Here is a 114,982-nt window from a genome sequence, read left to right on the forward strand (position 1 = left end):
CGTAGTCCGGGTTCAGTTGCCAGAGCCGGGTCAGTTCGGGGCTGAAGGCCAACTGGGCGTCGCAGGCACGCCAGACCTGCTGGCGATCCCAGTGCTGCGCCGAACCCTGGATGTACAGGCTGTGGCTCGGGTCGAAATCGATGTTCCAGCGCACCGAGCCGGCGTAGTCCTTGGCCTTGACGTCGGCATTGTCGCCACGCTCGGTGACGTAGGGGAACACAGGCTGGTAGGTATAGGGCCGCTGGTTGGCGCCTTCCTTGGCCGACAGTTGCCAGTCGATGCTCTGGCTCGGGTCGAGGGTGTGGCTGGCGCTGATGTTGAAGCGGGTCAGGCGGCGGCTGTCACGGTAGTCGTTGCCGAAGCGGTTCTCGTCGAAGCCGTCGTCCTGCATGCCCGACAGCGACAGGCGCAGGTCGCCGCCGTCCCAGCCCATGCCCTGGCTGGCGTAGAAATCGTCGATGCCGCGCTGGCCGCGGGTCACCTTGAGCCGTGTGCCATGGCTGTCGGCCGGGCTGCGGGTGAGGATGTTGACCACTGCCATCAGCGCGTTGGCGCCGTAGCTGACGGTATTCGGCCCGCGGAACACCTCGATGCGCTCGATGTCTTCCATGGCCAGGGGAATGTCGCTCCAGTCCACCGTGGCCAGGCCGGCCCGGTAGACCGAGCGGCCGTCGATCAGCACCTGCATGCGCCGGGCGTCGTTGACGTTGCTGCCGTGGTAGTTGACCGTTGGCTGGTTGCCCGCGCCGTAGCCGATCATCATCCCCGGCACCAGGCGCAGCAGTTCGGGAATGTCGCGGGCACCGCTGGCCTTGATCAGCTCGGCGTCGAGCACGGTCATGCTGCCGGGCACCGCGGCCGGGGACTGTTTCAGGCGGGTGGCGGTCAATACCTCGGGCAGGGCCTGGCTGTCGACGAACAGGTCGTCGGCCATGGCGGGGGCGCCGAGCAGGGCGGCAAGCAGCAAGTAGGGAGACGCGGGGCGCGGGCCTGGGTGCACGGGGCGGCCTTGATCGATGGGACAAGCGGGCAATGTTAACTGACCAGCCGGCATTTTCCAGTGATCTGGCGCTGGTCGCGGGGCTCCGTATAATGCCGGCTTCGCCACTTATTTATGGTTTTAATGGATTGGATATGACTGAACAGCAACCTGTTGCGGTTCTCGGAGGCGGCAGTTTCGGTACCGCCGTGGCGAATCTGCTGGCCGAAAACGGTGTCGGGGTACGCCAATGGATGCGCGACCCCGAGCAGGCCGAGGCCATGCGCACGACCCGGGAGAACCCGCGTTATCTCAAGGGCATCAAGGTCCATCCAGGCGTCGATCCGGTCAGCGACCTGCTGCCCGTGCTGCAGGGCAGCACGCTGATCTTCGTCGCCTTGCCGTCCAGTGCCCTGCGCAGCGTCCTGGCCCCCCATGCCGATCTGCTCGAAGGCAAGATGCTGGTCAGCCTGACCAAGGGCATCGAGGCGCAGACCTTCAAGCTGATGAGCCAGATTCTCGAAGACATCGCGCCCAAGGCGCGCATCGGCGTGCTCTCCGGGCCGAACCTGGCGCGGGAAATCGCCGAGCACGCGCTGACCGCCACGGTGGTCGCCAGCGAAGACGAACAACTCTGCCAGCGCGTCCAGGCCGTGCTGCACGGGCGTACCTTCCGCGTCTACGCCAGCGCCGACCGCTTCGGTGTCGAGCTGGGCGGCGCGCTGAAGAACGTCTACGCCATCATCGCCGGCATGGCGGTGGCCCTGGGCATGGGCGAGAACACCAAGAGCATGCTGATCACCCGCGCCCTCGCGGAAATGACCCGTTTCGCCGTGAGCCAGGGCGCCAACCCGATGACCTTCCTCGGCCTGGCCGGGGTCGGCGACCTGATCGTCACCTGTTCCTCGCCCAAGAGCCGCAACTACCAGGTCGGCTACGCGCTCGGCCAGGGCCTGAGCCTGGACGAGGCGGTCAATCGCCTCGGCGAGGTGGCCGAAGGGGTCAACACTCTCAAGGTGCTCAAGGCCAAGGCCCAGCAGGTGCAGGTGTACATGCCGCTGGTGGCCGGGTTGCACGCGATCCTGTTCGAGGGCCGCACGCTCAACCAGGTCATCGAGCTGCTGATGCGCGGCGAGCCGAAGACCGACGTCGATTTCATTTCCACCAGTGGTTTCAATTGAGCGAAACAGGAGCACATAGATGAGCGAATCCCCCAACCAGATGCAGCGTGAGTCGATCGTCCTGCGGGTTCTCTGGATGCTGTTGTTCCTGCTGGTGTGGCAGGTCGCGGTGACCCTGCTCGGCGCGCTGGTGCTGGTGCAGCTGGTCTACCGCCTGGTCTACGGCGCACCCAACGCCAGCCTGATGAATTTCGGCGACAGCCTCAGCCAGTTCCTCGCCCAGATCGGTCGCTTCGGCAGCTTCCACACCGAGCAGAAACCCTGGCCGTTCGCCGACTGGCCGACGCCGCGCCCGGCCGACGGCGAAGCGCCGCACAGCGTGCCGCCCGCCGCACACCCGGTGCGTGACGAGGAGCCGAAGCTGTGAAGGTCTGGGTGCTGCGTCACGGCGAGGCCGAACCCCAGGCGCGCAGTGACGATCAGCGCAACCTCACTGCGCACGGGCGCAAGCAGGTCCTGCGCAGTGCCGCGCATCTGCTCGGCCAGCCGCTGGATGCGATCGTCGCCAGTCCCTATGTGCGCGCGCAGCAGACCGCGGCGCTGGTCCACGATGCCCTGGGCTTCGGCGAACCGTTGACGACGGTGTCCTGGCTGACCCCGGACAGCGATCCGGCGCGGGTCATCGCCGAACTCGACGCGCTGAACCTGGACAACGTCCTGCTGGTCAGCCACCAGCCGCTGGTGAGCTGCTTGCTCGGCCTGCTGGTCCACGGCAGCCGCCAGGCCGGCGAGCCGATGAGCACCGCCAGCCTGGCCGAGCTGCAGGGCGATGCGGCGCTGGCCGGTCTGATGACCCTCGAAGCGCTGCACCACGCCTGACGCGCCGGCGTTTCACTGGTAGCTGACGGTGAAGCTCAGCGCGCCCCTGGCCGTGCCCGGCCTGACCTGCGGCGCGCTGCCGGTCTGGTAGTAGCGGGCACTGAACGGCAGGACCGTCGTGCCGGACGGCGCGATCACTTGCAGCGGCACATCCCGGCCCAGCGGGACCGGGGTGATGCCGTCGGCCATGAGCATCTGGATGCCGAGGCCGGCGGCGGACGAGTCGCTGCTCAGGCTGAAGATGCCGCGCTCGGCATCCACCGCTGTCGAACCGCGTACCCCATCGAGACGGATGTGCGCGGTCGCCACGTTGTTCTCCGGATTGTCCTGGCAGTCGCTCAGGGTGATGTGGAACGGCACCGCGCTGGTGGTGACGTCGGGGGCGGTGAAGTGGTTGCGCTCCCAGGTGCCCAGTTGCACCGGGTCGGCGCTCACCGGATTGCTCGGCAGGCTGCACTGCGACTGGACGATCTGCCCTTCGAGGTGCCAGTCGAACACTCGCCCGACCATACTCGCGGTGCCCACCAGCAGCGGGCGGTTGTCGAAGTGATGGATGCCGGGGGGGATCGGTCCGGTCTTGATCAGGCTGAGGACCAGGTTCAGCCGGCCGAAGACGATGATGCCCACGCTCTGGTGCTCGAGTAGGCCCCTGAAGGGGACGATCGGCTCGCCCACGGTCCTGAATTCGTTGACCGCCTTTCCGGTGAAGGGAAACCCCACGCGCAGGTGGACGCCGACGCCGGGGATCGAGGTCTTGATGACCTTGCCGGTGAGGTCCTCGCCGTTGAGCGGGGGCAGTTCGCCTTCGAACAGCGGCGCACTGTTGAGCATGTCGAAGAAGTAATTGTCCAGGCTGCTGCTTTTGTAGCAGAACAGGTTCGGCGTTGCCTGGCCCAGGCCTTCGCCACGCACCTCCTGGGTGATGATCGCGGTGCCGATGGGGGCATCGCGCGGCACGTAGCGGCTACCGAGCTTGCTGGAATAGGTTGACGGGCCAGGCGGCCGGTAGTCGGCCCAGTGGCAACCCTGGCTGTCGTCCCTGGTATTCGCCTCGGCCTGGACCGTGGCGCACAAGCACAGGCCGGTGCAGACCAGCAGATGGCGTATCGATAGGCGCATGTTGCTCCTCCTCCGACGCCGCGCTGAGTTCGCGGCGCTGGCTGTTTTAGACGGGTTCATTGACAGGTCAGCGACTGCAGCCGGTAGCCCTGGATCGACGCCATGCTGCGGGTGTCGATCGGCAGGCGGCACTGGCTGATGTCGCGGGCGCCCCAGCGGACGGTCAGGGCCTCGCTGCCGACCTCGGTGCTGAGCATGACCTGGCCGGCCTGGGCGACGACGCCGAGGATGTCGCCGCGCTCGTTGCTGACCTGGGCCCCGAACGGCAGCGGCTGCCGGTCGGCGCTGTGCAGGGTGAGGACCAGGCGCTCCACGCTGCGCGCCTCGAAGCTGGCCTTGACCACCGCACCGCGACGCGGCACCACGCGGGTGGCGCCGTTGGCGATCTCCACTTCCGGGCCCAGGTGATCGGTGTCCAGCACCACCTGGTTGCTGCGGTACGGGCGCAGGTAGGGCAGCAGGGCGTAACCGCGGCCATCGGTGCGGACATTGCCGCTGTTGAGGAGGCCGACATCCTTGACCCCCGGCACTTCCACCAGGGCCACGGTCTCGCCCAGGTATGGCCCCGGGGTGATGCCGCCGGCGTGCAGCAGCAGCGCGCCGTTGGCGTTGAGCGACAGCGCGCGATAGTCGTTGCCCTGGCTGTAGCCGGCACCGAGGCTGGCGTGGGCGGTCTGGTAGCCGACGGCGAGGGCGGCGGAACGGTTGCGGTTGTGCTCGTCGCCGAGCGACACCCGGTAGTTCAGGTTGTCATCGTTCAGCCGGCCATTGAGGCTGGCCCGGCGACTGGCGCGGCCGCCGCTGCTGAACACGTCGAAGGTGGCGCTGGCCGGACGGCGGCCGAAGTCCAGCGGCAGGGTCACGCTCAGGCCCACCTGGCGGTCGCCGGCCGCGCGCTGCTCGCGCAGCGACTGGGTGGCGAACAGGTTGTAGCTGACCCCGCGGTGCTGGGTATTGAAGTTGAACTGGAACTGCCGCTGCTGGTAGCTGCTGCGCCAGTAGTCCTGCTGCGACAGGCTCAGGTTCAGCGCACTGCTGCCACCGATGTTCTGGTAGACCACCGCTTCCAGGCGACTGCGCCGGCTGCCGCGAAAACCGCTGTGCTGGCTGCGCTGGCGCAAGGCTTCGTCGAAGTCGCGGTAGCCCTCGGTGGAATAGCGATAGCCGGCGAAACGCAGATTGGTGCGGCTGGCGAACGACTTGCCGTACTTCAGGGCGTAGCTCACACCGCTGACGCGACCGCTCGCCTGGCGGTCGAGGTCGGCGCTGGAATGGGTCAGGTCCGCGGCCAGCGCGCCCCAGCCGCCCAGGTCGCGGGCCACGCCGAGGTTGCCGGCGCGGTAGAAGGCGCTGGCCATCAGGCCGCCGTACAGCGTCGAGTCGAACACCCCACCCATGGCCAGGGTGCCCTGCCAGAGCAGCGGATCGTCCAGTTGCCCGGCGCTGTTGTAGCGACCGAGCGCGGCACTGTAGCGCCAGACGCCGTCGCGCAGCAGGTTGCCCAGGGTGGAATAGGGCTGGGTGAAACGGCGCACCTGGCCGTCGGCTTCGGTGACGATGATTTCCAGTTCGCCGCTGCCGGCGCTGCTGCTCAGGTCATCGATCTGGTACGGGCCGGGACTGACGTAGGTGCTGTAGATCGGGTAGCCGTTCTGGCGGATTTCCAGTTTCGCCCGGCTGTAGGCCACGCCCCGCACGCTGGGGGCGTAGCTCTGCTGCTGGTCGGAGAGCATGCCCAGGTCCGAGGCGATCAGCAGGCCGCTGATCGGCACGCTGCGGAACATGTCGCCCTGGGTGAAGGTTTCGCCCAGGGTCAGGTTGGCGAAGGTGCCAGGCAGGTCGCGCTGCACATAGGTGAAGGCCCGGGTCCATTCGCGCACGCCCTGGTCGTTGCGCCGCAGTGCCTGGTTGCTGCGCAGGCGCCACGGCCCGAGGTTGACCCCGGCATCGAGGTTGACGTCCTGGTCGCTGGAGCTGCCACCGAAGCGGTTGTGCCCCTGGTAGGCCGAGATCTGGTAGTTGAGGAAGGCGGCATCGATGCCGTCGCTCCAGTCCTGCGGGCGGGTGGCCAGGCTGGCATCGCGGCGCAGGGCGATCTGCGGGATGGACAGCAGCAGCTGCAGCTTGCTGGCGTCGAATTCGACCTGGGCGCCGGGAATCGCCGCCGGCAGGTCGACACAGTCCGCAAGCAGGTCGGCAGGGTGGGCCAGACTGTCGCCGCGCAGGCCGAGGCTTGCCACCAGTGCCGCTGGCAGGCATGGCTGCAGATCGGCGCCCGCGGGGTCGGCGCTGAACGCCAGGCGATGCTGGCCGAGGCTGTCGAGATTGACCAGCACCTCCACCGGATAGTGCCCGGGGACCAGCGCGGTGCTCATGGCCAGGCTGTCCAGGGCCAGGCTGCCGGCCTCCGGGTCGTGCTGGCCGGCCTGGTGCATGAAGCTCGACTCGAAACCGACGAAGCCGGCGGCCGGTGCCACGGCGCCGAGGCACAGGGCGAGGCCGCCGCCGGTGGCCAGCAGGCGGGCGGACGGATGGCGCGCGGGCAGGCGCCATCGCCATGGAGAGACAGTCATGGGCGGGTTCCTGAAGACGGTCGGGGGAAAGGGCTCAGCGCGTCGGCTGCAGCGGCATGCTGAGCGGGTCGCTGTAGCCGCCGTAGTCGTTGATGGCGGTGAAGGTCACCAGGGCATCGTTGCCGATGTCCGCGGATTCGAGGGCGAAGCGCTGGCGCGCCAGCGGTAGCGCCATCGGCGCGCCGGCGGGCTGGCTGAGGCGCTCGCCGCTGCGCAGTTCGAGGCGACTGAAGGAGAAATGGAAGGGCGTCGGGTTATCCACCACCAGGTACGCCTTGCCCTCGGCGCGTTCGAGCGACCAGCGCAGTTCGCCGAGGCGGCCCATGGGGTCGTGACCCAGCTGGCTGGGCCGGTAGAACAGCTTGATGCGTGTGCGCAGGGCGATGTTCAGGACATTGCGTTGCTCGCCGCGCGATTGCGGGATCTCCTGGACGTTGAAGAAGAACAGCGACTCGCGATCGTTGGGCAGGTCGCCGGGCAGCGCGCTGATCTGCACCAGCTGTTCCTTGCCGGGATCGATGCGGAACAGCGGCGGCGAGGCGATCAGCGGGACCGCGCTGGTGGTGTCGTCGGCATCGGTATTGACCCAGGTCTGCACGGCGAAGGTGCTGTCGCTGGGGTTGTTGACCAGCACGGACACGCTGCGCTTGTCGCTGTCGAACACCACCCGGGTGCTGGCCAGGCTCAGCGCCGCCTGGCTGGCGGGCAGCCAGGTGATCAGCAACAGCAGGACAGCCGCGTGCGACCGGCGCGAAGGACGGGGAAGGGTGAACATGGAGAGCTACCTGTAACGTTGGGCGGGACAGACCCCCGGGCGTTGTCGCGCCCGGGGGCGGCAGGGTCAGTTGACGCTGACGATGAAGGCGACGTCGGCGTCGGCGGAGCCGGCGGTGACCGCGGCGGTGGACTGGTACACCGCGGTGAAGAACAGGTCGCTGGCCCCGGTGGCGTTCAGCGGGTACTGGGCAGAGTCTTCACCGTTCCTCACCTGGGTACCGGTGCGGTCCCTGATGGCCACGGCCACGCCCCTGGCGGTACCGGCGCCGGGCTTGATGCCGAACAGCGACTGGTCGGCGCCGGCGCCGCCCTGGATGCCGCCGAACTTCACCGTGGCGTAGTTGGGATCGTCCGCGCTGAGCCCGCATTCGCCCTTGACCCGCAGGGCGAAGCTGCGGCCGCCGGCTTCGCTGCCGATGGCGGGGAAGTCGCTGACCAGCGGCGCGCCCATCTGCACCAGGTTGCCGACGGCGCCGCTGTCCGGATTGACCACCTCCACCGAGCAGGTGCTGCCGTTGATCTGGCCGCTGAAGTTGATGGTGCCGGTGGTGGCGAAGGCCGAGGTACCGACGAGGAGAAGGGGTAAAGCGATTAAGAACGTTTTCATGATCGAACCAGAATGTTGGCGCAGTGAATGGCAATTCCTGCGCGGGTTTCAGGGTAGGGGTGTCACGGTTTGTAGGACTGCTCCGGTATTGGTCGAGGCGTTGACCTACAGGGCGGGGAGTCTATTTGCGGGCTTTGGCGGGGTATGTAGGAAAAGGCGATGTGCCAGGTCAACCAAGCGGTGTTTGTGAGTGGGCTTGGTGATCGAGGAGGAGGGAGGGGGCGTAGGAAACGGCGGTGCAGCGAAGGGCCGAACGTCCGTTTTCGGCACTTCGCTGCAGTTTCATGCCTGGTAGGGGTTAATGGGGTAAAAGCTGATCTTTGGCACTTTCGAACCCTTCGTCTCGATCCAGAGCTTGTCCCGTCCCAAGCCAGTGCGTCGCACATTGCTGGATCCTGCTGCCGCCTGCACGGGAGTCGGGACCTGAACCGGAGGCGGCGCGGGTGCGGGCATCGCTGTCGAGGCAGCGCCGCCCGGAGGCCCTGGAGGGGGCGCTGCTGCGACCGCAGGCGTTGGCCCGCCGCCGCGAATGTTCCCCGCGGTCTGTGTCGCCGGTCTGCTTCTGCCGCCCCGGCCCAGCCAGGAAATGGCGTTGTCGATCCGTTTGCCGAGATTGCCGAAACCTCTGGGCAAGGTGAACAGGGGCTTGCTCATGGTCTGGAATGCACCCTGCGCGCCCAACTGCGCTTGCCGCAGTTTCTCGGCGGCCTTCAGCATGCTGCGTCCCTTGCCGGCCATTAGCGTTCCGACGGCGACCATCGCCCCGCCTATGGCCACCAGGGTGCTGTTGTCTTCCAGGGTGCCCCATACCGCGAGGCCGAGACCCGCCACGGCGATTCCCGCACCGCCGGCGGCCATGATGAAACCGACGGTCAGCGCTGGCGCGGTCCAGGGCACTGCAACCACGACCGGGATGACGAAGAGCGCCATGAGCGCGACGGGCAGCCAGTCGGTCCAGCTCTTCTTCTGGGTCGGTTGCTCGATGGGGTCGACGTAGATCGGATCGGTGCCCGGACGCCGGTCGCTGCGGTGCCCGGAGGGATCGTGGAAGCGCACCGGGTTGCCCAGGCAGTACACGTAGGGGTTGACCCCGCCGTCTTCGAACGGTGCCTGCGAGTCCGGGCTGTGGAAGCGCATCAGCCCAGGGTTGTAGGCACGGTAGCCGCGTCCCAGCAGGTACCAGCCGCTGGTGGATTCCCGGGGTTCGCCGTTGAACGCCAGCAGGCTCTGCAGGCGGCGTTCGTCCTGCAGCTCGCCGTAGACGCCGTAAGCCGTTTCGCGCAGCCCGGCCTTGATGCTCTCGCCGATGACGCTGGGGCTGGCATCGGTGAGCAGCAGCAGGGTGCGTTCGTGATCGTCGAGCTGCTGTTGTCCCAGCGGCACGCCCTCGTGGCTGAAGCAAAGGGTCCGGGTGTTGTCCTGCACGGTGAAACTGAGGTCGTAGCCCTCGTAGAAGCGCAGGGTTTCGGGCGCGTCGCCCTCGCGGCTGGCCAGCAGGTGCTGGTGTCCATCGTAGCGATAGCCGCCCATGGAGCGCTGGCCGTCGGCGCTGGTCACTTCCAGCAGGCGGCCCAGGTTGTCATAGCGCAGGTGCTGGCCCAGTTCGTCGTTGAGCAGGTTGCCGTCGGCGTCGTAGCTGAAATCCTGGCTGCCCGGATACCCCGCTTCGGTCAGGGAATGACGAACGTTGCGCAACTGGCAGGGATCCTCGTCGGCATAGGTGAAAATGGCTACGTCCTGCTTGCCGCTGGCGAAGGCGGTGACGCAGCGCTTGATGTTGTCCAGGGCGTCGAAGAGAAACAGCTGGCTGCTGATCTCGTTGCCATAGCGATCGCTGGGCAGGCGTTCGCCATTGCAGGTATAGCGCCCAAGGCGACCGCGCAGGTCGTAGGTGAAGGTCTCCAGGAGCAGGCTGCGTCCGGCCATTTCCTGGTGGCGTTCGCACAACTGGTCATCCTCGCGCCAGACATGGCGGATGGTGCGTGGCGGCTGGTCGTTGAGGAACAGGCTGCGCAGTTCCAGGCGCCCCAGGCTGTCGTACTCGTTCGTGCTGACCAGGGTATCGCCGCTGTCCAGGTCGCGGGTGGTGGTGCAGCGCGGTCGGCCAAGCAGGTCGAAGTCGAAATCGGCCTGCAACCGGCCCTGGGTCATCTGCCGGACCCGGCCGCTGCCGTCATACAGATAGGTGGTGAGCGCCTGATCGTGCTTCACCCTCAGCGGCAGGCCGAACAGCGATGTCTCGTAGGTGGTTTCGTGGGATTGGCCGCTGCTGTCCAGCCAGACCTCCCGTTCAAGGTGACCTGCCGCGTTGTAGTGGTACTCACGATTGCCCTGGGCGTTGCTGGCGAGGGTGAGGCTGGCGTCGCGCGGATCGAAGTCGTAGGTGGCCGTGTTGCCCGGCACGCTGATCTGATCCGGCTGTTCGCTGAGGTTCACCTTGTAGTGGTAGTCGACGAGCTCGCCGGCCGGGGTCGTGCGCTGGCGCACCAGACTCTTGCCGCCCTCGTAGTCGTAGCTTTCCCGGCGTGGGCCGACACTGCGCCAGGCCAGCCGTTCCAGGCCATCGAACTGCTGTTCGCCGACACACACGGTCGGCTCCAGGGCGTTGGCCGGGATCACCCGCATGGCCGTGCTCAGCTCGCCCGTGCTGTGCCGGTCGAAGTCGCGCTCGATCACGGTCCGGTCGGGCAGGTGGGTGCGCTCGACGCGACCATGCACATCGTATTCGTACAGCGTGGTCAGGGTCGTTTCCTGCAGCGCCTGTTCGTGGCGCGTGCAGTGACCGTAGCCGTCGTAGAAGAACGCCTGGCGAGCGATGCAGTGCTCTTGCTCGTCGAGACGTTCGATCCAGTCGGGTTTGTCGAAGGCATTGAACTGGGTCACCGTGAGCTGGCTGGTCAGCCTGGCCTGCCCGCTGCTTTCCAGCCAGGTGCGCTGCAGGTCGCCACCGTCGCCGAACGGCGAGATCTCGCTGACTTCGCTCACGCCGTCCGGGCGCGTGGTACGCCACACCCGGCCCCAGTCGTCGTATTCGTAGCCTGTGGTGAGCGGCATTTCCTCGCCATCGAGCCAGTCGCTGCGGGTTTCCGCGATCAGTTGGCCCAGCGCGTCGTAGCGTGCACTGTAGATCTGCCGCCAGCCACCGGCATGGGCATGTTCCATCGCCACCGGACGGCCCAGGCCGTCGACGCGGACGCGGGTCTGCACGCCCCTGACATCCGTGGTGGTCTGCGTGGCCTGCTGGCCGTGGCTGGCGACCAGGACATGGTGGTGATGGCGGCTGACCTGCACATCGCTGCCGGGTGCGACCACCTCTTCGACCAGGCGCCGGAAACGGTCGTAGCGGCTGAGCACCTCCACCGCATTCTCGTCGTCGCCGAGCAGCAGCTCGCCATGCACCAGCGACTGATCCCGGGTCAGGGTCCTGCTGCTGTCGTCGAAGGCGGTGAAGGTCTCCACGGTACGCAGCACGTCCTCGGCCAGGCGCTCGTTGCGTTCGCGACTGTAGGCGAACCGGGTGATGCCGATCGCCTCCTTCACGGTGTGGCTCAAACATTGCCGGCGGCCGTGCAGCAGGTCGTCGGCGGGATCCTCGAAGTAGAGGATCTCGCTGTAGCTGAGCAACTCCTCCTCTTCGCCGCGCACGGCGACGGTGTCCTCGCGACACTTGAGCAGCATGGGATTGTTCGGCGCACCGGCGAGCGGTGCCAGGGCCTTGTAGCGAAACCGCGTGACCAGTTCCGGCTCGCCGTCGCGCGCGTTCTGTGCCGGTGCGACGCGGGTTTCCTTGAGGTTGCGGACGAAACCGTCCGGATCCGCGGGACAGCCGTCCTCGCCTTCGGCCTTGTAGTAGAGATGAGTCAGGCGCACGCCATCCTCACGGGTCTCGCTGATCAGGTTCCCGTAGTCGTCGAACTCGGTATGGGCGATGTCGTTGCGTGCCAGGGTAGGGTTCCTGGCGTGCCGCCAGCGGGTTTCCGTGCTGCTTGGCAACTGGAAACGCCGCGGCTGCTGTTCGAAGGGCCGATCCTCGGTGAAGTAGCGGGTCGCTATCTGTTTCACGTTGTCGTTCTGCTGGATCTCCTCCAGCGTCTGCAGGTGAAAGCGATCGTAGGTGCGGTGCACCGTGCGCACGACTTTTTCGTCGACCCGATACGCCGCCGTGCTGGTGTACAGATAGCCTGGGTGAACCTTGTACAGCTGGTCCAGACCGTTGTCGTCCCAACTGATGCCGCTGTTGTTGCCGAGAAAATTCTCCTCGCTGTAGCTGTAGTCGATTTCCATCATCGGCTGGTCGAACTCGGGATACAGCCGATGGCGGGTGACCCGCGGCAGGTTGCTGCGCCCGCTCTTGCCGGGGAAGGGGTGGCCCTGGTCGCCGTACTCGAGGGTTTCGCGTCCGCCCAGAGGGGTCTGTACCTCGGTGATGCAGCTCTTGCCGAGGAACTGTCCATAGCTGAAGCGCCAGGAGGCCAGCTCGGGGGTGGGCAACACGACCTTCATCACCCGCCGGCCGGTCAGTTGCAGGACGAAGCTGTTCCCCTCTTCGTCGTCGCTGAAGGGGGGCAGGCGTATCTTTACCGAGAAGTCGTCGCGCAGGATGCGCAGCAGGTCGCCGCCCTGGTCACTCACGCGACTCAGGCACTGATAGCCGTTGAAGGTGTCGTACTCCAGCGTCAGGCGATGGCCCAGCGGGGAATGGATGCTGGCCGGCAGGGCGACGCGCTTGCCCTGGCTGCCACTGGTCTTGAGGATCTCGACCAGGCCGCTCTTGTGCACCAGGCGATAGGTACCGTTGCCGTCGTCGAAGAAGCGAAAGTTGTAGATCTTGCGCTCCGGAATGTCCGGCTCGATGTCACTGCCGGTGACCTTGAAGCTGTCGCCGCTGAACAATGACAGCATGCCGGTATCCGGTACGTACTGGGAAAGGCGCAGGTCCCAGCCCAGGCCGAAACCGCTGTCGATCAGGTTCAGCGGATTGAATGCCAGCGCCAGCGGCAGATCCGGGCCGGCCAGGGCATTTCCCTTGAGTTCGGGCAGTTCGATGTTCACCGTGTATTGACCGGTGCGCGGATCGACGCTGCTCTTGACGAAGCCGGGAAAATTGAAAGCGTTGGAGCTGACGTCACTGTGCGCGCTCATGATGGTTGCTCCGGCAGGGGACGACAGGGATCAGTGGCGTGGCTCGGGTTGACCGACCAGGGTGGCGCAGCGGTAGCGGGTTTCCTTGTTTTCATCGCCGTCATGGCTTCTGCCGATCAGGACCTGCTCGCCCGGGCACTCGAAGTTGTGTGCGGACTCCCTGAATGCGCTGCTCCAGGCGCCGGGCATCACGTTCATCGGCTGGCCCTGGTAGTCGCTCACCGGTGCACACCAGTGGTGGGTCGCCTTGTTTTCGTCGCCTTTGTGTTCACGACCGGTCATCACCGTATTGATGGGGCAGATGATGCGGCTGTCGTTTTCGGTCTGGCCGGTGGACTTGCGCGGCGTACCCACCTGCAGCGCCTTGCCGTCCTGCATGGGGGTAACGCAGCGATAGTCGGTAGGTTTGTTTTCATCGCCATAGTGGGCCCTGGCGCTCAGTACCTGGTGGCTCTGGCATTTGAAGTCCGTTTCACTTTCGTTTTTCACGTTTTCCCACTCACCGCGCACCAGGGTCACCTCGGGCGCCGGATCGGTCAGGACGGCGGCCGAGGTGGTGATCCGCATGCAGGACATCCGATCCAGCACGTTGGCGTTTTCGCCGCGAACGTAGCGTCCTACCAGTCGCACGCCGGGTCTGACGATATCGCCAGGCTCGTAGGTCCAGAACAGGGTCAACTGCAACTGATCGGTCGATGTGCGCCGGGTGGTGGTTTTCAGTTCGAGCCAGAAGTCGTCGATGTCCTTGCCGTTCTCGTCCTTGGTCCGGCAGTCGGCGTCATCGGTCGCCAGGATGCCCACCGCGGACGGCAGGTTGCCGAAGATGATCTGGCGGATCTTGTTGTTCAGCCCCCGGCACGGTGACTCGTCCGCGCCGAACTCGTATTGCAGCTTCTTGTTGCTGCCGGCGGGAGGAACACTCAGGGTACAGGCATTGTTCTGAGTGTCGTAGAGAATGATCGTTCCCCCGGGATTGTCGCTGGTGGGGAGGTTCTCCGTGGTCTGGGCCAGAACGGTGTGGCTGGCACCGAGGAGCAGCGCGCAGTTGAGCAAAGCCGGGATGACCTTCATGGCGGGGGTTTTCCGATCGATTGAAGGGGCGGGCAGATGCACCGAGGGCGAAGTGATCACCACATTTTTCCGCATTTGTACTGGGTAACCTTGTTTTCATCCCCCTTGTGATAGCGACCGATCATGATCGAGGGGGCGGGACAGGTGAAGTCGGTGTCCGATTCCGGCTCTCCTTCCGACCAGCCGATACTGGTGACCTGCATCGGGTCGTTGTCCCAGTAGGTGCTGATCGGCGTGGCGCAGCGATACCAGGTTTCGCCTGATTCGGTATCGCCATAATGGCTGCGGCCGACCATGACGCGGTCGGTCGGGCAACTGAACAGGATGCCATCGTCTTCATTGATGGGGCCGAACGTTTGCATATCCACCCATCGGACTCGGCTGTCGTTCTGGGTGGCGGTGGCGCATCGGTAATAAGTGTCCTTGTTTTCGTCACCCTTGTGCCTGCGGCTGACCATGATCTCATCTTGCAGGCAGGTGAACTTGTGACTGCTTTCCGCCATTCCCGAGGACCAGGGTAGATAGGCAAGTTGCACGGGGGCTCTGGCGCCTTTCTCACTGGCAGTGTCATCCGCAGATGCCAGAACGCTGTTGAAAGCGCCTATGGCCAGCACCAGGCAAGCCGAAGCCAGGGTCATGTTCATGTGGCAGGTCCTGATCGGGTTGTCGAGGCGGCAAGCAACTGCCCGCCAGCCGTATGTGGGGGCCGGGAACTCTCGGTCCGGCGTCCTGTTGTCGATTTAATACCCGGGTATCGTGCTTGCCTACCTATCAGAACAGCCAGGTTCTAGGGGGCCGTGGGCGTGGCCCGTCACCTCTTTAGCAGACTGATGGCCATTTCCAACCTGTCACTTCTGCCAGTACCGAGGCGCGGCACCCGGGTGTAAAAAAACCTCACTTCATCAACGACGGCTCGATGGCCGCCGTGGTGATCCATGAGGACTGTCTGCAATGAGTGATTTTCCCGAGCCGCGGATACCGGCTCTGCGCCCCGACGACACCATCGACCTTGCCGATGTGGGCTCGGGGCATCTGCGCAGTTTCGTGAAATATCCCGGCATGGCGATTGGCGACAGGATTCATGTGAACTGGCGTGGTTGCAGCCAGGGCAAGCAGGTGTTCGATGCCCTCGACCTGGTGGTGGATGTCAGCGAAGACAACGGCTACGACGAAGTCGTCGGCATGCCGGTGTTCATTCCCAATGATCTGGTGGTGGGTGTTGATCAGGGCTGGGCGTTCTACTCCTACATCATCGAGCGCGACACCCTGCTGTTGCCGGAGTCGCTGCGCCAGTTCGCCTATGTCGGCGTGCGTCCACCGCCCCTGGTGCCCTTGCCGGTGGTGCAGTTGCGCGAAGCCCGCGGCTTGCTGCTCGATCCCGCGGCCATGGGCACCCACGGCGTGACCGCGGTGGCACCGCCCTACCTGGCCATGCAGGTCGGCGATCGGGTCACGCTGCACTGGCGAGGCTACTTCGGGGGGATACCGGATACCGAATATGACACCTTCGTCACCCTGGCGCCCGCGCATATCGGCAAGCCTCTGGAATGGCTGATTCCAGCGATCTATGTGTACCTGACCGAAGGCGGCGAGGCTCATCTGCACTACAGCGTGCGCTACGCCCAGGGCGCGCAGGACAGCGAGTCCGATGTGCAGGTGTTTCGCGTGATGTCGGAACCGGGCGCCTTGCTGCCCGCCTTGCGCATCGATGGCCATGATGGCGGCGGGCAGCTCGACCCTGGCGCCTTCCCTGGCGGTCTGCGCCTGTACATGGAGCCGTATCCGGGCATCCGTGTGGGGGATCAGGTGCTGCTCCATTGGCTCGGCAACCGGGAGAGTTTCAGCACCGTGAAGTCGCTGCGTATCGATACCTCCACGCTGGACAGTGGCACCCTCGTGGCGACAGTCGAGCCGCAGTGGCTGGAGGCGGCGCAGGGCGAACGTATCAGCCTGTTCTACCAGTACGCCCGCAAGGGCGTGGCGGCGACCGCCGAGGCGCTGGCGCTGACTGTCCGCAGGCCGCTGGTGCTGCCGGCGCCAATCGTCAGGGACGCTACCGCCGAGGGTGGCAGCGGCGAGAACAAGGGCGTCCTGCTGGCCGGCGATGCCACCTATGGCGCGCAGGTGGATGTCCCGGAGTCGGTGCCCCTCGGTACCCGCGATCGTCTCGAGGTTCACTGGCATGGCCATCCGGCTGGCGGTCGGCATGTCGCCACGACGCCGATCAGCGAAAACCAGCGGCGCAGCTTCTTCATTCCGGCGACTGCCATCGCCGCCAACATGGGCTCGGGAGAGAGCAAGCGTTTCGAGGTGTTCTACCGCCTCACCGTGGAGGACGAACTGCCCCAGGATTCGACTGCATTCCACCTGCGCATCGAACCCTTGCCGAAATCCGTCTACCCCAACGTCCAGTGCCTGGAAGCCCAGGGCAACACCAGCCTGTCGTTCGCCGCGGTGCCGATCACGGGCGCCACCCTGTGGCTGGACGGCTGGACGTTCATTGCGGTCGGGCAGTTGCTGACCCTCGAAGCAGCGGGCGTTTCCCTCTCGGGCGCGGCGGTATCCGACACCATTCGCAACGCCTTGCCGGTGACGGCGAGCGAGTTCATCCGCGACCGGGTGGATGCATTGCTGCGGCGTTCCTTCCTGCAGGGTCTGAAACGCAACCAGCGTTTCACCCTGAAGGCCAGGGTCAGCTTCGACGGCGGGGAAACCTTCACCGTCTTCGACGAAACCAGCATCAACCTGACGGATTGAGCACGGCACGTGGACCAGGAGAAGAGCATGAGCACGGCAGACACGACCTCGTTGCCCGACCTGCTGCGCTGGCTTGGGGAGAAGCCGCGGACATTCGGCTGGAACGCGATTCTCGCCTACGACAGCGAGCGGACCAACACCGTGCTGCGTCAGGAGTACATCGAGCGCTACGACAGCGGCTATTTCCTGAAGCCGCTCGAGGAGCTGATCCGTACCACTGACGCCAGCGCCGAATATGTCTACGACTATGTGTTCGACAGCCCGCGATTGTCCTTCGTCAACGCCACCATCGCCCGCTCCGGCGCTGTGCTGACGCAGCAGGTCGTCGGCGGCGCGCAGTTGTCCCTGGTCCGGCCACTGGGCCTGACCCATACCCGCGTGGAAAAGGTCTTTTCCATGGATGCCCTGGACGGTCCGCTGCTGGAGTCGGAGGTGGCGCTGACTGCCAGCACCGGCCATGTCAACCTGGCGGGCAAGGTGACCCTGGACATTTCCCGGGGCGACAACCCGCGTCTGCTCTTCATCGGTTCGGACGAACACCAGCGCACGGTCGGCCAACACCTGCAATGGCGTTTCGCGCTTCTGCCGGAAGACCAGAGGACCATCGTTCTCAATGAGATCCCGGCGAGCTTCGAGCAGATCCTCAAACCGCAGCAGTTCGATATCCGTACCCAGCCCGCGCCGGGCAACCGTGAGCGTGGCAGCCGCAATTACGGACGCGGCGCGGTGCTGCTGTTCATCACCATGCAAGGGGAGGACAACGGCAGCATTCCCGACGATGACCGGCAACTGCCCTATCTCATTCCCGACGGTCATTCGGCGACGCTGCTGCTGGGCCATGACTTTCTCGTACGGCGAGTCTTCATCGCGGGTTGCCGTGCCATGGCCCACCTGCTCGACCACTTCGAGTACACGACGATCCCCGACAACAAAGGCTTCACCCGGTACGTCTGGGTATTCAGGGGGCGACTCAGGGAAGGCCGCATCTATGGCTGGGCGCCTGATTTCCAGATGATGCTGATCGAAAACCTGATCCTGCCGATCGGTGATAGCGACCAATGCAGTCTTATCCTCAGAATCGATCCCGACAGCCTGGCCTGGAGCCTGTACGGGAACACCCCGCTGGCCGTCAGCGTGACCCCGAATTCGGGGCCGAGCTATTCGGGCAACGTGCACACAAGCTGGGGCATGAGCCGGGTATTCAACTTCGTCGTCGATCCGGGGACGGGCAAACTGAACCTGGCCCATATCGCACCCCCCGTCAGTTCGTTCACGGTCGAACCAGGCGATTTCGCCAACTACCCGCCGATCGCTTCGCGCTTCAAGGAGATCGGCGATTTCGTCAAGCACTACGGTGAATGGGCAATCGCCAACGGTGAGCAGGCCTTCGCCAGGACCGCCGCCTCGATCGATGTGTTCCGCTTCAACAGCCTGCTGTTCAAGGGCCGCAACTCGGTGCTGCTGAAAAGCTCGCATGTGCCGGGCGACATGCTGATGGTGGGGGATGTCGGGCCGGATCTGTCGAACTTCGTCATCGATCAGTTGGAGCCGCTTATCGGCACCGACAGCAAGATGGAATTCAGCGTCACGCCACCGCGCATCGGCATCCACTGGAGCCTCGAGCATCTGCCGGGGGGCAGCGGAGACCTGGGCAACATCAGCCAGAGTGGGATCTACAACTCGCCGAAGGACGGCGCGATCAAAGGCAATTCCCTGCGCCTGAGAGTCAGGGCCAGGTTGGGCCAGTACACCAGCACCGCGCTGCTCACCGTGCTGGCGCGCGATATCTCGATCAACCCGGTGGTGCAGATCTGCGGTGCGCGAGAGCGCCGGGAGCTGTCTGCAGGCTCCTGGACGACGGGGGGGCTGGAATGGTCGGTCGTCGACAGCGGCTCCGGCGCCACGGTCGTTCCCAGCAGCGATCCCGAAGGCGACCACACCTATATCGCCGGGGCGGCGAATCCGAGCAAAGCGTTTCTCGTCGATGAGATCCAGGTGCGCAACCTGCGTACCGGACACCGGTCGTCGGCCTGGGTCGTGGTGACCAGCGGCATACCGTCACTGGAGGTCCGCTATGAAGCCGACAGCCAGCCGGAACGGGTGCGCTGCAAGGCCTACTTCGCCGGTCACAGCGAGCCGATCGACGGACTCGCCCTGGAATGGAAGCTGCTGGCCGGCTCGGGGCGGATCGACAGCGATGGGCTGTTCAGTCTCGATCCGGAGCCCAGCCACAGGTTTGCCGTGGTCACCTGCACAGTGCCTGCGCCGCCGCCGTTTCCTGCCTACCAGGGCTTCTGCATCCTGCCGCTGCCGCTGGTCCCTCTACCGGAGCTGCTGAAGGCGCTGGATGACGCCACAACGCTGCTCTCGACCCCCTTTTCCGGTGAATCGCCCAGAAAAGGGGGCTGACCTTTCCAGCAAGTCGAAGAGGACGATGGACATGAAAGACAAAGCACCGATAGACCACGTAATGCGATGGCTCGGGGGAGCCCCACGCACCTATGGCTGGAACGCCATCCTGGCCTATGACCGCGACAAGACCAACACGGTGCTGCGCCAGGAGTACATCGAGCGCTTCGACGCAGGCAGCTACCTGCCCGCCTTCGAAGGGCTGATCCCGACCACCGATGGTTCGGTGGAGTACCTGCACGACTATGTGCTCGACGCCGCGCGGCTGTCGTTCATCAACTCCAGCATTGCCAGCTCCCGGGCAATGATGACGCAGAAGGTCATCGGCGGCTCGCAACTGTCCTTGATCAAGCCGCTGGGCGCGCTGTTCCCCCGGGTGGAAAAGGTTTCGTCGCTGGATGCCATGGATGGTCCCGTGCTCGAGGCGGTGATCTACCTGAGGGAAAGTCCGGGTGTGGTCGATGAGGTGACGGGGGAGGTGATCCTCGATATCTCCCTCGGTGAGTTCTACCGTCTGACCTTTGCCCGCACCGAGGAGGAACGGAAGAAGGGCGGCAGGTTCTTTCAGGAGCGTTTCGGCGATCTCCTGGAGCCGCAGAAGCAACTGGTGCTCAATCGCCTGATTCGCGAGCCGGACCAGTTCCTCAAACCCGCCAGTTTCGAGATCCGCACCCATGCCGCTCCCAACAGCCGCACCCCGGGCACGCAGGAGTATGGCTCGGGGGCGGTGCTGGTGTTCATCACCATGGAAAACGAAGGCAACGGCTCCATCCCGACCGGTGACAAGGATCTGCCGTTCCTCATTCCAGACGGTCATTCGGCGACCATGCTGCTGGGGCAGGACTTTCTCGTGCGCAACATCTATGACCGTGGTTGCCGCGCCATCGCCAATGGCGGCGGCATGTTCGACTACGAGGTGATCTATGCCGGCCTGTTCCTCAAGGAACTGCGGGCGCTCAGCGGGCGAGCTCGCATCGGGCGCAGGACCGGTTCATCGCTGATCTACGAGCTGTTGCAGATCGATGACCTGAACCTGCCATTGGCCGACGCCAACTCCAGTTTCAGCATCATCATGGAGAGCAACAATCTGACCGTCAGGTTGCGCGGCAATGCCGAGCAGGCCATGCAGGTCAAGCTGCGCGATTATCACCTGACCTACAAGCACGATGTCACCGTGTTCTGGGATGTAACCAGCGTCTATGGGCCGGTGCTGCACCCAGCGACAGGTACCATCGAGTTCAGCTTGGTCCCGCAAAAGTCATTCACTCGAGTGCGTGTCAAACCTGGCAACTTCGGCAATGAAAACAACCTGGCCTGGCGTCTGGATGACATTGTCTCCTTCGCCGAAGAGGAACTGCGCAGTGGCATTGCGGAAAAACTGAGCACGTTCATTGACGCCGTCGGCGCGATCGATGCGTTCCGGCTCAATAGCCTGTTGTTCAAGGGTGAGAATGCGGTAGTACTGAAGAACATCTATACACCGGGCGACATGGGGCTGTTCGGCGATGTCGCGCCGCACCTGACCGAATTCGTCATCTCCCCCCTGGAACCGCTGATGGGCCATGGCCAGGTCCAGGCGTTCACCGTCGAACCGCCGCGGCTCGGGATCACCTGGAGCGTGCATGCGTTGCCCGGGGACAGCGGGCCCATCGGCAGCATCGACGCGGACGGCAAGTATACAGCGCCACGCTCCAGCGAAATCGAAGGCGTCTACAAGCGCCTGCTGGTCAGGGCTTCGCGGGGTACGCACACCAGCACGGCGCTGGTCACGGTGGTGGTGCGGGATATTTCGGTCAATCCGTTGATCCAGACCTGCAGTCCGCGCGACAGCCGTGCCATGTCTGCTGGAGGCCTGGGCCAGGGGGTGTTGAGCTGGGCGATCGCAGATCCTGATTCCACCGCGTCGGTCATTCCCAGCATGGATCCGGACGGTGACCATGTCTTTCTCGCCGGCGAGCCGGATCTGCTCAATCCGTTTCGCATCGAAGAGGTCGTGGTCACCAATGGCCTGACCCAGGCCCGGCAATCGGCGTGGGTCCTGGTGATCACCGGCACGATGGGTCTGGAAGTGACGTACCAGCCCACCGCTCGGCCTGACCAGGTGCAGTGCAAGGCGTACTTCGCCGGGACGGGGGATCCTCTCGATGGCATCCCGTTGGTCTGGGAGATGAAAGTCGGCTCGGGAAGCCTGGATGACGACGGCCTGTTCACCATCGATCCGGGGGGACATCACCGCTTCGCCGTGATCACCTGCAGCGTACCGATGCCACCGCCGTTTCCCTCCTACCTCGGCTTCTGCATCCTGCCCTTGCCGTTGATTCCGCTGCCTGACGTACTGCACGCGCTCGACGCCAGCGCCTTGTTGTTGACCCCACCCAGCGAGGAGTGAACGCCATGTCCGAACAGACCCTGCAAAACCTGCTGGCGGCGATGAAGGACCGTCCGATCACCCTGGGCTGGGGCGCGGTGTTGTGCTTCGGTCGCAGCCGCCTCAATGCCTTGCTCGAAGGACAGTTCGTCGATCGCCTGGCCTCCTTCCAGCAGATGTCGCCGGTCAACGGCGTGGTCTGCCTGAACCAGGAGTGCACGGAGAGCGCGACCCTGACCAACGTTCGCCTGGGACAGCCGCGCCTGTCGTTCGAACGGGCGTCGCTGCGATCCTCCACCGTCACCCTGGTCCTGCCCCTGGTCAGTGGCAACTTCAGCGTCATGACCCAGCATGTGGGCATGACGCCCATGCTGCTGTCCAGCGTCGACCTGGACGAGAGCCTGGGGTTCAGCCTGAGCGTGGACCTGTCTCTCTCCCAGGCGTCGGGGGAGGTGGACCAGAGTGGGCGCATCAGCCTGGATCTGGGCGAGGGCAGGAGCCCACGCTGCAATCTGCTGCCGTATCCCGCTGCCCAGGAGCTGCTGGGCAACCATATCCAGCAGCATGTCGGCATGCAGCCCTACAACCGGCGGGTGTTCGAGCTGGGCTTGTTCGAGTTCACCAGTTACCACCCGCTGAGTCCCGTGTCCTTCCAGCTGCTGACCCAGAAAGCGCCGGGCAGCAACGATGGCGATGGCGCCGTGGTCGTCTTCGTGCGTTTGCACGGCAATCATGGCAACGGCACGCTGCCGGTGGACGACAGCGACTTTCCCTATCTGATCCCGAGCGACCGGCAGGGCCAGGAGCCGCGCTGGTCGGCGTCGCTGGTGCTCGCCGAGGACATGATCGAGTGGCTCGGCGAAGAGCGTCTCGACGTGCTGAAGAACCTGCTGTTCCCCGGGCGCAGTGTGTTCGTCGAAAGCGCCGATGGCCGGCATCGGCCGCACGACCTGCTGGTCCTGGGCAATATCATGATGAGTCCCGGCACCGCGATGCTTGAACCGCTGTCGGGCAGTATCCGCGCCGGGCAAACGCGCCAGTTCGTCGCGCGTCGGGCCGATGGCAGCGTCATCCCCAATGTCGCCTGGCGTACGCGCAGCCTGGGCAGTCCGCTGTCGGTGGGCACGATCAGTCCGAGCGGGCTCTACACCGCCCCGGATGCAGCGACCATGGCCCACGATGCGACCCCGGCCCTGGTGCTCGGGGAGTACAGCGAGGGCGGCCAGACCCGGGAAATTGCCGCAACGCTGCTGGGCCGCTTCGAAGCGATGAGCATCTTCCCGCGGGTGGTGCTGTGCCGTCGTGGCGATGATCCGCTGGAAATCCGGGCGGCCGGTCACTCCGCCGGCACCCCGCAGTGGGGCCTGGTCGCGCCTGCCGTCGGCAGCCTGCAGGTGACCGCGCCGGGGGTGGCCTTGTATACGCCACCGGCCGATATCGATACCCCGGTGGTGCTGCAGCGCATCGAGTGCCGCCTGTCCGGGGCGGTCATCGAAACCGCGGTGATCATCCTCAAGGGCATCGCTACCGCCGCGGTCGAGCCCTTTTTCGTGCCGGCGATCGACTTCGACGCGCCACTGCGTTTCTACAACGAAAGCCCGCCCGGCTGGGCACGCTGGAGCGTGCTGGGGGACGGCACGGTGGACAGCGATGGCATGTTCACGCCACCGGCGCTGCCTTCCGGTTCACCGGTCAGCCTGGTGTGTTGCGAGGTCCTGTACAACGGCACCGGTCCGGTGATGGCCAGCGGTTTCGCCATTGTCCGCCTGGTGGCCAAGGAGATTCCGCCGCCGCGCTGGAAGGAGCTGGACTACTTCAGGATCAAGCCGCTGGGTGGCCGAGTACAGGCCTATGCCAACGGCAATCAGCAGATTCCGCTGCTGATCGAGATCAGGACCCAGACCGTGCCGGTCGACGGCCAGCAGGTGCATATCAGGCTCAGCGAGACGGAGCTGGCCTCGCTGCGCCTGTTCGACCAGAGCGGCAACGATGTGCCCTTCATCAATGCCGACCAGGAAGGCATGGCCCACGACGCCACCACGCCGTGGGCCGTCCACCAGCGGCGCAACCGCTTCAACCTGTATTCGCCCAACGGCCTGGAGGACGCCGCCGGGCATGGCGTGGCGGCGCCACGCAACGACGGCATCAGCTTCCGTGAGTTGTACGTGCATGTGCGGGAACAGGGCTCGCGGACGTTCTATGCGCGTTTCACCGGAGACGACAGGCGGGTGTACAACTCCAACGACAAGACGGTGGAGCATTCGGAAATCGAGCTGACCGGCATGACGCCACCCGCGGTGGATCCGGTCGTAGGACCGGGGCATCACTTCGACATGATCCGCGAGCGCGTCTACAGCGGCAGCGGTCATGGCGGCCCGGATGGCAGCGATGATTTCAGCTACTACCTGCAGTCGGTGGATTACTGGCGCATCAACTACAACCGCGCGGGGATCTATCCCATGCCCTTCGCCACCCTGCGCATCGAGCGCAACGTTTCGACGATCCGCTGGGAAAGCGAGCAGATGGACGAAACGTTCTTCAGTTTCACCGGCTATGCGTTCCATCCCTATCGCTCGAACTTTTCCGGTATCGACCAGCGCCCCACGGGCCTGACGTTCGACGCCTACTTTCTCGCGCTCAACCGCCTGGCCGCGGCAACGCCACCGCGGGTGCCGTTCGAGCCGGGCAAGCAACCATCCCCCGGTGAGCTGATCGTCAGCCTGCAGCGGGTGGACGACATGACCTACTGGTACGACGGCATGGCCGCGGGGCAGCCCAACCGCATGTTCCGCAGCCAGCTGGATGCGCCGGTGGTCTTCGTTCTGTTGGACGTGGAAGGCAATCGCCATCGCCTGCAGGTGTCGTTCCAGCCTCCGTCGACCAACGACAACCGCAACTACCTCAACCTGAGTATCCAGTGATGCCCGGCGCTACCACGGTGTCCGGCGACTCTGCGCGGATACTTTGGCCGCGCCGGGCTGCCTGCAAGAGATCTTGGTCATGACCAGCAAAACCGCTATCCACTCCAATGCCTTCAACTTCCTCAGCTTCATGCAGAGCAGCGTCGATCCGCGCACCGGCCAGTACACCCTGTCCGTGAACCTGCCCGAACTCAAGAGCAACGCCCTGTGCGGCCCCGACCTGCCGCTGCGGCTGGACTTCAACCCGCTGAACATGATCGACAGCGGCTATGGCCTGGGCTGGAACCTCAACCTGTCGCAGTACGATCCGAACGACAGCATTCTCTCGCTGTACACCGGGGAGACGTTCAAGGTCACCGGCAGCGGAGAAGAACCGGCGATCAAGGAACGCAAGCTGCTCAGCTTCCGCTTCTTCGTCGACGACGAGAACACCTGTCGCATCGTGCACAAGAGCGGCCTGGTCGAAGTGCTGAAGACCGTCGGCAGCGGAGCGCAGCGGGTCGCCTTGCCGCAGCGCATTTACGCCCCCAGCGGCCATCGCCTGGACCTGGAGTACACCTCATTCAATGGCCACCAGCGCCTGAGCCGGGTCAGCGACCAGCACGGCGAACTGCTGCGTGTGCTGCGCGAAACCTCGGCGCTGAAGATCCTCACCGCGCCCTTCGAGGACAGGCCGGGCAAGCGTGTGCTGATGGACATGAACGCCGGGCTGGTGCGCGAGATCGTCCTGCCCAGCGCGGACCTGGCCTCCTGGCGCCTGCGCTACGACACCATCCGCGGCATCACCTGCCTGGTCGAAGTGCAGACCCCGGTGGGCGGGCGCGAGACCATCGATTACAAGGACCCGGGGCATCCGTTTCCCGGCAGCACCCCGCGGCCCAATCTGCCGCGGGTCAGTCATCATCGCCTCGAACCCGGCTTCGGCCAGCCGCCGATGGACGTGGACTACGAGTACTCGGTCGCCAACTTCCTCGGCAATGGCTCGGCCATCGAGTACCAGGTCGATGGCCTGGATCAGCTGTACAAGATCGACCACACCTACGTGTACGACAGCACCGCCTTTCACCAGGTGGACGGTGTGGCGGTGCGCAGTGTCAAGCGCGTGTACAACCGTTTCCATCTGCTGATCGAGGAAACCACCCAGCAGAACCGCTTCATTCGGCGGACGCTGAACACCTACCACGCCGAAAACGTGAACTTCGACCAGCAGCCGAAGCAGTTCCAGTTGCCCAGGCGCGTGGAGACCCGCTGGGAGCTGGCCGATGACGCCAGCCGCTGGCGCAGCGAGGCGCTCGAGACCGGCTTCGACGAGCACGGCAACCTGATCCTGGAAATCGATGCCAGCGGTATCGCCACCCGCCACACCTACTACGCGGTGGACGGCGAGGAGGGCTGCCCCGCGGACCCCGACGGTTTTGTCCGCAGCCTCAAGGAAACCAGCGTGACCCCGGCGCCGGGCGGCGAGGGCGAGGCGCCGGTGCTGGTCACCGGCTTTCACTACGAGGCCTTCGCGCCCCTCGATGGCATGCCGGTCAAGCCCTGGCTGGGCAATACCCGGGAGTCGCTGTCCGAGGGCGGCCGAATGCTCAGCCTGGTGCAGCGCGAGTATGTGCTGACCCCCGGCGATGCCAGTCACCATGGTCGTCTGTACCGTGAAATCGAGACCTTCAATGGCATTCCCCGGGTCAGGGCGTTCACCTATGAGCTTGCGCCCGGTGAAGGCGTGCTGCGCACCGTGGAAACCCTCAGGGCCGTCGACGGTACCTGCAAGTCCACCACCCTGGAGCACTCCCTGGTGCTCGGCGAAGCGGTGCTGACCCGCGACGACAACGATGTGGAGATCCGCTACGCCTATGACGACCTGCGCCGGGTGGTCAGCGAGACCGTGGCGCCCGGCACGCCGTTCGCCGCCTCGCGTTTCTACAGCTATTCGCTGACCCGCCTGCACGGCCAGCAGGCCAGCCAGGAGATGGTCGACGTCAAGAACGTGCACACCCGCACCTGGGTCGACGGCCTCAATCGCGCGGTGCGCGAGGAGCGCGAGGATGTCGATGGCGGCACCCGGGCCTGGCGCGATATCTGGAGCGGGCAGTTCGATGCGCTCGGGCAGCAGATCGGCGAAATCGAATACGACTGGCTCGGTCCGGACACCCTGGCGCTGCCGCGCAGCATCGCCTATGACGACTGGGGCCAGCAGTGCTGCGTGACCGGCCCCGACGGGGTGGCGCTGCACGAGGAGACCGACCCGATCGGCACCCCGGCCTCCAACGGCCCGATCCTGCGTGTCTGGAAACAGGCCGCCGCTGCGTCTGCGCTGCGCGGCGGCGAGACCGTCACCTGGCTCAACCGCTTCGACAAGCCTGCGCGCGTCGAGCGCTTCGATCTCGCCGGTGATCGCGTCAGCCTGCACGAATACCGCTACGACGGGCTGGGCCGCACCCACAGTGAAACCGATGCCCGCGACCTCTACACCGAATACCGCTACGACGTGTTCTCGCGCCTGATCGAGACGCAGCTGCCGGGCGGTGCCGTGGTCACCCGCGGTTACGTCGAGCACGCCGCCGACGACCTGCCGACCCACATCAGCGTGGACGGCAAGCTGCTCGGCGAGCAGACCTTCGACGGCCTGCTGCGCATGAGCAGCTCGACCACCGGCGGGCGTCTGCGCCTCTACACCTACGATCCCGGGCAGACCCAGCCATCGTGCGTCACCACGCCGGCGGGCAAGCGCATTCTCTACGAGTACCAGCCGCAACTGGGCGACGAACCCTCGCTGCGCCAGGTGGTCGGCGAAGCAGCCAGCGAATACGACTACGACCACCAGAATGCCCGCCTGACGTTCTGCCATGAGCCGGGTGATGAACTGCACCGCGACTATTTCAGCACCGGCGAGCTGAAAAGCGAGACGCGCACGCACAACGGCCAGTACTACGAAATGCACTACAGCTACAGCCTGCGTGGGCGCCAGCTGACCTATACCGATGTGCTCGGGCAGCTCCAGGAATACCACTACGACGGTTTCGGGCGGCTGCACATTACCGAACTGGGCAGCACCCGCACCGAACTGTGCTACGACGATCTGGGGCGGCTGCGCAGCATCGATACCGAGGACCAGGACCAGCGCGTGCACACCCTCATCGACTACGACGAGTTCGACCGCGAGGTCCTGCGCACCTTCGAGTTCGGCCAGGTCACCCAGTACCTGAGCCAGACCTACAACGAGGTCGATGCCCTGGCCACCCGTACCCTGCAGGAGGGCGACGAGCTGCTGCGCGCGGAAACCTACCAGTACGACGCGCGCGGCCGCTTGTACAACTACGGTTGCAGCGGCAGCCATCCGCCCGTGGATGCCTACGGTCAGGTCATCGTCAACCAGCTGTTCCTGTTCGACGGGCTGGACAACATGACCCGGGTGATCACCCAGTCGCCGCAGGCAACCAACCGCGCCGACTATCACTACGACAATCCCGTCGACCCCGCGCAACTGACCAGCATCACCAACAACACCGCGGCCTACCCCGGGACGATCCTCCTGGAGTACGACGACGACGGCAATCTGACCCGCGACGAACAGGGCCGCCAGCTCACCTACGACGCCCTCGGGCGCCTGCTCACGGTCAGCGACAGCGCTGGCGCGCAGGCGGGCAGCTACCGCTACGACCCGCTGGACCGCCTCGCCAGCCTGTCCGATGCGCAGGGCACCGGGCGGCGTTTCTACCGCGAGGACGAGCTGGCCAGCCTGGTCCAGGGCTCGGGCGGCACGACCTTCATGCGCGCGGCGGGCAACCTGCTGGCCGAACGGCAGAGCGGCCTGGCGACCCCGGCCGAGGGGGACGGAGGGCCTGTGCAGTAAGCCCGGATGGCCCCCGCGCTACCTGTCAGTTCTGTCAGTACCCGGCGTTTCGCCCCGGGTATTAAATGGTCCGCAAGCGTTCGGCGCCACGCTGCTCGTGGTCAGCGTGGCGGGCGCGCCAACGGTCTCGAAGAGGATGCACGACATGACGGATTCACAGCAGCAAGACAGGGTGGCGCAGGCTCGTGCGCGCTTTCATGAAGACCAGCTCCGGCGCCGTGCCGAGCCGCGGATGCTGGCACCGCTGGAGCTGGAGGCGGGCGCGATCGTCGATGTCGACGGTACCCTGCACAAGGATTTCCTGCGCAACGACCTGGTGGTGACCATCCAGGAGTGGGACCTGCCGCTCAGTCCGGGGCTCACCGATACCCTGTACCTGGAATGGGCGCGCGGTCACGCGCCGCAGGAAAGCGATTTCATCGAGATCGCCAGCCTGGAAATCACCGCGCCGGTCGCCGACGGCACCTTCCCCCTGAAGAGCCTGAAGATCCCCGTCGACCTGCTGCAGGTGGACGGGCCCTACACCCTGCGCTACTGGGTGTTTCGCTACAACCACGAGTCAGACTATTCGCCGCCGCTGCGTATCGTCTGCGATGGCACCCGGCCCTGGTTCGACGAGCGTCCGCCGGCGCTGCTGCTGCCCGAGGTGCCGATCACCGATCAGTACCTGGCCGAGCATCCGCAGGGCGTGGTCGCCACGCTCCCGGCCTATGCCGACCGCCAGCCCGGCGATGTGGTGACCTACCGCTGGATCGCCATGCCGTTGCCCGAGAACCCCGCCGACGTGCCCATCGCCGGCAGCGCGCCGGTGACCGGCGAGCCTGCGCAGATCACCTTTTCCGCCGACACCGTGCGCGCGCAGGGCGACGGTGGCTGCGTGGTGTTCTACGAACTGATGGACAAGGCCACCAACCTCAGTCGCCTGTCGTACTACACCTCGGTGGGCGTGGCCCTCGGACCGTTGCCCACTGGCCTGCTGCCGCCGCAGGTGCCACAGGCGGAGGGCGACAACCTGGTCGACCTGGTCGATGCCCGCCTCGGGGTCGTGGTACGGATTCCCGCGTTCCAGAACGCCAAGGCCAGCGATCGCATCGAGGTGACCTGGGGCCGCACCGTGCTGTACGCCGAGGAAATCGGATCGTCCCCGGTGCTCCCCGTGCAGGTGTCGGTGCCGGTCTCGGTGCTGCGCAGCGAGTACGCCGATGCCCAGGGGCCGCTGCCGACCAACGTCAGCTACCGGATCCTGCGCGGCACGGTGCCCTTCGTCGCGCCGGCGATTTCCGTCGACGTGGACTTCTCGGTGATCGGCCCGCCGCGTCCCGAGCCCGACCCGGACTGGCCGGACCCGATCAACCCGCAGCTGGACATCCTGCAGACCCGCGGCAAGGTCTCGGGCAACCTCGATCACCTGACCCGTGCCGATGCCGGGCAGGACGCCGAGCAGAGCTTCCTCGCCTGGGCGCCGCTCAATCCCGGCGAGATCGTCGAGTTCTACTGGAACAACGTGCCGGTACCCGAGGCGCGCTTCATCGTCGAGGTCGGCATGGCGCCGGGCGATACCATCGCCGTGGAGATTCCCTGGTCCTATATCGAGGAGGCCGGCAACAACGCGCAGGTCCCGGTGCATTACCGCATTGGTGCGCCTGGTTCGAACAACTGGCAGCATTCGCCGACCGCGTACGTCAACGTCGAAGCGATCATCCTCACCCCCGCCGCGCCGGCGTTCCTCGGCCTCAGCCAGCCGCTGGGCTGGTTGACCTGCCGCTCGCTGTACGACCTCGACGAGCCCAACGAACTGGACCCGTCGGTGCGCGTGCAGGTCCCCGACCTGAGCCGCTACCTCAGCGATGGTGATCAGCTGACCCTGACCTGGACCCCGTGGAACCGTATCAGCGGCGGTGAGGTCATCGAGCACGCGATCAAGACCGAGACCATCACCCTGGGCGGCGCGAACCCGGTGACAGGATTCGTCTGGCGCGTGCAGCCGTATGCGACCTACATCCTGCCGACCTACAACCCCGAAGGCGGTAGCCGCGATGGCCGGGCACAGGTGGTCTACGCCTTCCAGATGGGCGACGAAACCGTGACCTCGCTGGCTGTCGAAGCGGTCGTTTCGATGCACAACGCCTCGGGCTCGTGCCCGATTCCGCCCCCCGCGAACTGACCGCGGACAGACAGCCCCGTGTTCGACCGATCACGGGGCTGTCGAATTAACCGTCGGCCTTATAAGGCCATTCCTACATATTCTTAGGTTTCGCATCTGTAGTCTCGCCGCCGTTTCACGGTGAGCCGTTTGTCTGTCGGCACGGGTTGACCGTGGTCACTTCCAGCCAGACGAGAGAACCCCACAGATGACTGCCACGCCCCGCTTTCGCATGCGCCCCCTGGCCCGTGTGCTGAAACTCATGTCCTTCGCCCCGCTGATCCTGCTCGCGGACCACGCCCAGGGTCGCGAGCAGATCATCGACGAAAACACACCGCTGAAAAGCTACCGGATCGCCGACGGCGCGACGCTGATCTCGAACGGCGCCAGTACCCTGGACATCCGTGCCGGGCGGGGCTCGATGCTCGACCTCACGGCCACGACCGTCACCGCCACCGGTGCCCGGGCAGGGGTGACGCTGCTCGGCGGCGAGGCGCGGATCGGCGGTGGCAGCCTGATCACCAGCGAGCGCCAGGGCCTGGTCCTGGGGCGTACCGGCAGCACCGGCTCCAGCGCCTGGGTCGAGGGCAGTACCGTCATCGGCGCGACCGTCGGCGCCGGGGTCAGCACCCACAGCAACCTGCACCTGCAGGGCAGCCAGGTCATCGGCAGCGGTGACGGCAGCCTCGGCGTCGAACTGTTCGGCGGCACCCTCACCGCCAGCGCCAGCCAGATCAGCGGCGCCAGCCACGGCCTGTACCTGCGCCCCGACGACCATCTGCCGGGCACCACCGCCAAGGTGATCCTCGACGGCACCCGGGTCGAAGGCCGCGACGGCGCGGCGATCGTGGTCGGCGCGGCCTTCACCAGCGCCAGCGGCGATATCGAAGTGCGCAATGGCTCGACCCTGGTCGGCGGCGATGGCGTGCTGATCCAGGCCCAGGCCGGATCCAGCGCCAGCGTGCGCATCGACGACAGTCACCTGGACGGCGATATCGTCGCCGAGGAGGGCGCGGCACTGCGCCTTGTCCTGCAGAACCAGGCGACCCTCAGCGGGCAGTTGCACAACGTCGCGCACCTGGCGCTGAACAGCCAGGCGCAATGGAACCTGGTCGCCGACAGCGAGGTCGCCGAGCTGGCCATGGACGGTGGTTCGATCCGCTTCGGCGAGGCGCAGGACTTCCACCGGCTGACCCTGGGCAACCTCTCCGGCAACGGTCACTTCATCATGGACGCCGACTTTGCCACGGGGCAGACCGACTTTCTCGAGATCACCGGCAGCGCCAGCGGCAACCACAGCGTGCTGGTGGGCAGCAGCGGTGCCGATCCGGTGGTCGACGGGCAATTGCACCTGATCCACGCCGCCGCCGGCGACGCGGGATTTGCCCTGGTCAACGGCGAGGTGGACCTCGGCACCTTCTCCTATGACCTGGTGCAGGACGGCAACGACTGGTACCTGGACGCCTCGCTGAAGACCCTCAGTCCCGCCACCCAGAGCGTGCTCGGTCTGTTCAATGCCGCGCCGACGGTGTGGTACGGCGAGCTGTCGTCGCTGCGCAGTCGCATGGGCGAGCTGCGTCTGAATGGCGCCCAGGCCGGTGGCTGGGTGCGCAGCTACGGCAACAAGTACCGGGTCGGCAACGGCTCCGGGGCGGCCTACGAGCAGGTCCAGCACGGCGTTTCCCTCGGTGCCGACGCGCCGCTGCCGTTCGGCGACGGGCAATGGCTGGTGGGGCTGATGGCGGGTCACAGCCGCTCGGAGCTGAGCCTGCGCCGTGGTTCCTCGGGCAGCGTCGACAGCTACTACGCGGGGGCCTATGCCACCTGGCTGGACCCGCGCAGCGGTTACTACTTCGATGGCGTGCTCAAGTTCAACCGCCTGCAGAATGCCTCGACGGTGATGCTCAGCGACGGCCAGCGCACCGAGGGCGACTACGCCACCCATGCCCTGGGCAGCTCGCTGGAATTCGGCCGGCATCTGGCCCTGGACGACGGCTGGTTCGTCGAACCCTATACCCAACTGGCGGCGCTGGTCGTGCAGGGCCAGACCTACGCCCTGGACAACGGCCTGCAGGCCGATGGCGAGCGCACCCGCTCCCTGCTCGGCAAGGTGGGCAGCAGCCTCGGGCGCACCTTCGAGCTGGGCGCGGGGCGCAAGGTCCAGCCCTATGTGCGCCTGGCCTATGCCCATGAGTTCGCCACGGACAACGCGGTGCGGGTCAACGACAACGTCTTCGCCAATGACCTCTCAGGCTCGCGCGGCGAGGTCGGGGCCGGTGTCGCCGTGGCGCTGGTGCGCGGCCTGCAGTTGCACGCCGACTTCGACTACAGCCATGGCCAGGCCATCGAGCAGCCCTGGGGTGCCAACCTCGGTCTGCGCTACGACTGGTAGCACCGTCCGACCTGATAGTTCTGTCAGTTACCTCGGCGCGGCACTTGCCGTTAAATGAAGCTCGTCACCCGTTTGCCGAGGAGCTTCGCGATGCCCAGCCCACTCACCGATGGCCAGGCCCTGCTTGACCCGCCGCGCATCGACGCGCTGCTCGACGACATCGAAGGCGGCGACAGCAACCTGCTGCCGCGGGAGGCCTGGCAGGTCCCGTTGCGCATCGACTTTCCCATGTGGAACAACTCCGCACCGGCGCCGGGCTTTCCCGAGCGCCTGGTGCTGCTGTGGAACGGTACCGCCATCGGCGAGCGCACCTGGACCGCGCCGGTGCAGCCCGACGAGCTGTTTCTCAAGGTCGAGCCGCACTGGCTGAGCGAGGGTGTGCACACCCTGGTCTACGAGGTGACCATCTACAACGGCGAGGGCGCCACCTCGTGGCCGTTGCCCATCACCATCGACAAGACCGCGCCTGAACTGGGCGGCGACCACGGCCGCCTGCTGTTTCCCGTGCGGGTGATCCATGAGGGCATCACCGCCCGCTACCTCGAGGAACATGAGGACCAGGTGCTTGCCGAAGTGCCGGCCTACCATCGCCCCGTGCCGGGGGATCTGCTCGACTGGTACTGGGACGTCGAGCCCTTCGAGTTCAATCACGCCGGCACGCGCATGCTCACCCAGGACGATCTGGGGCAGCCGCTGCACCTGGTGTTCGACGGCGTGATGATCCGTGCCCGCGGCGACGGTCCGCGCTACGTCCATTACCGGATCTCGGACCGCTCGGGCAACCCCAGTGCGCAGGCGCGTCCGGTGACGGTGACGGTCGACGCCACGCCGGTGCCGCGGGAGCTGCGCTGGCTCGATGTGGAAAAAGCCGTGGGCACTGGCGCGCGGATCGATCTCGACCCCCTCGAAGTGGGCAACGGCACCGTGGCGATACTGGACAGCGAAGTGACCATCCATCCGCAGGAGCGGGTCTGGGTGCAGTGGGGCGCGCCCGGCAGCGCGGGGGCGTTGCGCGCCTTGCTCGATACCGGCGGCGGGCCGCGCCTGTGCGTGATACCGGCGCGGCACATCGCGCCCTACATGGGCAAGACGCTGCCGCTCTATTACGAAGTCGTCGATGCCGAGCAGTCCTGGCGCTCGGCGCTGCGCGAGGTGCGGGTGGCGATGGTCAGCGGGGGCTTCCCGACGATCCAGTGCTGGCAGGTCAGCGGCAATCTGCTGCGCCTGAGTGATGTCCCGGCCAGCGGCGCGCGGCTGTTCCTCCAGCCGTGGTTCATGATCGATACCGGGCAGATGATCAACATCACCGTGAATGGCCTCGGCAGTGTCGGGCAACCCCTGCAGTGGCGGGTGCTGTACCAGCATCGGGTGACCGCCATGGAAGTCTTCAACGGCATCGGTGCCAGTGGCGGCGTGGTGATTCCGCTCGCCTTCCTGCAGCAACTGCGGCGCAACAACGTGTTCAGGGTTGCGGTGCATGTCAGCTTCGATGGCGGAGAAACCTGGCCGCCGGAGCCAGCGCCGAATTTTCCCGAACTGGCGCCGGTCCTGGTGGATTGAACGCGAGGGCTGGATTCAGGACAGTTCGATCAGGCCCTGCGACAGCGCCTTGAGCAGCGCCGCGCTGCGCGAGGTGACGCCGAACTTTCGGCGGATATTGCAGAAGTGAAAGTTCACCGCCGACTCGCTGCACTGCAGGATGTGCGCGATTTCCCAGGAGGTCTTGCCCGCGGCGCTCCATTGCAGAACGACTTTCTCTCGCAAGGTCAGCCTGATCGAAGAGGGGCAAGCGGACGGCGCATGGGATAGGGCGTGGGCGGCGAAGGACTGGCCAGCGGCGGCCGTCTGGGACTGGAACATGGGCGTGGCTCCTGAAGTCTGGTCTGTGCGGATCGCTGTTCGAGCGACCCATTCGAGGAGGTACGCAGACACTTATATGCTTCTTTGCCCGGCTTGAAACCTGACAAAAATATCAGTTCGCCGTGCTCGCTACCTGGCGGTTCTGCCAGTTTGATCAGCGCGCGCGCTGGCTTATGGTGAGTGAACCCGCCCCTGGAGAACGAGCATGCAGACGGACTCTTCCAGCGCTTCGCGCTCATTGCTGCTGGCCGTCGATCGACACGCCAGCCCGTTGCTGGAGACGAGCGACGGACAGCTGCGCAGGCAGGTCTTTTCCCCGTATGGCGGCCGTGCCACGGTGCCGGGGGAGGGTGCTGCGCTGGGTTTCAATGGCGAGTACCTGGAGCGCAGCGGTGTCTACCTGCTGGGCAGCTATCGCGCCTACAGCCCGGCCTTGCGGCGCTTCTGCCAGCCGGACAACCTCAGCCCGTTCGCCGCGGGAGGGCTCAATGCCTATGCCTATTGCCTGGGGGATCCGGTCAATTACACCGACCCGGACGGGCAGGTGCCCTGGTCCACTATCTCCCTGTTGTCTGCGGTGTTCGCCGGGGCATCGCTGACAGGCGCGATTGTCAGCAAAGGGCAGATGCGCCAGGTGTTCATTGCTCTCACGGTCATCACGTCATTCATGATGGTCGGTTCGGGTGGCGCCGCACTGGCCAAGCATCTGAACAGGCGCAACCAGATCGGCGCGCCCCCGTCCGCCTCTCCCAGCCCGCCGCCAGTCCGCTTTCAGGACGGGACCGTGTGGTTGGGACGCAGCCCGCCGCCGCCTTATCGTGGCCGCTCCGAAACGCCACCGCCTTATCGTGAGCGCTCCGAAACGCCAGCGTCTTATCGCGCCACTTCCGATTCGCTACCCCCCTATCCCCATTCCGATAGTGACCTTGCATCGCTTTCCTCGTTTCGCTCCCGAGAATCTGTCACAAGTGGCGGCTACGGCAGCTCCGCATCGAGTTATGCGTCCTATGCCAGCGACGGGCCGACGACCACGCCACCTTTGGGTAGTCGTGCGGCAGCGATTCGCTCACAGAACAGGGACGCATGGCTACGCCAGCAACGCGAGCGCCGGCAGGGGCGCAGGTTCTCCTGAGCGGTGTCGCCCTGTACATGGAGAAAATCATGCAGATCGATGGCTCCACCTCCGCCCGCGCGCTGCTGCTGGCGGTCGACAGGCACAACACGCCAGTGCTCGAAGTCAATGGGCGGAGCACGGTCGTGCAGAGGTTTTCGGTCTATGGTTGGCGCGCCGCCGGACAGGAGGTTGCCGGCACCCTGGGTTTCAACGGGGAGTACCGGGAACGCAGCGGCGTCTACCTGCTGGGCAGCTATCGGACCTACAGCCCGTTGTCGCGACGCTTCCACCAGCCGGACAGCTTGAGCCCCTTCGGTGTCGGTGGCAGCAATGCCTATGCCTACTGCCGGGGCGATCCGGTCAATCACATCGACCCCGACGGGCACAGCCCCCTGGCCTACATCGCCCTTGGTTTCGGCGTGCTTTCGGCGGCATCGATGGTGGGCGCCGTGCTGCGTGAAGGCCGCGCGCGTGAAGCACTGATCACGATAGCCGCGGTCACCGGCGCCATCGCCGGTGGGGTGGCACTGTACTGGCGCCTTGCCGGAGGCACTCCTCGCGTTCAAGCACCTGCCCAGGGGCAGCAAGGATCGCCACGGGGCGTGGACCTTGCCAGGCGTGAGAGTTGGCCGCCAGCCTATTCGCGGACCCCGCCGCCGGGACATGCCGTGTCCCCGCCGGCCTATTCGCCGCCGAGCCGCCGTGAAAGCCTGGACAACTTCGGTCGCAGCCCTGTGGGCTCGATCCGCTCCGTTACAGGCCATAGGGGGCCTGGCTCCACCGGTGTACCCGGCAATTCCGGGGTAAACGACATTCGCCGGCGTTCGATCTAGGAGGCCCTCGACGGGGCGACACGGCGCGGCCTACTGATATTTTTGTCAGTTGTTGCATCTGCGGCCGCTTGCTAGCGTGAGGCCTACACAGCGGTCATGTCCCAGGAGACGCCATCATGACTGGACGCAACGAAGGACCCGCCTGCTCGGCCGATCTGCGGCAGGTGCTGGATGAGGTCAATCTGAACTACGGCCTGGATTTTTCCGAGTTCCAGGTCCTGCACGATGCCGCCGACGAACGCCTCGACGCCCTGGTGCGGCGCTACGGCAATCGTCGCGAATCGCAGTCGTTGCAGCAGTTCCAGTTGGCCTGCGACCAGATGGCGAAGATGCTCCAGGTGTCCTGCCTGGCCATGCAGCGTGCGCATCTGAACGAGCAGGAGCGCTACCAGGTGCGCGAAGCCTATGAGTTCCAGGTGGCCTATATCCAGGCCTGCCTGCAACGCTCGTTCGAAGGCTTCTGAGCGCCAGGGGCGCAGCAGCAGGGCGCTTTGGCCCATTCCTGACCGGAGTGCCACCGTCGATGTCCGTTCCGGACATTGCCCACCCTCCGACGGTTGCGGACAATCGATGTCAGTTTTTTCCGCATCAGGCCGTCAGTCATGTCGCAACAGATCTTCTTCGCTCACGCCAACGGCTTCCCCTCGGCCACCTACGGCAAGCTCTTCGCCGGGCTGGCGCCGGATTACCAGGTCAGGCACCTGCCGCAGCACGCCCATGATCCGCGCTTTCCCGTGGGTGACAACTGGCTGCTGCTGGTGGACGAGCTGATCCACCATCTGGAGCAGCAGGCCGAGCCGGTCTGGGGCGTCGGTCATTCCCTCGGCGGTGTCCTGCATCTGCACGCGGCGCTGCGTTGTCCGCAGCTGTACCGCGGCGTGGTGATGCTCGACTCGCCGGTACTGACCCTCGCCGACCAGTGGCTGATCAGGCTGGCCAAGCGCTGGGGCTTCATCGATCGCATCACCCCGGCCGGGCGCACCGAGGGGCGCCGCGAGACCTTCGCCGACCTCGACCAGGCCCGTGCCTACTTCGCCGGCAAGTCGCTGTTCCGCGCCTTCGATCCGGAGTGCCTGGAAGCCTATCTGCAGCATGGCCTGAAGCAGGAGGGCGAGGGCTGGCGCCTGCGTTTCGATCCGGCCATCGAGATGCAGATCTATCGCAGCATCCCGCACACTCGCCCGGGCCGTCCCGGCCAGCTGAAAGTGCCGCTGGCCATGGTCCGCGGCAGCGACAGCCGGATCGTTCGCGCCCATCACGCCCAGGCGGTGCGACGCATGCCGCTGGGGGAAAACCACAGTGTCGCCGGCGGCCACATGTTCCCGCTGGAGCGTCCGGACGACACCGCGCGGCTGATCCGTACCGTGTTCCAGCGCTGGGAGGGACGGCAGGCATGAGTCATCAGGTCGAAGAAGTGCGTCTGGACCTCGGTCATATCGAACTGGCCGCGCATCTGTACGGGCCGCCGGACGGGCGTCCGGTCATTGCCCTGCATGGCTGGCTGGACAACGCCAACAGCTTCGCGCGCCTGGCGCCGAAACTGCACGGCCTGCGCATCGTCGCCCTGGATTTCGCCGGGCACGGCTATTCCGGGCATCGTCCGCCGGGGGCCGGCTATGCCCTGGCGGACTACGCCCACGATGTCCTGCGGGTCGCCGAGCAACTGGGCTGGGAGCGTTTCTCCCTGCTCGGGCATTCGCTGGGGGCGATCGTTTCGGTGATTCTCGCCGGCAGTCTGCCGGAGCGTGTCGTGCGCCTGGCGCTGATCGACGGGGTGATTCCACCGGGCGCGGCGGCGCAGGACGCCGCCGAGCGCATGGGCATGGCCCTGGAGGCGCAGCTGCGTCACGAGAGCAAGCGCAAGTCGGTGTATGCCGAACTGGAGCGGGCGGTGGAAGCGCGCATGAAAGGCATGGTCGCGGTCACCAGCGAGGCCGCCGAGTTGCTGGCCCAGCGTGGCCTGGTGCCGGTTCCCGGCGGTTTCAGCTGGCGCAGCGACAGCCGCCTGACCCTGCCGTCGCCGCTGCGCATGAGCGAAGAGCAGGCCTTGAGCTTCGTCCGGCGCATCACCTGCCCGACCACCCTGGTGGTGGCCGACGACGGCATGCTGGCGCGCAACACGACCCTGCTGGAGCAGCTACCCTTCACGCTGGAACATTTGCCCGGTGGCCATCACCTGCACGTGAACGACGAAACCGGCGCAATGCTTGTTGCAGACTGTTTCAATCGCTTCTTTGCCATTCCTTGACTTGTATCGGGCAACTGTCGAGGCTTGGCGGGTTTTGATCAGGGAGACAATCATGACCCAGCACGACAGCCGCCCCCTTCCTTCTGGCCACGCCGGTCGCGCCGGCGAGGTTCGCCGATGAGTGCCGTCCAGTCCGTTCTTGCCGGTCTGTTGCTGATCGCCGGTGCCGCTCATGCTGCCGGCGATCTGCCGATTCCGCAGGATGCCAAGGTGTTCGACCAGCAGCCGGCGAAGGAGCAGGAGCGCGTCTACCCGCTGGGCGCGCTGCGCAAGATCAGCGGCCAGTTGCGCATGGAAGGCAAGATCGAAAGCCGTGGCCAGGTCAGTTCGACCACCTGGCAGCTGCCGCCGGAGCGCGCTGCCGCCGAGGCCTTCGGCCTTGCCCGCGAAGCGCTGCAGGCCGATGGTGGCTACCCGTTGTTCTGGTGTGAGAAGCGCGACTGCGGCGAAAGCAGCCTGTGGGCCAACGAAATCTTCCGCAACGCCCGCCTGTACGGCTCGGACGAGGACCAGGCGTTCATCCTCCTGCGCCGCAGCGGCGACGACCATGACACCCTGGTCGCGCTGTATGCCATCACCCGCGGCAACAAGCGCGCCTACCTGCACGTCGAGCAGTTCGAGGCCAACCAGCCCCTCGGCGAACTGCTGCCGACCCCGGCCACGGTGCTGCGCGAGCTGCGCAGCACCGGCAAGCTCGACTACCCGGATCTGGACGGCGAGCCGCCGGCGACCTGGGTAGCGCTGCTGGCGCGCAGCCTGAACCTGGACAGCAGCCTGCGGGTCAGCCTGACCGGGGCCAAGGCGCCGCTGTGGAGCGAGCAGTTGAGTGCGGCGGGTGTGCGGGCGGCGCGGCTGGAGACGGGTGACAAGCCGGCTGCGGGCCTGCATGTCGAACTGATTCGTTAGGAGTGCGCTGCCATCCTCGTAGGAGCGTGGCTTGCCCGCGAAGGACCGCAGCGCGGTCCCCGGATTGCCAATGTGAGCAGGGACCGCTTTGCGGTCCTTCGCGGGCAAGCCACGCTCCTACGAGGATGGCAGCAGGTTTGTCTGTTCTTGTTCCGTGAAAGAGGCCCCCATGCTCAACAACGATCGCCTGCTGGTGCAGATCCTTCTGCTGGCGCTACTGGGCGCCGCCCTCTGGGTCATGGCGCCGTTCATTTCCGCGCTGCTCTGGGGCGCGATCCTGGCGTATGCCAGCTGGCCGCTGATGCGTCTGGTGACGCGCCTGTGCGGCGGTCGCGAGACCCTCGCGGCGAGCCTGCTCACCACCCTCTGGCTGATCCTTGTGGCATTGCCGCTGGTCTGGCTGGGCTTCAACCTGGCCGACCATGTGCGCGACGCCACCGCGTTCATCCGCGACGTCCAGGTCGACGGCCTGCCGGACCCGCCGACCTGGCTGGGCAGCATCCCGTTCCTGGGCGAGCGTCTGGTCGGCTACTGGAACACCATCGACCAGCAGGGCGCGGCCTTGCTGACCACGGTCAAACCGTACCTCGGCCAGGTCGGCAACTGGCTGCTGGCGCGCAGCGCGCAGATTGGCAGCGGCATCGTCGAGCTGATCCTCAGCCTGGTCTTCGTGTTCTTCTTCTACCGTGACGGCCCCCGGCTGGCGGCCTTCGTCCTGCGCCTGCTGGAACGCCTGATCGGCGAGCGCGGCCAGCATTACCTCGACCTGGTTGCCGGCACCGTTCAGCGGGTGGTCAATGGCGTGATCGGTACCGCCGCGGCCCAGGGCCTGCTGGCCCTGATCGGTTTCCTCATCGCCGGGGTGCCGGGGGCGCTGGTCCTCGGCCTGGTCACCTTCATGCTCAGCCTGATTCCCATGGGTCCGCCGCTGGCGTGGATTCCCGCCACCGCCTGGCTGGCCTGGAAGGGCGACTACGGCATGGCGATCTTCCTCGGCATCTGGGGCACTTTCATCATCAGTGGCGTGGACAACGTGCTCAAACCCTACCTGATCAGCCGTGGCGGTGACCTGCCGCTGGTGATCGTCCTGCTCGGGGTGTTCGGCGGCCTGCTGGCGTTCGGCTTCATCGGCCTGTTCATCGGCCCGACCCTGCTGGCGGTGGGCTACAGCCTGCTGGTGGACTGGTCGAACCACGACACCCCGGCCAGCCGCGCTTAATCCAGCTCCAGCTTGGCCTCGATGCGATCCAGGTGCAGGTGCATCAGGCGCAGCGCGGCCTCGCTGTCACCGTCCTCCAGGGCATCCACCAGCGCCGCGTGTTCTTCCCAGGCGCAATGCTCGCAGCCGTGCTGTTCGTACTTGGCGATGATCAGCGAGGTCATCGGCACCAGGCCGTTGAGAAAACGGGTCAGCGGCGCGTTGTCGGCGATCTCCGCCAGCTTCAGGTGAAACTCGCCGCCGAGGCGGATCGCCGTGCAGCGCTGGCCCTGTTCATGGCTCAGGCGCTCGCGGGCGATCAGCTCGCGCAACTGGCGCAACTGCCCGGGGCGCGAGCGCCGCGCGGCCAGCTCGATCAGGGTGGTTTCCGCCAGGCGCCGGGCACTCAGCACCTGGCGCGCCTGCTGCGGGTCCGGCGCCGCCAGGCGCGCGGTATGGGCCGGGCGCTGGACGATCACCTGCTGGTCCGACAGTCGCCCCAGCACCCGGCGGATCACCGTGCGACTGACGCCGAAGGCCTGGCCGAGGGCCAGTTCGGTCAGGGGCGTGCCGGGTGTCAGGCGCTGTTCGAGGATCGCGTCGAACAGCTGCGGATAGATGTCCTCCGCGGACATCCGGCGTGCACCGCCGGCCATGAGGAAGGGCAGGGACGTGTTCATGCTCGCACTCCTGGAATTCAACGACCCGGCTGTTCGTCCGGGATCTTCAGTTCGATACCCATGCGCCGGCCTTCCTGCAGGATGTGCCGGCGCATCTGCGCGCTGGCCTGGGCGCTGTCCTTGTTGCGGATGGCGCGGACCACCGCCTCGTTCTCCTCCAGCCGCGCAGCCAGGTGCTCCGGGGACTTGCGCAGCACCTGGGCGCTCTGCTTGAGGGCATTGCTGGTCTGCTGCACCACGCTCTGGAAGATCGGGTTGGAGGTCAGGGCGAACAGCGCTTCGTGGAAGGCGATGTAGGCATTGACCCCGGCCTCGGCATCGTCGGCATCGAGGGCTTCGCGCATGTCCATCAGGGTCAGGCGCAACTGGCCGGTTTCCTGGTTGCTGATGGACTGCGCCACCAGCCCGACGATGAAGGGTTCGAGGGTGTAGCGCAGTTGCAGGACATCCTCCAGGCTGGCCTCGGCCACCGCGGCCGGGACCAGCGTCGGCTCGGCGCTGTCGGCGTCGAGCACCAGCACGCCCTTGCCGGGCATGGAGCGGACCAGGCCGAGGGTTTCCAGCACGGTCACCGCTTCGCGCAGGCTCGGCCGGCTGATGCCCAGTTGCTCGGCCAGCTCGCGCTGGCCCGGGAGCATCTCGCCGGAGCGCCACTGTCCGCGGGCCAGGGCCTGGCGCAGTTTCTCGACCACGCCGTTCACTACTGTCGATGAGGTGATCACATGTTGCTCCGTGAGAGGTCAGTCATGCCTTAGAATTCCTGCTGATGGGCCGACTTGCGCGCCTGGAAGCCGTAGCCCTGCTTGCCGCTGAGCACGTTGTGCGCGCGGTCGAGATCGATGTCCTTCTCCCAGCGGGCGATGGCCACGGTGGCCACGCAGTTGCCGATCAGGTTGGTGAGGGCGCGGCCGATGCCCATGAACCAGTCCACCGCCAGCACCAGGACCAGGCCCACCACGGGGATCGCCGGAATCGCGGTGAGGGTCGCGGCGAGGATCACCAGCGCCGAGCCGGGGATCCCGTGGGCGCCCTTGGAGGTCACCAGCGACACCAGGAGGATGGTCAGCAGGTCGGTCATGGCCAGCGGCGTGCCGGTAGCGTTGGCGATGAACACGATGGCCAGGGTCAGGTAGATGGAGAAGCCGTCGAGGTTAAAGGAATAGCCGGTGGGAATCACCAGGCCGACCGTGGAACTGCCGATACCCAGGTGTTCGAGCTTGCGCATGATCTGCGGCAGTACCGCGTCGGACGAGGCAGTGCCGAGGACGATGGTCAGCTCTTCGCGCAGGTACTTGAGCAGGGGCAGCAGCTTGAGCCCGGACAGGCGCATCACCAGGCCGAGGATCACCAGCACGAAACCGGCGCAGGTCAGGTAGAACAGCGCCACCAGGCCGCCCAGGTGCTGCAGCGAATCGAGGCCGTACTTGCTGGTGGTGAAGGCGATGGCGCCGAACACGCCGATCGGCGCCAGGCGCACGATCATGCCCATGATGCGGAAGATCACATGGCTCAGTTCGTTGATCAGCCGCGAGATGCCCGAGGCCGACTCGCCCACCAGGTTCAGCGCACTGCCGAACAGCACGGAGAACAGCAGGACCTGGAGGATGTTGTTGTCGGCGAAGGCCCCGACCACCGAGGTGGGGATCAGCTCCATGAGGAACGCGGCGGTGCCGTGCAGGTGCTGGCCGCGCTCGGCGAGGGCGCCGGCTTCGCTGCTGGACAGCTGCTCCAGATGGATGTTGGCACCGCTGCCGATGCCGGTGCTGAAGGCGAACACCAGGCCCAGGATCAGGGCGATGGTGGTCAGGACTTCGAAGTAGATCACCGATTTCAGGCCGATGCGCCCGACTTTCTTCAGGTCGCCGGCACCGGAAATGCCGCTGACCACCACGCAGAACACGATCAGGCCGATCAGCATCTTGATCAGCTTGATGAAGCCGTCACCCAGGGGTTTGAGTTGCAGGGAAAGGTCGGGAAAGCTCAGGCCACAGGCGATGCCGAGCATCAGGCCGAGCACTACTTGGAGGAAGATCGAACGCGAGCACCATTTGAGCATGGGAGGGATCTCTGGTCGGTGTCCTGGCTGCCGTGAATGGCGCGTCGGACTTAATTATTGTGGTCTTACCGGTATGTCCAGTGCGGGGCCAGTGTGCGCCGGATTTTTCCACTCCGCAAGGGTCTGGCCGATAATTGGTTTTACCGGTCTGACCAGTCAAGACGTAGCTGGCGTGTTCATCGAGGGGCCGCGAACCATTTCGTCGCGGTGTTTGCGCCTACGGCTCGGACAGGGCCTGGTCGACGGCGGCGATCAGTTTGCGCAGGTCCTGGCGCGGGGCCTTGTGGATGACCCCGAACAGGTAGGCGCGCTGTTCGTCTTCGCTGTCGAGGTCGGTGAAAAAGGCGGTGAGGCGGACGCCCAGAATGCGGGCAAATACGAACAGCGCTTCGACACTGGGGGTATAGGTACCGGTTTCGAAGCGGCTTATGGTCTTGGGGTCGAAGCCGGCTTTTTCGCCGAGTTCGGCTTGGGTGAGCCCGGCAACCTTGCGATAGCGTCTGATGGCTGACCCCAAACTTGAAATTTCCATCGCTCAATTCCCTTTTAGAATCAAGAACTTAACGATAAATAATTTTATAGGACAACCTCCGGTGCCATCACCTTGCATTGCAAAAGGTGATGCTTCTCGTAGAATTTGTGCCCTGGACAGGTTTTCCCGCAGCGGGTTTCGCAGAGATCAACCCGTGTTTTTCCTGCGGCTCATGGAGCTTTATCGTGCGTCTCGACTTGCCAATTACTACGATGGAACGGACATTTCCGAGTGGGGTGGGGCATGGATGAAACCTACCGCACGGCGGTGGACGCCGCCGCCATTTTCTCCGAGACCGACCTCAGCGGTCGCATCACCTACGTCAACGACCGATTCTGCAGCGTTTCCGGCTACAGCCGCGAGGAGCTGCTGGGTGCCGACCACCGCATTCTCAATTCAGGCCAGCACGAGCCGGAAGTGTTCAGCGAGATGTGGCGCACCCTGACGTCCGGTCAGGTGTGGAAGGGCGAATTGTGCAACCGCGCCAAGGACGGTTCGCTGTACTGGGTCGACAGCACCATCGTGCCGTTGTTCGACAGCGAGACGGGCAAAGTGCGCAAGTACGCCTCGATTCGTTTCGACGTCACCCACAAGCGCCAGTTGCTGCATACCCTGCAATGGCGGGTCGGGCATGACATGCTCACCGGCCTGCCCAATCGTTCCTGCCTCGGCGAATTGCTCGACGAAGCCGTGCAGCGCGCCCGCGCGACCAAGACCCGGCTGGCGGTGTGCATGCTCGACCTGGACGGCTTCAAGGCGGTCAACGATGGCTACGGCCATGCCAGCGGCGACCTGCTGCTGGTGGAAGTGGCGCGGCGCCTGAAGCGCTTTCTCGGTGCCGGCGATGCTGTGGCGCGGCTGTCCGGCGACGAGTTCGTGATGATCCTCGGCGACCTCCAGGGGCCACCGTGCCTGCAGGACATTCTCGAGCGCGTGCTGCGCTCGATCGCCGTGCCCTGCGTGATTCGCGGGCGCTCCATCAGCGTCAGCGCGAGCATCGGCGTGACCCAGTTCCCCAGCGACAACGACGACGCCGATACCCTGCTGCGGCATGCCGACCAGGCCATGTACCTGGCCAAGCAGCGCGGGCGCAATCGCTATCACCTGTTCGACGTATCGCTGGACAAGGAGGTCAAGGCCACGCACCAGACCGTCGAGCAGGTGCGCCATGCCCTGCACCATGGCGACCTGGCGCTGTACTACCAGCCCAAGGTCAACATGCGCAGCGGCGCGGTGGTGGGTTTCGAGGCGCTGCTGCGCTGGAATCACCCGCTGCGCGGGGTGGTCCCGCCGGGGGATTTCCTGCCGCTGGTGGAGCGCACCGACCTGATTGTCGATATCGGCGAATGGGTGATCGACCGTGCGCTGGCGCAGATGCAGCAGTGGCAGGCCATGGGCTGTTCCTGGCCGGTCAGCGTCAACATCGCCGCGCGGCATTTCCAGCGCGACGACTTCGTCGCGCGCCTGCAGCGCCTGCTGGCGCGGCATGCCACGGTGGCGCCGGACATGCTCGACCTGGAGATCGTCGAATCGGTGGCGATCGAGAACATCCAGCGGGTCGGCGATTGCCTGGAGGCCTGCCAGCGCCTCGGTGTGCGCTTCTCGCTGGATGATTTCGGCACTGGCTATTCGTCGCTGAGCTACCTCAAGCGCCTGCCGACCCAGACCATGAAGATCGACAAGTCCTTCATCCAGGACATCCTCCACGACCAGGACGACCTGGCCCTGACCCGCGCGGTGATCGGCCTGGCCCAGGCCTTCGGCCGCCAGGTGATCGCCGAGGGGGTGGAGACCGTGGCCCATGGCGAACTGCTGATGGATCTGGGCTGCGACATTGCCCAGGGCTACGGCATCTCGCGGCCGATGCCGGCGGGGCAGGTGGTGGAGTGGGTGGCGCGCTTCGAGCAGCCGCGGGAATGGCGGGTGAAGGCATGAGGCGAGATTTGGCACTGTAGGAGCTGGCTTGCCTGCGAAGGACCGCGTAGCGGTCCCGGATCCTGATCTACAGCCAGGCAAATGGCCTTTCCCCGCTGCAGAATGGGAACCGGGACCGCGCCGCGGTCCTTCGCAGGCAAGCCAGCTCCTACAGCTGCGGCGCGGTGTTCTTCACCATCGCCAGCTCCGGATGTGCCACCAGCTTGTCGATATGCAGTTCGTCATTGTTCATCCAGGTCTCGGTCAGCACCCGGTAATGCTCCATGTCGCGGCAGCTCATGCGCAGGCTGTAGTCGAAGTACCCGCTGATCAGCTGGCACTCGAATACCTGCGGACAGGCCCGCACACCCGCAGGGCTACGGCATCTCGCGGCCGCGCTTCGAACAGCCGCGGGAATGGCGGGTGAAGGCATGAGGCGAGATTTGGCACTGTAGGAGCTGGCTTGCCTGCGAAGGACCGCGTAGCGGTCCCGGGTCCTGATCTACAGCCAGGCAAATGGCCGTTCCCCGGCTGCAGAATGGGAACCGGGACCGCGCCGCGGTCCTTCGCAGGCAAGCCAGCTCCTACAGCTGCGGCGCGGTGTTCTTCACCACCGCCAGCTCCGGATGCGCCACCAGCTTGTCGATATGCAGTTCGTCATTGTTCATCCAGGTCTCGGTCAGCACCCGGTAATGCTCCATGTCGCGGCAGCGCATGCGCAGGCTGTAGTCGAAGTGCCCGCTGATCAGCTGGCACTCGAACACCTGCGGGCAGGCCCGTACACAGGCCTCGAAGGCCTTCTGCGCGGAACGCCCGCTCTGGTTCGACAACGCCACCAGGACCAGCAGCGACAACCCCGGCGAGACCATCTGCACATCGATGATCGCCCCGTAACCGCGGATCACCCCGCGCCTCTCCAGCTTGCGCACCCGCTCCAGGCAGGGCCTGGGGGTCAGGTGCACCAGTGACGAGAGCTTCTCGTAGGTGATGCGCCCGTTATGGCGCAGCACGTCGATGATCGCTTCGTCGATGCGGTCCAGCGGCGGCGTGGCGTGGGGGGAGTTGGCCTTGGTATCCATGGTGGCGATGTTTCACTTCAAGCGGTTGGAAAGAAATTGCTGCAGGCGCTGGCTCTGCGGCTGATCGAGAATGCTCGCGCTTCCCTGTTCCTCGACCAGCCCCTGATGCAGGAACAGCACCTGGCTGGACACCTGACGGGCAAAGCCCATCTCGTGGGTGACCATGAGCATGGTACGACCTTCCTCGGCCAGCGTCTGTATCACCTTGAGGACTTCTCCTACCAGCTCTGGGTCAAGGGCTGACGTCGGTTCGTCGAACAGGATGATCTCCGGTTCCATCGCCAGGGCCCGGGCGATCGCCACCCGCTGCTGTTGGCCGCCGGAGAGGAACGCCGGGTACTGCTCGGCGGCGCGCGCCGGCAGGCCGACCTTGTCCAGGTAGGTGCGCGCCCGTGCCTCGGCTTCCTGCTGGCTGACCCCGAGCACCCGGCGTGGCGCCAGGGTGATGTTTTCCAGCACGGTCATGTGGCTCCACAGGTTGAAGTGCTGGAACACCATGGCCAGGCGCGTGCGCAGGTTCTGCAGTTGCGCCGGGTGCGGGCCGCGGCCCTGGCGCATCTCGATGGTCTGGCCGTCGAGGGTGATGGCGCCGGCGTCCGGCTGTTCGAGGAAGTTGATGCAGCGCAGCATGGTGCTCTTGCCCGAGCCGCTGGCGCCGATCAGGCTGATCACGTCGCCCTTGCGCGCCTGCAGCGAGACGCCCTTGAGGACCTGGTGATCGCCGTAGCTCTTGTGCAGCGAGTCCACCGTCAGCTTGATCGCGGCGCTGCTGGCGGCGGCCACGGGCTCGGCGGTGAAGGTGGATTGAATCGACAAGGCGTGTGCGGAAGTGGTCATGGGTCAGCCTCGGGAAGGAACGAGAAAACGCATCCAGCGTCGTTCGGCCAGGCGAAACAGCCCGACCAGCGCGAAGGACAGCAGCATGTACAGGAGCGCGGCGATACCGAAGGCCTGGAAGGTCAGGAAGGTCGCGGCGTTGGCGTCGCGGGCCACCTTGAGGATGTCGGCGATGGTCGCGGTGAAGGCCAGTGAGGTGGCGTGCAGCATCAGGATCAGTTCGTTGCTGTAGGCCGGCAGGGAGCGCCGCAGCGCCGCCGGCAGGATCACGAACAGGTCGAGCTTCCAGCCATGCAGGCCATAGGCCTGGGCCGCCTCGACCTCGCCATGGGGGATGTTGCGGATGGCGCCGGCGAAGATCTCCACGGTGTAGGCGCAGGTGTTGAGAACGAACGCCAGCAGGGTGCAGTTCAGGGCGTTGCGGAAGAAGCGGTCGAGCAGCTCGTGGTCGCGTATCACTTCCAGGCCATAGAGGCCGGTGTAGCAGATCAGCAACTGGATATACAGCGGGGTGCCGCGGAACAGGTACGTATAGAACTCCACCGGCCAGCGCAGCCAGGGCTTGCGCGATACCCGCGCCAGCGCCAGGGGCAGCGAGAGGAAGAACCCGGCGACCATGGTGACGACGAACAGCCACAGGGTCATCGCCAACCCGGAAAGCCCGGCGCCATCGTGGTAGAGGTAGGCCAGGCCGTATTCCTGGATCAGTTCGATCATGATGTCAGCCCTTTGATGCCGGTGTTGAAGCGTCGCTCAAGGCGCTTGAACAGGCGGTTGGAGAGGGTGGTGATGAGCAGGTAGACCAGCCCGGCGATGATCAGGAAATACAGGACGTTGCTGGTGCTCTTGCCGGCGTTCTGCGCGGCCTTGACCAGGTCGGCCAGGCCGATGATCGAGACCAGCGCGGTGGACTTGAGCAGCACCAGCCAGTTGTTGCCCAGCCCCGGCAGGGCAAAGCGCATCAGTTGCGGGAACAGCACCAGGCGAAAGCGCTGCAGGCGGCTCAGGCCATAGGCGGTGGCTGCTTCGAGCTGGCCGGCGGGCACGCTGAGGATGGCGCCGCGGAAGTTCTCGGTGAAGTAGGCGCCATAGATGAAGCCGAGGGTCAGCACGCCGGCGGCGAACGGATCGATCTCGAAGTAGCCCCAGCCCATCCACTCGGTGAAGTCGTTGAGCCAGATCTGGAAGGTGTAGAAGATCAGCAGGATCAGGACCAGGTCCGGGACGCTGCGGATCAGGGTGGTGTAGAGGGTGGCGGGCAGGCGCAGCAGGCGCAGCGGCGAGAGCTTGGCGCTGGCGCCGATCAGGCCCAGCAGCAGGCTCAAGGCCAGGGACAGCAGCGCCAGCTTGACGGTCATCCAGGTGCCTTGCGCCAACAGCGGGCCGAAGCCCTGCAGGCTCAGGGCCTGCAAGCCGACAGAGTGAAGGAAGTCGTTCACGGGAAAATCTCGATGGGCGCTCGTGGTGTCGCCGACCAGGCGCGAGCCCGGTCAGCGACCGGCGGGGTTACTCGTTGTAGATATCCAGATCGCCGACGTACTTCTGCTGGATCTTCGCGAAGGTGCCATCGGCCAGCACCGCGGCGATGCCCTTGTTGAGCAGGGCCTTGAGTTCGGCGTCGTTCTTGCGCACGCCCATGGCGATGTCCAGCGGCAGGGTCGGATCCTTGATCGCCGGGCCGCTCTGGAAGTCGGCGCCTTCGGGCTTGGTGAGGAAGTTGAGCTGGGCTTCCAGCTTGTCGGTGACGGTGGCGTCGAGACGGCCATTGATCAGGTCGGCGTAGTTCTGGTCCTGGGCCTGGTAGGCCTTCACTTCGGCCCCCAGCGGCGCCAGCTTGGCGCGGGCGTAGGCTTCCTGCAGCGAGCCCTGCAGCACGCCGACCTTCTTGCCCTTGAGGGATTCCGGGGTTTCGCCGAAATCGGCGCCCTTGCGCACGATCACCGAGGTCGGGCTGAGGAACAGGCGGTCACTGAAGTCGATCTGCTTCAGGCGTGCCGGGGTGACCGCCATGGACGACATGATGGCGTCGAACTTGCGTGCGCGCAGGGCCGGGATCATGCCGTCGAATTCGTTGTGGACCCAGGTGCATTTGACTTCCAGCTTGGCGCAGATCGCATTGCCCAGTTCGATGTCGAAGCCCTGCAGGCTGCCGTCGGCGGCGACGGATTCGAAGGGTGGGTATTCGGGGAAGACGCCAAAGCGGATTTCTTTCCAGTCCTGGGCCTGGGCCGCGCTGGCGCAGAGTGGCAGGAGCAGGACGCCGAGAAGTTTTCGCAGTGAAGTCATAGAGGTGGTCCCTGTGTTTTGTAGTTGATGTAGGGCAGTGAAACGCTTCGTAGGCCTGGGCCTCGTGGTCTTGTAATGACTGTTCGGTCGGGGCTCAGGATGCGCGATGACAGCGGATTTTTTGTGTCGTTCGGGCCGGTGCCGACCACCGGAATATGCTGTTAGTGCTGCATCGGCAGCCGATTCGGCTGGGGCACCTCCTGTTTTGGCTTTGCGACAGCGGTTTCCGATCCGCCGCGGGCCTGCCGCGGCGGATTCGGCTGGGTCAGGCGCGCTTTTTCTGCACCGCGGCCACCGCGGGCTGAAGCAGGGCGTAGAGGTCTTTCGGGTCGCGCAGGTCCGGTACCAGCTCGATCTCGCTGCCGACCTCCAGGGCCCTGGCCACATCCAGCACGTAGCGCAGCGCCGAGTAGTCCTCGATGGCGAAGCCGACGGAGTCGAACAGGGTGACCTGGTCGGGGGCCTGGCGACCCTCGATCTCGCCGTTCACCAGCTGCCAGAACTCGGTCACCGGCGAGTCGGCCGGCATCTGCTGGATCTCGCCTTCGATGCGGCTCTGCGGTTCGTATTCGACGATCACCCGGGCGCGCTCGACGATGTCGCGGTGCAGCTCGGTCTTGCCCGGGCAGTCGCCGCCGACGGCGTTGAGGTGCATGCCCGGCTCGATCATCTCCGGGGTGAGGATGGTCGCGCAGGCCTTGTCGGCGGTGACCGTGGTGACGATATCGGCGCCGCGCACCGCGTCCGCCACCGAGGCCGCCTTGACCAGGCGGATGCCCGGGTAGGCGGCGAGGTTGGCGGCGAGCTTGTCGGTGGCCTGCGGGTCGAGGTCGTACAGGCGGATCTCGTCGATACCCAGCAGGGCATGGAAGGCGATGGCCTGGAACTCGCTCTGCGAGCCGTTGCCGATCAGCGCCATGCTGCGGCTGTCCGGGCGGGCCAGGTAGCGTGCGGCCAGGGCCGAGGTCGCGGCGGTGCGGATCGCCGTGGTCAGGGTCATTTCGCTGAGCAGCAGCGGCTTGCCGGTATCGACATCGCCGAGGGCGCCGAAGGCCATCACCGTGAGCATGCCGTGGCGGGTGTTCTTCGGATGGCCGTTGACGTACTTGAAGGCGTACAGGTTGGCGTCGGAGGCCGGCATCAGCTCGATCACGCCGTCCGGCGAGTGGTTGGCCACCCGCGCGCATTTTTCGAAGTCGTGCCAGCGCAGGTAGTCCTGGCGGATGTACTCGGCCATTTCCTCGAGGCAAGTGGTCAGGCCCTGGCGGGCAACCAGGTGGCTGAGATCGGTCACGTCGATATAGCGGGTCATGATGGCGTCCTTCTGCTAGGCGGTTTCAGTTGCGAACGGGCAGGTGCACTTCGGCGAGCATGCAGCGCGCGCTGCCTCCACCGATGCGTTCGATATGGTCGATGTTCACCACCACCGGGTGGCTGTGGCGTTCGGCCTGGCGGCGTTGCGCCGGGCTCAGCGAATTCCAGGCGCTGCGCGACATCACCAGCAGCGGCTGGCCTTGTTTGTCGTGCACTTCGAGCATGTTGCCGGCGAAGCCTTCGAGCTGGTCGAAGTCCAGGGCCAGGATGTCCTTGCCGGTGTCGCGCAGGCTGCGTTCGAGACCATGGCGTTCATCGGCGTCGGGCAGGGCGTCGAGGCAGACCACGGCGAGCTGGCGGCCGACGCTCATCATCACGTTGCTGTGGTAGATCGGCGCCTGGTGGCGGTCGACCGCGTGGAACACGCAGAGCCGGTAGTCCAGGCGTTCGGCGAACTGGCGCAGCGCTTCGGCGTGGGTGCGCCCGGAGTGGCAGGCGTAGCTGATACGGTGCTCACGATCGAGGACCATGCTGCCGGTGCCTTCGAGGAAGATGTCCTGCTGCTCCAGCGGGCTGAGGTCGATGGTGCTGTGCACGGCGAAGCGTTCGTCGAGCACCCGCAGTACGCCCTTGTCGCGTTCCAGGCGGCGGTTGCGGCCTTCCATGGGATACAGCACCAGGCTGCCGTCGGCGTGGCTGCTCCACCAGTTGTTGGGGAAGATCGAGTCCGGGGTGTGCGGTGCCGGGGTGTCCTGCACCACCAGCACCTCCACGCCATGCTGGCGCAGGGTATCGACGTAGCCGTCGAATTCTTCCAGCGCTTTGCGCTGTGCCGCCTCGGCGTCCAGCACGGGCTTCTGGAAACGGTTGTTGAGGGCGGTGTCCGGGTTGAAGGCGAACCGCGCCGGGCGGATCATCAGGACCGTATTTGTTGTTTGCATCGGGGCACGCATCCGGGGGTTGGCGATGCGTCCATTGTCCTCCCGATGCCGCCGCAATCCCGGCTGAAGCGCGTCGGGCGCCCAGCCGGGAAAGCTGAAACCGGCGGTTTCGCAGCCGAATCGGCTGCCGCCCTTCAGTCGCGGATCTTCGCCAGTTCCCGCGCCAGGTACAGCGCGGTGCGGGCGCTGTGTTCACCGGCGAGCAGATGGGTGAAGGGCACATCGATCATGCGGTTCTCGCGCACCGCGCGCAGATGCGAGAGGGCCGGATGTCGGCGCAGGTAGTCGCGCTTGGCACTGGCCCGGGACCACACGGCGTCGGCCAGCAGGAGCACGTCCGGGTCGTGCTGCAGCAGGCTTTCCGCGTCCACGGTGACCCGGTGCAGGTCGATGTCGGCGAAGATGTTGCGCCCGCCGGCCACGGCGATCAGCTCGCTGACGAAGCCGCGCCGACCCTCGCTGTCGAGACCGCGGGTTTCGCTGTCGAGGTAGAAGACGGCCAGCGGCGGGTGCCCGGCGGCGATCGCGCGGGCTTTGTGCAGGTCGTCGCGCTGGCGGCTGATCAGTTCTTCCGCGCGGGCCGAGCGACCAAGTACCTGGCCGAGGCTGCGCAGGTCGTGTTCGGTGGCGGCGAAGCCGGACGCCGGTGGCGTGGCGCAGGCGTTTTCCAGCAGATAGCTGGCGATGCCCAGGCGAGCCAGGTCGTTGCGCGAGCCGACGCCATCGCGAAAGGCGCTGGCGAAGCCGCCGACCACCAGGTCGAAGCGCCCGGCGTAGAAGACTTCCTGGGACGGGTATTGGCGCGACAGCAGCGGCACGCCGCGGTAGCGGTTTTCCTTCAGGGCGCCGGCGTCGTCATCTATATAGCTGACCGCGGCCAGCGCGGGTCCTGCATCCAGTGCCAGCAACAGGTCGGCGGCGTGCTGGTTGAGGGCGAGAATGCGTTGTGGCGGCGTGTGCGTGAGCACCCGGGTTTCGCCGCAGTTGCGGTAGTCGAGGGCGTGGGCGCTGCCCAGACCCAGCAGCAACAGCCAGGCCAGGTGTTTCATTGCGCGTCTCCCTTGAGCAGCAGGTCGCGCACGGGCTGGCCGTCGACCAGGTGTTCGCGGACCAGGCGCCGGGCGTCGTCATGGCTGGCGATGCGGTACCAGCAACGGTCCGGGTAGACCGTCGCCACCGGCCCGAGGTTGCACGGGAACTGGCAATGGGTGCGGGTCAGCAGCACGCCGTCGGCGGTTTCCATGCGCTGTGCGGCGAGCAGCTCGTTGCGCACCGTCTTCCAGACTTTCAGTGCACCGCGCAGGGTGCAGCGCGGGCCGGTGCAGAGCATGACGTGGCGGGCATGGTCGGGGATGTGCGACCACTCCGGGTTGCTGGGGATGTCCTTTTCTTGCATGCGAGGGTCCTTGGCGAGAAGGGGCCGGTTGCCGGGGGCTGCTTTGCAGCCCTTCGCGACGGTTCGGCGCTCCGACAAGCTCGCTCCCACGGGAGGAGTGTGTCGCTACATTCTTGTGGGAGCGAGCTTGCTCGCGAAGGGCCGCAAAGCGGCCCCGGGCGCTTGGCATCAGAAGCTGTAGGTGTAGCGCGCCTCGGCGGTGAACGGCCGGCCCAGGTTGCTCACCCGGCGCGATCCGCTGTCCATGCTGGTGGTGTAGTCGCGGTCCAGCAGGTTCTCCAGCAACAGGCTCAGGCGGTGCTGGCGCTGGTTGTCGAGGTAGCGGTAGGCATCGGCGTCGACCACGCTGTAGTGGCCGTAGTCGATATCCCGCGGACTGATCACGCTGCCGATGTAGCGCACCGCCGCGCCGGCACCCCACATGCGGTCGGCGGACTCGTAGCCGACCCGGCTGCGGGCGAAGAAGTGCGGGATGTTGTTGATGGTCGCGCCCTTGCGCGATTCGCTCAGGTTGCGGGTCATGTCCGCCTGCAGTTGCCAGCGGTCGCTGAGCTGCACCTGGCCATCGAGCTCGAAGCCGCGCACGGTGATCTCGCCGTCGCCGTTGACCCACTGGCTGTCGACGATGGTGATCAGGTCCTCGATGCGCCGGTGGAACAGCGTGCCGCTGACGCTGTAGGGCTGGCCCTGGAGCAGATTGCTGTAGTCCAGGCCCAGTTCGGCATTGCGGCTTTTCTCGGCCTTGAGGTTGGGGTTGCCCATCTCGTCGCCCGGCTCGTTGACGTACAGCTGCTCGGCGTTCGGCAACTTGTAGGCCGAACCGAACTGACCGCGCAGCTTGAGGTTGTCGGTGAGGTCGTAGAGCGAGGTGAACATGCCCACGGTGGCGCTGTCGCCGCCGCTCAGATGCTCGCGGCGCACGCCGATGCTCGGGTGCCAGTCGGGCAGGGCGGCGATTTCCGGGCGCAGTTGCACATACAGGGCGTGGGCCTCGGCCTGGTTCTGGTCGATCTTCAGCACATCGTCCTTGCCCTTGTAGAACTGGTTGTCGCTGCCGAACACCAGGATGTGGCCACCGGGCAGCAGCGCCGTGCCCTCGGCCTGCACGCCCCAGTCGCTGAAGCCCCAGTAGTCGTTGTGGTTGAGCACCCGCGGGCTGCCGTCGACATTGTTGTAGACGCGGTTGTAGCGGGTGTCCCAGTCGTTCATGTGGCCCTTGACGAAGTAGCTGAAGTCTTCGTTCAGGTGCTGCTGGAAGGTCGCCGTGGCGATCTGCTGGACGCGGTCGTTGGTGGTGTTGCGGTTGGCGTCGGGGCGCAGGAAGTCGAGGCTGGCGGCGCTGTACTGGTAGAACAGTTCCAGGCGGCTGTCGTCGCCGAAGCTCTGCGCGGCCTTGGCGCCGAAGGTGTTGACCTCGTAGCCGCGTTTCCTGTCGCTGACCGTCCGGGTGATGTCGCTGCTGTGGTAGGGCTGGTAGCCCTCGGAAATGTTGTGGCTGACATAGGCCAGCAGGCCGAGATCGCCCCAGCCGTTGCTGAAGATGCGCTCGATGCGCGCATCGCCGTTGCGCCCGGCGAAGCTGTCGACGCCCAGGTTGACCTGGCCGGAGGCCGCGCGGGACTGGGCGTTGCGGGTGACGATATTGATCACGCCGGAGACCGCCTGGGTACCGAACAGCAGGCTCTGGCCACCCTTGAGCACTTCGATGCGTTCGATCGCCGCGGCGGGCAGGGTGTCGATGTAGATCCCGCCGTAGAGGCGGTTGTTCAGGCGCACGCCGTCGAGGAGGATCAGCGTGTCGTCGTTGCGCCCGCCCAGCAGCGAGTAGGTGCCGTAGTCGAACGGGCCCTGCTTGGGCGCGACGTACAGGCCGGGGACGAACATCTGCAGGACGCGGGTGATATCGGCGCTGGGGCCGGCGCGTTCGATCTGCGCGCGTTCCACCACTTCGACCTTGCTGCCGTAGCGGGCCATCTGCGCGATGGTGGTGGATTCCACCGGGGGTGCCGAAACGATCTGCTGGTCCAGGGTCAGCGCCGCCGCGAGTGCGGCTTCGTTGCAGCCCAGAAGGCAGCCAATCAGCGAGAGATTACGTGTATTCATCGACTTCTCGAAAAGGAACTTTCGGGAAGCGCACAGGAGGGTACTGGCGAACGCGCGCCAGATTACCGGCTCGTGCCCGCCCACCGCAGGTTTGCCAAATGACTGATGAGTCCTTTCTCAGTCGCGATGTTTGCAGGCCGGTCTCCGGGCTTGCGAGGCTGGACGCATTCGCCTTCCCGTGCTTGCGCACAGTGGCCTTGTGAATGTGTCACTCGCTTACCGTTGCGGGGGCAGCGCCGGACTGGTCGTGAAGGACGCACCGGCTTCCCGTTTCACCTGCCGCGCGGCGGCGGCAGACACCTGAAAACGGGCGGCATCTGACCATCGGGATGACCGTTCGTCAACCTGGGTGGGGAAAATCGCTGGGTCGCGGGCAAAAAAAACGGCACCGCGAAGGGTGCCGTCGTCGTCGCGCCGCAGGCTTACTTGTGCAGCTCTTCCGCGGCGTACAGGGTGTTCTCCAGCAGGCAGGCGCGGGTCATCGGGCCGACGCCGCCCGGTACCGGGGTGATCCAGCCGGCGCGGGGCAGGGCGGTATCGTAGACCACGTCGCCGACCAGCTTGCCGTCTTCCTGGCGGTTGATGCCGACGTCGATGACGATCGCGCCTTCCTTGATCCACTCACCCTTGACCAGCCCTGGCTTGCCGGCGGCGACTACCACCAGGTCGGCGCGGCTGACGTGGCCGGCGAGGTCCTTGGTGAAACGGTGGGTGACGGTCACGGTGCAGCCAGCCAGCAGCAGTTCCATGGCCATGGGGCGACCGACGATGTTGGAAGCACCGACGACCACGGCATTCATGCCGTAGAGATCCTGGCCGGTGCTCTGCAGCAGGGTCATGATGCCTTTCGGTGTGCACGGGCGCAGCAGCGGGATGCGCTGGGCCAGGCGGCCGATGTTGTACGGGTGGAACCCGTCGACGTCCTTGTCCGGGCGAATGCGCTCGAGCAGCAGGGAGGCGTCGAGGTGGGCCGGCAGCGGCAGCTGCAGGAGGATACCGTCGATGTTCGCGTCATCGTTGAGGCGATCGATCAGGTCGGTCAGTTCCTGCTGGCGGGTAGTGCTCGGCAGGTCGAAGGCCTGCGAGATGAAGCCGACTTCCTCGCAGTCCTTGCGCTTGTGCGATACGTACACTTGGGAGGCGGGGTCGTTGCCAACCAGGATCACCGCCAGGCCCGGGGTCCGCAGACCTTGCTGGCGACGTTCAACGACACGTTGGGCGATCTGCTGGCGCAGGCTGGCGGCGATCGCCTTGCCGTCGATAAGTTGTGCAGTCATGACGGGTGATTAACCATCGAGAGAAAAAAAGAGCGCGCATTCTCTCATGAGCAGGCCGAAGGGCAAAGGCGCTTGGTCCGGCAATTGCCCTAAGCCCTTCAATAAAATGAATTTTTTTGAGAAACATATTGACGATGTGACAGGCGGTCTATAAGATGCGCCTCACTTGTCGGGCAGGGCCTAGCACTGGTTAGCAAGGTCGGGCAAAATGAGCGGATTTTGGCTTGTTTGGTACGGCTAAACGTTAATTTGTAATCGCAAGCGAAAGCAGATTAAATATGCGCCCGTAGCTCAGCTGGATAGAGCATCCGCCTTCTAAGCGGATGGTCGCAGGTTCGAGTCCTGCCGGGTGCGCCAATCAAGGCAGCTTTGGCACAAGTAACAGCAATATGGTGGACGTAGCTCAGTTGGTAGAGCGCAGGATTGTGATTCCTGTGGTCGAGGGTTCGATTCCCTTCGTCCACCCCATATTCCAGAAGGCGCCTGATGAAAGTCTGGCGCCTTTGCTTTAGATGCTTCACGCGGACGTGGTGAAATTGGTAGACACACTGGATTTAGGTTCCAGCGGCGCAAGCTGTAAGAGTTCGAGTCTCTTCGTCCGCACCATTCATGCTTTCACCGCCTTGCGCTGAGGTGTGAGAAAGCCGCAAGTCAGCAACATATGGTGGACGTAGCTCAGTTGGTAGAGCGCAGGATTGTGATTCCTGTGGTCGAGGGTTCGATTCCCTTCGTCCACCCCATATTTCGAAAGGCGCCTGATGAAAATCAGGCGCCTTTTGTGTTTTTGGCTTGTCGTTTCGTGTAGAGGTTTTGCTGCTTGCGACGGCTAGTAACCGCTGAATGAAAACTGATAGATTTCAGCCGGTTGACAAAAAGCCGGCAGGCCGGCGAACAGGTAGAAAGATGATTGCAAAAGAATCCCGCCAGGCGCTCGCGCTGGAGCGCTTCGCTCAGGCCAATCCGCAGTTGCTCGCGGAAATCGCCGCCTTGAGTGAAACCGAGCAGCAGCAACAGATTCAGTGGGCGTTCGAGGACGAGGCCCAGGAGCAGGGCATCGAGCCCTGGGAGCTTACGCTGCGCCTGATTGCCGAGTCGCCGCAGGAGCTGCAGGCCATGCGCCTGGAAGTCCACCGCGAAGTGGCGCAGGCGCTGGGGATGAGCTGGGAAGAGTACTGCGACTTCAACGAGATCGACGGTCGCGCTTCCTGAGCCTGTTGTCGATTCATTGTTCCGGGCGACGCAAGCGCTCTGTTTCGCGCGGTGTGGCGTTATCGCCCGGGCGTCCGGGTTATTGTCGAAATCAAAGAGGGTCGGCGCCATTCGCCTCCGGGTCGAACAGGGTGACTTCTGGTGTGTGAGCTACTAGAATGCTTGCCCTTGATTCTGGAGTCGGGTATCGCCGGCTAACGTCTGTGCAACGAGGAATATTCATGCAAGTTTCTGTTGAAAATACTTCCGCTCTCGAGCGTCGTATGACCATCGCCGTTCCGGCAGAGCGCGTCGAGACCGAAGTCAACAAGCGTCTGCAACAGACTGCCCGTCGCGCCAAGGTTCCAGGCTTCCGTCCTGGCAAAGTGCCGATGAGCGTGATCCGTCAGCGTTATGAAGACGCCGCCCGTCAGGAGGCTTTCGGTGATCTGGTCCAGGCTTCCTTCTATGAAGCCGTGGTCGAGCAGAAGCTGAACCCGGCTGGCGCCCCTGCCGTCGAGCCAAAATCGTTCGAAAAGGGCAAGGACCTGGAATTCGTCGCCATTTTCGAAGTTTTCCCTGAGTTCACCGTTGCCGGCTTCGACTCGATCGCCGTCGAGCGCCTGAGCGCCGACGTCGCCGACGCCGACCTGGACAACATGCTGGAAGTCCTGCGCAAGCAGAACACCCGTTTCGAAGCCGCCGACCGCGCTGCCCAGAACGAAGACCAGCTGAACATCGATTTCGTCGGCAAGATCGACGGCGAAGCCTTCGCTGGCGGTTCGGCCAAGGGCACTCAACTGGTACTGGGCTCCGGCCGCATGATCCCGGGCTTCGAAGAAGGCCTGGTCGGTGCCAAGGCTGGTGAAGAGCGCGTTCTGACCCTGAACTTCCCCGAGGACTACCAGAACCTCGACTTGGCTGGCAAAGCCGCCGAGTTCACCGTCACCGTCAACAGCGTTTCCGAGCCCAAGCTGCCTGAGCTGAACGAAGAGTTCTTCGCTCAATTCGGCATCAAGGAAACCGGTCTGGACGGCTTCCGCACCGAAGTTCGCAAGAACATGGAGCGTGAACTGCGCCAGGCGATCAAGACCAAGGTCAAGAACCAGGTAATGGACGGCCTGCTGGCTGCCAACCCGATCGAAGTGCCGAAAGCCCTGCTGGAAAACGAAGTGAACCGCCTGCGCGTTCAAGCCGTCCAGCAGTTCGGTGGCAACATCAAGCCTGAGCAACTGCCGGCCGAGCTGTTCGAAGAGCAAGCCAAGCGCCGTGTCGTGCTGGGCCTGATCGTCGCCGAAGTGGTCAAGCAGAACGAACTGAAGCCGGACGAAGATCGCGTTCGCGAACTGATCCAGGAAATGGCTTCGGCCTACCAGGAGCCTGAGCAAGTTGTGGCCTGGTACTACAAGAACGACCAGCAGATGAACGAAGTTCGTTCGGTTGTGCTGGAAGAACAAGTTGTAGATACTGTCCTGCAGAAAGCGACTGTGACCGACAAGTCGGTCTCTTACGAAGAAGCCGTCAAACCAGCACAGGCACCTGCCGCCGCTGAGTGATTTCCTCCTTCGTAGGAAAACCCCACAAGCCAGCCTTCGCGCTGGCTTGTGCGTATTCAAGCCATGACTATTTGGGAGTGAGTGCAGGACATGTCCCGCAATTCTTATATTCAGCAGAGCTCTGACATCCAGGCCGCCGGTGGCCTGGTCCCGATGGTTATCGAGCAGTCCGCCCGTGGCGAACGTGCCTATGACATCTACTCGCGCCTGTTGAAGGAGCGTGTGATCTTCCTGGTGGGTCCTGTAGAGGACTACATGGCCAACCTGGTAGTGGCGCAACTGCTGTTCCTTGAAGCGGAAAACCCGGACAAGGATATCCATCTGTACATCAACTCCCCGGGCGGTTCGGTGACTGCCGGCATGTCGATCTACGACACCATGCAGTTCATCAAGCCGGACGTCTCCACCATCTGTATCGGCCAGGCCTGCAGCATGGGCGCGTTCCTGCTGGCTGCCGGTGCCGCCGGCAAGCGTCACTGCCTGCCGAACTCGCGGGTGATGATTCACCAGCCGCTGGGCGGCTTCCAGGGCCAGGCGACCGATATCGAGATCCACGCCCAGGAAATCCTCAATATCAAGTCGCGTCTGAACGAGCTGCTGGCCCATCACACCGGCCAGGATCTGGAAACCATCAAGCGCGATACCGAACGCGACAACTTCATGAGCGCCCAGCGCGCGGCCGAGTACGGCCTGATCGACTCGGTCTACGACAAGCGGCAACTGGTATCCTGATCCCGGATGCCAGAGCGGGCAGGTGCGGAAAGCGCCTGCCTGCGGACTTGAAAAAGCCCGCAATTGCCTTCATCTTGTGTTGCAAGCCTACCGGATTGGATCGATCGAATGACTGACACCCGTAACGGCGAGGACAACGGCAAATTGCTCTATTGCTCCTTCTGCGGCAAAAGCCAGCATGAAGTGCGCAAGTTGATTGCCGGCCCCTCGGTATTTATCTGCGACGAGTGCGTCGACCTGTGCAACGACATCATCCGCGAGGAGGTGCAGGAAGCCCAGGCCGAGAGCAGCGCGCATAAATTGCCTTCGCCGAAAGAAATCAGCGCCATCCTGGACCAGTACGTCATTGGTCAGGAGCGCGCGAAAAAGGTTCTGGCCGTAGCGGTGTACAACCACTACAAGCGTCTGAACCAGCGCGACAAGAAATCCGACGACGTCGAACTGGGCAAGAGCAACATCCTGCTCATCGGCCCGACCGGCTCGGGCAAGACCCTGCTCGCGGAAACACTCGCTCGCCTGCTGAACGTACCGTTCACCATCGCCGACGCCACTACGCTGACCGAAGCCGGTTACGTGGGCGAAGACGTCGAGAACATCATTCAGAAGCTGCTGCAGAAGTGTGATTACGATGTGGAAAAGGCCCAGATGGGCATTGTCTACATCGACGAAATCGACAAGATCTCGCGCAAGTCCGACAACCCGTCGATCACCCGCGATGTTTCGGGCGAGGGCGTGCAGCAGGCATTGCTCAAGCTGATCGAGGGCACCGTTGCCTCGGTTCCGCCGCAAGGTGGCCGCAAGCACCCGCAGCAGGAGTTCCTGCAGGTCGACACGCGCAACATCCTGTTCATCTGCGGTGGTGCCTTCTCCGGCCTGGAGAAAGTCATCCAGCAGCGCTCCACCCGCGGCGGCATCGGCTTCGGTGCCGAAGTTCGCAGCAAGGAGGAGGGCAAGAAGGTTGGCGAGTCGCTGCGTGAAGTCGAGCCGGACGATCTGGTCAAGTTCGGCCTGATTCCCGAGTTCGTCGGTCGTCTGCCAGTCCTGGCGACGCTCGATGAGCTGGATGAGGCCGCGCTGATGCAGATCCTGACCGAGCCGAAGAACGCCTTGACCAAGCAGTACGGCAAGTTGTTCGAGATGGAAGGCGTGGATCTGGAGTTCCGCAGCGATGCGCTGAAATCGGTCGCTCGCAAGGCACTGGAGCGCAAGACCGGTGCCCGTGGCCTGCGTTCGATCCTCGAAGGCATCTTGCTCGACACCATGTACGAGATTCCTTCGCAGAAGGATGTCAGCAAGGTGGTGATCGACGAGAGCGTCATCGATGGCACCTCGCAGCCGCTGTTGATCTACGAGAACAGCGAGCCGCCAGCCAAAGCCGCACCAGACGCCTGAGTCTGAGAGGCAGTGAAACCAGCAAGGGGCCTACGGGCCCCTTTGCTTTTCCTGTCATGGAGCTTGTTTTTTTCCGGGGCTGCCCCCACATTAACTCCAAGCTCAAATTTCCATCGGATTACGGCCACAGGGCCGCTGTAGAGGCGAAATCATGAAGACAACCCTCGACTTGCCTCTTTTGCCATTGCGCGATGTCGTTGTTTACCCGCACATGGTCATCCCGCTGTTCGTGGGGCGTGAAAAGTCCATCGAGGCCCTCGAGGCTGCGATGACCGGTGAGAAGCAAATCCTTTTGCTGGCTCAGAAGAATCCAGCCGATGATGATCCGGGTGAAGACGCCCTCTATCGCGTCGGCACCATCGCTACCGTTCTGCAACTGCTGAAACTGCCCGATGGCACCGTCAAGGTGCTGGTCGAGGGCGAGCAGCGCGGCACTGTCGAGCGCTTTGTCGAGGTGGATGGGCACATTCGTGCCGAAGTCGCGCTGATCGAGGAAACCGACGCCGCCGATCGCGAATCCGAAGTCTTCGTCCGCAGCCTGCTGTCGCAGTTCGAACAATACGTCCAGCTGGGCAAGAAGGTCCCGGCTGAAGTCCTGTCTTCGCTCAACAGTATCGACGAGCCGGGCCGCCTGGTGGATACCATGGCGGCGCACATGGCGCTGAAGATCGAGCAGAAGCAGGAAATTCTCGAAATCATCGATCTGGCCACTCGTGTCGAACACGTACTGGCATTGCTGGATGGCGAAATCGACCTGCTGCAGGTCGAGAAGCGCATCCGCGGTCGGGTCAAGAAACAGATGGAGCGCAGTCAGCGTGAGTACTACCTGAATGAGCAGATGAAGGCCATTCAGAAGGAGCTCGGCGACAGCGACGAAGGTCACAACGAGGTCGAGGAGCTCAAGAAGCGTCTCGAGGCTGCCGGCCTGCCGAAGGATGCCTACGCCAAGGCGCAGGCCGAGCTGAACAAGCTCAAGCAGATGTCGCCGATGTCCGCCGAGGCCACGGTGGTGCGTTCTTACCTCGACTGGTTGGTGCAGGTGCCGTGGAAGGCCCAGAGCAAGGTGCGCCTGGACCTGGCCAAGGCCGAGGAAATTCTCGATGCCGATCACTATGGCCTGGAAGAGGTCAAGGAACGCATCCTCGAGTACCTCGCGGTGCAGAAGCGGGTGAAGAAGATTCGTGGGCCGGTGCTGTGCCTGGTCGGTCCGCCCGGCGTCGGCAAGACCTCGCTGGCCGAGTCCATCGCCAGCGCGACCAACCGCAAGTTCGTGCGCATGGCCCTGGGTGGCGTGCGTGATGAAGCCGAGATCCGTGGTCACCGCCGGACCTACATCGGTTCGATGCCGGGACGCCTGATCCAGAAAATGACCAAGGTTGGTGTGCGCAACCCGCTGTTCCTGCTCGATGAAATCGACAAGATGGGCAGTGACATGCGTGGCGATCCCGCCTCGGCGCTGCTGGAAGTGCTCGATCCGGAGCAGAACCACAACTTCAACGATCACTATCTGGAGGTCGATTACGACCTGTCGGACGTGATGTTCCTCTGCACCTCCAACTCGATGAACATTCCGCCGGCGCTGCTGGACCGGATGGAGGTCATTCGTCTGCCTGGCTACACCGAGGACGAGAAGATCAACATCGCGGTCAAGTACCTGGTGCCTAAGCAGGTCAAGGCCAATGGTCTGAAGAAGACCGAGCTGGAAGTCGACGTGACGGCCATCCGCGACATCATCCGCTACTACACCCGCGAAGCCGGCGTACGTGGCCTGGAGCGGCAGATCGCCAAGGTCTGCCGCAAGGTGGTCAAGGAATACACCGGGCAGAAGCAGGTGGTGGTCAAGGTCGACGGCGATCGCCTGGAGCACTTCCTCGGCGTGCGCAAGTTCCGTTATGGTCTGGCCGAGCAGCAGGACCAGGTCGGCCAGGTGACCGGCCTGGCCTGGACGCAGGTCGGTGGCGAGTTGCTGACCATCGAGGCCGCGGTCATTCCCGGCAAGGGTCAGTTGATCAAGACCGGCTCGCTGGGCGATGTCATGGTCGAGTCGATCACTGCCGCGCAGACCGTGGTGCGCAGTCGTGCGCAGAGCCTGGGTATTGCGGCCGACTTCCACGAGAAGCGTGACACTCACATCCACATGCCGGAAGGCGCGACACCGAAGGATGGCCCGAGTGCCGGTATCGGCATGTGCACTGCGCTGGTTTCCGCCTTGACGCAGATTCCGGTGCGCGCCGATGTGGCGATGACCGGTGAAATCACTTTGCGGGGCCAGGTGCTGGCGATCGGTGGCCTGAAAGAGAAATTGCTGGCCGCCCATCGTGGTGGAATCAAGACTGTGATCATTCCGGAAGAGAATGTGCGTGATCTGAAAGAAATTCCTGACAATATTAAGCAGGATCTTCAGATTAAACCGGTCAAATGGATTGACGAAGTCCTCCAAATTGCGCTGCAATACGCCCCGGAGCCCTTGCCGGATGTGGCTCCCGAGATTGTCGCCAAGGATGAAAAACGCGACAGTGATTCCAAGGAACGAATCAGCACGCATTAATCAGTATTTAGCCGGGTGGCCCATCTGACCGTATTAGGTCCTTGCCTTAAGAGGCACTCAAGTGTCATGGGCCACTTGGCGTTGATTCCAGCTATACATAGTTAGAAACAAACTCAAATAGAGATAAGGGGACTTAGAGTGAACAAGTCGGAACTGATTGACGCTATCGCTGCTTCTGCTGATATCCCGAAAGCTGCTGCTGGCCGTGCGCTGGATGCAGTCATCGAATCTATCACCGGTGCCCTGAAGGGCGGTGACTCCGTGGTTCTGGTCGGCTTCGGTACCTTCTCGGTAACTGATCGTCCTGCTCGTGTTGGCCGTAACCCGCAAACCGGCAAGACTCTGGAAATCCCTGCTGCCAAGAAGCCTGGCTTCAAGGCTGGCAAGGCGCTGAAAGAAGCCGTCAACTGAGACGTTCTTTTCAGGCTATCGCCTAGTCGGGCCGGCCTTGGCGGCTGGCTCGTCGGCGGAGCGGAAACGATCACCCATTCGTCTGCTCCGCCCGTTACGAGAAGGCGCATCCCCGGATGCGCCTTTCTTCTATCAGGACTCTACCCACGCTCCGCGGTTGTGCAGCCGCCACAGCCGTTTCTGGGGGACGCATGCTGCAAAATATCAGGGACAATTCACAAGGTTGGATTGCCAAGACCATCATCGGTGTCATCGTGGTACTGATGGCGCTGACCGGCTTCGACGCCATTTTCCAGGCCGTCAGCCATAACCAGGATGCTGCCAAGGTCAACGGTGACACCATCAGCCAGAACGAGCTGAGCCAGGCTGTCGAGACGCAACGTCGGCAACTGATGCAACGGCTGGGCAAGGATTTCGACCCCTCTCTGCTGAACGACGCCATGCTGCGTGAAGCTGCGCTGAAAGGCCTGATCGAGCGCCAGTTGCTGCTGCAGGGCGCGCGTGATGCGAAGTTCTCCTTCTCCGAGGCCGCGCTGGATCAGGTGATCCTGCAGACGCCAGAGTTCCAGGTGGACGGCAAGTTCAGTGCCGAGCGTTTCGACCAGGTCATTCGCCAGCTGGGCTACGGTCGTATGCAGTTCCGCGAAATGCTCGCTCAGGAAATGCTGATCGGCCAACTGCGTGCAGGGCTTGCCGGCAGTGGTTTCGTGACCGATGCCCAGGTTGAAGCCTTCGCTCGTCTGGAGAAGCAGACCCGTGATTTCGCCTCGCTGACCTTCAAGGCCGACCCGGCCGCCGTCACTGTCAGCGATGAGCAGATCAAGGCGCACTACGAGCAGCACGCCAAGGAATTCATGAGCCCCGATCAGGTCGTCATCGACTATATCGAGCTGAAGAAGGCCGCGTACTTCGACCAGGTCAAGGTCAACGAGGACGAACTGCAGGCGCTGTACCAGAAAGAAATCGCCAACCTCGCCGAACAGCGCCATGCCGCGCACATCCTCATCGAGGTCAACGACAAGCAGGATGAAGCCCAGGCCAAGGCCCGCGTCGAGGACGTCCAGCAACGCCTGGCCAAGGGCGAGGACTTTGCGGCGTTGGCCAAGGAGTTCTCGCAGGATCCTGGTTCGGCGAACAACGGCGGTGACCTCGGTTACGCCGGCAAGGGTGTCTATGATCCGGCCTTCGAGGATGCGCTCTATGCGCTGAACAAGGACCAGGTCTCCGCTCCGGTACGTACCGAGTTCGGTTTCCATCTGATCAAGCTGCTGGGCGTGCAGGCGCCGGAAGTACCGACCTTCGCCAGCCTGAAGGACAAGCTGACCCGCGAGCTGAAGACCCAGCAGGTCGAGCAGCGTTTCGTCGAGGCCACCAAGCAACTGGAAGACTCGGCCTTCGAAGCCTCCGATCTGGCCCAGCCAGCCCAGGATCTGGGTCTGCAGGTACAGACCTCGGCACCGTTCGGTCGTGAAGGGGGTGATGGCATCACCGCCAACCGTCAGGTGATCCAGGCCGCGTTCAGTCCTGAAGTGATGGACGAAGGCGCCAACAGCTCGGCGATCGAACTGGATCCGGAAACCGTGGTGGTCGTGCGGGTCAAGGAACACCGCAAGCCTGAACAGCTGCCGCTGGAAGCCGTGTCCGGTCCGATCCATGACCATCTGGCTCAGGAGCAGGCTACTGCTGCCGTGAAGAGCAAGACCGAGGCCCTGATCGCCGGCCTGCGCGATGGCAAGATCGCTTACCAGGCGGTGCAGGATGGCCAGAGCTGGAAGGTCCATGAAGCGGCTACCCGCATGCAGGAAGGCGTCGATCCAGCCGAGCTGCAGGCACTGTTCCGCATGGGCAAGCCGGAGGCCAAGGACAAGCCGGTGTATTCCACCGTCACCCTGGCGGATGGCAGTGTCGTCGTGCTGCGCCTGAATGGCGTCAACGAAGGCAGTGCGGCCAGCGAGGAAGAGAAGGGCGAGTACCGCCGCTATCTTGCCTCCCGTGCCGGTCAGCAGGACTTCGCGGCATACCGCAAGCAACTGGAAGCCAAGGCGGAGATCACTCGTTACTGAGTGAGGTCGCAGATAAAGGAAAGCCCGCAGCGATGCGGGCTTTTTTTATCTGCGCTGAACAGGAGGCGCCCCTCCCATCCCGAAGCGGGACGACGTCTGTTCTCCAGGCAAAAGAAAAGGCCGCAATCGCGGCCTTTTCCTGTTCCCGAAGTCTTACTCCGAGATATCGCCCATGGCGGTGGTGTTGAAGCCACCGTCCACGTACATGATTTCACCGCTGACACCCGACGCCAGGTCGGAGCAGAGGAAGGCGCCGGCGTTGCCGACTTCTTCGATGGTGACGTTGCGACGCAGCGGGGTCTGCGCTTCGTTGGCAGCCAGCATCTTGCGGAAGCTCTTGATGCCGGAAGCGGCCAGGGTGCGGATCGGACCGGCGGAGATGGCGTTGACGCGAGTGCCTTCCGGGCCGAGGCTGCCGGCCAGGTAGCGAACGCCGGCTTCCAGGCTGGCCTTGGCCATGCCCATGACGTTGTAGTTCGGCATGGTGCGCTCGGCGCCCAGGTACGACAGGGTCAGCAGGCTGCCGTTACGGCCCTTCATCAATTCGCGACCGGCCTTGGCCAGGGCGACGAAGCTGTAGGCGCTGATGTCGTGGGCGATGCGGAAGCCTTCGCGGGTGGTGACTTCGGTGAAGTCGCCGTCGAGCTGGTCGCCCGGCGCGAAGCCCACGGAGTGCACGATGCAATCCAGGCCGTCCCACTTCTTGCTCAGTTCCTCGAAGACCTTGGCGATGTCGTCGTCGTTGGCAACGTCGCAAGGGAAGCACAGCTCAGGGTTGGAGCCCCAGCCAGCGGCGAACTCTTCGACGCGGCCCTTGAGCTTTTCGTTCTGGTAGGTGAAGGCAAGTTCCGCCCCCTCGCGATGCATGGCGGCAGCGATGCCGGATGCGATGGACAGTTTGCTGGCGACACCGACGATCAGTACGCGCTTACCGGCGAGAAAACCCATGTGTTGTTCCTCTTCAGGTTATATCGACAGCCGTGGGAGCCAGAAAGGCGGCCTCCAGCAGCTGCTGTGTATAGGGGTGTTGCGGTGCGGCGAAGATGCTCGCGGCCGGACCTTGTTCCACGACCTGACCCTGCTTGACCACCATCAACTGGTGACTGAGCGCCTTGACCACCGCCAGATCGTGGCTGATGAACAGGTAGGTCAGGTTGTACTTGGTCTGCAGCGCGCGCAGCAGCTCCACCACCTGGCGCTGAACGGTGCGGTCGAGCGCCGAAGTGGGCTCGTCCAGCAGGATCAGTGCCGGTTTCAATACCAGTGCCCGGGCAATGGCAATCCGTTGTCGTTGGCCTCCGGAGAACTCGTGAGGGTAGCGGTGCCGGGTTTCCGGGTCCAGACCTACTTCCCTGAGTGCTTCCATGATGGCCTGTTCCTGTTCCGCTTCCGTGCCTATCCGATGAATGCGCAGGCCTTCGCCGACGATATCGTTCACGCACATGCGCGGGCTCAGGCTGCCGAAGGGGTCCTGGAAAACCACCTGCATCTCCCGCCGCAGCGGTCGTACCTGTTGCTGGCTCATGCCGTCCAGCCGCTGCTTCTCGAAGCGGATGGCGCCCTTGCTGCCGATCAGGCGCAGGATCGCCAGACCCAATGTCGACTTGCCCGAACCGCTTTCGCCAACGATTCCCAGGGTCTGGCCCTGGGGCAGGCTGAAGTTGATGCCATCCACCGCCTTGACGTGGTCCACGGTCCGGCGCAGCAGGCCTTTCCTGATCGGGAACCAGACACGCAGGTCCTCGACTTCCAGCAACGGCGCGCCCTCCGGGTTGGCGGCGGGCTTGCCGCTGGGCTCGGCGCCGAGCAGCATTTTCGTGTACGGATGCTGCGGAGCGCGGAACAGTTCTTCACACGATGACTGTTCGACGATGCAACCGCGCTGCATGACACATACGCGGTGCGCAATTCTTTTCACCAGGTTCAGATCGTGGCTGATCAGCAGCAGGGCCATGCCCAGCTTGGCCTGCAAACGCTTCAACAATTCGAGGATTTTCAGCTGGACGGTGACGTCCAGCGCAGTGGTTGGCTCGTCGGCGATCAGCAGTTCCGGCTCGTTGGCCAGGGCCATGGCGATCATCACCCGCTGCCGCTGGCCGCCGGACAGTTCGTGGGGCAGGGCCTTGAGGCGCTTGAGCGGATCGGGGATGCCGACCAGTTCCAGCAGCTCCAGGGTGCGCGCGGTGGCTTCCTTGCCGCGCAGGCCCTTGTGCAGCATCAGGACTTCGTTGATCTGCTTCTCGATGTTGTGCAGCGGGTTCAGCGAGGTCATCGGCTCCTGGAAGATCATGGCGATGCGGTTGCCACGGATATGGCGCATCTTTTTCTCGTCCAGGTGCAGCAGGTCCTGCTCGCCGTAGCGGATGCTGCCGGCCGGGTGCCGCGCCAGCGGGTAGGGCAGCAGGCGCAGGATGGAGTGGGCGGTGACCGATTTGCCCGAGCCGCTCTCGCCGACCAGTGCCAGGGTCTCGCCACGCCGGATATCGAAGCTCACGCCTTCCACCACGCGCTGCTGCTGCGTTCCGCTGATGAATTCCACGGCGAGGTCGCGTACTTCGATCAAGGTGTCCTTGTTCATGTCATTTCCTCGGGTCGAAGGCGTCGCGGGCGGATTCGCCGATGAATACCAGCAGGCTGAGCATCAGGGCCAACACGGCGAAGGCGCTGATACCCAACCACGGGGCCTGCAGGTTGGATTTGCCCTGGGCGACCAGTTCGCCAAGGGACGGTGCGCCGGGCGGCAGGCCGAAGCCGAGGAAGTCCAGGGCGGTCAGGGTACCGATGGCACCGGTGAGAATGAACGGCAGGAAGGTCATGGTCGAGACCATGGCGTTGGGCAGGATGTGCCGGTACATGATCGCCGCGTTCTGCATGCCCAGCGCCCGCGCGGCGCGCACGTACTCCAGGTTGCGTCCGCGCAGGAACTCGGCGCGGACCACATCCACCAGGCTCATCCAGGAGAACAGCAGCATGATCCCCAGCAGCCACCAGAAGTTCGGCTGCACGAAGCTGGCGAGGATGATCAGCAGGTACAGTACCGGCAGGCCCGACCAGATCTCCAGGAAGCGCTGTCCGGCCAGGTCGACCCAGCCACCATAGAATCCCTGCAGGGCGCCGGCGATCACGCCGATGATGGAACTGAGCACGGTCAGGGTCAGGGCGAACAGCACCGAGATGCGGAAGCCGTAGATCACCCGCGCCAGCACGTCGCGGCCCTGGTCGTCGGTGCCCAGCCAGTTCTGCGCCGATGGCGGGGCAGGGGCCGGCACCTTGAGGTCGTAGTTGATACTCTGGTAGCTGAACGGAATCGGCGCCCACAGCACCCAGCTCTGCTTCTTCTCCAGCAGATCGCGGATGTACGGGCTCTTGTAGTTGGCTTCCAGGGGGAATTCGCCGCCAAAGGTGGTTTCCGGGTAGCGCTTGAAGGCCGGGAAGTACCACTCGCCGTCGTAACGTACGGCCAGCGGCTTGTCGTTGGCGATCAGCTCGGCACCCAGGCTCAGGCCGAACAGGATGACGAACAGCCACAGCGACCACCAACCGCGTCGGTTGGCCTTGAAACGCTCGAAGCGGCGGCGATTGAGAGGGGACAGGTTCATCTCAGTGCTCCCGGCTTTCGAAGTCGATGCGTGGATCGACCAGGGTATAGGTCAGGTCGCCGATCAGTTTCACCACCAGCCCCAGCAGGGTGAAGATGAACAGGGTGCCGAAGACCACCGGGTAGTCACGGTTGATCGCTGCCTCGAAGCTCATCAGGCCGAGGCCGTCGAGGGAGAAGATCACTTCCACCAGCAGCGAGCCGGTGAAGAAGATGCCGATGAACGCCGAGGGGAAGCCGGCGATCACCAGCAGCATGGCGTTGCGGAACACATGCCCGTAGAGCACGCGGTGCGGGGTCAGGCCCTTGGCCTTGGCGGTGACCACGTACTGCTTGTTGATCTCGTCGAGGAAGCTGTTCTTGGTCAGCAGGGTCATGGTGGCGAAGTTGCCGATCACCAGCGCGGTGATCGGCAGCGCCAGGTGCCAGAAGTAGTCGCTGATCTTGCCCCAAGTGCTCAGCTCGTCGAAGTCGCTCGAGGTCAGCCCGCGCAGCGGGAACCAGTCCAGATAGCTGCCGCCGGCGAACACCACGATCAGCAGGATGGCGAACAGAAACGCAGGGATGGCGTAGCCGATGATGATCGCCGAACTGGTCCAGACGTCGAAATGACTGCCATGCCGGGTGGCCTTGGCGATGCCCAGGGGGATCGACACCAGGTACATGATCAGCGTGCTCCACAGGCCGAGGGAGATCGACACCGGGAGCTTCTCGGCGATCAGGTCGACCACCTTGGCATCGCGGAAGAAACTGTCGCCGAAGTCCAGCCGGGCGTAGTTCTTGACCATGATCCACAGGCGTTCCGGCGCCGACTTGTCGAAGCCGTACATGCGCTCGATTTCCTTGACCAGCGCCGGATCGAGGCCTTGCGCGCCGCGGTAGTTGGAGCCGGCCACGGACACTTCGGCGCCACCGCCGGCGATGCGGCTGGTGGCGCCCTCGAAGCCTTCGAGCTTGGCGATCATCTGTTCCACCGGGCCGCCGGGGGCGGCCTGGATGATGACGAAGTTGATGATCAGGATGCCGAACAGGGTCGGGATGATCAGCAGCAGGCGCCGCAGGATATAGGCGAACATGTCACGGCTCCTTGTTCGCGGCGGCGCTGCCATCCGGCGGCGTGGCCGGGGCGGCCGGTTTCACTTCCGGCTTGATCCACCAGGTGTTGATGCCGATGTCGTACTTGGGTGGCGTGTCCGGGTGGCCGATATGGTTCCAGTAGGCCACGCGCCAGGTCTTGATATGCCAGTTGGGCACCACGTAGAAGCCCCATTGCAGTACGCGGTCGAGGGCGCGGGTATGGGTGATCAGGCTCTGCCGCGAATCGGCATTGATCAGCGATTCCACCAGGCTGTCCACCGCCGGGTCCTTGAGGCCCATGTAGTTGCGGCTGCCGGGGTTGTCGGCGCTGGAGCTCTGCCAGAACTCGCGCTGTTCGTTGCCCGGCGAGTTGGACTGCGGGAAGCCGCCGACGATCATGTCGAAGTCCCGCGAGCGCAGACGGTTGATGTATTCGGCGACATCGACCCGACGGATGTTCAGGGTGATACCGAGATCGGCGAGGTTGCGCTTGTAGGGCAGGAGGATGCGCTCGAACTCGGTCTGGGCGAGGAGGAATTCGAGGGTCAGCGGTTTGCCCTGGGCGTCCACCATCCTGTCGTTCTCGATACGCCAGCCAGCCTCCTGCAGCAGCTTGTAGGCCTGGCGCTGCTGCTCGCGGATCATGCCGCTGGCGTCGGTGACCGGGTTCTTGAACTCCTCGCTGAAGACCTGTTCGGGAATCTTGCCGCGCAGCGGTTCGAGGAGTTTCAGTTCATCCTCGCCAGGCAGGCCCCTGGCGGCCATCTCGGAGTTTTCGAAGTAGCTGCCGGTGCGGGTGTAGGCACCGTTGAACAGCTGCTTGTTGGTCCATTCGAAATCCAGCAGCAGGCTCAGTGCCTGGCGCACCCGTACGTCCTGGAACACCGGACGGCGCAGGTTGAAGACGAAGCCCTGCATGCCGGTTGGCGTGCCATTGGGGATTTCCTCGCGGATCAGGCGCTTTTCCCGCACGGCGGGGATGTTGTAGGCGGTGGCCCAGTTCTTCGCGCTGGTTTCGAACCAGTAGTCGAACTGTCCGGCCTTGAGCGCTTCCAGGGCCACGGTGTTGTCGCGGTAGTAGTCGACGGTGATGGTGTCGAAGTTGTAGAAGCCGCGGTTGATCGGCAGGTCCCTGCCCCAGTAGTTCCTGTCCCGCTCCAGGCGGATCGAGCGCCCGGGCTTGACCTCGGCGACCTTGTAGGGCCCGCTGCCCACCGGGACTTCCAGACCGCCCTTGGCAAAGTCGCGACCTTCCCAGACGTGTTTCGGCAGTACCGCGATCTGCCCGAGGATCAGCGGCAGCTCGCGGTTGTTGCTGTGCTTGAACTTGAACAGCACCCGCAGCGGGTCCTCGGCAATCACCTCGGCGACATCCGCGTAGTAACCGCGGAACAGCGGCGCACCGCTTTTCATCAGGGTATTGAAGGTGAACACCACGTCTTCGGCATGCACCGGCTGGCCGTCCTGGAAGCGTGCTTCGGGGCGCAGGTAGAAGCGCACCCAGCTGTTGTCCGGCGCTTTCTCGATCTGCCTGGCGAGCAGGCCGTATTCGGTGAACGGCTCGTCGAGGCTGGCGCGAGCCAGGGTGTCGTAGACCAGGTCGATGTTGTCTGCTGGTACGCCCTTGCTGATGAAGGGATTGAGGCTATCGAAACTGCCGAAGCCGTTTTCGCGGAAGGTGCCGCCCTTGGGCGCGTCGGGATTCACATAGTCGAAATGCTTGAAGTCGGCGGGGTACTTCGGTGCTTCGTTGTAGAGGGTCACGGCGTGTTGCGGCGCGGCCAGGCTTGGCACGCTCAGGCCGGCCAGCAGCAGGCCGCCGAGCAACCGGCGCAAACGGGGCGTTGGCATCATTGGGCGTTCTCCGAAGGCTTGAGCCACCAGGTATTCAGCCCCAGGGTGTAGGGCGGCGTGGTGACGAAGGCGAACCGGTTGCGGTAGGCCAGGCGGTGATAGTCGAGATACCAGTTGGGAATCATGTAGTGCTGCCACAGCAGGACGCGGTCGAGGGCACGGGTCGCGGCCACCTGCTCGTCGCGGGTCTGCGCCGCGAGCAGGCTGTCGAGCAGATGGTCGACCACCGGGCTGTTCACGCCAGCGTAGTTCTTGCTGCCCTTGGTGCCTGCCTGGCTGGAGTGAAAATACTGCCATTGCTCGAGCCCGGGGCTGAGGGTCTGGGTCAGGGTCATCAGGATCATGTCGAAATCGAACTGGTCCAGGCGTTGTTTGTACTGGGCCCGGTCGACGGTGCGCAGCCGTGCCTCGATGCCGATGCTGGCGAGGTTCTCCACATAAGGCTGGAGAATCCGTTCGAGGTTCGGATTGACCAGAAGAATTTCCAGCTTCAAGGGCTGGCCGTTGCTGTTCAGCAGGCGCTGCCCGCTGAGTTTCCAGCCGGCCTGGCCGAGCAGGTCGAGGGCCAGGCGCAGGTTGTCGCGCCCGACACCGCGACCGTCGGTCTGGCTGACGCTGAACGGCTGGGTGAACAGCGCGGACGGCAACTGCTCGCGCCAGGGCGCCAGCAACAGCCATTCCTTGCCCACCGGCAGCCCCGCGGCGCTGAATTCACTGTTGGGGTAGAAACTGGTGGCGCGGCGATAGGCACTGCTGAACAGCGTGCGATTGGTCCATTCGAAATCGAGCATCAGGCCCAGGGCCTGACGCACCCGGCGATCGGCGAAGGCCGCGCGGCGACTGTTCATGAACAGGCCCTGGCTCTGCGTCGGGATCTGGTGCCTGATCTGCGCCTTGATCACCTCGCCGCGGCGTATCGCCGGGAAGTTGTAGCCGTTGGCCCAGTTCTTCGCCTGGTGCTCGATGTAGATATCGAACTCGCCGGCCTTGAAGGCTTCGAAGGCGACGTCGCTGTCGCGATAGAACTCGTACTCGACGCGATCGAAGTTGTACTTGCCGCGATTGACCGCCAGGTCCTTGCCCCACCAGTCCTTGACCCGCTCGAACACCAGGCGCCGACCCGGTTGTACCTCGCTGATGCGATAGGGGCCGCTGCCCAGGGGAGGGGTGAAGGTGGTGGCCTTGAAGTCGCGGCCCTTCCAGTAATGCTGCGGCAGCACCGGCATCTCGCCCAGGCGCAGGATCAGCAGGGGATTGCCCGCGCGCTTGAAGACGAAGCGGATGCGCCGTGGTCCGAGAATGTCGACGCGCTCGACTTCCTGCAGGTTGGTGCGATAGATCGGATGGCCGTCCTTCAGCAGCGTGCGGTAGGAAAACGCCACGTCCGCCGCGGTGATCGGCCGGCCATCGTGGAAGCGCGCTTCCGGACGCAGGTTGAAAACCACCCAGCTGCGGTCCTCGCTGTACTCGACCGAGCGGGCGATCAGGCCGTAGCTGGAGGTGGCTTCATCGCCGGAAGGGTCGTACTGGCCAGTGCCGACCATGAGGGTTTCATTGAGCTCGTTGACCCCGTACTGCAGGAAGTTCGGGGTGGTCACCGGGCTGCTGCCCTTGAAGGTGTAGGGGTTGAGGGTGTCGAAGGTACCGAATGCCATGGCCCGCAAGGTACCGCCCTTGGGCGCTTGCGGATTGACCCAGTCGAAGTGGGTGAATTTGGCGGGGTACTTGAGCGTGCCGAACTGGGCGTAACCGTGGCTTTCGGTGATGGTGGCGCCCGCGGGAAAGCTCAAGACCAGGCTGAGTGACAGCAGGAGGGGACGTATCAAGTCGGCGATCCGATCCAGGCGGCTTGGGCTTTGTTGTTCCTACAGTAACAGCTTGTATCAGCAGGAAAAAGAGCGCGCCCCAGGCGTCCATGCACCGCCCTCAAGCGGTGCACGCCTTTATTGATGCGGCAGGTAGACAGTAAGGGTTTGCCCCGGCTTCAGGGCCTGGCCACTGCGCGGATTCCAGCGTTTGAGGTGTTGCATCTCGACGTTGAAGCGTTTGGCAACCAGGTACAGCGAATCGCCTTTCTTCACCTTGTACTGGGTAGCGCGCTGTTTGCCATTGCCGCCGGCGGCGGGTTTCGCGGCGGACGCCACGGTGATCGGCTGGCTGCTCTGCAGAACCAGGGTCTGCCCGGCCTTGAGGCGGTTGCCGTTGATCTTGTTCCAGCGTTGCAGTTCCTTGACGCTGACCTGGTTGGCCTTGGCGATGCTGCCCAGGCTGTCGCCACGCTTGACCCGATAGCGCACGCTGCGCGCGGCCGGTGCGCTGGCCTCGGCCAGCGCCGCCTCGAACACCGCGGCCTTGGGTTGCAGGGCGAGCAGTTCCTCGGGCTTCATGCTCGACAGGCTGCTGGTCAGCAGTTGCGCCTTGGCGGTCGGTACCAGCAGTTGCTGCGGGCCGTCCACGGTCATGCGTTTCTTGAAGGCCGGGTTGAGCTGGAACAGCTCGTCCTCGTCGATCTCGGCCAGGGCGGCAACCCGCGACAGGTCGAGACGGTCCTTGATGGCGACGGCTTCGAAGTAGGGCTCGTTGGCGATCGGATTGAGGTTCACGCCGTAGGCTTCAGGCGTCAGGACCACCTGCGACAGCGCCAGCAGCTTGGGCACGTAGTCGCGGGTTTCCTGGGGCAGCGGCAGGTTCCAGTAGTCGGTGGGCAGGCCGACGCGCTCGTTGCGCTCGATGGCCCGGCTGACCGTGCCCTCGCCGGCGTTGTAGGCAGCCAGCGCCAGCAGCCAGTCGCCGTTGAACATGTCGTGCAGGCGGCTCAGGTAGTCCAGCGCGGCGTTGGTCGACGCGGTGATGTCGCGACGGCCGTCGTAGAAACGGGTCTGGCGCAGGTTGTAGTGACGCCCGGTGGACGGAATGAACTGCCACAGCCCGACCGCATGGGCGCGGGAGTAGGCCATCGGGTTGTAGGCGCTCTCGATGGCTGGCAGCAGTGCCAGCTCCAGCGGCATGTCGCGTTCTTCGAGGCGCTCGACGATGTAGTGGATGTACAGGCTGCCGCGATCGCCGGCGGTTTCGAGGAAGGTCGGATTGCTGGCGAACCACAGGCGCTGCTGTTCGATACGCGGGTTGACGCCGATGTCGTCCTGCAACTGGAAGCCCTGGCGAATACGCTCCCAGACATCCTGTGGTGCCTGCTCCACCGGCTTGGCCTGGACGAACACGGGCTTCTGCTTGAGGCGGGGCTGGACGTGCACGCGAACGCTTTCGTTGTCGCCCATATGGCTGGTGCTCTGGCAGCCCACGAGGGTGGCTGTCAGGCCAAGCGCTACGGCCTGTGCGAGGCGCGTCAGGGCGGCGGGAGTGAGGGTTCGGCGGCTATTGGACGACATTGGCTGGGACAGAGTTCCGGGCGAAAATGTCGGGCGATTCTAGAAAGCGCCCCGAACCGGGTCAACCTTTCAGAACTCTGCGGTCATCAAGCGGTCATCCCTGGAATGTATCCTTCCAGGCCCGCAACCCAGCAAAAACAGCACTTGGCGTAGGGTTTAACACCCCTGTCCGTTCGTCTGCTTTTTCTTTAACGGATGTTTCTCCGGTGCGCAGAAAGGGGTTGGTCAAGCGCTCCAGACCGATCGTTGACGGCAACGTGATGCGATTTTCCGAACGCAAGCGGGTAACTTCCGCGAAGCGTGCGGCAACGTGCGGATTGTCCGGCTCGACGGCACGGGCGAAGCGCAGGTTGCTCAGGGTGTATTCGTGGGTGCAATACACTTGCGTGGCCTCGGGCAGCGCCGCCAGGCGCTGGAGCGACGCATGCATCTGCGCCGGCGTGCCCTCGAACAGGCGTCCGCAACCGGCGGCGAACAGGGTGTCGCCACAGAACAGCAAGGGAGTCGCCGGCTGATTGCTGAAGTAGGCGATATGGCCAAGGGTATGGCCAGGCACCGCGAAGACCTGGAAATCGGTGTCCAGCACCCGTATCGAGGCATTGTCCTCCAGCGCCGCGTCCCGTGCCGGAATACGCTCGCTGGCCGGTCCGCTGACCCGCGCGCCGGTGGCGGCCTTGAGCGCCTCCACGCCACCGACGTGATCGGCGTGGTGGTGGGTGATGAGGATGTCCTCCAGACGCCAGCCCGGGTGCGCCCGCAGCCAGCTCAGGACTGGCGTCGCATCGCCCGGATCGACCACCGCGCAGCGACGGCTGGCGGAGTTCTGCAACAACCAGATGTAGTTGTCGTTGAAAGCGGGCAAGGCTTCTATCTGTATCATCGAGCGATTCGCCAAACGTGGGACAAGGGTGCATCTTAGTAGCTATGTGCGTCGTCGAGAACCTTCCAGGGAGAACGCAATGACCGATCAAGCCTTCGCCCAGGCCGATCCGGAGTGGCTCGAACTGATCCGCCTGGCCCGTGACTGGTTCGCCGGTCCGCTGGGACAACTGATGCTCGCCGAGGAGGAGCGCCTGCTGGAAGAGGAACTCGGGCGCTACTTCGGTGGCTACCTGGTGCACTACGGGCCCGGTGCCGAACCGCCGCCCACCGCGCCGCAGGTGCAGCGCAACGTGCGCCTCGGCGCACCGTTGCCGGGTGTGGAGATCGTCTGCGAGGAGCAGGCCTGGCCGCTGAGCGAGCACGCCGCCGACGTGGTGGTGCTGCAACACGGCCTGGACTTCTCGCTGTCGCCCCATGGTCTGTTGCGCGAGGCCGCCAGCAGTGTGCGTCCGGGCGGGCACCTGCTGATCGTCGGGATCAATCCCTGGAGCAGTTGGGGCGTGCGCCGGGTGTTCGCCCATGATGCGTTGCGCAAGGCCCGCTGCATCTCGCCGTCGCGGGTTGGTGACTGGCTCAACCTGCTGGGCTTTGCGCTGGAGAAACGCCGGTTCGGGTGCTATCGTCCGCCGCTTGCCTCCCCGGCCTGGCAGGCCAGGCTGGCGGGGTGGGAGCGTCTTGCCGGACGCTGGCAGGGCTCCGGCGGCGGGGTCTATCTGCTGGTGGCACGCAAGATGGTGGTTGGCCTGCGTCCGCTGCGCCAGGAGCGCCGCGAACCGATGGGCAAGCTGATTCCATTGCCGCTGGCCAAGGTCAACCGCCAGGCACCTCACCCCGAAGGCAGACCCTTCAACGATGAATAAGGCTGTACATGAGCGATAGCGTCGAGATCTACACCGATGGCGCCTGCAAGGGCAATCCCGGCCCTGGCGGCTGGGGCGTGCTGCTGGTCTACAAGGGTGTGGAAAAGGAAATCTGGGGTGGCGAGCGCGAGACCACCAACAACCGCATGGAACTGATGGCGGCCATCCAGGGCCTGGCGTCACTGAAGCGCGAGTGCGAGGTGCTGCTGGTCACCGACTCGCAGTACGTCATGAAGGGCATCACCGAGTGGATGACCAACTGGAAGAAGCGCGGCTGGAAGACCGCGGCCAAGGAGCCGGTGAAGAACGCCGACCTCTGGCAGTTGCTCGACGAGCAGGTCAACCGGCACAAGGTCACCTGGAAATGGGTGCGCGGGCATATCGGCCATCATGGCAACGAACGCGCCGACCAGTTGGCCAATCGCGGTGTCGACGAGGTTCGCGGCCTGCGCTGAAACGCGCAGCCGATGAATCCCCGGGACGCGGCGACGAAGCTGGGGTAAGATCCGCCGTTTTCAGCAACACGGCAGGAGATCACCGACGTGGATTTGCACAACGACAGGTCGATAGTCCTCGATACCGAAACCACAGGCATGCCGGTCACCGACGGTCACCGGATCATCGAGATCGGTTGCGTCGAGCTGATCGGCCGGCGCTTCACCGGGCGCAATTTCCACGTCTATCTGCAGCCGGATCGCCCGAGTGACGAGGGCGCCATCGGCGTCCACGGCATCACTGATGCGTTCCTTGTGGACAAGCCGCGTTTCGCCGAGGTCGCCGACGAATTCTTCGAGTTCATCCAGGGCGCGCGGCTGATCATCCACAACGCGACGTTCGACGTTGGCTTCATCAACAACGAATTCGCCTTGCTCGGTCAGCAGGACCGCGCTGATATCTCGCAGCACTGCACTATCCTCGACACCCTGATGATGGCGCGCGAGCGTCATCCGGGGCAGCGCAACAGCCTCGACGCCCTGTGCAAACGCTACGGCATCGACAACTCGGGTCGTGAGCTGCACGGCGCCTTGCTCGACTCCGAGCTGCTCGCCGACGTCTTCCTGGCCATGACCGGCGGCCAGACCAGCCTGTCGCTGGCTGGCCAGGACGGTGAAGGCGAGGGCGCCGCTGCGCAGGGCAGCGAGATCCGCCGCCTGCCGGCAAGCCGTCAGCCGGGACGCATCATCCGCGCCACCCCCGAGGAACTGGAGGCTCACGTCGCCCGCCTCGAAGCCGTCGCCAAATCCGCCGGTGGCCCGGCGCTCTGGCAGCAACTGGCACAGGCCAACTGAGGCATTTCCCGCGCGTCATGGCGGCGACCTTCTACCCTGAAATGAACGGCCCACGTGGCCTCTCGCAGGAAGAAGGTAGCGCCGTCCATGTACAAGGACCTCAAGTTTCCCGTTCTCATCGTTCACCGTGACATCAAGTCCGACACCGTAGCCGGCGATCGCGTCCGCGGTATCGCCCAGGAACTGGCCCAGGACGGTTTCACCATCCTCAGCGCCATCGACTACGCCGAAGGTCGCCTGGTCGCCGCGACCCACCACGGGCTCGCCTGCATGCTGATCGCCGCCGAAGGTGCCGGCGAAAACACCCACCTGTTGCAGAACATGGTCGAGCTGATCCGCCTGGCCCGTTCCCGGGCACCGCACCTGCCGATCTTCGCGCTGGGCGAGCAGGTCACCCTGGAAAACGCACCTGCCGATGCCATGAGCGAGCTGAATCAGTTGCGCGGCATTCTCTATCTGTTCGAAGACACCGTGCCTTTTCTCGCTCGCCAGGTGGCCCGAGCCGCGCACAATTACCTGGACGGCCTGCTGCCGCCGTTCTTCAAGGCGCTGGTGCAGCACACCGCGCAATCCAACTATTCCTGGCACACCCCGGGACATGGCGGTGGCGTGGCGTACCGCAAGAGTCCGGTCGGGCAGGCCTTTCATCAGTTCTTCGGCGAGAACACCCTGCGTTCGGACCTGTCGGTATCGGTCCCGGAGCTGGGTTCGCTGCTGGATCACACCGGGCCGCTGGCCGAAGCCGAAGCCCGCGCCGCACGCAATTTCGGCGCCGATCACACCTTCTTCGTGATCAATGGCACCTCGACGGCGAACAAGATCGTCTGGCACTCCATGGTGGGCCGCGACGACCTGGTGCTGGTGGATCGCAACTGCCACAAGTCGGTGCTGCACGCGATCATCATGACCGGTGCGATTCCCCTGTACCTGTGTCCCGAGCGCAACGAACTGGGCATCATCGGCCCGATTCCGCTCGGCGAATTCAGTCCCGAATCGATCCAGGCCAAGGTCCTCGCCAATCCGCTGACCCGCGACCGCGAGCCGAAAGTGAAGATGGCGGTGGTGACCAACTCCACCTATGACGGCCTGTGCTACAACGCCGAACTGATCAAGCAGACTCTCGGCAACAGCGTCGAGGTGCTGCATTTCGACGAGGCCTGGTACGCCTATGCCGCCTTCCACGAGTTCTTCGCCGGGCGGTATGCCATGGGCACTTCGCGCAATGCGCAGAGCCCGCTGGTATTCAGTACCCATTCCACCCACAAGCTGCTCGCCGCCTTCAGCCAGGCCTCGATGATCCATGTGCAGGACGGCGGTCGCCGGCAACTGGATCGCGACCGTTTCAACGAAGCCTTCATGATGCATATCTCCACCTCGCCGCAGTACAGCATCCTCGCTTCGCTGGATGTTTCCTCGGCGATGATGGAAGGCCCGGCGGGGCGTTCGCTGCTGCAGGAAATGTTCGACGAAGCGCTGAGCTTCCGCCGCGCCCTGGCCAATCTGCGCGCGCACCTGGACCCCGAGGACTGGTGGTTCAGCGTCTGGCAGCCACCGCGGGTCGAGGGCATCCATCGCGTTGCCACCGAGGATTGGCTGCTCGAACCCCAGGCGCAGTGGCACGGCTTCGGTGATCTCAGCGAGGATTATGTGCTGCTCGATCCGATCAAGGTGACCCTGGTCATGCCTGGCCTGGACGCCGGCGGCAGTCTCGATCGCCACGGCATTCCCGCTGCGGTGGTGAGCAAGTTCCTCTGGGAGCGCGGCCTGGTGGTGGAGAAGACCGGGCTGTATTCCTTCCTGGTGCTGTTCTCCATGGGCATCACCAAGGGCAAATGGAGCACGTTGCTGACCGAGTTGCTGGAGTTCAAGCGCAACTACGACGCCAATACCGAACTGAGCCTGAGCCTGCCCTGCGTGGCCGGACAGGACCCGCAGCGCTACCGCGGTATGGGCCTGCGTGACCTGTGCGACCAATTGCATGCCTGCTACCGCGGCAACGCCACCGCCAAGCAGCTCAAGCGCCTGTACACGCGCCTGCCGGAAGTGGTGATGAAGCCCGCCGATGCCTACGACAAGCTGGTTCGCGGTGATGTCGAGGCGGTACCCATCGAGCGCTTGCTGGGGCGTATCGCGGCGGTGATGCTGGTGCCGTATCCGCCGGGTATCCCGCTGATCATGCCTGGCGAGCGCTTCACCGAGGCGACCCGCTCGATTCTCGATTACCTGGCTTTCGCCCGTGCCTTCGACACCGGCTTCCCCGGCTTCGTCGCCGATGTCCACGGCCTGCAGCATGAGGAGCGCGACGGGGTACGGCTCTACACCGTGGACTGCGTCAAGGAGTAGCGGACTCATTGCGCTGCCCTGGTGCTAGAATCCGCCGCTTGAATTCAGGAGGTAGATGCGTGCGCAAAGTGGCGATGGTAATGGCGGTGGTGGCCCTGGCCGGCTGTGACAACGATGCGGAGCGGGTTCACAAGCAGATCGCCGAACATCTGCAGAATCCGAAGACGGCCAAGTTCGCCAACGTGCGGTTCAACACCCAGGGCGATATCTGCGGTCAGTTCCGTGGCAAGGACGATAGTGGTAGCTACCTGCCGTATCGCAGCTATGTGGCCATCAAGAAGGGTGCGGATTACGACATCATCATCGACGAGGCCGGCAACGACCTGCGCATCCGCGAAGTCTGCGGTGGCGCCGACTTGCAGCGTCGTGCCGATGCCATCGCCGCCGAGCCGGCACCGCAGGGCTGGGATGTGGAAATCATCCAGGGGCCGAACATGGGGGCGGTGACCGACATGACCGCGCGCCTGATCGAGAAGGGCATCCCTTCTTCGGTGGTCTATCGCGACGGCAAGCCCGTGGTGCTGCTGGGGCCGTTCATGGACAAGGCCGAGGCCGAGGCCAGCAAGAACGACGTGATGGCCCGCCTGGGTACCGACTCGGTGGTGATCCAGCACGACGCCCCCCGCTGATCCTCGACGCAACGCTCTGCGTCCGGTGCTTGCGCGTTTGTCGGGCTATGCTCATGGAGAGGAAGATGTTCCATCGATGAGTGCAGCAACGGTGAGGAGGGGGCCATGTCCACGCTGGAGCGAGCCATTGCGGTTGCAGCCCGGGCCCATGAAGGGCATCGGGACAAGATAGGCGCAGCGTACATCCTGCATCCCTTGCGGGTGATGCTGCGGGTTTCGACCACCGAGCAGCGTATCGTCGCGGTGTTGCACGAGGTGCTTCAGGCCTCCCCCATGACCTTGTCGGACCTGGCGCGCGAGGGCTTCGCCCTGAAGATCCTCGCCGCGGTGCAGGCCCTCAGTCAGCGCGGCGGAGAAAGCGACGAGGCGTTCGTTGCCCGGGTCGGTTGCGATCCGCTGGCGCGGGTGGTCAAGCTGGCGGACCTGGCCGATGAGACCGATCTGACTCGCCTGGTCATCCCCGGTCCCGCCGAAATTGCCCATCTGCAGCGCTGCCAGCAGGCCAGCGCCTATCTGCAGACGCTGACCTGATGCTCAGCCGCAGGCCTTGAGGTCCACCGGGCCGACGAACTCGTTGCCGTGCCCCATCACGCAGGCCACGCGCTGGTTGCGCTGGCGCTCCCAGGCCTGGGCCGGATAGGTCTTGTTCCAGGCTTCGTACAACTGCCGATCCTGTTTCGACAGGCGCAGGTCGTACTGCTTGCTCATGTAGAAATAGGTGCGCGCGATCATCCCGCGAATGGACGGGCGCGGCATGACCTTCTTCGCCTTGAAGTCGACCTGGGTCAGGCACGAGCCATATTGCCCGTGCTGCTCGGGCAGCCAGCCGAAGCTGAAATTGCTGCGATCGCCATTGACCTCGCCGATGCTCGGCACCAGGTTGTGCAGATCGGCTTCGGCGCGGGCGTAGCTTGCGTCGTTGCGTGAGCAGTTCTTGCGTCCACCCTCCTGCCAGCACTGCCGTTGATGGCCGATCTGCCAGGCAGGGACGATGTGTTCCCATTCGATCCGCGCGGCGCGGTTGGCGTTCTTGCGCGGGACATAGCCGCAGCCGGCGAGGTCGACGCGGTTGCCACTGTACTTGCAGCCGCAATAGAACTCCGTCGACTGCGGCGCATAGAGGCGCCAGGCAACCTTCTTGGCTTCGCTGAACGTGCGGGGGGCATCGGCATGAGCGGTGAGGCTGAACAACAGGCAGGTGGCTGCCAATACAGTGAATCTCATCCGCGTCAGTCTTCCTTCGGTACCGTCCAGAAAATCTGTACACCGCCATCGTCACGGTGGGCGAGGGTGACGTTGTCGTTCTCGGCGATTTCCTCGAGCAGCGTCTCCCAGTCGTCGGGAGACTCATGTTCGAGGCGGAAGATCAGCGCGGCCCGGGAGCGTTGAGCGGTAGGGGCATTGATGATTTTCTGGATGCGGATACCCAGTTGCTCATAGCTGCTGGCAGGCGTGGAAGCGGAGGAAGTGGCCACGAAAGTGTTTCCTTGTTTTTGCTGTATGTGCATACAGTATTTAACTGTAAGACTTTTCGCAACAGCGCGTCGGTCCAAAGAGTGCCTCTGACCGCTTCTCCGCGAGTTTGCTGCACACCGTCAAAAATAAATTCGCCAGGGTTCCGACCTCTGTCCGCTTGTGGCAGCAGAGGCTGGCCCATTGCCTGGAATCTGAAAAGGCATCGTTTGCCTCTCGGAAATCCGCAGGCCCCCAACAAAAAGTTCGGTTTTCCGACCGTTTGAGCGACAATTTCCCTGATTTGAAGCCCGGCCGGCTTGTGTTTCGAGATTTGACAAAACCCGGCTTCGTTCGCATAGTTGAGTTACGCAAACGTTTGCGATCCGACAAAAAGCATAAAATGCGGAGTGAACTTCATGCACTTGCCTTCCCCGGGACGGATCCTGGCCGTCGCCTTTCTTGCCGTGTTTTGCAGCGCCTTGCCTGTTTCGGTCGTTCGCGCCGAAGAGCGTCCCAAGGTCGCGCTGGTGATGAAGTCTCTCGCCAACGAGTTCTTCCTCACCATGGAGGAGGGCGCCGAGGCCTATCAGAAGGAACACGCCAGCCAATTCGACCTGGTGTCCAACGGCATCAAGGACGAGTCCGATACCGGCAGCCAGATTCGCATCGTCGAGCAGATGATCGTTTCCGGGGTCGATGCCCTGGTGATCGCCCCGGCGGACTCCAAGGCACTGGTGCCGGTGATCAGGCGCGCGATGGACGCTGGTATCACGGTGGTCAACATCGACAACCGCCTGGATCCCGAAGTCCTCGCAAGCAAGGACCTGAATGTGCCTTTCGTGGGGCCGGACAACCGCAAGGGCGCGCGTCTGGTGGGTAATTACCTGGCTGCGCGGCTGCAGGCGGGCGACGAGGTGGGCATCATCGAGGGCGTGCCGACCACCACCAATGCCCAGCAGCGCACCGCCGGTTTCAAGGACGCGATGGCGGCGGGGCAGATGAAGATCGTCTCGGTGCAGTCCGGCAACTGGGAGATCAACAAGGGCAACGCGGTGGCCTCCGCGATGCTCAACGAGTACCCGAATCTCAAGGCGCTGCTGGCCGGCAACGACAGCATGGCCCTGGGCGCGGTGGCCGCGGTGCGTTCCGCCGGCCGCACTGGCCAGGTACAGGTGGTGGGCTACGACAACCTCAAGGCGGTTGCGCCTCTGCTGGCCGACGGTCGCATCCTCGCTACCGCCGACCAGTACGCCGCGCGACAGGCTGTATTCGGCATCGAGGCGGCTTTGGCGATGCTCAAGGGGGAAAAGCCCGGGGTAGATGCCGATAACGTCATCCAGACGCCGGTCGACCTGATCACTCGCCAACAATGACCGAGCCAGTGCTGCTGACGATCAGCGGGGTCGGCAAGACTTACGCGCAGCCGGTGCTCGACAGCATCGAGCTGACCTTGCGGCGCGGCGAGGTGCTGGCGCTCACCGGCGAAAACGGCGCGGGCAAGAGCACCCTGTCGAAGATCATCGGCGGTCTGGAGTCGGCGAGCGTGGGGCAGATGCACTTGCACGGCCAGCCGTATCGCCCCGTCAGTCGCGCTGCCGCCGAGCGCCACGGCGTGCGCATGGTCATGCAGGAGCTGAGCCTGGTGCCGACCTTGAGCGTCGCGGAGAATCTGTTCCTGCAGAACCTGCCCGGGCGCCTCGGCTGGATCGATCGCAAGCGCCTGCGCCAGCAGGCCCTTGAGGCCATGGCGCGGATGGGGCTGGAGGCGATCGACCCGGATACCGCGGTCGGCGAGCTGGGCATCGGCCACCAGCAGATGGTGGAGATCGCCCGCAACCTGATTGGCGACTGTCATTTGCTGATCCTCGACGAGCCCACCGCCATGCTCACCGAGCGGGAGGTTGAGCTGCTCTTCGCCCGGATCGAGGCGCTGCGGCAACAGGATGTGGCGATCATCTACATCTCGCACCGGCTCGAAGAGCTCAAGCGGATTGCCCAGCGGGTCGCGGTGTTGCGCGATGGTCGTCTGGTCTGCGACGAGCCGATACAGCGCTACAGCAGTGAACAACTGGTCAAGCTGATGGTTGGGCGCGAGCTGGGTGAACATATCGAGGCGCCGGGCCGGCATATCGGCGCGCCGCTGCTGCGGGTCAGCGGGCTTGGGCGCGCAGGCAAGGTCAGCGATGTCTCATTCGACGTGCGCGCCGGCGAAGTCTTCGGGTTATGTGGGCTGGTCGGCGCCGGGCGTACCGAACTGCTCCGCCTGATCTACGGTGCCGATCGGGCCGATCGCGGTACCGTCGAGCTGGGCCAGCCGCTGCGTGTCTGTCGGATCGACTCACCGATGGCGGCGGTGCGTCACGGCATCGCCCTGGTCAGTGAGGACCGCAAGGGCGAAGGGGTGCTTCTCGGCGAATCGATCAGCGCCAATCTGGTGCTGGGCAATCTCAAGGCCGTCTCCCGTGGTGGCATCTTGAACAGTGAGCGCGAGCGCCAACTGGCCGAGCATCTGGTCGCTGCGCTGAGCATTCGCAGCGCGGGCACGCAACAGGCGGTAGGCGAGCTTTCCGGTGGCAACCAGCAGAAGGTGGTGATCGGGCGCTGGCTGGAGCGTGATTGCCGGGTGCTGCTGTTCGACGAACCTACCCGTGGCATCGATGTTGGCGCCAAGCTGGACATCTATGGCCTGCTCGCTGAACTGGCGCGCCAGGGCAAGGCACTGGTGGTGGTGTCCAGCGACCTGCGCGAGCTGATGCTGATCTGCGATCGCATCGGTGTACTGTCCGCAGGGCGCCTGGTGAATACGTTCGATCGCGCCGACTGGAGCCAGGATCGGCTGCTGGCTGCGGCGTTTTCCGGTTATCAGAAACGTGATGCGCTGCGCTCCAGCGCGGCACCCGGGATTTCCTCATGAAAAGTTCTTCTCTGGTCACTCCGGCCGCCGGCAAGCGTTCCGGCACTCGCCTGGCGCTGGATACCTACCTCGGGCTGGCGGGGGCGCTGCTCAGTCTGATGGTGCTGTTTTCCCTGCTCAGCAGCCACTTCCTGTCCTATGCCACCTTCAGCACCCTGGCCAACCAGATTCCCGATCTCATGGTGCTGGCGGTGGGCATGACCTTCGTCCTGATCATCGGCGGCATCGATCTCTCCGTGGGTTCGGTGCTGGCCCTGGCCGCCTCGGTGGTCGGCGTGGCGATTCTCGGCTGGGGCTGGGGTGTCCTGCCCGCCGCCTTGCTCGGCATGGGCTGTGCCGCGCTGGTCGGTACCCTGACCGGGGCGGTTGCGGTGGCCTGGCGAATTCCCTCCTTCATCGTTTCCCTCGGCGTGCTGGAAATCGCTCGCGGTGGTGCCTATGAGCTGACCGATTCGCGTACCGCCTATATCGGCGATGCCCTGGGGTGGCTGTCGGAGCCGATCGCCTTCGGTATCTCGCCGTCGTTCCTCATCGCGTTGGTAGTGGTCGTGCTGGCGCAACTGGCATTGAGTCGTACGGTCTTCGGCCGCTACCTGATCGGCATCGGCACCAACGAAGAAGCGGTGCGTCTGGCCGGTGTCGATCCGCGTCCCTTCAAGATCGTGGTGTTTTCCCTGATGGGGCTGCTCGCCGGGCTGGCGGCGCTGTTCCAGATTTCCCGGCTCGAAGCCGCCGATCCCAATGCCGGTTCCGGTCTGGAACTGCAGGTGATTGCCGCCGTGGTGATCGGCGGCACCAGCCTGATGGGTGGGCGCGGCTCGGTCATCAGCACCTTCTTCGGCGTACTGATCATTTCCGTGCTGGCTGCGGGCCTGGCGCAGATCGGTGCGTCCGAGCCGACCAAACGCATCATCACCGGGGCGGTCATCGTGATCGCCGTGATTCTCGACACTTATCGCAGTCGGCGTGCAGGCCGGCGGAACTGAAAGCATGGCAACCATAAAAGACGTAGCGGCGCTGGCCGGCATTTCCTATACCACCGTGTCTCATGTGCTGAACAAGACCCGGCCGGTCAGCGAGCCCGTGCGGCTCAAGGTCGAGGCGGCCATTGCCGAGCTCGACTACGTGCCCAGCGCCGTGGCGCGCTCGCTCAAGGCGCGGAGCACCGCGACCATCGGTCTGTTGGTGCCCAATAGCGTCAACCCCTATTTTGCCGAGCTGGCCCGGGGTATCGAGGATGCCTGCGAGCGCAACGGCTATTGCGTGATCCTGTGCAACTCCGATGATGACCCGCAAAAGCAGCGCAGCTACCTTCGGGTGCTGCTGGAAAAGCGCATCGATGGCCTGGTGGTCGCGTCGGTGGGCGAGGATCGCGATCTGCTCGACAGCCTGTCCCGCGTGCGTACGCCAATGGTGATCGTCGATCGGGCGCTGGAAGGCGTGAATGCCGACCTGGTGCGCATCGATCATGAGCAGGGTGCCTATCTGGCGACCCGGCACCTGCTGGACCTGGGGCATACCGATATCGCCTGCATCAATGGCCCGGAAGGCACTAGCGTGGCCAAATTGCGCCTGGCGGGCTTTCTGCGAGCCATGACCGAGGCCGGGGTGACACCGCGCGAAGGGCGCGTGGTCAGTAGTGACTTCACCAGCCTAGGTGGCTATGGCGCAGCGGCGCAGTTGTTGAGTCATCAGCGGCCCACGGCGATCTTCGCCGGCAACGACATGATCGGTATGGGGGTCTTGCGCGCCGCGGCGGAGCGCAACATCACCGTGCCGGGTGAATTGTCGGTGATCGGTTTCGACGATATTCAGATGTGCCAGTACGTCTATCCGGCGCTTACCACGGTCGGGCAATCCATCCGCGAGCTGGGCGAGATGGCCGCTTCACTGCTGCTGCGGCGGGTCAGCGGGCAAGAGGTCGGATTGGTGGAACAGCGCATCGTCGCCCCGAAAATCGTCTTGCGCGAATCCACAGCACCCAGTCCGGATCTGTTCGGCGAGTACCGTTGAGGAAAGGTCATGCAAGCCAGCGTCGTAGTGGTGGGCAGTCTCAACATGGACCTGGTGACTCGCGCCGAGCGCTTGCCCCGCGCGGGCGAAACGCTCGCCGGTGAGTCCTTTGCCACCGTGCCGGGAGGCAAGGGCGCCAATCAGGCAGTTGCCGCCGCGCGGCTGGGGGCTTCGGTGGCGATGATCGGTTGTGTTGGCGATGACGCCTACGGACGGCAGTTGCGCGATGGCCTGCTGGCCGAGGGCATCGACTGCCAGGCGCTGGAGGTGGTCGCCGGGGTGCCCAGCGGTGTCGCGCTGATCGTGGTGGATGCCGCCAGCCAGAACGCCATCGTCATCGTCGCAGGTGGCAACGGGTGCTTGCTGCCGGCGTCGATCGAGCGCTTCGATGCCATGCTGCAGAGTGCGGATGTCATTGTCTGCCAGATGGAAATTCCGCCGCAGACCGTGGCCTGGACCCTGGCGCGCGGTCGTGCGCTCGGCAAGACGGTGATCCTGAATCCGGCCCCGGCAACCGGCCCGCTACCGCCGGATTGGCTGACCAATATCGACTATCTCATCCCCAACGAAAGCGAGGCGGCGGCCCTTACCGGTCTGGCCGTGAATGACCTGGTCTCGGCGGGGGCGGTCGCAGGCCACCTGCGGGATCTTGGTGCCGATCGGGTGATCATCACCCTGGGCGCGGAAGGTGTCTTGCTGGCTGGCGCCGAAGGTCGCGAGCACTTTGCCGCGCCGCTGGTACGTCCGGTGGACACCACTGCCGCTGGCGACACCTTCGTCGGTGGTTTCGCCGCGGCGCTGGCACGGGGTTGCAGCGAGCGCGAAGCGATCCGGTTCGGGCAGTGCGCGGCGGCGATTTCGGTCACTCGTGCGGGGGCGCAACCGTCGATTCCCCGGCTGTCCGATCTCGGTGAGTGACCTCGGCAGCCGGATGGGGGGCGGGGTCGTGGCGATAGCGCTCGAAAACCTGGTCGATGAAGGTGCGTGCGGCATCGCTGCCCATTTCCTTGACCAGCAGGTCGATCGCGATAAGGGACAGTTCTTCCGCTGTGCCCGGGCTGTAGGCGCTCTGGCCTTCAGGCCATTTCACCTTGATGTCGGCATCGATGCTGTGGCTGGTCATTGGAGGTCTCGCAAAGGCCCGTCTGTCGAGGGTGAAACGTCGGGCCGGTGACGTTTCGGCGACGCTCTGCCAAGTATCGTCGCTTGGCTTGCAGTTTAACCATGCTGCCTGACGCGCTGCTGTGCGACTTAGGCATAAGGGCGTCGGCGTGGCAAACTAAAGGCATTTTTCGCCGGCAGGACAGCAGCATGCAGATCGATTTGAATGACCCGCGGCAATTCACTCTGGAGCAGGTTCGCCAGTTGATCGCCAGTGGCAACGGCGCGAAACATAATCAGTTGCGGGTCAATCGGGGCGGGCAGGCCTGGTTGTCGGAAGTGGTGGGCGGCGCGCAGCTCGAGGGCCTGCTGTTTCGCCTGGAAACCTGGGCGGCCGGTTCCGGATGCGTCGGTGCCCAGGCCGCGGCGGATGAGCGCTGGGTCCAGCAGGTGTTCAAGGCGTTGCAGGATAACTGGCCCAAGCCTGCCAGCGACTATATTGATCTCTATTGAGGTCATTGGGCGGTGCAAAATCCAGACACTATTGTCATTTCCCCTGGTCGTACGAGTCAGGCAGACTGGCCCGCTTTTGCAACAACCAGCATCAAATGCTGTCGGATCAGACAGCATCAAGTATCCCTAAGGAGGATTCATGTTTCCTATGCGTGCATCACTGGTGAGCCTGTTGGCCGCCGCAGTCCTGGTCGGTTGCAGCAGCAGCGGCGGTAGCGCGACGAAAGCACCCGAGCCCGTGGCGGCTAACACCGACGGTCGTTGCGAAGCCAGCGGCGCCGAATTCGCCGTGGGCAAGCCGGCCTCGGCCGAACTGCTGGAGCAGGCGCGCAAGGCGAGTGGGGCGCAACTGGCCCGTATCCTCAAGCCAACTGACGTCGTCACCCTGGAGTACCGCTCCGAGCGCCTGAACCTGCATGTCGACGAGAAGGGCAGCATCAGCCGGGTCAACTGCGGCTGAGTTCGAACCAGACATAAAAAAACCCGTCGCGAGCGACGGGTTTTTTCATTCGGCAGAGTGATTACTCTGGGCGAACCTGTGCAGCCTGCATGCCCTTCTGGCCTTTTTCGGCCACGAAGGAGACGGACTGGCCTTCCTTCAGCGATTTGAAACCGTCCGATTCGATGGCCTTGAAGTGAACGAACAGGTCGTCGCCGCCACCTTGAGGAGTGATGAAGCCGTAGCCTTTCTCATCGTTGAACCATTTGACGGTGCCGGTTTGGCGATTGGACATGAGGTGTATCTCCAGGAAAACTTGATTTTTTCGGTAGTGCGGTGTCGCCGAGAGCCAACAGGATGCACTCGGACATCATAGTCGAATTATTCGCAGGTGGTGGCTTTTAGCTTCATCGAATGCTGATCTGGCGCAAGGGTGTGCCGGATCCTCATCATTTCTTCGGTGCGCAGGCGGCCTGTACCGCTTGCTGGGCCCTCTCCGGGAGGCCGGCTTCGACGCCATCTGCGGAGGACTCGAGGTCCTCGATCTGCTTGGTCGTGAAATTCTTTTCAATGGCATCCGCGCCGCATTTGCAATGAGCGTCGAGCTGCTTGATGTCGATGTTTGGGTATTGTTGTTGCGCGGCCTGTACGCACTCATCCATGTATTTGCCTTTCTTGCCGGCCGGCCAGGGTCCGGCATTGGCGGCCACGGGCAGCAGCAGGGAAGCGGCGGCGGTCAGGATGAGAAGAGAATGAAGACGCATAACCAGGAACTCCTTGGGTAATCGGTCTCATGGAAGAGTAGGACGCTTCAATGATTCTGAGAGGAAAAAATCCGCAGGAGTTCACTCGGCAGCCAATTTTCCAATTATTTCCATTTGTCGCAGCGCGGCTCGTCGCTTGCGCCAGCGCATGTGCTAGCATGCGCGGCTCGGGTTCGCCGAACGTCTGGTTCGCGCGCTCCCGGACCATTTCTGTTCCAGTCACTCTGGTTCGTTCCCTGGCAGGCATCCGACTTCTGCCACTGTGAGGCAGGCCTTCCGCAAGGAGGGACAGGGGCGAATCGCGTACTGGCTCATCCCAACCCACGTGACCTTTGGTAGGGGTCACCACTAGGAGAGGAGGCGCCATGCCCGTAATTACTCTTCCCGATGGCAGTCAACGCACGTTCGACAAGGCGGTTACCGTCGCCGAGGTCGCCGCATCCATTGGCGCCGGTCTGGCCAAGGCCACCGTGGCCGGCAAGGTCGATGGCAAGCTGGTCGATGCCTGTGATCTGATCGAACACGACGCCAGTCTGCAAATCATCACGCCCAAGGACGAAGAGGGGCTGGAAATCATTCGTCACTCCTGCGCGCACCTTGTCGGTCACGCAGTGAAGCAGCTTTACCCGACCGCGAAGATGGTCATCGGTCCGGTCATCGACGAAGGCTTCTACTACGACATCGCCTACGAGCGTCCTTTCACGCCTGAAGACATGGCGGCGATCGAAGCGCGCATGCAGCAGCTGATCGACAAGGACTACGACGTCATCAAGAGGGTCACCCCGCGCGCCGAGGTGATCGAGGTGTTCAAGGCCCGCGGCGAGGACTACAAGCTGCGCCTGGTCGAGGACATGCCTGATGAGCAGGCCATGGGCCTGTACTATCACGAAGAATACGTCGACATGTGCCGCGGTCCGCACGTGCCGAACACCCGTTTCCTCAAGTCGTTCAAGCTGACCAAGCTGTCCGGCGCCTACTGGCGCGGTGATGCCAAGAACGAACAGCTGCAGCGCGTCTACGGCACCGCATGGGCCGACAAGAAGCAGCTGGCTGCCTATATCCAGCGCATCGAAGAAGCCGAGAAGCGTGATCACCGCAAGATCGGCAAGCGCCTGGGGCTGTTCCATCTCCAGGAAGAAGCGCCGGGCATGGTGTTCTGGCACCCGAACGGCTGGACCTTGTATCAGGTGCTGGAGCAGTACATGCGCCAGATCCAGCGCGAGAACGGCTATCTGGAGATCAAGACTCCGCAAGTGGTCGACCGTACCCTGTGGGAGAAGTCCGGCCACTGGGCCAACTACGCCGACAACATGTTCACCACCCAGTCGGAGAACCGCGACTACGCGGTCAAGCCGATGAACTGCCCGTGCCACGTGCAGGTGTTCAACCAGGGGCTGAAGAGCTACCGCGAACTGCCGCTGCGTCTGGCCGAGTTCGGTGCCTGCCACCGCAACGAAGCATCCGGCGCGCTGCACGGCATCATGCGCGTGCGCGGTTTCACCCAGGATGACGCGCACATCTTCTGCACCGAAGAGCAGATGCAGTCCGAATCGGCCGCGTTCATCAAGCTGACCATGGACGTCTACTCCGACTTCGGTTTCCAGGACATTCAGCTCAAGCTGTCCACTCGTCCGGAAAAGCGCGTGGGTTCCGACGAACTGTGGGATCGTGCCGAGGCCGCGCTGGCCGCCGCCCTGGACAACGCCGGTCTGCCCTATGACCTGCAGCCGGGCGAGGGCGCCTTCTATGGTCCGAAGATCGAGTTCTCGCTCAAGGATTGCCTGGGGCGTGTCTGGCAGTGCGGTACCTTGCAGTTGGACTTCAACCTGCCGATTCGCCTTGGCGCCGAGTACGTTTCCGAAGACAACGGCCGCAAGCATCCGGTGATGCTGCACCGTGCCATCCTCGGTTCGTTCGAGCGTTTCGTCGGAATCCTGATCGAGCACTACGAAGGTGCATTCCCGGCCTGGCTGGCGCCGACCCAGGCGGTGGTCATGAATATCACCGACAAACAGGCCGAATTCGCTCAGCAGGTGGAAAAAACCCTGACCAATAGCGGATTCCGTGCCAAGTCTGACTTGAGAAATGAAAAGATCGGCTTTAAAATCCGCGAGCATACCTTGCTCAAGGTTCCCTATCTCTTGGTTATTGGAGATCGGGAAGTCGAAACGCAAACTGTCGCTGTGCGTACCCGTGAAGGTGCTGACCTGGGTTCCATGCCCGTCGCCCAGTTCGCGGACTTGCTTGCGCAAGCGGTTTCCCGGCGTGGTCGCCAAGATTCGGAGTAATTACCATTAAGCGTGATATGAGACAGGATAAACGAACTGCACCGAAGGCCCCGATCAACGAGAATATCTCGGCACGCGAGGTTCGGTTAATTGGCGCTGACGGCGAGCAGATTGGCATCGTCTCGATTGATGAAGCGCTTCGTATCGCTGATGAAGCGAAGCTGGATCTGGTAGAAATTTCTGCTGACGCTGTACCTCCTGTGTGCCGGGTCATGGACTACGGCAAGAGCCTCTTCGAGAAGAAGAAGCAGCAGGCTGCGGCGAAGAAGAACCAGAAGCAGATCCAGATCAAAGAAATCAAGTTTCGTCCAGGGACGGAAGAAGGGGATTACCAGGTAAAACTACGCAACCTGGTACGTTTCCTTAATGATGGGGACAAGGCCAAGATCTCTCTGAGATTCCGCGGCCGTGAGATGGCTCACCAGGAGCTGGGCATGGAGCTATTGAAGCGGGTCGAAACCGACCTCGCCGAATACGGCACCGTTGAGCAGCATCCGAAGATGGAAGGACGCCAGCTTATGATGGTCATCGCCCCCAAGAAAAAGAAGTAACCACCAGGGCACGGCAGGCCTTGCGGTTATGTTTATCCACTGAATGCGGAGTATCCGAACATGCCAAAAATGAAAACCAAAAGCGGTGCCGCGAAGCGTTTCCTGAAAACCGCTTCCGGCTTCAAGCACAAGCACGCTTTCAAGAGCCACATCCTGACCAAAATGTCGACCAAGCGTAAGCGTCAACTGCGTGGTAGCAGCCTGCTGCACCCGTCGGACGTTGCAAAAGTCGAGCGCATGCTGCGCGTACGTTAATTTCGGTCAAAGATAGAGGATATAACTCATGGCTCGTGTAAAGCGTGGCGTCATCGCTCGTAAGCGTCACAAGAAAATTCTGAAGCTGGCTAAAGGCTACTACGGCGCGCGTTCCCGCGTATTCCGTGTTGCCAAGCAAGCGGTCATCAAGGCAGGTCAATACGCCTACCGCGACCGTCGTCAGAAAAAACGTCAGTTCCGCGCTCTGTGGATCGCCCGTATCAACGCTGGTGCTCGTAACAACGGCCTGTCCTACAGCCGTCTGATCGCCGGCCTGAAAAAGGCTTCCATCGAGATCGACCGCAAGGTTCTGGCTGATCTGGCAGTGAACGAAAAAGCGGCGTTTGCTGCGATTGTCGAGAAAGCTAAAGCCGTCCTGGCTTAAGTACCCACGACAATCATTCGCCGGCGAATCCGGCGGCGAATGTTAAACGTCATAAATAGGGGAAGAGCCTGTAAGCTCTTCCCCTATTTCGTATCTGGAGTCTGTACATGGAAAACCTGGATGCGCTGGTCTCCCAAGCCCTGGAGGCTGTGGAACGCGCTGAAGACATCAATGCCCTGGAGCAGATCCGGGTTCAATTCCTTGGCAAGAAAGGCGAACTGACCCAGGTGATGAAGACCTTGGGCAACCTGCCTGCCGACGAGCGTCCGAAAGTCGGCGCCCTGATCAACGACGCCAAGGAGCGCGTCACCGAAGTGCTCAATGCGCGCAAGACCGGCTTCGAAGAGGCTGAGCTCAGCGCTCGCCTGGCGGCCGAATGCATTGACGTGACCTTGCCGGGGCGTGGCCAGACTTCCGGTGGTTTGCACCCGATCACCCGTACTCTCGAGCGCATCGAGCAGTTCTTCACCCATATCGGCTACGGCATCGCCGAAGGCCCGGAAGTCGAAGACGACTACCACAACTTCGAAGCGCTCAACATTCCCGGCCACCACCCGGCGCGGGCAATGCACGACACCTTCTATTTCAATGCGAACATGCTGCTGCGTACCCACACCTCGCCGGTGCAGGTCCGGACCATGGAGTCCTCGCAGCCGCCGATCCGCATCGTCTGCCCGGGCCGCGTCTATCGCTGCGACTCGGACCTGACCCACTCGCCGATGTTCCACCAGGTCGAAGGCCTGCTGGTTGATCGCGACATCAATTTCGCCGATCTCAAAGGCACTATCGAAGAATTCCTCCGGGTGTTCTTCGAGAAAGAGCTGGCGGTACGTTTCCGTCCGTCGTTCTTCCCTTTCACCGAGCCTTCGGCTGAAGTCGACATCCAGTGCGTGATGTGCAGCGGCAAAGGCTGCCGCGTGTGCAAGCAGACTGGCTGGCTGGAAGTCATGGGTTGCGGCATGGTTCATCCGAACGTGCTGCGCATGTCCGGCATCGACCCCGAAGAGTTCTCTGGTTTCGCTTTCGGCATGGGCGCTGAACGCCTGGCCATGCTGCGTTATGGCGTCAACGATTTGCGCCTGTTCTTCGACAACGATTTGCGGTTCCTTGCGCAATTTCGCTAGGTCGCGCACCCGTAACGAATCTTTCAGGAGAGCAGGATGAAATTCAGTGAAAAGTGGCTGCGCGGTTGGGTCAACCCGCAGGTTTCCCGTGACGAGCTGGTGGCTCGTCTGTCGATGGCAGGTCTTGAAGTCGACAGCGTGACCCCGGCCGCCGGCCAATTCAGCGGTATCGTGGTGGGCGAGGTGCTGAGCACCGAGCAGCACCCCGACGCCGACAAGCTGCGTGTTTGCCAGGTGAGCAGCGGCAGCGAGACCTTCCAGGTCGTCTGTGGCGCGCCCAATGTGCGCCCGGGCCTGAAAATCCCATTCGCCATGATTGGCGCCGAACTGCCGGGCGACTTCAAGATCAAGAAGGCCAAGCTGCGCGGTGTCGAGTCCAATGGCATGCTGTGTTCGGCCTCCGAACTGCAGATCAGCGACGACAACGACGGTCTGCTAGAGCTGGCCGCTGATGCGCCGGTCGGTCAGGACATCCGTGAGTACCTGGACCTGGACGACGCCAGCATCGAGGTCGACCTGACCCCGAACCGCGGTGACTGCCTGTCCCTGGCCGGTCTGGCCCGCGAAGTCGGCGCCCTGTACGCCGCGCCGGTCACTCGTCCGGTGGTTCCTGCTGTCGGCCCGGCGCACGATGAAGTACGTCCGGTCGAAGTGCTGGCGCCAGCCGCCTGCCCACGGTACCTGGGTCGTGTGATTCGCAATGTCGACCTGTCGCGTCCGACTCCGCTGTGGATGGTCGAGCGTCTGCGTCGTGCCGACGTTCGTAGCATCGACGCAGCGGTCGACATCACCAACTACGTGATGCTGGAGCTGGGTCAGCCGCTGCATGCCTTCGATCTCGCCGAAATCAACGGTGGCGTCCGCGTGCGCATGGCCGAAGAGGGCGAGAAGCTGGTACTGCTGGACGGCCAGGAGGTCACCCTGCGTGCCGATACCCTGGTTATCGCCGACCACAGCCGCGCGCTGGCCATTGCGGGTGTCATGGGTGGCGAGCACAGTGGTGTGTCCGCGACCACCAAGGACATTTTCCTGGAAAGTGCCTTCTTCGAGCCGATTTCCGTGGCGGGCAAGGCGCGTTCCTACGGCCTGCACACCGATGCCTCGCACCGTTACGAGCGCGGTGTCGACTCGCAACTGGCCCGCGAAGCCATGGAACGCGCCACCGGCCTGCTTCTGGACATCGTCGGCGGCGAAGCCGGCCCGGTCATCGAAGCGCTGAGTGAGCAACACCTGCCGCACGTCGCGCCAATCACCCTGCGTGCCGAGCGCATTTCGCAGATGCTGGGCATGGAAATGGCCAGTGCCGAAGTCGAGCAACTGCTCAACGCACTGGGTCTGAAAACCAGCGCCGGGGAAGGGCAGTGGCTGGTCGAGGTACCAAGCCATCGCTTCGACATCAGCCTGGAAGTCGATCTGATCGAAGAGCTGGCTCGACTGTATGGCTACAACCGCCTGCCAGTTCGTTATCCTCAAGCCCGCCTGGCCCCGCAGGCCCGTGCCGAGGCACGTGGTGAACTGCCGGCGCTGCGTCGTCTGCTGGTTGCTCGTGGTTACCAGGAAGCGATCACCTACAGCTTCATCGATCCCAAGCTGTTCGAACTGTTCACGCCGGGCGTCGAGCCGTTGCTGCTGGCCAACCCGATCTCCAGCGACATGGCCGCCATGCGTGCGTCCCTGTGGCCGGGCCTGGTCAAGGCGCTGCAGCACAACCTCAATCGTCAGCAGGATCGCGTGCGTCTGTTCGAAAGCGGCCTGCGCTTCGTCGGTCAGCTTGAAGGACTGCAACAGCAGCCGATGCTTGCCGGTGTGGTCTGCGGTAGCCGCCTGCCGGAAGGCTGGGCCAATGGTCGTGACGGCATCGACTTCTTCGATGTGAAAGCCGATGTTGAAGCGCTGCTGAATTCGTCCGGCTCGCTGAACGAGTTCACCTTCAGCGCCGGCAAACACCCTGCGTTGCACCCGGGGCAGACGGCGTTGATCGAGCGTAACGGTCGCGAAGTCGGTTACCTGGGCGCGCTGCACCCCGAGCTGGCTCGGACCCTGGGTCTTGACCGTACCGTGTTCGCATTCGAACTGGTGCTGGGTGAAGTGGTGGAAGGGCGCTTGCCGAAATTCCATGAACTGTCCAAGTTCCCGGAAGTGCGTCGTGACCTGGCCTTGGTCGCGGGACGTGATGTTGCTTCGAGCGCCGTGCTTGAAGTAATTCGTGACAACGCAGGCGAATGGCTCACAGACCTCAGGCTGTTTGACGTCTACCAGGGTAAAGGTATTGATCCTGATAGAAAAAGCCTGGCGGTCGGCTTGACCTGGCAGCATCCATCGCGCACTCTTAATGATGATGAGGTGAATGCCGCGACCCAAAACATCCTCGCCTCGCTCGAACAAAGGTTGAACACCACGTTAAGGAAATAGCGTATGGGTGCTCTGACGAAAGCTGAGATGGCAGAACGGCTCTATGAAGAGTTGGGCCTGAACAAGCGTGAGGCCAAGGAGCTGGTCGAACTGTTCTTTGAGGAAATCAGGCACGCTCTCGAAGACAACGAGCAGGTCAAATTATCCGGGTTCGGCAATTTCGATCTGCGCGACAAGCGCCAGCGTCCGGGGCGAAATCCGAAAACGGGTGAAGAAATCCCGATTACGGCACGCCGCGTCGTCACCTTTCGTCCAGGGCAGAAACTGAAGGCCCGGGTTGAGGCTTATGCTGGAACCAAGCCATAACGATGAACTCCCGCCGATCCCGGGAAAACGCTATTTCACCATTGGTGAAGTGAGCGAGCTCTGTGCGGTAAAACCGCACGTGCTGCGTTACTGGGAGCAGGAGTTTCCTCAGCTCAACCCGGTCAAGCGCCGCGGAAACCGCCGTTATTATCAGCGCCAGGATGTGCTGATGATCCGGCAGATCCGCGCCTTGCTTTACGACCAGGGCTTCACCATCGGCGGTGCGCGTCTGCGCCTGTCCAGTGATGAAGCCAAGGATGACACCACCCAGTACAAACAACTGATTCGGCAGATGATTGTCGAATTGGAGGATGTACTGGTAGTCCTGAAGAAATGACCGAAACCTGGATCTTGGCAGGCGCATGAAAATAATCCTTCCAAAATTCAAAAGCTTAAGGTAGATTCTTCAACGTTCTCAGCAACATCGAGAATTCAGTCGGGGCGTAGCGCAGCCCGGTAGCGCACTTGCATGGGGTGCAAGGGGTCGAGTGTTCGAATCACTCCGTCCCGACCAAAAATCCCTAGAAGATCCAGTTACTGATTGGTAACTGGATTTTTTTATCCAGTGGTGATGCTTTTTGACCGCTGGAACCTGATTTGCGGGAATAGCTCAGTTGGTAGAGCACGACCTTGCCAAGGTCGGGGTCGCGAGTTCGAGTCTCGTTTCCCGCTCCAAATATAGATCTACAGGGTTCCATGGAAGTCTGTAAGTCGTTGAAAAAGGGCCGAAACAGACTGTGTGAAAACCTAGCAATCTGCCCGGCCCTTTAAGAGAATGCTCCGTATCGAAAGATACGGAGCATTTTTCGTTATGGCCTACATACAAGGAGAGTCTCGCAGCCAGACCAGTCTGTTCCCGGTTTCGCTGGAGGAATTGATCCCTGAAGATCACCTCGTACGGGTCATCGACCTGTATGTCACCAAGCTGGATCTGGGTCAGCTCGGCTTTGAGAAAACTCAGCCCAAGGCCACCGGGCGCCCTGCGTACGACCCCGCCGATCAGCTCAAACTCTACCTCTATGGCTATTTTCAGCGCATACGTTCATCGCGGCGTCTGGAAGCCGAGTGCCAGCGCAACATCGAGGTGATGTGGCTGATCAACCGACTCAAACCTGACTTCAAGACCATCGCTGACTTTCGCAAGAACAACAAAGCTGCGTTCATCGCGACATGCCGGGCCTTTGTGCAGTTCTGCCAAACTACCGGTTTGATTGCTGGTGACCTGGTTGCCATCGACGGGAGCAAGTTTCAGGCCGTCGTGTCCTCGCGGCGCCATTTGCACTTGAATCAACTCAAACGTCAGGACGAGAAGCTGGATAAGCGGATCGCCCAATATCTGGCTGACCTGGATGCGGCTGACAAGTTTGAGGGCGAACAAGTAGTAGATCGCACTGCGATCAAAGCGGCCTTGGCGAAGCTTGAGGCCAAGCAGCAAGACAACCGCACTTGCCAGGCTTTGATGAAATCGATGGGGCTGGAGCAATTCAACACTTACGAAAGCGATGCCCGAATGATGCGCACGCCAAAAGGAGTGCGTGTTTCCTATAACGTGCAGACCGCCGTTGACGCAGAACACTGCCTGATTTTGCATCACGAGGTGACGCAAGAGGGTGATGATCGCAAGCAGCTTGAACCTATGGCTAAAGCCGCCAAGGCTGAGCTGGGGCAAGAAGCGCTGTCCGTGACAGCCGATATGGGCTATTCGAATGGCCAACAATTCCAGGCATGTGAGGAAGCCTCCATTACCGCGTACGTGCCGCCAAACCGAACCTCAAACCCAGGCGCAGAGACATTATTCGAGCGCCAGGACTTTACCTACGACGCCGAACAGGATCGGTACCAGTGCCCGGCAGGTCAGTGGCTGACGCTGAAGCAGCGTCACAAGGGCGACCGGATCTATCAAGCGGCAATCAGCGACTGCGCCGGATGTGCGCTGAAAACCCAATGCACGACGGCCAAGCGCCGCTATGTCTCGCGTCACGCACAAGAAGAAGCCTTTGAGCGTATGGCGCAGCGGATGCACCTGCATCCAGAGATGATGGAGCGGCGTCGATCCATCGTGGAGCACCCGTTTGACAACCTCAAACAATGGATATTTGGGAACGGGCGCTTCCTGCTGCGACAACTCGAAGGGACAAGAGCTGAAATGGCTCTTGCCGTGACCGCTTACAACCTCAAGCGGGCGATCAGTGTCCTGGGTGCCAAGCAAATGATGCAACTGATGGGCTGAAGAGCCTTTTCAGCACAAAAACAAACGCCCCGAACAAGTCGGGGCGTTTGGTATAGGGCCTGTCAGTGTGTTTTCACACAGTCTGTATCATGGCCCCTTCTTCATTTCCGCTTACGCCGCACTGAACGTCTTGTGCGGGTCGATCACGAATTTCTTCGGCACACCGGCATCGAACTCGCCATAGCCTTCCGGCGCCTGGTCGAGGCTGATCACCTGCACCCCGACGATCTCGGCGATGTTGATGCGGTCCCACATGATCGCCTGCATCAGCGCACGGTTGTACTTCATCACCGGGGTCTGGCCGGTGTGGAAGCTGTGCGACTTGGCCCAGCCCAGGCCGAAGCGGATGCTCAGGGCACCGATCTTCGCGGCAGCGTCCACCGCACCCGGATCCTCGGTCACGTACAGGCCCGGAATACCGATCTTGCCGGCAACGCGGGTGACCTGCATCAGCGAGTTGAGCACGGTGGCCGGGGCCTCGTGCTTGGCGCCTTCATGGCCATGGCCACGGGCCTCGAAGCCAACGGCATCGACCGCGCAGTCCACTTCAGGCTCGCCGAGGATGTCGATGATCTGCTCGTGCAGCGGGGCGTCCTTGGACAGGTCGACCACTTCGAAGCCCTGGGCCTTGGCATGCGCCAGGCGCAGCGGGTTGAGGTCACCGACGATCACGCAGGCGGCGCCCAGCAGGCGTGCCGAGGCGGCGGCAGCGAGGCCGACAGGGCCGGCACCGGCGACATACACGGTGCTGCCCGGGCCAACGCCAGCAGTGACCGCGCCGTGGTAGCCGGTCGGCAGGATGTCGGACAGGCAGGTCAGGTCGCGGATCTTCTCCATGGCCTTGTCGCGATCCGGCAGTTTCAGCAGGTTGAAGTCGGCGTAGGGCACCAGCACGTACTCGGCCTGGCCGCCGGTCCAGTCGCCCATGTCGACATAGCCGTAGGCACCGCCGGCGCGGGCCGGGTTGACGGTCAGGCAGACGCCGGTGTGCATTTCCTTGCAGGAGCGGCAGCGGCCGCAGGCGACGTTGAACGGTACGGAGACCAGGTCGCCGATCTTCAGGTTCTCGACGTCGCTGCCCTTCTCGATGACCTCGCCGGTGATTTCATGGCCCAGGACCAGTCCGGTCTGGGCAGTGGTGCGGCCGCGAACCATGTGCTGGTCGGAGCCGCAGATGTTGGTGGAGACCACCTTGAGGATGACACCGTGCTCGATCTTGCGACCGCGCGGGTCCTGCATCTTCGGATAGTCGATCTTCTGCACCTCGACCTTTCCGGCGCCGAGATACACCACTCCACGATTGCCAGACATGCTCTTACCTCGCTTGATTTGTATTTATGCAGCGTTGGTTGAAGCGCCGCCGTCCATGGGCGGCCAGTGTTACTGGAATGGGGGAATTGTGGGCCGCTCGGGCGTGAATGCCGGCACTGGTTGCGACAGTGGTTTATCTATCGGCGGCAGTCCCGTGGAGGTATCCAGAATGCATTCGCGAGCAAGCTCGCTCCCACAGGGTTACCTGCCAGGCCACAAAAATGGGCCCGGCAAAGAAACCTTGTGGGAGCGAGCTTGCTCGCGAAGCGGTCCCAGGAGGACTTAGAGAACGACGGTGCGGTTGGCGTTGAGGAACACCCGTCGCTCGATGTGATAACCCACCGCCCGCGCCAGGGTCAGGCACTCGATATCCCGGCCCTTGGCGATCAGGTCCTCGGGGTAGTGGCTGTGGTCCACCACCTCGACGCCCTGGGCGATGATCGGGCCTTCGTCGAGGTCGTTGTTGATGTAGTGCGCGGTGGCACCGACCATCTTCACGCCCTTGTTGTAGGCCTGGTGATACGGCTTGGCGCCCTTGAAACCGGGCAGCAGCGAGTGATGGATGTTGATCGCCCAGCCATCCAGGCGCCGGCACAGTTCCGGCGACAGCACCTGCATGTAGCGGGCGAGGATCACCAGCTCCGCTCCGGATTCCTCGATCACCTGCAGCACCTTGCGCTCCTGCGCCGGCTTGTCGTGGGGGTCCAGGGGGAAATGGTGGTACGGAATGTGATGCCACTCGGCCAATGGCGCGAGGTCCGGGTGGTTCGACACCACCGCCACCACGTCCATGCCCAGCTGGCCGATGCGCTGGCGATAGAGCAGGTCGTTGAGGCAGTGATCGGCCTTGGAGACCATGATCACTACCTTCGGCCGGTGGTTCGGCGCGGTCAGCTCGAAGAGCATGCCGAAGGCCTCGCCGCGCTCGGCCAAGCCTGCGCGAAAGCCTGCCTCGTCGAAGTCGTCCGGCTGGCGGAACTCGACGCGAATGAAGAAGCGTCCGGACAGCCGGTCATCGAACGAATGGTGCTCGGTGACATAGCAACGCTGCTCGTAGAGGAAGCGGGTGACCACATCCACGGTACCGAGCAGGCTCGGGCAGTCGGCGGTGAGAATCCAGGTGTCCGGGGCGCGACTCATGCTGATTCTCCTGCTCAGGCTTCGATGGCCAGACCGTATTCGGCGGAAGCGTCCTGCAGCCACAGCCACCAGTAGTCGGAGAAGCTGCGGCGGATCAGCAGTTCCCAGGTTTCCTCGCCGGTGCGGCGGATCACCAGTTGCGACTTGGCGAACACGGTACCGACCGCCTTGCCCACCGGGAAGTTGTTCGGGTGCACGTCGTAGCTGGTGGATTTCATCAGCACTTCACGCACTTTCGGACCGCTCAGTTCCAGCAGGGTCTGGCCGCCGCTGACGTTGACCACCTGGATGTGCTGGCCCTGCAGCGCGTCGCGCAGGGCGTTCTCCACGGCGAACTCCTGGCCGCCGGGGACGATCAGCAGCCACTCGTCGGGGCCGAGCCACTGCAGCGACATGTCGCCATTGGCGACCACGGTCAGGGCCACCGGCAGTTCCAGGCCGATGGCCTTGAACACGCCGCCGGCGAAGGCCGGGTCGTGGGCATCGCCACGGATGGTCAGGTGACCGAGGAATTTCTTCTCGCGCAGGGTCACCCCGGCGTTCTTGCGGCCCTTGCCGACCAGGCTGGACAGGTCGGCGTGGTGCAGCGGCGATTCGGCTTTGGCGTCGCCGCCGGGGCGTTGTTCGTAGACGTTGATGGCGCTCATCTTTTTATACCTGCCTGAATTCTGGAAACCGTTTTGGGACCGCGTTGCGGTCCTTCGCGGGCAAGCCACGCTCCTACGGGGGAGGAGCGCAGCCCACCTGGGCCTCAAACGTTCTGCCGCTCACCCTTGGGATCGAAGAACACCGAAGAACAGATCTCCGCCTCGATCACGCTGCCGTCGGCCTGTGGCGAGTAGACCCGCTCGCCGATGCGCTGCAGGCCACCCTTGACCACACCCATGGCGAAGGAATAACCCAGCGAGTTGGCCGCGTAGCTGGAGGTGACGTGACCGACCATGTCCATCGGGATCGGCTGCTTCGGATCGAACACCAGTTGCGCACCTTCCGGCAGCCACTTGTTCGGGTCGACCGGCTTGAGGCCCACCAGCTGCTTGCGGTTCTCGCGCACGCAGTCCTCGCGGTTCATGCCACGCAGGCCGATCCAGGAGAACGGCTTGTTGCGGCCGACGCACCAGCTCATGTTCAGGTCGTCCGGGGTCATCGAGCCGTCGGTGTCCTGGCCGACGATGATGAAGCCCTTCTCGGCACGCAGGACGTGCATGGTCTCGGTGCCATACGGGGTCAGGTTGTACTTCTTGCCGGCCTCGACGATCTTCTCCAGCACGCCCATGGCGTAGTTGGCCTGGATGTTCACCTCGTAGGACAGCTCGCCGGTGAACGAGATCCGGAACACCCGCGCCGGCACGCCGCCGACCAGGCCTTCCTTCCAGCTCATGAACGGGAAGGCGTCCTTGTCCAGGTCGATGTCGCTGACTTCGGCGAGCAGCTTGCGGCTGTTCGGGCCGGACAGGGTCAGGGTCGCGTAGTGGTCGGTGACCGAGGTGAAGTACACCTTCAGGTCCGGCCATTCGGTCTGCTGGTAGATCTCCAGCCACTGCAGGACGCGCGCCGCGCCGCCAGTGGTGGTGGTCATGATGAAGTGGTTGTCGCCGACGCAGGCGGTCACGCCGTCGTCGAAGACCATGCCGTCTTCCTTGCACATCAGGCCGTAGCGGGCCTTGCCCACGTCGAGCTTGGTCCAGGCGTTGGTGTAGATGCGGTTGAGGAACTCGCGGGCATCCGGACCCTGGATGTCGATCTTGCCCAGGGTCGAGGCGTCCAGCAGGCCCACGCTGTCGCGCACGGCCTTGCATTCACGGGCCACGGCGGCGTGGATGTCCTCGCCGGCGCGGGGGAAGTACCACGGCCGTTTCCACTGGCCGACGTCTTCGAACTCGGCACCGTTCTTCACATGCCAGGCATGCAGCGCGGTGAAGCGCACCGGCTCGAACAGGTGACCGCAGTGACGCCCGGCGACCGCGCCGAAGGTGATCGGCGTGTAGTTCGGACGGAACATGGTGGTGCCCATTTCCGGGATGCCGATGCCCAGCGAGCGGGCGGCGATGGCCAGGCCGTTGATGTTGCCCAGCTTGCCCTGGTCGGTACCGAAGCCCAGCGCGGTGTAGCGCTTGACGTGCTCGACCGACTCGAAGCCTTCGCGGGTCGCCAGCTCGATGGCGGCGGCGGTGACGTCGTTCTGCTGGTCGACGAACTGCTTCGGCGCGCGAGCGGTGTTCTTCTCGTGGGGAACCTGGAACAGCGCCACAGTGGCTTCTTCCTGGCGCGCCAGGACTTTCGGCGCGCTGACGGCAGCGGCCTTGAAGCCGGCCTCGCTGGCCGCGCGGGCGCCGCCCTCGAAACCGTCGGCCAGGCTCTCGCCCAGGCCGAACACGCCGTTGATACCACCGACGCACACGCGCTTCTGCGGTGCGTCGCCCGGCACGAAGCCGAGGATGTCTTCACGCCAGACCGGCTTGCCGCCCAGGTGCGAGGCCAGGTGGACCACCGGGCTGTAGCCGCCGGAGCTGGCGACCAGGTCGCATTCAAGCCACTCGCCAGGGCTGGTGACCTTGTGCGCCTTCACGTCGATGGCGGCGACACGGGCACCGCTGACGCGCTTGCTGCCGCGAGCCTCGATCACCGAGCTGGAGGTCAGGATGCGGATGCCCTTGGCACGGGCTTCTTCCACCAGCGAACCGCGCGGGTTGTGGCGTGCGTCGGCGATGGCGACGACCTGCAGGCCGGCGTCGTGCCAGTCGAGGGCGACGCGGTAGGCGTGGTCGTTGTTGGTCGCCAGCACCAGCTTGCGGCCCGGGGCCACGCCGTAGCGGCGAACGTAGACGGAGACGGCGCCGGCCAGCATGTTGCCCGGCACGTCGTTGTTGGCGTACACCAGCGGACGCTCGTGGGCGCCGGTGGCCAGGACCACGCGCTTGGCGCGGACCCGGTGCATGCGCTGACGCACCTGGCCCATCGGTGCGCGATCGCCGAGGTGGTCGGTCAGGCGCTCGTGAATGGTCAGGAAGTTGTGGTCGTGGTAGCCGTTGACCGTAGCCCGTGGCAGCAGGGTCACTTCGCGCAGGCTCTTCAGCTCGGCGACCACCGCGGCGACCCATTCGGCCGCCGGCTTGCCGTCGAGGCTCTCGCGGCTGTCGAGCAGGCTGCCGCCGAACTCTTCCTGTTCGTCGGCGAGGATCACCCGCGCCCCGCTGCGCGCAGCAGCCAGGGCCGCGGCGAGACCGGCAGGGCCGGCGCCGACGATCAGCACGTCGCAGTGCTGGTTCATGTAGTCGTAGGTGTCCGGGTCGTTCTGCAGCGGCGCGCGACCGAGGCCGGCGGCCTTGCGGATGTACTTCTCGTAGGTCATCCAGAACGACTGCGGGTACATGAACGTCTTGTAGTAGAAGCCGGGGGGCATCATCTTGCCGCCGACCTTACCGATGATGCCCATGACGTCGTTGTTCACGTTCGGCCAGCCGTTGGTGCTGGTGGCGACCAGGCCGGAATACAGGGCCTGCTGGGTGGCACGCACGTTGGGGATCTGCGTGGCTTCGCTGGCGCCGATCTGCAGGATCGCGTTCGGCTCCTCGGCACCGGCGGCGATGATGCCGCGCGGACGCGAGTACTTGAAGCTGCGCCCGACGATGTCGACGCCGTTGGCCAGCAGCGCGGCGGCCAGGCTGTCACCGGCGTAGCCCTGGTAGCTCTGGCCGTTGAAGGTGAAATTCAAGACTTTGCTGCGGTCGATGCGACCGCCGCTGGAGAGGCGATAAACCTGGCTCATACCTTTTCTCCCTGGCCGTTGGCGACCAACTGCGGGGCGCTGCTCTTGCCGGTGACCTGTGGCTTGCTGCCGATCTTGTAGGTTTCCAGGATCTCGTAGGTCACGGTGTCGCGGGTGGCGTTGAAGTACTGGCGGCAACCGGCGGCGTGGATCCACAGCTCGTGGTGCAGGCCGCGCGGGTTGTCGCGGAAGAACATGTAGTCGCCCCACTGCTCGTCGGTGCAGGCGTTCGGGTCCAGCGGACGCGGGATGTGCGCCTGGCCGGACGAGTGGAACTCTTCCTCGGACCGCAGTTCGCCGCAGTGTGGACAGAAGATGTGCAGCATGGTGGTTTCTCCTGTTAGTGGGCGACGGCGGCTGCGCCGTGTTCGTCGATCAGGGCGCCGTTGTGGAAACGGTCGATGGAAAACGGCTTGGCCAGCGGGTGCATCTCGCCTTTGGCCAGGCTGGCGGCGAAGACGTTGCCCGAGCCCGGGGTGGCCTTGAAGCCGCCGGTACCCCAGCCGCAGTTGAAGAACATGTTCTTCACCGGGGTCTTGGAGATGATCGGGCAGGCGTCCGGGCTGGTGTCGACGATGCCGCCCCACTGGCGGTTCATGCGCACGCGGGAGAGGATCGGGAACATCTCGACGATCGCCTGCAGGGTGTGTTCGATGACCGGGTACGAACCGCGCTGGCCGTAGCCGACCCAGCCGTCGATACCGGCGCCGATGACCAGGTCGCCCTTGTCCGACTGGCTGATGTAGCCGTGCACGGCGTTGGACATGATCACGCTGTCGATGATCGGCTTGATCGGCTCGGAGACCAGCGCCTGCAGCGGGTGGGATTCCAGCGGCAGGCGGAAGCCGGCGAGGCGCGCCATGTGCCCGGAGTTACCGGCGGTGACCACGCCGACGCGCTTGGCGCCGATGAAGCCCTTGTTGGTTTCCACGCCGATCACGGTGTTGTTTTCCTTGCGGAAACCGATCACCTCGGTCTGCTGGATCAGGTCGACGCCCAGGGCGTCGGCGGCGCGGGCAAAGCCCCAGGCCACGGCATCGTGACGGGCGACGCCGCCACGGCGCTGCACGGTGGCGCCGAGAATCGGATAGCGGGTGTTCTTCGAGCAGTCCAGGTACGGGATCTCGTCCGCCACCTGCTTGGCGTTGAGCAGTTCGCCGTCCACGCCGTTGAGGCGGTTGGCGTTGACCCGACGCTCGGAATCACGGATGTCCTGCAGGGTGTGGCACAGGTTGTAGACGCCGCGCTGGGAGAACATCACGTTGTAGTTGATGTCCTGGGACAGGCCTTCCCACAGCTTCATGGCGTGTTCGTAGAGGTGCGCCGACTCGTCCCACAGGTAGTTGGAACGCACGATGGTGGTGTTGCGCGCGGTGTTGCCGCCGCCCAGCCAGCCCTTCTCGATCACCGCGACGTTGGTGATGCCGTGCTCTTTCGCCAGGTAGTACGCGGTCGCCAGACCGTGACCGCCACCGCCAACGATGACCACGTCGTAGACCTTCTTCGGCGTCGGCGTGCGCCACATGCGCTGCCAGTTCTCGTGGTGGCTGAGGGAGTGCTTGAAGAGGCCGAAGCCCGAATAACGTTGCATGGTCTGTTGCTCCACTCAGCGGTAAACCGGGAAGTCCGCACACAGTGCCGACACGTTGCGCGCCACATCGGCTTCCACATCGGCATCGCCGAGGTTGTCGAGGATGTCGCAGATCCAGCCGGCCAGTTCCACGCACTGGGCGACCTTGAAGCCGCGGGTGGTGACGGCCGGGGTGCCGATGCGCAGGCCCGAGGTCACGAACGGCGACTGCGGGTCGTTCGGCACGGCGTTCTTGTTGACGGTGATATGGGCGCGACCCAGGGCCGCGTCGGCGTCCTTGCCGGTCAGGCCCTGACGGATCAGGCTGACCAGGAACAGGTGGTTGTCGGTGCCGCCGGACACTACATCGTAGCCACGATCGATGAACACGCCAGCCATGGCCTGGGCGTTGTCGATGACCTGCTGCTGGTAGGCCTTGAAGCCAGGCTCCAGGGCTTCCTTGAAGCACACGGCCTTGGCCGCGATGACGTGCATCAGCGGGCCGCCCTGGGCACCAGGGAAGACCGCGGCGTTGAGTTTCTTCTCGATCTCCTCGTTGGCCTTGGCCAGGATCAGGCCGCCACGCGGACCGCGCAGGGTCTTGTGGGTGGTGGTGGTGACCACGTCGGCGAACGGAATCGGGTTGGGGTACAGGCCGGCGGCGACCAGGCCGGCGACGTGGGCCATGTCGACGAACAGCAGAGCACCGACCTTGTCGGCGATCTGGCGGAAGCGCGGGAAGTCCAGGGTCTTGGAGTAGGCGGAGAAGCCGGCGACGATCATCTTCGGCTTGTGCTCGACGGCCAGGCGCTCGACTTCGTCGTAGTCGATCAGCCCGGTGTTGGTGTCGATGCCGTACTGCACGGCGTTGTACAGCTTGCCCGAGGACGACACCTTGGCGCCGTGGGTCAGGTGGCCGCCGTGGGCCAGGCTCATGCCCAGGATGGTGTCGCCGGCCTGCAGCAGGGCCAGGTAGACCGCGCCGTTGGCCGAGGAGCCGGAGTGCGGCTGGACGTTGGCGTAGTCGGCGCCGAACAGCTGCTTGGCGCGCTCGATGGCCAGCGCCTCGACCTTGTCGACGTGCTCGCAGCCGCCGTAGTAGCGCTTGCCCGGATAGCCTTCGGCGTACTTGTTGGTGAGGCCGCTGCCCTGGGCCTGCATGACGCGCTTGCTGGTGTAGTTTTCCGAGGCGATCAGTTCGATGTGATCTTCCTGACGCTGCTCTTCGGCATTCATCGCCGCCAGCAGTGCATCGTCGTAACCCTGGATCTGGTCTTGCTTGCTGAACATCGCATTTCTCCCGGCAGCGGTGAGTCTCTTATTGAGTGGAACCCGTGACATTGACGGGTGTCCTTTGCAGCGATGGTATGACCGGACCCGCGCGGCCAGATGCCTGCGCACGCCACGCAAAGGTGCGTTTACGACATTGTTTTGTCTTGTTTGCGATAGTCGGGGGGCAATGGCTGCTCATCACCCCGTAGGCGCTGGCTTGCCTGCGAAGGACCGTGCAACGGTCCCGGACTTCACCGCTATCGGGGACCGCTGCGCGGTCCTTCGCGGGCAAGCCTCGCTCCTACAGGCGTAACGCGCCGGCGAACCGTTTCCGCCTACTTGTATAGGCAACCTCGCAAACGATGCATTAGAGTGCTCTCCTGCCTCGCTAACAGGACCTGAGCCATGACAGAACAAAGCCAACAATTCGCCAGCGACAACTATTCGGGAATCTGCCCGGAAGCCTGGGCCGCCATGGAAAAGGCCAACCAGGGGCACGAACGCGCCTACGGCGACGACCAGTGGACGGCCCGCGCCGCCGACCATTTCCGCCAGTTGTTCGAAACCGACTGCGAAGTGTTCTTCGCCTTCAACGGCACCGCGGCCAACTCCCTGGCCCTGTCGTCGCTGTGCCAGAGCTACCACAGCGTGATCTGCTCGGAGACCGCCCACGTCGAGACCGACGAATGCGGCGCCCCGGAATTCTTCTCCAACGGCTCGAAACTGCTCACCGCGCGCAGCGAGAACGGCAAGCTGACCCCGGCCTCGATCCGCGAAGTGGCGCTCAAGCGCCAGGACATCCACTACCCCAAGCCGCGGGTGGTGACCATCACCCAGGCCACCGAGGTCGGCAGCGTCTACCGCCCCGACGAGCTCAAGGCGATCAGCGCCACCTGCAAGGAACTGGGCCTCAACCTGCACATGGACGGCGCGCGTTTTTCCAACGCCTGCGCCTTCCTCGGCTGCTCGCCGGCGGAGCTGACCTGGAAGGCCGGGATCGACGTGCTGTGCTTCGGCGGGACCAAGAACGGCATGGCCGTGGGTGAGGCGATCCTGTTCTTCAACCGCAAGCTGGCCGAAGACTTCGACTACCGCTGCAAGCAGGCCGGGCAACTGGCGTCGAAGATGCGCTTCCTCTCGGCGCCCTGGGTGGGCCTGCTGGAGAACGGCGCCTGGCTGCGCCACGGGGTTCACGCCAACCAGTGCGCGCAACTGCTCAGCGCGCTGGTGGCGGATGTCCCGGGGGTGGAGCTGATGTTCCCGGTGGAGGCCAACGGCGTGTTCCTGCAGATGCCGGAAGCGGCGCTGGAGCAGCTGCGCAACAAGGGCTGGCGCTTCTATACCTTCATCGGCAGCGGTGGCGCGCGGTTCATGTGTTCTTGGGATACCGAGGAGGCGCGGGTGCGCGAGCTGGCGGCGGATATCCGGGCGGTGATGGGGGCCTGATCCGCGTTGCCTGGTCTGGGGGCCGCCCTGCGGCCCTTCGCGGTGGTTCGTCACACGACAAGCCACCGCGAAGGACCGCAAAGCGGTCCCCGAATTAAAGGCGGAACCCGCCCATCTGCCGCGCCAGGTCATCGGCCAGGCGCTGCAGTGCCGCACAATCCTCCCGACACCCTTGCACCTGCGCCGCCGTCTCCCGCGCCAGGTCGGAAATACCCTGGACATTGCGGTTGATCTCCTCGGTCACCGCCGACTGCTCCTCGGTCGCCGTCGCCACCTGCAGGTTCATGTCGCTGATCCGGTCCACCTGCCCGGTGATGGCGCTCAAGGAATCCCCCGTGCGCTGGCTCGACTCCACCCCGGTGCCGGTCGCGGCCTGCCCGGCATGCATCGACTCCACCGCCGTACCGGTACCCTGCTTGAGGCGCTGGATCATCTGCTGGATCTCGCCGGTGGACACCTGCGTGCGCTGCGCCAGGGTGCGCACTTCATCCGCCACCACGGCGAAGCCACGCCCCATCTCGCCAGCCCGCGCCGCCTCGATCGCGGCGTTCAGCGCCAGCAGGTTGGTCTGTTCGGAAATGCTGCGGATCACCGCCAGCACCTTGTCGATCGAGGCCACTTCCTCGGCCAGCTGGCTCACCGCCGCGGCCGCGGTGCCGATCTCGCCGGACATGCCCTCGATATGCGCAATCGACCGCTGCACCACCTGGCGCGCTTCCAGCGCCTCGTCCCGCGCGGTCTGCGAGGCGTGCGCCGCTTCGCCGGCATTGCGCGCGATGTCCTGCACGGTCAGGCCCATTTCATGCACCGCGGTGGCGACCATCTCGGTCATTTCCTGCTGCTTGCCGGACCGCTCGGCGGTACTCACCACCACATGGATCACCTGCCCCACCGCCGTGCGCAGCTGCTCGCTGGTGCCCAGCACTTCGCCGATCAGCTTGCGCTGGCTGTCGAGGAAACGGTTGAAACCGCGGGCCAGGTCGCCCAGTTCGTCGCGACGGCTGTCGTCGAGACGGTGGCTGAGGTCGCCACCACCATCGCCGATGGCCACCAGCGCGGCGGTGACCTGGCGGATCGGCCGCACGATGCCCCGCGCCAGCAGCACCACCAGCAGCAGCGACAACAGCGCCACCGCCCCGCCGATCAGGCTGGTCAGCCATACGGTTTCATGCACCTCGGCATAGATCTGCGCCTCCGGCACTTCGGCCACCAGATGCCAGTTCAGGCCGCGCAGCGGCAGGCTGAGGGCGACGAAGGATTCGCCATCGCGCTCGAAGCGGCTGCTCTGCAAACCGTCATGCGGTGCCAGGGCGGCCTGCGCCGCGGCCTCGCCGATCTGCTCCGCCAGGTGCCGCTTGCCCCCGAATTCGTTCTGCGGATGGACCTGGATCAGGCCGTCGCCACGCACCAGCATGACCCGCCCGCGCTCGCCGAAGCTGAAGTTGTGGATCAGCTCGGACATTTCCGTCATGCGCAGGCCCAGGCCGGCAATGCCCACCAGCTTGCCGTCCTTCTCCACCCGATAGTCGATGAACAGCGCGAGCTCGCCGGTGCTGCCGTCGATATCGATGTTGAGCATGCGATTGTCGCCACTATCGATGAAACCGTAGAACCACTTATCCTTCGGATTGTCCCGACTTAGCGTGCGATCCAGGCCCTTCTCGTTGTAGTAGTGGTTGCTCACGGTGGACGCGAACAAGGCGGTGAACGCCTGGTTCTGCTCTTTCAGCGCGTGCAGGTAGTCGACGAAGGCCGGGGCCTGTTCGGGGTTTTCCCCGGCGGCCAGCCAGTCGCGCAGCAGGGTGTTGTGGGCGATGTCGGCGGCAGCGGTGAGGGGCCGGCCGAGCATGCGCTCGATGTCGTTACGAATCGCCTCAATGCTCGCCGGCAAGGCCGTGTCGACCAGGTAACGCTCGGTCAGGCGATTGACCGCCACGGTGTAGATGCCAACCACGATCAAAATGCTGACCAACAGGGCTGCGCCCATGCTTGCGATCAGTTGCCATTGAATACTGCGCCGCCAGAACTGCATGGGTCGTCCTCTGAGAAATAGAACCTGTACTGCAAGTGACAGGCCAATTGTATACATCAGAGGTATACGATTTTTCCAGACCTATCGGTCAGGATCGCTGACGGCAACGCCACCGCTGGCAGGCAGAGAAGGATGAAGTGGCAGTGGGAGCCGCGAAGGGTGGCTCCCACGACAGGGATCAGGCGTTGTCGATTGC

The 114,982-nt window shown here is 64.1% G+C and carries 95 protein-coding genes, 6 tRNA genes, 2 pseudogenes and 1 riboswitch (2 of these 104 only partly in view); of the genes and pseudogenes, 55 read left to right on the plus strand and 48 right to left on the minus strand.

Features of this window, described 5'->3' with window-relative positions; all coding sequences use genetic code 11:
* A protein-coding gene (locus tag RTI28_RS02060; protein WP_316919110.1) for a TonB-dependent receptor plug domain-containing protein crosses the window boundary here: on the minus strand, nt 1-934 show its 5' end (the start). Its footprint begins 1,112 nt before the window's first position; the window shows 934 of its 2,046 coding nt (coding positions 1-934); the start codon lies at nt 932-934; the stop codon falls past the left edge of the window.
* A 200-nt stretch (nt 935-1,134) separates the two neighbouring features.
* Between RTI28_RS02060 and RTI28_RS02065 the strand changes: the two genes are divergently transcribed.
* The 3 genes from RTI28_RS02065 to sixA are packed head-to-tail and all read left to right on the plus strand — an operon-like array spanning nt 1,135 to nt 2,979.
* Entirely contained in the window at nt 1,135-2,160 is a 1,026-nt protein-coding gene (locus RTI28_RS02065) for an NAD(P)H-dependent glycerol-3-phosphate dehydrogenase (protein ID WP_316918893.1), read from the plus strand.
* Nucleotides 2,161-2,179: 19 nt separating this feature from the next.
* Nucleotides 2,180-2,527 (plus strand): DUF4389 domain-containing protein, encoded by a 348-nt coding sequence (locus tag RTI28_RS02070; RefSeq protein ID WP_316918894.1) that lies wholly within the window; start codon nt 2,180-2,182, stop codon nt 2,525-2,527.
* Entirely contained in the window at nt 2,524-2,979 is a 456-nt protein-coding gene (gene sixA, locus RTI28_RS02075) for a phosphohistidine phosphatase SixA (protein WP_316918895.1), read from the plus strand. Before RTI28_RS02070 ends, sixA begins: the two co-directional genes overlap by 4 nt.
* 12 nt (nt 2,980-2,991) lie before the next feature.
* On the opposite strand, the gene RTI28_RS02080 is transcribed toward sixA, so the two are convergent.
* The 7 genes from RTI28_RS02080 to RTI28_RS02110 all read right to left on the minus strand — a co-directional run bounded on the left by RTI28_RS02080 (nt 2,992) and on the right by RTI28_RS02110 (nt 14,912).
* Nucleotides 2,992-4,098 (minus strand): fimbrial protein, encoded by a 1,107-nt coding sequence (locus tag RTI28_RS02080; RefSeq protein WP_316918896.1) that lies wholly within the window; start codon nt 4,096-4,098, stop codon nt 2,992-2,994.
* Between the two features lie 56 nt (nt 4,099-4,154).
* Nucleotides 4,155-6,671: a fimbria/pilus outer membrane usher protein gene (locus tag RTI28_RS02085; RefSeq protein ID WP_316918897.1), complete on the minus strand. Its 2,517-nt coding sequence runs from the start codon at nt 6,669-6,671 to the stop codon at nt 4,155-4,157.
* A 34-nt stretch (nt 6,672-6,705) separates the two neighbouring features.
* Entirely contained in the window at nt 6,706-7,446 is a 741-nt protein-coding gene (locus tag RTI28_RS02090; protein WP_316918898.1) for a molecular chaperone, read from the minus strand.
* Between the two features lie 66 nt (nt 7,447-7,512).
* Nucleotides 7,513-8,055, minus strand: a complete 543-nt coding sequence (locus RTI28_RS02095; protein ID WP_316918899.1) for a fimbrial protein — start codon at nt 8,053-8,055, stop codon at nt 7,513-7,515.
* Nucleotides 8,056-8,337: 282 nt separating this feature from the next.
* Complete coding sequence (locus RTI28_RS02100) at nt 8,338-13,197, minus strand: RHS repeat-associated core domain-containing protein (protein WP_316918900.1); 4,860 nt, start codon at nt 13,195-13,197, stop codon at nt 8,338-8,340.
* 30 nt (nt 13,198-13,227) lie between these two features.
* Nucleotides 13,228-14,268 carry a hypothetical protein gene (locus RTI28_RS02105; protein ID WP_316918901.1) on the minus strand — a complete coding sequence of 347 codons (1,041 nt, stop codon included), beginning with the start codon at nt 14,266-14,268 and terminating at the stop codon, nt 13,228-13,230.
* A gap of 56 nt (nt 14,269-14,324) precedes the next feature.
* A complete protein-coding gene (locus tag RTI28_RS02110) occupies nt 14,325-14,912 on the minus strand; it encodes a hypothetical protein (protein ID WP_316918902.1) in 588 nt (195 codons plus the stop codon).
* Between the two features lie 307 nt (nt 14,913-15,219).
* Here RTI28_RS02110 and RTI28_RS02115 point away from each other — a divergent pair, with 307 nt between their 5' ends.
* The 8 genes from RTI28_RS02115 to RTI28_RS02150 all read left to right on the plus strand — a co-directional run bounded on the left by RTI28_RS02115 (nt 15,220) and on the right by RTI28_RS02150 (nt 34,671).
* The gene (locus RTI28_RS02115; protein WP_316918903.1) at nt 15,220-17,025 is read left to right on the plus strand and encodes a hypothetical protein; all 1,806 of its coding nucleotides are present in this window, start codon (nt 15,220-15,222) and stop codon (nt 17,023-17,025) included.
* 27 nt (nt 17,026-17,052) lie between these two features.
* Nucleotides 17,053-19,434: a hypothetical protein gene (locus RTI28_RS02120; protein WP_316918904.1), complete on the plus strand. Its 2,382-nt coding sequence runs from the start codon at nt 17,053-17,055 to the stop codon at nt 19,432-19,434.
* A gap of 31 nt (nt 19,435-19,465) precedes the next feature.
* Entirely contained in the window at nt 19,466-21,823 is a 2,358-nt protein-coding gene (locus RTI28_RS02125; RefSeq protein ID WP_316918905.1) for a hypothetical protein, read from the plus strand.
* 5 nt (nt 21,824-21,828) lie between these two features.
* On the plus strand, nt 21,829-24,723 hold the full coding sequence (locus RTI28_RS02130) for a hypothetical protein (RefSeq protein ID WP_316918906.1): 2,895 nt from the start codon (nt 21,829-21,831) through the stop codon (nt 24,721-24,723).
* Nucleotides 24,724-24,802: 79 nt separating this feature from the next.
* A complete protein-coding gene (locus RTI28_RS02135; protein WP_316918907.1) occupies nt 24,803-28,576 on the plus strand; it encodes a sugar-binding protein in 3,774 nt (1,257 codons plus the stop codon).
* A 145-nt stretch (nt 28,577-28,721) separates the two neighbouring features.
* On the plus strand, nt 28,722-30,740 hold the full coding sequence (locus RTI28_RS02140; protein WP_316918908.1) for a hypothetical protein: 2,019 nt from the start codon (nt 28,722-28,724) through the stop codon (nt 30,738-30,740).
* A gap of 187 nt (nt 30,741-30,927) precedes the next feature.
* Nucleotides 30,928-33,111: an autotransporter outer membrane beta-barrel domain-containing protein gene (locus RTI28_RS02145; protein ID WP_316918909.1), complete on the plus strand. Its 2,184-nt coding sequence runs from the start codon at nt 30,928-30,930 to the stop codon at nt 33,109-33,111.
* Nucleotides 33,112-33,201: 90 nt separating this feature from the next.
* Nucleotides 33,202-34,671 carry a hypothetical protein gene (locus tag RTI28_RS02150; protein WP_316918910.1) on the plus strand — a complete coding sequence of 490 codons (1,470 nt, stop codon included), beginning with the start codon at nt 33,202-33,204 and terminating at the stop codon, nt 34,669-34,671.
* A gap of 15 nt (nt 34,672-34,686) precedes the next feature.
* Here RTI28_RS02150 and RTI28_RS02155 read toward each other — a convergent pair whose 3' ends face one another.
* Complete coding sequence (locus tag RTI28_RS02155; RefSeq protein ID WP_316918911.1) at nt 34,687-34,971, minus strand: LuxR family transcriptional regulator; 285 nt, start codon at nt 34,969-34,971, stop codon at nt 34,687-34,689.
* A 205-nt stretch (nt 34,972-35,176) separates the two neighbouring features.
* On the opposite strand from RTI28_RS02155, the gene RTI28_RS02160 reads away from it, so the two are divergent.
* From RTI28_RS02160 to RTI28_RS02190, 7 genes are all read left to right on the plus strand, one after another.
* Entirely contained in the window at nt 35,177-36,103 is a 927-nt protein-coding gene (locus RTI28_RS02160) for an RHS repeat-associated core domain-containing protein (RefSeq protein WP_316918912.1), read from the plus strand.
* 29 nt (nt 36,104-36,132) lie between these two features.
* Nucleotides 36,133-36,918 (plus strand): RHS repeat-associated core domain-containing protein, encoded by a 786-nt coding sequence (locus RTI28_RS02165; RefSeq protein ID WP_316918913.1) that lies wholly within the window; start codon nt 36,133-36,135, stop codon nt 36,916-36,918.
* 116 nt (nt 36,919-37,034) lie between these two features.
* Nucleotides 37,035-37,382, plus strand: a complete 348-nt coding sequence (locus RTI28_RS02170; protein ID WP_316918914.1) for a hypothetical protein — start codon at nt 37,035-37,037, stop codon at nt 37,380-37,382.
* A 138-nt stretch (nt 37,383-37,520) separates the two neighbouring features.
* Nucleotides 37,521-38,315 carry an alpha/beta hydrolase gene (locus tag RTI28_RS02175; protein ID WP_316918915.1) on the plus strand — a complete coding sequence of 265 codons (795 nt, stop codon included), beginning with the start codon at nt 37,521-37,523 and terminating at the stop codon, nt 38,313-38,315.
* Entirely contained in the window at nt 38,312-39,166 is an 855-nt protein-coding gene (locus RTI28_RS02180) for an alpha/beta fold hydrolase (RefSeq protein ID WP_316918916.1), read from the plus strand. The genes RTI28_RS02175 and RTI28_RS02180 overlap by 4 nt, the downstream gene beginning before the upstream one ends.
* A 117-nt stretch (nt 39,167-39,283) precedes the next feature.
* The gene (locus RTI28_RS02185; protein WP_316918917.1) at nt 39,284-40,072 is read left to right on the plus strand and encodes a DUF4892 domain-containing protein; all 789 of its coding nucleotides are present in this window, start codon (nt 39,284-39,286) and stop codon (nt 40,070-40,072) included.
* 169 nt (nt 40,073-40,241) lie between these two features.
* Nucleotides 40,242-41,291 (plus strand): AI-2E family transporter, encoded by a 1,050-nt coding sequence (locus RTI28_RS02190; RefSeq protein ID WP_316918918.1) that lies wholly within the window; start codon nt 40,242-40,244, stop codon nt 41,289-41,291.
* On the opposite strand, the gene RTI28_RS02195 is transcribed toward RTI28_RS02190, so the two are convergent.
* From RTI28_RS02195 to RTI28_RS02210, 4 genes are all read right to left on the minus strand, one after another.
* A complete protein-coding gene (locus tag RTI28_RS02195; protein WP_316918919.1) occupies nt 41,288-41,950 on the minus strand; it encodes a GntR family transcriptional regulator in 663 nt (220 codons plus the stop codon). The two genes, RTI28_RS02190 and RTI28_RS02195, sit on opposite strands and share 4 nt — an antisense overlap.
* A gap of 17 nt (nt 41,951-41,967) precedes the next feature.
* Nucleotides 41,968-42,672, minus strand: coding sequence for a FadR/GntR family transcriptional regulator (locus RTI28_RS02200; protein ID WP_316918920.1), 705 nt, complete (start codon nt 42,670-42,672; stop codon nt 41,968-41,970).
* A gap of 29 nt (nt 42,673-42,701) precedes the next feature.
* Nucleotides 42,702-44,006, minus strand: a complete 1,305-nt coding sequence (locus RTI28_RS02205; protein ID WP_316918921.1) for a C4-dicarboxylate transporter DctA — start codon at nt 44,004-44,006, stop codon at nt 42,702-42,704.
* A gap of 217 nt (nt 44,007-44,223) precedes the next feature.
* Nucleotides 44,224-44,538, minus strand: coding sequence for a helix-turn-helix domain-containing protein (locus RTI28_RS02210; RefSeq protein ID WP_042123449.1), 315 nt, complete (start codon nt 44,536-44,538; stop codon nt 44,224-44,226).
* 243 nt (nt 44,539-44,781) lie between these two features.
* Between RTI28_RS02210 and RTI28_RS02215 the strand changes: the two genes are divergently transcribed.
* Nucleotides 44,782-46,473 (plus strand): putative bifunctional diguanylate cyclase/phosphodiesterase, encoded by a 1,692-nt coding sequence (locus tag RTI28_RS02215; protein ID WP_316918922.1) that lies wholly within the window; start codon nt 44,782-44,784, stop codon nt 46,471-46,473.
* 148 nt (nt 46,474-46,621) lie between these two features.
* On the opposite strand, the pseudogene RTI28_RS02220 reads toward RTI28_RS02215, so the two are convergent.
* The 12 genes and pseudogenes from RTI28_RS02220 to folD all read right to left on the minus strand — a co-directional run.
* A pseudogene (locus tag RTI28_RS02220) lies at nt 46,622-46,825 on the minus strand (Lrp/AsnC ligand binding domain-containing protein); the annotation flags it as partial.
* Nucleotides 46,826-47,036: 211 nt separating this feature from the next.
* A complete protein-coding gene (locus RTI28_RS02225; RefSeq protein WP_042126222.1) occupies nt 47,037-47,531 on the minus strand; it encodes an Lrp/AsnC family transcriptional regulator in 495 nt (164 codons plus the stop codon).
* Nucleotides 47,532-47,543: 12 nt separating this feature from the next.
* Nucleotides 47,544-48,368 carry an ABC transporter ATP-binding protein gene (locus tag RTI28_RS02230; protein WP_316918923.1) on the minus strand — a complete coding sequence of 275 codons (825 nt, stop codon included), beginning with the start codon at nt 48,366-48,368 and terminating at the stop codon, nt 47,544-47,546.
* 3 nt (nt 48,369-48,371) lie between these two features.
* Nucleotides 48,372-49,085 carry an ABC transporter permease gene (locus RTI28_RS02235; RefSeq protein WP_316918924.1) on the minus strand — a complete coding sequence of 238 codons (714 nt, stop codon included), beginning with the start codon at nt 49,083-49,085 and terminating at the stop codon, nt 48,372-48,374.
* Nucleotides 49,082-49,807, minus strand: a complete 726-nt coding sequence (locus RTI28_RS02240) for an ABC transporter permease subunit (RefSeq protein WP_316918925.1) — start codon at nt 49,805-49,807, stop codon at nt 49,082-49,084. Before RTI28_RS02240 ends, RTI28_RS02235 begins: the two co-directional genes overlap by 4 nt.
* Before the next feature lie 67 nt (nt 49,808-49,874).
* Complete coding sequence (locus RTI28_RS02245) at nt 49,875-50,654, minus strand: ABC transporter substrate-binding protein (RefSeq protein ID WP_316918926.1); 780 nt, start codon at nt 50,652-50,654, stop codon at nt 49,875-49,877.
* Nucleotides 50,655-50,919: 265 nt separating this feature from the next.
* Nucleotides 50,920-51,966, minus strand: a complete 1,047-nt coding sequence (locus RTI28_RS02250; protein WP_316918927.1) for an ornithine cyclodeaminase — start codon at nt 51,964-51,966, stop codon at nt 50,920-50,922.
* A gap of 25 nt (nt 51,967-51,991) precedes the next feature.
* Nucleotides 51,992-52,909 carry a citrulline utilization hydrolase CtlX gene (gene ctlX, locus RTI28_RS02255; protein ID WP_316918928.1) on the minus strand — a complete coding sequence of 306 codons (918 nt, stop codon included), beginning with the start codon at nt 52,907-52,909 and terminating at the stop codon, nt 51,992-51,994.
* 134 nt (nt 52,910-53,043) lie between these two features.
* Complete coding sequence (locus RTI28_RS02260; RefSeq protein WP_316918929.1) at nt 53,044-53,958, minus strand: ABC transporter substrate-binding protein; 915 nt, start codon at nt 53,956-53,958, stop codon at nt 53,044-53,046.
* On the minus strand, nt 53,955-54,305 hold the full coding sequence (locus RTI28_RS02265) for a (2Fe-2S) ferredoxin domain-containing protein (RefSeq protein WP_316918930.1): 351 nt from the start codon (nt 54,303-54,305) through the stop codon (nt 53,955-53,957). The genes RTI28_RS02260 and RTI28_RS02265 overlap by 4 nt, the downstream gene beginning before the upstream one ends.
* Nucleotides 54,306-54,473: 168 nt before the next feature.
* Nucleotides 54,474-56,408 (minus strand): TonB-dependent receptor, encoded by a 1,935-nt coding sequence (locus tag RTI28_RS02270; protein WP_316918931.1) that lies wholly within the window; start codon nt 56,406-56,408, stop codon nt 54,474-54,476.
* A gap of 117 nt (nt 56,409-56,525) precedes the next feature.
* A riboswitch (cobalamin riboswitch) is annotated at nt 56,526-56,727 on the minus strand.
* Nucleotides 56,728-56,830: 103 nt separating this feature from the next.
* Complete coding sequence (folD, locus tag RTI28_RS02275; protein WP_316918932.1) at nt 56,831-57,685, minus strand: bifunctional methylenetetrahydrofolate dehydrogenase/methenyltetrahydrofolate cyclohydrolase FolD; 855 nt, start codon at nt 57,683-57,685, stop codon at nt 56,831-56,833.
* A gap of 280 nt (nt 57,686-57,965) precedes the next feature.
* Between folD and RTI28_RS02280 the strand changes: the two genes are divergently transcribed.
* The 11 genes from RTI28_RS02280 (at nt 57,966) to RTI28_RS02330 (ending at nt 67,575) form a co-directional block, all read left to right on the plus strand.
* Nucleotides 57,966-58,042: transfer RNA gene (locus RTI28_RS02280), tRNA-Arg, on the plus strand.
* A gap of 35 nt (nt 58,043-58,077) precedes the next feature.
* A tRNA-His gene (locus tag RTI28_RS02285) sits at nt 58,078-58,153 on the plus strand.
* Between the two features lie 53 nt (nt 58,154-58,206).
* Nucleotides 58,207-58,291: transfer RNA gene (locus tag RTI28_RS02290), tRNA-Leu, on the plus strand.
* Between the two features lie 58 nt (nt 58,292-58,349).
* Nucleotides 58,350-58,425, plus strand: a tRNA-His gene (locus RTI28_RS02295).
* Between the two features lie 163 nt (nt 58,426-58,588).
* Nucleotides 58,589-58,894 carry a DUF6388 family protein gene (locus RTI28_RS02300; protein ID WP_316918933.1) on the plus strand — a complete coding sequence of 102 codons (306 nt, stop codon included), beginning with the start codon at nt 58,589-58,591 and terminating at the stop codon, nt 58,892-58,894.
* Nucleotides 58,895-59,115: 221 nt separating this feature from the next.
* The gene (gene tig, locus RTI28_RS02305) at nt 59,116-60,429 is read left to right on the plus strand and encodes a trigger factor (RefSeq protein ID WP_316918934.1); all 1,314 of its coding nucleotides are present in this window, start codon (nt 59,116-59,118) and stop codon (nt 60,427-60,429) included.
* A gap of 90 nt (nt 60,430-60,519) precedes the next feature.
* A complete protein-coding gene (gene clpP / locus RTI28_RS02310; protein ID WP_075802447.1) occupies nt 60,520-61,161 on the plus strand; it encodes an ATP-dependent Clp endopeptidase proteolytic subunit ClpP in 642 nt (213 codons plus the stop codon).
* 108 nt (nt 61,162-61,269) lie between these two features.
* Nucleotides 61,270-62,553, plus strand: coding sequence for an ATP-dependent Clp protease ATP-binding subunit ClpX (gene clpX / locus RTI28_RS02315; protein WP_042126250.1), 1,284 nt, complete (start codon nt 61,270-61,272; stop codon nt 62,551-62,553).
* 151 nt (nt 62,554-62,704) lie between these two features.
* Entirely contained in the window at nt 62,705-65,101 is a 2,397-nt protein-coding gene (gene lon, locus RTI28_RS02320; RefSeq protein ID WP_316918935.1) for an endopeptidase La, read from the plus strand.
* A gap of 138 nt (nt 65,102-65,239) precedes the next feature.
* Entirely contained in the window at nt 65,240-65,512 is a 273-nt protein-coding gene (locus tag RTI28_RS02325; RefSeq protein WP_316918936.1) for an HU family DNA-binding protein, read from the plus strand.
* 191 nt (nt 65,513-65,703) lie between these two features.
* The gene (locus tag RTI28_RS02330) at nt 65,704-67,575 is read left to right on the plus strand and encodes a SurA N-terminal domain-containing protein (RefSeq protein WP_316918937.1); all 1,872 of its coding nucleotides are present in this window, start codon (nt 65,704-65,706) and stop codon (nt 67,573-67,575) included.
* A 153-nt stretch (nt 67,576-67,728) separates the two neighbouring features.
* Here RTI28_RS02330 and fabI read toward each other — a convergent pair whose 3' ends face one another.
* The 8 genes from fabI to gloB all read right to left on the minus strand — a co-directional run bounded on the left by fabI (nt 67,729) and on the right by gloB (nt 78,373).
* On the minus strand, nt 67,729-68,523 hold the full coding sequence (fabI, locus tag RTI28_RS02335; protein WP_316918938.1) for an enoyl-ACP reductase FabI: 795 nt from the start codon (nt 68,521-68,523) through the stop codon (nt 67,729-67,731).
* A gap of 13 nt (nt 68,524-68,536) precedes the next feature.
* Complete coding sequence (locus tag RTI28_RS02340) at nt 68,537-70,153, minus strand: ABC transporter ATP-binding protein (protein WP_316918939.1); 1,617 nt, start codon at nt 70,151-70,153, stop codon at nt 68,537-68,539.
* Between the two features lies 1 nt (nt 70,154).
* Nucleotides 70,155-71,174 (minus strand): ABC transporter permease, encoded by a 1,020-nt coding sequence (locus tag RTI28_RS02345; RefSeq protein WP_316918940.1) that lies wholly within the window; start codon nt 71,172-71,174, stop codon nt 70,155-70,157.
* Between the two features lies 1 nt (nt 71,175).
* Entirely contained in the window at nt 71,176-72,249 is a 1,074-nt protein-coding gene (locus RTI28_RS02350; protein WP_316918941.1) for a microcin C ABC transporter permease YejB, read from the minus strand.
* Between the two features lies 1 nt (nt 72,250).
* Nucleotides 72,251-74,104 (minus strand): extracellular solute-binding protein, encoded by a 1,854-nt coding sequence (locus RTI28_RS02355; protein WP_316918942.1) that lies wholly within the window; start codon nt 74,102-74,104, stop codon nt 72,251-72,253.
* The gene (locus RTI28_RS02360) at nt 74,101-75,930 is read right to left on the minus strand and encodes an extracellular solute-binding protein (RefSeq protein ID WP_316918943.1); all 1,830 of its coding nucleotides are present in this window, start codon (nt 75,928-75,930) and stop codon (nt 74,101-74,103) included. Before RTI28_RS02360 ends, RTI28_RS02355 begins: the two co-directional genes overlap by 4 nt.
* Nucleotides 75,931-76,047: 117 nt before the next feature.
* Entirely contained in the window at nt 76,048-77,493 is a 1,446-nt protein-coding gene (locus tag RTI28_RS02365; protein WP_316918944.1) for a lytic transglycosylase domain-containing protein, read from the minus strand.
* A 94-nt stretch (nt 77,494-77,587) separates the two neighbouring features.
* Nucleotides 77,588-78,373, minus strand: a complete 786-nt coding sequence (gene gloB, locus RTI28_RS02370) for a hydroxyacylglutathione hydrolase (protein WP_316919111.1) — start codon at nt 78,371-78,373, stop codon at nt 77,588-77,590.
* A 79-nt stretch (nt 78,374-78,452) separates the two neighbouring features.
* On the opposite strand from gloB, the gene RTI28_RS02375 reads away from it, so the two are divergent.
* The 6 genes from RTI28_RS02375 to RTI28_RS02400 all read left to right on the plus strand — a co-directional run bounded on the left by RTI28_RS02375 (nt 78,453) and on the right by RTI28_RS02400 (nt 84,027).
* Entirely contained in the window at nt 78,453-79,235 is a 783-nt protein-coding gene (locus tag RTI28_RS02375) for a methyltransferase domain-containing protein (protein WP_316918945.1), read from the plus strand.
* Between the two features lie 8 nt (nt 79,236-79,243).
* Nucleotides 79,244-79,690 carry a ribonuclease HI gene (rnhA, locus tag RTI28_RS02380; RefSeq protein WP_316918946.1) on the plus strand — a complete coding sequence of 149 codons (447 nt, stop codon included), beginning with the start codon at nt 79,244-79,246 and terminating at the stop codon, nt 79,688-79,690.
* Nucleotides 79,691-79,777: 87 nt separating this feature from the next.
* Nucleotides 79,778-80,524: a DNA polymerase III subunit epsilon gene (gene dnaQ / locus RTI28_RS02385; RefSeq protein WP_316918947.1), complete on the plus strand. Its 747-nt coding sequence runs from the start codon at nt 79,778-79,780 to the stop codon at nt 80,522-80,524.
* An 87-nt stretch (nt 80,525-80,611) separates the two neighbouring features.
* On the plus strand, nt 80,612-82,867 hold the full coding sequence (locus RTI28_RS02390) for an arginine/lysine/ornithine decarboxylase (protein WP_316918948.1): 2,256 nt from the start codon (nt 80,612-80,614) through the stop codon (nt 82,865-82,867).
* 59 nt (nt 82,868-82,926) lie between these two features.
* Nucleotides 82,927-83,496: an SPOR domain-containing protein gene (locus RTI28_RS02395; protein WP_316918949.1), complete on the plus strand. Its 570-nt coding sequence runs from the start codon at nt 82,927-82,929 to the stop codon at nt 83,494-83,496.
* Between the two features lie 105 nt (nt 83,497-83,601).
* A complete protein-coding gene (locus RTI28_RS02400) occupies nt 83,602-84,027 on the plus strand; it encodes a GTP pyrophosphokinase (protein WP_316918950.1) in 426 nt (141 codons plus the stop codon).
* A gap of 3 nt (nt 84,028-84,030) precedes the next feature.
* On the opposite strand, the gene RTI28_RS02405 is transcribed toward RTI28_RS02400, so the two are convergent.
* Entirely contained in the window at nt 84,031-84,720 is a 690-nt protein-coding gene (locus tag RTI28_RS02405; RefSeq protein WP_316918951.1) for an endonuclease I family protein, read from the minus strand.
* Between the two features lie 5 nt (nt 84,721-84,725).
* Nucleotides 84,726-85,004, minus strand: coding sequence for a DUF1654 domain-containing protein (locus tag RTI28_RS02410; protein WP_316918952.1), 279 nt, complete (start codon nt 85,002-85,004; stop codon nt 84,726-84,728).
* Between the two features lie 363 nt (nt 85,005-85,367).
* On the opposite strand from RTI28_RS02410, the gene RTI28_RS02415 reads away from it, so the two are divergent.
* Genes RTI28_RS02415 through rbsK form a run of 5 tightly spaced genes read left to right on the plus strand, consistent with a single transcriptional unit; the run spans nt 85,368 to nt 90,796 of the window.
* Nucleotides 85,368-86,324, plus strand: coding sequence for a sugar ABC transporter substrate-binding protein (locus tag RTI28_RS02415; protein WP_316918953.1), 957 nt, complete (start codon nt 85,368-85,370; stop codon nt 86,322-86,324).
* Nucleotides 86,321-87,865 carry a sugar ABC transporter ATP-binding protein gene (locus tag RTI28_RS02420; protein ID WP_316918954.1) on the plus strand — a complete coding sequence of 515 codons (1,545 nt, stop codon included), beginning with the start codon at nt 86,321-86,323 and terminating at the stop codon, nt 87,863-87,865. Before RTI28_RS02415 ends, RTI28_RS02420 begins: the two co-directional genes overlap by 4 nt.
* Nucleotides 87,862-88,851: an ABC transporter permease gene (locus RTI28_RS02425; protein ID WP_316918955.1), complete on the plus strand. Its 990-nt coding sequence runs from the start codon at nt 87,862-87,864 to the stop codon at nt 88,849-88,851. Before RTI28_RS02420 ends, RTI28_RS02425 begins: the two co-directional genes overlap by 4 nt.
* 4 nt (nt 88,852-88,855) lie before the next feature.
* Complete coding sequence (locus tag RTI28_RS02430; RefSeq protein WP_316918956.1) at nt 88,856-89,878, plus strand: LacI family DNA-binding transcriptional regulator; 1,023 nt, start codon at nt 88,856-88,858, stop codon at nt 89,876-89,878.
* 9 nt (nt 89,879-89,887) lie between these two features.
* The gene (gene rbsK / locus RTI28_RS02435; RefSeq protein WP_316918957.1) at nt 89,888-90,796 is read left to right on the plus strand and encodes a ribokinase; all 909 of its coding nucleotides are present in this window, start codon (nt 89,888-89,890) and stop codon (nt 90,794-90,796) included.
* Here the strand turns inward: rbsK and RTI28_RS02440 are convergent.
* Entirely contained in the window at nt 90,741-91,001 is a 261-nt protein-coding gene (locus tag RTI28_RS02440; RefSeq protein WP_316918958.1) for a hypothetical protein, read from the minus strand. The two genes, rbsK and RTI28_RS02440, sit on opposite strands and share 56 nt — an antisense overlap.
* Nucleotides 91,002-91,189: 188 nt before the next feature.
* Between RTI28_RS02440 and RTI28_RS02445 the strand changes: the two genes are divergently transcribed.
* Nucleotides 91,190-91,492 (plus strand): hypothetical protein, encoded by a 303-nt coding sequence (locus RTI28_RS02445; RefSeq protein WP_316919112.1) that lies wholly within the window; start codon nt 91,190-91,192, stop codon nt 91,490-91,492.
* Between the two features lie 139 nt (nt 91,493-91,631).
* Nucleotides 91,632-91,952, plus strand: a complete 321-nt coding sequence (locus RTI28_RS02450; RefSeq protein ID WP_316918959.1) for an I78 family peptidase inhibitor — start codon at nt 91,632-91,634, stop codon at nt 91,950-91,952.
* 61 nt (nt 91,953-92,013) lie between these two features.
* Here RTI28_RS02450 and RTI28_RS02455 read toward each other — a convergent pair whose 3' ends face one another.
* On the minus strand, nt 92,014-92,226 hold the full coding sequence (locus RTI28_RS02455; protein WP_316918960.1) for a cold-shock protein: 213 nt from the start codon (nt 92,224-92,226) through the stop codon (nt 92,014-92,016).
* Between the two features lie 154 nt (nt 92,227-92,380).
* On the minus strand, nt 92,381-92,695 hold the full coding sequence (locus tag RTI28_RS02460) for a hypothetical protein (protein ID WP_316918961.1): 315 nt from the start codon (nt 92,693-92,695) through the stop codon (nt 92,381-92,383).
* A 365-nt stretch (nt 92,696-93,060) separates the two neighbouring features.
* Here RTI28_RS02460 and thrS point away from each other — a divergent pair, with 365 nt between their 5' ends.
* The 11 genes from thrS (at nt 93,061) to RTI28_RS02515 (ending at nt 102,246) form a co-directional block, all read left to right on the plus strand.
* Nucleotides 93,061-94,983 (plus strand): threonine--tRNA ligase, encoded by a 1,923-nt coding sequence (gene thrS, locus RTI28_RS02465; RefSeq protein WP_316918962.1) that lies wholly within the window; start codon nt 93,061-93,063, stop codon nt 94,981-94,983.
* The gene (infC, locus tag RTI28_RS02470) at nt 94,983-95,534 is read left to right on the plus strand and encodes a translation initiation factor IF-3 (RefSeq protein WP_316919113.1); all 552 of its coding nucleotides are present in this window, start codon (nt 94,983-94,985) and stop codon (nt 95,532-95,534) included. The genes thrS and infC overlap by 1 nt, the downstream gene beginning before the upstream one ends.
* A 60-nt stretch (nt 95,535-95,594) precedes the next feature.
* On the plus strand, nt 95,595-95,789 hold the full coding sequence (gene rpmI / locus RTI28_RS02475) for a 50S ribosomal protein L35 (protein WP_009394045.1): 195 nt from the start codon (nt 95,595-95,597) through the stop codon (nt 95,787-95,789).
* Between the two features lie 28 nt (nt 95,790-95,817).
* Nucleotides 95,818-96,174: a 50S ribosomal protein L20 gene (gene rplT / locus RTI28_RS02480; protein WP_009394046.1), complete on the plus strand. Its 357-nt coding sequence runs from the start codon at nt 95,818-95,820 to the stop codon at nt 96,172-96,174.
* A 107-nt stretch (nt 96,175-96,281) separates the two neighbouring features.
* A complete protein-coding gene (pheS, locus tag RTI28_RS02485; protein ID WP_316918963.1) occupies nt 96,282-97,298 on the plus strand; it encodes a phenylalanine--tRNA ligase subunit alpha in 1,017 nt (338 codons plus the stop codon).
* A gap of 36 nt (nt 97,299-97,334) precedes the next feature.
* Nucleotides 97,335-99,710, plus strand: coding sequence for a phenylalanine--tRNA ligase subunit beta (gene pheT, locus RTI28_RS02490; protein ID WP_316918964.1), 2,376 nt, complete (start codon nt 97,335-97,337; stop codon nt 99,708-99,710).
* Nucleotides 99,711-99,713: 3 nt separating this feature from the next.
* Nucleotides 99,714-100,016 (plus strand): integration host factor subunit alpha, encoded by a 303-nt coding sequence (gene ihfA, locus RTI28_RS02495; RefSeq protein WP_009394049.1) that lies wholly within the window; start codon nt 99,714-99,716, stop codon nt 100,014-100,016.
* Nucleotides 99,997-100,353 (plus strand): MerR family transcriptional regulator, encoded by a 357-nt coding sequence (locus RTI28_RS02500; RefSeq protein ID WP_009394050.1) that lies wholly within the window; start codon nt 99,997-99,999, stop codon nt 100,351-100,353. Before ihfA ends, RTI28_RS02500 begins: the two co-directional genes overlap by 20 nt.
* Nucleotides 100,354-100,453: 100 nt before the next feature.
* Nucleotides 100,454-100,530 (plus strand) — tRNA-Pro (locus tag RTI28_RS02505).
* 85 nt (nt 100,531-100,615) lie between these two features.
* Nucleotides 100,616-100,691: transfer RNA gene (locus tag RTI28_RS02510), tRNA-Gly, on the plus strand.
* Nucleotides 100,692-100,827: 136 nt separating this feature from the next.
* The gene (locus RTI28_RS02515; RefSeq protein WP_316918965.1) at nt 100,828-102,246 is read left to right on the plus strand and encodes an IS1182 family transposase; all 1,419 of its coding nucleotides are present in this window, start codon (nt 100,828-100,830) and stop codon (nt 102,244-102,246) included.
* A gap of 111 nt (nt 102,247-102,357) precedes the next feature.
* Here the strand turns inward: RTI28_RS02515 and fdhA are convergent, their stop codons facing one another.
* The 7 genes from fdhA to RTI28_RS02550 all read right to left on the minus strand — a co-directional run bounded on the left by fdhA (nt 102,358) and on the right by RTI28_RS02550 (nt 111,326).
* Nucleotides 102,358-103,557: a formaldehyde dehydrogenase, glutathione-independent gene (gene fdhA / locus RTI28_RS02520; RefSeq protein WP_042124075.1), complete on the minus strand. Its 1,200-nt coding sequence runs from the start codon at nt 103,555-103,557 to the stop codon at nt 102,358-102,360.
* Between the two features lie 282 nt (nt 103,558-103,839).
* Entirely contained in the window at nt 103,840-104,697 is an 858-nt protein-coding gene (gene purU, locus RTI28_RS02525; RefSeq protein WP_042124077.1) for a formyltetrahydrofolate deformylase, read from the minus strand.
* A gap of 14 nt (nt 104,698-104,711) precedes the next feature.
* Entirely contained in the window at nt 104,712-105,344 is a 633-nt protein-coding gene (locus tag RTI28_RS02530; protein WP_316918966.1) for a sarcosine oxidase subunit gamma, read from the minus strand.
* 104 nt (nt 105,345-105,448) lie between these two features.
* Nucleotides 105,449-108,466, minus strand: coding sequence for a sarcosine oxidase subunit alpha (locus RTI28_RS02535; protein ID WP_316918967.1), 3,018 nt, complete (start codon nt 108,464-108,466; stop codon nt 105,449-105,451).
* On the minus strand, nt 108,463-108,792 hold the full coding sequence (locus tag RTI28_RS02540) for a sarcosine oxidase subunit delta (RefSeq protein ID WP_042124082.1): 330 nt from the start codon (nt 108,790-108,792) through the stop codon (nt 108,463-108,465). The genes RTI28_RS02535 and RTI28_RS02540 overlap by 4 nt, the downstream gene beginning before the upstream one ends.
* A 14-nt stretch (nt 108,793-108,806) precedes the next feature.
* Nucleotides 108,807-110,057 carry a sarcosine oxidase subunit beta family protein gene (locus RTI28_RS02545; protein WP_042124084.1) on the minus strand — a complete coding sequence of 417 codons (1,251 nt, stop codon included), beginning with the start codon at nt 110,055-110,057 and terminating at the stop codon, nt 108,807-108,809.
* 15 nt (nt 110,058-110,072) lie between these two features.
* A complete protein-coding gene (locus RTI28_RS02550; RefSeq protein ID WP_316918968.1) occupies nt 110,073-111,326 on the minus strand; it encodes a serine hydroxymethyltransferase in 1,254 nt (417 codons plus the stop codon).
* A gap of 387 nt (nt 111,327-111,713) precedes the next feature.
* Between RTI28_RS02550 and RTI28_RS02555 the strand changes: the two genes are divergently transcribed.
* Nucleotides 111,714-112,754 (plus strand): low specificity L-threonine aldolase, encoded by a 1,041-nt coding sequence (locus tag RTI28_RS02555; RefSeq protein WP_316918969.1) that lies wholly within the window; start codon nt 111,714-111,716, stop codon nt 112,752-112,754.
* A gap of 94 nt (nt 112,755-112,848) precedes the next feature.
* Here the strand turns inward: RTI28_RS02555 and RTI28_RS30215 are convergent, their stop codons facing one another.
* From RTI28_RS30215 to RTI28_RS02565, 3 genes and pseudogenes are all read right to left on the minus strand, one after another.
* Complete coding sequence (locus tag RTI28_RS30215; RefSeq protein ID WP_401249360.1) at nt 112,849-113,586, minus strand: methyl-accepting chemotaxis protein; 738 nt, start codon at nt 113,584-113,586, stop codon at nt 112,849-112,851.
* 126 nt (nt 113,587-113,712) lie between these two features.
* Nucleotides 113,713-114,843, minus strand: a pseudogene (locus RTI28_RS30220) (cache domain-containing protein); the annotation flags it as partial.
* 121 nt (nt 114,844-114,964) lie between these two features.
* A protein-coding gene (locus RTI28_RS02565) for a cell division protein ZapA (RefSeq protein WP_316918971.1) crosses the window boundary here: on the minus strand, nt 114,965-114,982 show its end. It continues 285 nt past the right edge of the window; only the last 18 of its 303 coding nucleotides appear in the window; its start codon lies beyond the right edge, outside the window; it ends in the stop codon at nt 114,965-114,967.

Origin of the sequence: Pseudomonas sp. zfem002, from assembly GCF_032621685.1 — a bacterium.
GTDB lineage: Bacteria > Pseudomonadota > Gammaproteobacteria > Pseudomonadales > Pseudomonadaceae > Aquipseudomonas > Aquipseudomonas japonica.

Coding starts and splice junctions, on each gene's coding strand:
- RTI28_RS02160 (WP_316918912.1), top strand. CDS start 35,177: ATGCAGACGGACTCTTCCAGCGCTTCGCGCTCATTGCTGCTGGCCGTC.
- folD (WP_316918932.1), bottom strand. CDS start 57,685: ATGACTGCACAACTTATCGACGGCAAGGCGATCGCCGCCAGCCTGCGC.
- tig (WP_316918934.1), top strand. CDS start 59,116: ATGCAAGTTTCTGTTGAAAATACTTCCGCTCTCGAGCGTCGTATGACC.
- RTI28_RS02425 (WP_316918955.1), top strand. CDS start 87,862: ATGAAAAGTTCTTCTCTGGTCACTCCGGCCGCCGGCAAGCGTTCCGGC.
- RTI28_RS02070 (WP_316918894.1), top strand. CDS start 2,180: ATGAGCGAATCCCCCAACCAGATGCAGCGTGAGTCGATCGTCCTGCGG.
- RTI28_RS02405 (WP_316918951.1), bottom strand. CDS start 84,720: ATGAGATTCACTGTATTGGCAGCCACCTGCCTGTTGTTCAGCCTCACC.
- rnhA (WP_316918946.1), top strand. CDS start 79,244: ATGAGCGATAGCGTCGAGATCTACACCGATGGCGCCTGCAAGGGCAAT.
- RTI28_RS02155 (WP_316918911.1), bottom strand. CDS start 34,971: ATGTTCCAGTCCCAGACGGCCGCCGCTGGCCAGTCCTTCGCCGCCCAC.
- RTI28_RS02210 (WP_042123449.1), bottom strand. CDS start 44,538: ATGGAAATTTCAAGTTTGGGGTCAGCCATCAGACGCTATCGCAAGGTT.
- RTI28_RS02535 (WP_316918967.1), bottom strand. CDS start 108,466: ATGAGCCAGGTTTATCGCCTCTCCAGCGGCGGTCGCATCGACCGCAGC.
- RTI28_RS02390 (WP_316918948.1), top strand. CDS start 80,612: ATGTACAAGGACCTCAAGTTTCCCGTTCTCATCGTTCACCGTGACATC.
- purU (WP_042124077.1), bottom strand. CDS start 104,697: ATGAGTCGCGCCCCGGACACCTGGATTCTCACCGCCGACTGCCCGAGC.
- RTI28_RS02340 (WP_316918939.1), bottom strand. CDS start 70,153: ATGAACAAGGACACCTTGATCGAAGTACGCGACCTCGCCGTGGAATTC.
- RTI28_RS30215 (WP_401249360.1), bottom strand. CDS start 113,586: ATGACCGAGATGGTCGCCACCGCGGTGCATGAAATGGGCCTGACCGTG.
- RTI28_RS02430 (WP_316918956.1), top strand. CDS start 88,856: ATGGCAACCATAAAAGACGTAGCGGCGCTGGCCGGCATTTCCTATACC.
- RTI28_RS02400 (WP_316918950.1), top strand. CDS start 83,602: ATGTCCACGCTGGAGCGAGCCATTGCGGTTGCAGCCCGGGCCCATGAA.
- RTI28_RS02185 (WP_316918917.1), top strand. CDS start 39,284: ATGAGTGCCGTCCAGTCCGTTCTTGCCGGTCTGTTGCTGATCGCCGGT.
- rpmI (WP_009394045.1), top strand. CDS start 95,595: ATGCCAAAAATGAAAACCAAAAGCGGTGCCGCGAAGCGTTTCCTGAAA.
- RTI28_RS02125 (WP_316918905.1), top strand. CDS start 19,466: ATGAAAGACAAAGCACCGATAGACCACGTAATGCGATGGCTCGGGGGA.
- RTI28_RS02195 (WP_316918919.1), bottom strand. CDS start 41,950: ATGAACACGTCCCTGCCCTTCCTCATGGCCGGCGGTGCACGCCGGATG.
- RTI28_RS02355 (WP_316918942.1), bottom strand. CDS start 74,104: ATGATGCCAACGCCCCGTTTGCGCCGGTTGCTCGGCGGCCTGCTGCTG.
- RTI28_RS02110 (WP_316918902.1), bottom strand. CDS start 14,912: ATGAACATGACCCTGGCTTCGGCTTGCCTGGTGCTGGCCATAGGCGCT.
- gloB (WP_316919111.1), bottom strand. CDS start 78,373: ATGATACAGATAGAAGCCTTGCCCGCTTTCAACGACAACTACATCTGG.
- RTI28_RS02260 (WP_316918929.1), bottom strand. CDS start 53,958: ATGAAACACCTGGCCTGGCTGTTGCTGCTGGGTCTGGGCAGCGCCCAC.
- RTI28_RS02540 (WP_042124082.1), bottom strand. CDS start 108,792: ATGCTGCACATCTTCTGTCCACACTGCGGCGAACTGCGGTCCGAGGAA.
- RTI28_RS02230 (WP_316918923.1), bottom strand. CDS start 48,368: ATGACCACTTCCGCACACGCCTTGTCGATTCAATCCACCTTCACCGCC.
- RTI28_RS02530 (WP_316918966.1), bottom strand. CDS start 105,344: ATGAGCGCCATCAACGTCTACGAACAACGCCCCGGCGGCGACGCCAAA.
- RTI28_RS02150 (WP_316918910.1), top strand. CDS start 33,202: ATGCCCAGCCCACTCACCGATGGCCAGGCCCTGCTTGACCCGCCGCGC.
- fdhA (WP_042124075.1), bottom strand. CDS start 103,557: ATGTCTGGCAATCGTGGAGTGGTGTATCTCGGCGCCGGAAAGGTCGAG.
- rbsK (WP_316918957.1), top strand. CDS start 89,888: ATGCAAGCCAGCGTCGTAGTGGTGGGCAGTCTCAACATGGACCTGGTG.
- RTI28_RS02555 (WP_316918969.1), top strand. CDS start 111,714: ATGACAGAACAAAGCCAACAATTCGCCAGCGACAACTATTCGGGAATC.
- RTI28_RS02225 (WP_042126222.1), bottom strand. CDS start 47,531: ATGGATACCAAGGCCAACTCCCCCCACGCCACGCCGCCGCTGGACCGC.
- RTI28_RS02250 (WP_316918927.1), bottom strand. CDS start 51,966: ATGACCCGCTATATCGACGTGACCGATCTCAGCCACCTGGTTGCCCGC.
- RTI28_RS02330 (WP_316918937.1), top strand. CDS start 65,704: ATGCTGCAAAATATCAGGGACAATTCACAAGGTTGGATTGCCAAGACC.
- RTI28_RS02460 (WP_316918961.1), bottom strand. CDS start 92,695: ATGCGTCTTCATTCTCTTCTCATCCTGACCGCCGCCGCTTCCCTGCTG.
- RTI28_RS02410 (WP_316918952.1), bottom strand. CDS start 85,004: ATGCACATACAGCAAAAACAAGGAAACACTTTCGTGGCCACTTCCTCC.
- RTI28_RS02100 (WP_316918900.1), bottom strand. CDS start 13,197: ATGAGCGCGCACAGTGACGTCAGCTCCAACGCTTTCAATTTTCCCGGC.
- RTI28_RS02350 (WP_316918941.1), bottom strand. CDS start 72,249: ATGTTCGCCTATATCCTGCGGCGCCTGCTGCTGATCATCCCGACCCTG.
- RTI28_RS02130 (WP_316918906.1), top strand. CDS start 21,829: ATGTCCGAACAGACCCTGCAAAACCTGCTGGCGGCGATGAAGGACCGT.
- RTI28_RS02515 (WP_316918965.1), top strand. CDS start 100,828: ATGGCCTACATACAAGGAGAGTCTCGCAGCCAGACCAGTCTGTTCCCG.
- RTI28_RS02545 (WP_042124084.1), bottom strand. CDS start 110,057: ATGCAACGTTATTCGGGCTTCGGCCTCTTCAAGCACTCCCTCAGCCAC.
- thrS (WP_316918962.1), top strand. CDS start 93,061: ATGCCCGTAATTACTCTTCCCGATGGCAGTCAACGCACGTTCGACAAG.
- RTI28_RS02270 (WP_316918931.1), bottom strand. CDS start 56,408: ATGAATACACGTAATCTCTCGCTGATTGGCTGCCTTCTGGGCTGCAAC.
- rplT (WP_009394046.1), top strand. CDS start 95,818: ATGGCTCGTGTAAAGCGTGGCGTCATCGCTCGTAAGCGTCACAAGAAA.
- ihfA (WP_009394049.1), top strand. CDS start 99,714: ATGGGTGCTCTGACGAAAGCTGAGATGGCAGAACGGCTCTATGAAGAG.
- RTI28_RS02120 (WP_316918904.1), top strand. CDS start 17,053: ATGAGCACGGCAGACACGACCTCGTTGCCCGACCTGCTGCGCTGGCTT.
- RTI28_RS02180 (WP_316918916.1), top strand. CDS start 38,312: ATGAGTCATCAGGTCGAAGAAGTGCGTCTGGACCTCGGTCATATCGAA.
- RTI28_RS02095 (WP_316918899.1), bottom strand. CDS start 8,055: ATGAAAACGTTCTTAATCGCTTTACCCCTTCTCCTCGTCGGTACCTCG.
- RTI28_RS02345 (WP_316918940.1), bottom strand. CDS start 71,174: ATGAACCTGTCCCCTCTCAATCGCCGCCGCTTCGAGCGTTTCAAGGCC.
- RTI28_RS02450 (WP_316918959.1), top strand. CDS start 91,632: ATGTTTCCTATGCGTGCATCACTGGTGAGCCTGTTGGCCGCCGCAGTC.
- RTI28_RS02085 (WP_316918897.1), bottom strand. CDS start 6,671: ATGACTGTCTCTCCATGGCGATGGCGCCTGCCCGCGCGCCATCCGTCC.
- clpP (WP_075802447.1), top strand. CDS start 60,520: ATGTCCCGCAATTCTTATATTCAGCAGAGCTCTGACATCCAGGCCGCC.
- fabI (WP_316918938.1), bottom strand. CDS start 68,523: ATGGGTTTTCTCGCCGGTAAGCGCGTACTGATCGTCGGTGTCGCCAGC.
- RTI28_RS02175 (WP_316918915.1), top strand. CDS start 37,521: ATGTCGCAACAGATCTTCTTCGCTCACGCCAACGGCTTCCCCTCGGCC.
- RTI28_RS02135 (WP_316918907.1), top strand. CDS start 24,803: ATGACCAGCAAAACCGCTATCCACTCCAATGCCTTCAACTTCCTCAGC.
- RTI28_RS02190 (WP_316918918.1), top strand. CDS start 40,242: ATGCTCAACAACGATCGCCTGCTGGTGCAGATCCTTCTGCTGGCGCTA.
- RTI28_RS02455 (WP_316918960.1), bottom strand. CDS start 92,226: ATGTCCAATCGCCAAACCGGCACCGTCAAATGGTTCAACGATGAGAAA.
- lon (WP_316918935.1), top strand. CDS start 62,705: ATGAAGACAACCCTCGACTTGCCTCTTTTGCCATTGCGCGATGTCGTT.
- ctlX (WP_316918928.1), bottom strand. CDS start 52,909: ATGCAAACAACAAATACGGTCCTGATGATCCGCCCGGCGCGGTTCGCC.
- RTI28_RS02440 (WP_316918958.1), bottom strand. CDS start 91,001: ATGACCAGCCACAGCATCGATGCCGACATCAAGGTGAAATGGCCTGAA.
- RTI28_RS02550 (WP_316918968.1), bottom strand. CDS start 111,326: ATGTTCAGCAAGCAAGACCAGATCCAGGGTTACGACGATGCACTGCTG.
- RTI28_RS02300 (WP_316918933.1), top strand. CDS start 58,589: ATGATTGCAAAAGAATCCCGCCAGGCGCTCGCGCTGGAGCGCTTCGCT.
- RTI28_RS02090 (WP_316918898.1), bottom strand. CDS start 7,446: ATGTTCACCCTTCCCCGTCCTTCGCGCCGGTCGCACGCGGCTGTCCTG.
- RTI28_RS02375 (WP_316918945.1), top strand. CDS start 78,453: ATGACCGATCAAGCCTTCGCCCAGGCCGATCCGGAGTGGCTCGAACTG.
- RTI28_RS02170 (WP_316918914.1), top strand. CDS start 37,035: ATGACTGGACGCAACGAAGGACCCGCCTGCTCGGCCGATCTGCGGCAG.
- RTI28_RS02145 (WP_316918909.1), top strand. CDS start 30,928: ATGACTGCCACGCCCCGCTTTCGCATGCGCCCCCTGGCCCGTGTGCTG.
- RTI28_RS02265 (WP_316918930.1), bottom strand. CDS start 54,305: ATGCAAGAAAAGGACATCCCCAGCAACCCGGAGTGGTCGCACATCCCC.
- clpX (WP_042126250.1), top strand. CDS start 61,270: ATGACTGACACCCGTAACGGCGAGGACAACGGCAAATTGCTCTATTGC.
- RTI28_RS02165 (WP_316918913.1), top strand. CDS start 36,133: ATGCAGATCGATGGCTCCACCTCCGCCCGCGCGCTGCTGCTGGCGGTC.
- RTI28_RS02245 (WP_316918926.1), bottom strand. CDS start 50,654: ATGACTTCACTGCGAAAACTTCTCGGCGTCCTGCTCCTGCCACTCTGC.
- RTI28_RS02080 (WP_316918896.1), bottom strand. CDS start 4,098: ATGCGCCTATCGATACGCCATCTGCTGGTCTGCACCGGCCTGTGCTTG.
- RTI28_RS02065 (WP_316918893.1), top strand. CDS start 1,135: ATGACTGAACAGCAACCTGTTGCGGTTCTCGGAGGCGGCAGTTTCGGT.
- RTI28_RS02140 (WP_316918908.1), top strand. CDS start 28,722: ATGACGGATTCACAGCAGCAAGACAGGGTGGCGCAGGCTCGTGCGCGC.
- RTI28_RS02115 (WP_316918903.1), top strand. CDS start 15,220: ATGAGTGATTTTCCCGAGCCGCGGATACCGGCTCTGCGCCCCGACGAC.
- RTI28_RS02445 (WP_316919112.1), top strand. CDS start 91,190: ATGCAGATCGATTTGAATGACCCGCGGCAATTCACTCTGGAGCAGGTT.
- RTI28_RS02105 (WP_316918901.1), bottom strand. CDS start 14,268: ATGAAGGTCATCCCGGCTTTGCTCAACTGCGCGCTGCTCCTCGGTGCC.
- RTI28_RS02205 (WP_316918921.1), bottom strand. CDS start 44,006: ATGCTCAAATGGTGCTCGCGTTCGATCTTCCTCCAAGTAGTGCTCGGC.
- RTI28_RS02235 (WP_316918924.1), bottom strand. CDS start 49,085: ATGATCGAACTGATCCAGGAATACGGCCTGGCCTACCTCTACCACGAT.
- RTI28_RS02215 (WP_316918922.1), top strand. CDS start 44,782: ATGGATGAAACCTACCGCACGGCGGTGGACGCCGCCGCCATTTTCTCC.
- pheT (WP_316918964.1), top strand. CDS start 97,335: ATGAAATTCAGTGAAAAGTGGCTGCGCGGTTGGGTCAACCCGCAGGTT.
- RTI28_RS02365 (WP_316918944.1), bottom strand. CDS start 77,493: ATGTCGTCCAATAGCCGCCGAACCCTCACTCCCGCCGCCCTGACGCGC.
- RTI28_RS02415 (WP_316918953.1), top strand. CDS start 85,368: ATGCACTTGCCTTCCCCGGGACGGATCCTGGCCGTCGCCTTTCTTGCC.
- RTI28_RS02420 (WP_316918954.1), top strand. CDS start 86,321: ATGACCGAGCCAGTGCTGCTGACGATCAGCGGGGTCGGCAAGACTTAC.
- RTI28_RS02500 (WP_009394050.1), top strand. CDS start 99,997: ATGCTGGAACCAAGCCATAACGATGAACTCCCGCCGATCCCGGGAAAA.
- pheS (WP_316918963.1), top strand. CDS start 96,282: ATGGAAAACCTGGATGCGCTGGTCTCCCAAGCCCTGGAGGCTGTGGAA.